The sequence below is a fragment of the Halolamina salina genome (assembly GCF_054653455.1).
The window spans coordinates 533,226-641,772 of record NZ_BAAIGE010000002.1; the positions used below are offsets into that span (position 1 = coordinate 533,226).

At 68.8% G+C, this 108,547-nt stretch carries 115 protein-coding genes and 2 tRNA genes (2 of these 117 only partly in view); 66 read left to right on the plus strand and 51 right to left on the minus strand.

The annotated features are described in order from the left end of the window. The 3 genes in view from ACYQZ5_RS03350 to thyX are tightly spaced (at most 43 nt apart) and all read right to left on the minus strand, a layout consistent with a single transcriptional unit that may run on beyond the window. Positions 1 to 310, minus strand: partial view of a molybdenum cofactor guanylyltransferase gene (locus tag ACYQZ5_RS03350; RefSeq protein WP_379731302.1) — the beginning only. It extends 347 nt beyond the left edge of the window; 310 of the gene's 657 nt are visible here — the first part of the coding sequence; the start codon lies at positions 308 to 310; the stop codon falls past the left edge of the window. A 43-nt stretch (positions 311 to 353) separates the two neighbouring features. Continuing rightward, positions 354 to 1,367 carry a lamin tail domain-containing protein gene (locus ACYQZ5_RS03355; protein ID WP_379731301.1) on the minus strand — a complete coding sequence of 338 codons (1,014 nt, stop codon included), beginning with the start codon at positions 1,365 to 1,367 and terminating at the stop codon, positions 354 to 356. 34 nt (positions 1,368 to 1,401) lie between these two features. Then, positions 1,402 to 2,145, minus strand: coding sequence for an FAD-dependent thymidylate synthase (thyX, locus tag ACYQZ5_RS03360; RefSeq protein WP_379731300.1), 744 nt, complete (start codon positions 2,143 to 2,145; stop codon positions 1,402 to 1,404). A gap of 111 nt (positions 2,146 to 2,256) precedes the next feature. Between thyX and ACYQZ5_RS03365 the strand changes: the two genes are divergently transcribed. Continuing rightward, entirely contained in the window at positions 2,257 to 2,460 is a 204-nt protein-coding gene (locus tag ACYQZ5_RS03365; protein WP_379731298.1) for a 30S ribosomal protein S17e, read from the plus strand. A 7-nt stretch (positions 2,461 to 2,467) separates the two neighbouring features. On the opposite strand, the gene ACYQZ5_RS03370 is transcribed toward ACYQZ5_RS03365, so the two are convergent. Continuing rightward, on the minus strand, positions 2,468 to 3,838 hold the full coding sequence (locus ACYQZ5_RS03370; RefSeq protein WP_379731297.1) for an NAD(P)/FAD-dependent oxidoreductase: 1,371 nt from the start codon (positions 3,836 to 3,838) through the stop codon (positions 2,468 to 2,470). A gap of 175 nt (positions 3,839 to 4,013) precedes the next feature. Here ACYQZ5_RS03370 and ACYQZ5_RS03375 point away from each other — a divergent pair, with 175 nt between their 5' ends. Beyond that, on the plus strand, positions 4,014 to 4,595 hold the full coding sequence (locus tag ACYQZ5_RS03375; protein WP_379731296.1) for an NUDIX hydrolase N-terminal domain-containing protein: 582 nt from the start codon (positions 4,014 to 4,016) through the stop codon (positions 4,593 to 4,595). Positions 4,596 to 4,683: 88 nt separating this feature from the next. Here the strand turns inward: ACYQZ5_RS03375 and ACYQZ5_RS03380 are convergent, their stop codons facing one another. Genes ACYQZ5_RS03380 through cofD form a run of 5 tightly spaced genes read right to left on the minus strand, consistent with a single transcriptional unit; the run spans position 4,684 to position 8,815 of the window. After that, positions 4,684 to 5,430, minus strand: coding sequence for a proteasome assembly chaperone family protein (locus tag ACYQZ5_RS03380; RefSeq protein WP_379731295.1), 747 nt, complete (start codon positions 5,428 to 5,430; stop codon positions 4,684 to 4,686). Positions 5,431 to 5,455: 25 nt separating this feature from the next. Next, a complete protein-coding gene (locus ACYQZ5_RS03385; protein ID WP_379818795.1) occupies positions 5,456 to 6,091 on the minus strand; it encodes a DUF447 domain-containing protein in 636 nt (211 codons plus the stop codon). Further along, the gene (locus ACYQZ5_RS03390; RefSeq protein WP_459845158.1) at positions 6,088 to 6,966 is read right to left on the minus strand and encodes a triphosphoribosyl-dephospho-CoA synthase; all 879 of its coding nucleotides are present in this window, start codon (positions 6,964 to 6,966) and stop codon (positions 6,088 to 6,090) included. The genes ACYQZ5_RS03385 and ACYQZ5_RS03390 overlap by 4 nt, the downstream gene beginning before the upstream one ends. Then, positions 6,963 to 7,724: a tRNA-dihydrouridine synthase gene (locus tag ACYQZ5_RS03395; protein WP_459845160.1), complete on the minus strand. Its 762-nt coding sequence runs from the start codon at positions 7,722 to 7,724 to the stop codon at positions 6,963 to 6,965. The genes ACYQZ5_RS03390 and ACYQZ5_RS03395 overlap by 4 nt, the downstream gene beginning before the upstream one ends. Beyond that, positions 7,724 to 8,815: a 2-phospho-L-lactate transferase gene (gene cofD / locus ACYQZ5_RS03400; RefSeq protein ID WP_459845162.1), complete on the minus strand. Its 1,092-nt coding sequence runs from the start codon at positions 8,813 to 8,815 to the stop codon at positions 7,724 to 7,726. The genes ACYQZ5_RS03395 and cofD overlap by 1 nt, the downstream gene beginning before the upstream one ends. 87 nt (positions 8,816 to 8,902) lie before the next feature. On the opposite strand from cofD, the gene ACYQZ5_RS03405 reads away from it, so the two are divergent. Further along, on the plus strand, positions 8,903 to 10,075 hold the full coding sequence (locus ACYQZ5_RS03405; protein WP_379731864.1) for an HD domain-containing protein: 1,173 nt from the start codon (positions 8,903 to 8,905) through the stop codon (positions 10,073 to 10,075). 132 nt (positions 10,076 to 10,207) lie between these two features. On the opposite strand, the gene ACYQZ5_RS03410 is transcribed toward ACYQZ5_RS03405, so the two are convergent. Continuing rightward, complete coding sequence (locus ACYQZ5_RS03410) at positions 10,208 to 11,074, minus strand: alkaline phosphatase family protein (protein WP_379731863.1); 867 nt, start codon at positions 11,072 to 11,074, stop codon at positions 10,208 to 10,210. 113 nt (positions 11,075 to 11,187) lie between these two features. Here ACYQZ5_RS03410 and ACYQZ5_RS03415 point away from each other — a divergent pair, with 113 nt between their 5' ends. Further along, complete coding sequence (locus ACYQZ5_RS03415) at positions 11,188 to 11,946, plus strand: coenzyme F420-0:L-glutamate ligase (RefSeq protein ID WP_379731862.1); 759 nt, start codon at positions 11,188 to 11,190, stop codon at positions 11,944 to 11,946. Then, positions 11,943 to 12,947, plus strand: coding sequence for a 5,10-methylenetetrahydromethanopterin reductase (locus ACYQZ5_RS03420; RefSeq protein WP_379818203.1), 1,005 nt, complete (start codon positions 11,943 to 11,945; stop codon positions 12,945 to 12,947). The genes ACYQZ5_RS03415 and ACYQZ5_RS03420 overlap by 4 nt, the downstream gene beginning before the upstream one ends. Positions 12,948 to 12,954: 7 nt before the next feature. Here ACYQZ5_RS03420 and ACYQZ5_RS03425 read toward each other — a convergent pair whose 3' ends face one another. Next, positions 12,955 to 13,161, minus strand: coding sequence for a DUF8024 family protein (locus ACYQZ5_RS03425; RefSeq protein WP_379818202.1), 207 nt, complete (start codon positions 13,159 to 13,161; stop codon positions 12,955 to 12,957). A gap of 82 nt (positions 13,162 to 13,243) precedes the next feature. On the opposite strand from ACYQZ5_RS03425, the gene ACYQZ5_RS03430 reads away from it, so the two are divergent. Next, entirely contained in the window at positions 13,244 to 14,506 is a 1,263-nt protein-coding gene (locus ACYQZ5_RS03430) for a DNA double-strand break repair nuclease NurA (RefSeq protein ID WP_379732562.1), read from the plus strand. A 482-nt stretch (positions 14,507 to 14,988) separates the two neighbouring features. Here the strand turns inward: ACYQZ5_RS03430 and ACYQZ5_RS03435 are convergent, their stop codons facing one another. Further along, positions 14,989 to 15,318: a DUF7113 family protein gene (locus ACYQZ5_RS03435; RefSeq protein ID WP_379731618.1), complete on the minus strand. Its 330-nt coding sequence runs from the start codon at positions 15,316 to 15,318 to the stop codon at positions 14,989 to 14,991. 102 nt (positions 15,319 to 15,420) lie between these two features. Here ACYQZ5_RS03435 and ACYQZ5_RS03440 point away from each other — a divergent pair, with 102 nt between their 5' ends. The 5 genes from ACYQZ5_RS03440 to ACYQZ5_RS03460 all read left to right on the plus strand — a co-directional run bounded on the left by ACYQZ5_RS03440 (position 15,421) and on the right by ACYQZ5_RS03460 (position 20,371). Continuing rightward, complete coding sequence (locus ACYQZ5_RS03440) at positions 15,421 to 17,259, plus strand: ATP-binding protein (protein ID WP_379731617.1); 1,839 nt, start codon at positions 15,421 to 15,423, stop codon at positions 17,257 to 17,259. A gap of 296 nt (positions 17,260 to 17,555) precedes the next feature. Next, positions 17,556 to 18,635, plus strand: coding sequence for an ATP-binding protein (locus ACYQZ5_RS03445; protein ID WP_379731615.1), 1,080 nt, complete (start codon positions 17,556 to 17,558; stop codon positions 18,633 to 18,635). A gap of 141 nt (positions 18,636 to 18,776) precedes the next feature. After that, positions 18,777 to 19,217 carry a universal stress protein gene (locus tag ACYQZ5_RS03450; RefSeq protein WP_379731614.1) on the plus strand — a complete coding sequence of 147 codons (441 nt, stop codon included), beginning with the start codon at positions 18,777 to 18,779 and terminating at the stop codon, positions 19,215 to 19,217. 103 nt (positions 19,218 to 19,320) lie between these two features. Next, positions 19,321 to 20,007 carry a nitroreductase family protein gene (locus ACYQZ5_RS03455; RefSeq protein WP_379731613.1) on the plus strand — a complete coding sequence of 229 codons (687 nt, stop codon included), beginning with the start codon at positions 19,321 to 19,323 and terminating at the stop codon, positions 20,005 to 20,007. A gap of 133 nt (positions 20,008 to 20,140) precedes the next feature. Further along, positions 20,141 to 20,371: a hypothetical protein gene (locus tag ACYQZ5_RS03460; RefSeq protein WP_379731612.1), complete on the plus strand. Its 231-nt coding sequence runs from the start codon at positions 20,141 to 20,143 to the stop codon at positions 20,369 to 20,371. A gap of 118 nt (positions 20,372 to 20,489) precedes the next feature. Here the strand turns inward: ACYQZ5_RS03460 and ACYQZ5_RS03465 are convergent, their stop codons facing one another. After that, the gene (locus tag ACYQZ5_RS03465) at positions 20,490 to 20,849 is read right to left on the minus strand and encodes a hypothetical protein (RefSeq protein ID WP_379818198.1); all 360 of its coding nucleotides are present in this window, start codon (positions 20,847 to 20,849) and stop codon (positions 20,490 to 20,492) included. 117 nt (positions 20,850 to 20,966) lie between these two features. Between ACYQZ5_RS03465 and ACYQZ5_RS03470 the strand changes: the two genes are divergently transcribed. Both ACYQZ5_RS03470 and ACYQZ5_RS03475 read left to right on the plus strand, forming a co-directional pair. Next, positions 20,967 to 22,256, plus strand: a complete 1,290-nt coding sequence (locus ACYQZ5_RS03470) for a DUF502 domain-containing protein (RefSeq protein WP_459845169.1) — start codon at positions 20,967 to 20,969, stop codon at positions 22,254 to 22,256. Beyond that, complete coding sequence (locus ACYQZ5_RS03475; protein WP_459845172.1) at positions 22,256 to 22,681, plus strand: archease; 426 nt, start codon at positions 22,256 to 22,258, stop codon at positions 22,679 to 22,681. Before ACYQZ5_RS03470 ends, ACYQZ5_RS03475 begins: the two co-directional genes overlap by 1 nt. 90 nt (positions 22,682 to 22,771) lie before the next feature. Here ACYQZ5_RS03475 and ACYQZ5_RS03480 read toward each other — a convergent pair whose 3' ends face one another. After that, the gene (locus ACYQZ5_RS03480; RefSeq protein ID WP_379733203.1) at positions 22,772 to 22,972 is read right to left on the minus strand and encodes a hypothetical protein; all 201 of its coding nucleotides are present in this window, start codon (positions 22,970 to 22,972) and stop codon (positions 22,772 to 22,774) included. Between the two features lie 72 nt (positions 22,973 to 23,044). Between ACYQZ5_RS03480 and ACYQZ5_RS03485 the strand changes: the two genes are divergently transcribed. Genes ACYQZ5_RS03485 through ACYQZ5_RS03495 form a run of 3 tightly spaced genes read left to right on the plus strand, consistent with a single transcriptional unit; the run spans position 23,045 to position 25,888 of the window. After that, positions 23,045 to 24,163, plus strand: coding sequence for a DoxX family protein (locus ACYQZ5_RS03485; RefSeq protein ID WP_459845175.1), 1,119 nt, complete (start codon positions 23,045 to 23,047; stop codon positions 24,161 to 24,163). Positions 24,164 to 24,202: 39 nt separating this feature from the next. Continuing rightward, positions 24,203 to 25,660 carry an RtcB family protein gene (locus ACYQZ5_RS03490; protein ID WP_459845177.1) on the plus strand — a complete coding sequence of 486 codons (1,458 nt, stop codon included), beginning with the start codon at positions 24,203 to 24,205 and terminating at the stop codon, positions 25,658 to 25,660. A 30-nt stretch (positions 25,661 to 25,690) separates the two neighbouring features. Continuing rightward, positions 25,691 to 25,888, plus strand: coding sequence for a hypothetical protein (locus ACYQZ5_RS03495; protein WP_379732605.1), 198 nt, complete (start codon positions 25,691 to 25,693; stop codon positions 25,886 to 25,888). 14 nt (positions 25,889 to 25,902) lie between these two features. On the opposite strand, the gene ACYQZ5_RS03500 is transcribed toward ACYQZ5_RS03495, so the two are convergent. From ACYQZ5_RS03500 to ACYQZ5_RS03530, 7 genes are all read right to left on the minus strand, one after another. Then, complete coding sequence (locus tag ACYQZ5_RS03500) at positions 25,903 to 26,304, minus strand: DUF7969 family protein (protein ID WP_379732604.1); 402 nt, start codon at positions 26,302 to 26,304, stop codon at positions 25,903 to 25,905. Between the two features lie 90 nt (positions 26,305 to 26,394). Then, a complete protein-coding gene (locus ACYQZ5_RS03505; RefSeq protein ID WP_459845179.1) occupies positions 26,395 to 26,856 on the minus strand; it encodes a universal stress protein in 462 nt (153 codons plus the stop codon). Between the two features lie 3 nt (positions 26,857 to 26,859). Further along, a complete protein-coding gene (locus ACYQZ5_RS03510) occupies positions 26,860 to 28,500 on the minus strand; it encodes a VC_2705 family sodium/solute symporter (protein WP_379731795.1) in 1,641 nt (546 codons plus the stop codon). 11 nt (positions 28,501 to 28,511) lie between these two features. Then, a complete protein-coding gene (locus ACYQZ5_RS03515) occupies positions 28,512 to 28,991 on the minus strand; it encodes a DUF4212 domain-containing protein (protein WP_379731793.1) in 480 nt (159 codons plus the stop codon). Positions 28,992 to 29,043: 52 nt separating this feature from the next. Continuing rightward, positions 29,044 to 31,038, minus strand: coding sequence for an acetate--CoA ligase (gene acs / locus ACYQZ5_RS03520; protein WP_379731792.1), 1,995 nt, complete (start codon positions 31,036 to 31,038; stop codon positions 29,044 to 29,046). 89 nt (positions 31,039 to 31,127) lie between these two features. Next, positions 31,128 to 32,819, minus strand: coding sequence for a bacterio-opsin activator domain-containing protein (locus ACYQZ5_RS03525; protein WP_459845183.1), 1,692 nt, complete (start codon positions 32,817 to 32,819; stop codon positions 31,128 to 31,130). A gap of 122 nt (positions 32,820 to 32,941) precedes the next feature. Continuing rightward, complete coding sequence (locus tag ACYQZ5_RS03530; RefSeq protein ID WP_459845185.1) at positions 32,942 to 34,870, minus strand: acetate--CoA ligase; 1,929 nt, start codon at positions 34,868 to 34,870, stop codon at positions 32,942 to 32,944. 105 nt (positions 34,871 to 34,975) lie between these two features. Here ACYQZ5_RS03530 and ACYQZ5_RS03535 point away from each other — a divergent pair, with 105 nt between their 5' ends. From ACYQZ5_RS03535 to ACYQZ5_RS03545, 3 genes are all read left to right on the plus strand, one after another. Next, positions 34,976 to 35,821 carry an eIF2B alpha/beta/delta subunit family protein gene (locus ACYQZ5_RS03535; protein WP_379818536.1) on the plus strand — a complete coding sequence of 282 codons (846 nt, stop codon included), beginning with the start codon at positions 34,976 to 34,978 and terminating at the stop codon, positions 35,819 to 35,821. A gap of 6 nt (positions 35,822 to 35,827) precedes the next feature. After that, positions 35,828 to 36,388 (plus strand): NUDIX hydrolase, encoded by a 561-nt coding sequence (locus ACYQZ5_RS03540; protein WP_379730783.1) that lies wholly within the window; start codon positions 35,828 to 35,830, stop codon positions 36,386 to 36,388. Between the two features lie 209 nt (positions 36,389 to 36,597). Next, positions 36,598 to 37,545 (plus strand): D-2-hydroxyacid dehydrogenase, encoded by a 948-nt coding sequence (locus tag ACYQZ5_RS03545; RefSeq protein ID WP_379730784.1) that lies wholly within the window; start codon positions 36,598 to 36,600, stop codon positions 37,543 to 37,545. Position 37,546: 1 nt separating this feature from the next. Here ACYQZ5_RS03545 and asd read toward each other — a convergent pair whose 3' ends face one another. Next, entirely contained in the window at positions 37,547 to 38,581 is a 1,035-nt protein-coding gene (gene asd / locus ACYQZ5_RS03550) for an aspartate-semialdehyde dehydrogenase (RefSeq protein WP_379730785.1), read from the minus strand. A 279-nt stretch (positions 38,582 to 38,860) separates the two neighbouring features. Between asd and ACYQZ5_RS03555 the strand changes: the two genes are divergently transcribed. Then, a complete protein-coding gene (locus ACYQZ5_RS03555) occupies positions 38,861 to 40,447 on the plus strand; it encodes a Na+/H+ antiporter NhaC family protein (RefSeq protein ID WP_379730786.1) in 1,587 nt (528 codons plus the stop codon). Between the two features lie 509 nt (positions 40,448 to 40,956). Here ACYQZ5_RS03555 and ACYQZ5_RS03560 read toward each other — a convergent pair. Continuing rightward, entirely contained in the window at positions 40,957 to 41,508 is a 552-nt protein-coding gene (locus tag ACYQZ5_RS03560) for an ArsR/SmtB family transcription factor (RefSeq protein WP_379730787.1), read from the minus strand. Between the two features lie 187 nt (positions 41,509 to 41,695). Between ACYQZ5_RS03560 and ACYQZ5_RS03565 the strand changes: the two genes are divergently transcribed. From ACYQZ5_RS03565 to ACYQZ5_RS03595, 7 genes are all read left to right on the plus strand, one after another. Beyond that, positions 41,696 to 41,911, plus strand: a complete 216-nt coding sequence (locus ACYQZ5_RS03565) for a heavy-metal-associated domain-containing protein (RefSeq protein ID WP_379730788.1) — start codon at positions 41,696 to 41,698, stop codon at positions 41,909 to 41,911. 11 nt (positions 41,912 to 41,922) lie between these two features. After that, the gene (locus tag ACYQZ5_RS03570) at positions 41,923 to 43,848 is read left to right on the plus strand and encodes a heavy metal translocating P-type ATPase (RefSeq protein WP_379730789.1); all 1,926 of its coding nucleotides are present in this window, start codon (positions 41,923 to 41,925) and stop codon (positions 43,846 to 43,848) included. A 40-nt stretch (positions 43,849 to 43,888) separates the two neighbouring features. Further along, positions 43,889 to 44,548: a hypothetical protein gene (locus ACYQZ5_RS03575; RefSeq protein WP_379730790.1), complete on the plus strand. Its 660-nt coding sequence runs from the start codon at positions 43,889 to 43,891 to the stop codon at positions 44,546 to 44,548. A 171-nt stretch (positions 44,549 to 44,719) separates the two neighbouring features. Continuing rightward, positions 44,720 to 45,190: a DUF7992 family protein gene (locus ACYQZ5_RS03580; RefSeq protein ID WP_379730791.1), complete on the plus strand. Its 471-nt coding sequence runs from the start codon at positions 44,720 to 44,722 to the stop codon at positions 45,188 to 45,190. Positions 45,191 to 45,324: 134 nt separating this feature from the next. Beyond that, entirely contained in the window at positions 45,325 to 45,858 is a 534-nt protein-coding gene (gene dpsA / locus ACYQZ5_RS03585; RefSeq protein WP_379730792.1) for a DNA starvation/stationary phase protection protein DpsA, read from the plus strand. Positions 45,859 to 45,861: 3 nt separating this feature from the next. Then, a complete protein-coding gene (gene dpsA, locus ACYQZ5_RS03590) occupies positions 45,862 to 46,434 on the plus strand; it encodes a DNA starvation/stationary phase protection protein DpsA (protein ID WP_379730793.1) in 573 nt (190 codons plus the stop codon). Next, positions 46,431 to 46,976 carry a ferritin-like domain-containing protein gene (locus tag ACYQZ5_RS03595; protein WP_379818532.1) on the plus strand — a complete coding sequence of 182 codons (546 nt, stop codon included), beginning with the start codon at positions 46,431 to 46,433 and terminating at the stop codon, positions 46,974 to 46,976. The genes dpsA (ACYQZ5_RS03590) and ACYQZ5_RS03595 overlap by 4 nt, the downstream gene beginning before the upstream one ends. Here ACYQZ5_RS03595 and ACYQZ5_RS03600 read toward each other — a convergent pair. Continuing rightward, complete coding sequence (locus ACYQZ5_RS03600) at positions 46,973 to 47,125, minus strand: hypothetical protein (protein ID WP_379732143.1); 153 nt, start codon at positions 47,123 to 47,125, stop codon at positions 46,973 to 46,975. The two genes, ACYQZ5_RS03595 and ACYQZ5_RS03600, sit on opposite strands and share 4 nt — an antisense overlap. A gap of 194 nt (positions 47,126 to 47,319) precedes the next feature. On the opposite strand from ACYQZ5_RS03600, the gene ACYQZ5_RS03605 reads away from it, so the two are divergent. The 4 genes from ACYQZ5_RS03605 to ACYQZ5_RS03620 are packed head-to-tail and all read left to right on the plus strand — an operon-like array spanning position 47,320 to position 52,111. Continuing rightward, the gene (locus ACYQZ5_RS03605) at positions 47,320 to 49,161 is read left to right on the plus strand and encodes an ABC transporter substrate-binding protein (protein WP_379732142.1); all 1,842 of its coding nucleotides are present in this window, start codon (positions 47,320 to 47,322) and stop codon (positions 49,159 to 49,161) included. A gap of 54 nt (positions 49,162 to 49,215) precedes the next feature. Continuing rightward, complete coding sequence (locus ACYQZ5_RS03610) at positions 49,216 to 50,241, plus strand: ABC transporter permease (protein ID WP_379732141.1); 1,026 nt, start codon at positions 49,216 to 49,218, stop codon at positions 50,239 to 50,241. Continuing rightward, positions 50,238 to 51,656: an ABC transporter permease gene (locus tag ACYQZ5_RS03615; RefSeq protein ID WP_459845194.1), complete on the plus strand. Its 1,419-nt coding sequence runs from the start codon at positions 50,238 to 50,240 to the stop codon at positions 51,654 to 51,656. The genes ACYQZ5_RS03610 and ACYQZ5_RS03615 overlap by 4 nt, the downstream gene beginning before the upstream one ends. Positions 51,657 to 51,658: 2 nt before the next feature. Beyond that, positions 51,659 to 52,111 (plus strand): DUF7529 family protein, encoded by a 453-nt coding sequence (locus tag ACYQZ5_RS03620; RefSeq protein ID WP_379818530.1) that lies wholly within the window; start codon positions 51,659 to 51,661, stop codon positions 52,109 to 52,111. Between the two features lie 16 nt (positions 52,112 to 52,127). Here ACYQZ5_RS03620 and ACYQZ5_RS03625 read toward each other — a convergent pair whose 3' ends face one another. From ACYQZ5_RS03625 to ACYQZ5_RS03635, 3 genes are all read right to left on the minus strand, one after another. Next, entirely contained in the window at positions 52,128 to 52,553 is a 426-nt protein-coding gene (locus ACYQZ5_RS03625) for a hypothetical protein (RefSeq protein ID WP_379731645.1), read from the minus strand. Positions 52,554 to 52,685: 132 nt separating this feature from the next. Continuing rightward, positions 52,686 to 53,297 carry a TetR/AcrR family transcriptional regulator gene (locus ACYQZ5_RS03630; protein ID WP_379731644.1) on the minus strand — a complete coding sequence of 204 codons (612 nt, stop codon included), beginning with the start codon at positions 53,295 to 53,297 and terminating at the stop codon, positions 52,686 to 52,688. Between the two features lie 48 nt (positions 53,298 to 53,345). Beyond that, positions 53,346 to 53,774: a DUF7575 domain-containing protein gene (locus tag ACYQZ5_RS03635; protein WP_379731643.1), complete on the minus strand. Its 429-nt coding sequence runs from the start codon at positions 53,772 to 53,774 to the stop codon at positions 53,346 to 53,348. A gap of 158 nt (positions 53,775 to 53,932) precedes the next feature. Here ACYQZ5_RS03635 and ACYQZ5_RS03640 point away from each other — a divergent pair, with 158 nt between their 5' ends. Together ACYQZ5_RS03640 and ACYQZ5_RS03645 are read left to right on the plus strand one after the other, a co-directional pair. Beyond that, positions 53,933 to 57,466, plus strand: a complete 3,534-nt coding sequence (locus ACYQZ5_RS03640; protein ID WP_379731642.1) for an MMPL family transporter — start codon at positions 53,933 to 53,935, stop codon at positions 57,464 to 57,466. Next, complete coding sequence (locus ACYQZ5_RS03645) at positions 57,466 to 58,212, plus strand: TrmB family transcriptional regulator (RefSeq protein ID WP_459845199.1); 747 nt, start codon at positions 57,466 to 57,468, stop codon at positions 58,210 to 58,212. The genes ACYQZ5_RS03640 and ACYQZ5_RS03645 overlap by 1 nt, the downstream gene beginning before the upstream one ends. Before the next feature lie 203 nt (positions 58,213 to 58,415). On the opposite strand, the gene ACYQZ5_RS03650 is transcribed toward ACYQZ5_RS03645, so the two are convergent. Then, positions 58,416 to 58,754 (minus strand): antibiotic biosynthesis monooxygenase family protein, encoded by a 339-nt coding sequence (locus ACYQZ5_RS03650; protein WP_379731027.1) that lies wholly within the window; start codon positions 58,752 to 58,754, stop codon positions 58,416 to 58,418. Positions 58,755 to 58,841: 87 nt separating this feature from the next. Here ACYQZ5_RS03650 and ACYQZ5_RS03655 point away from each other — a divergent pair, with 87 nt between their 5' ends. After that, entirely contained in the window at positions 58,842 to 60,023 is a 1,182-nt protein-coding gene (locus tag ACYQZ5_RS03655) for a trans-sulfuration enzyme family protein (RefSeq protein ID WP_379731028.1), read from the plus strand. Between the two features lie 113 nt (positions 60,024 to 60,136). Here ACYQZ5_RS03655 and ACYQZ5_RS03660 read toward each other — a convergent pair whose 3' ends face one another. From ACYQZ5_RS03660 to ACYQZ5_RS03690, 7 genes are all read right to left on the minus strand, one after another. Then, positions 60,137 to 61,150, minus strand: a complete 1,014-nt coding sequence (locus ACYQZ5_RS03660) for a 3-oxoacyl-ACP synthase (RefSeq protein WP_459845203.1) — start codon at positions 61,148 to 61,150, stop codon at positions 60,137 to 60,139. Between the two features lie 20 nt (positions 61,151 to 61,170). Beyond that, a complete protein-coding gene (locus ACYQZ5_RS03665) occupies positions 61,171 to 62,271 on the minus strand; it encodes a branched-chain amino acid ABC transporter permease (RefSeq protein WP_379731034.1) in 1,101 nt (366 codons plus the stop codon). Positions 62,272 to 62,530: 259 nt separating this feature from the next. Beyond that, entirely contained in the window at positions 62,531 to 63,544 is a 1,014-nt protein-coding gene (locus tag ACYQZ5_RS03670) for a branched-chain amino acid ABC transporter permease (RefSeq protein ID WP_379731030.1), read from the minus strand. Then, positions 63,541 to 64,239, minus strand: a complete 699-nt coding sequence (locus tag ACYQZ5_RS03675; RefSeq protein ID WP_379731031.1) for an ABC transporter ATP-binding protein — start codon at positions 64,237 to 64,239, stop codon at positions 63,541 to 63,543. The genes ACYQZ5_RS03670 and ACYQZ5_RS03675 overlap by 4 nt, the downstream gene beginning before the upstream one ends. Then, a complete protein-coding gene (locus ACYQZ5_RS03680) occupies positions 64,236 to 65,054 on the minus strand; it encodes an ABC transporter ATP-binding protein (RefSeq protein ID WP_379818987.1) in 819 nt (272 codons plus the stop codon). Before ACYQZ5_RS03680 ends, ACYQZ5_RS03675 begins: the two co-directional genes overlap by 4 nt. Beyond that, entirely contained in the window at positions 65,055 to 66,395 is a 1,341-nt protein-coding gene (locus ACYQZ5_RS03685; protein ID WP_379731033.1) for an ABC transporter substrate-binding protein, read from the minus strand. It abuts the gene before it with no gap. A gap of 114 nt (positions 66,396 to 66,509) precedes the next feature. Next, entirely contained in the window at positions 66,510 to 67,211 is a 702-nt protein-coding gene (locus ACYQZ5_RS03690) for a helix-turn-helix domain-containing protein (RefSeq protein ID WP_379731035.1), read from the minus strand. Positions 67,212 to 67,339: 128 nt separating this feature from the next. Between ACYQZ5_RS03690 and ACYQZ5_RS03695 the strand changes: the two genes are divergently transcribed. After that, complete coding sequence (locus tag ACYQZ5_RS03695) at positions 67,340 to 68,200, plus strand: SDR family oxidoreductase (RefSeq protein ID WP_379818988.1); 861 nt, start codon at positions 67,340 to 67,342, stop codon at positions 68,198 to 68,200. Positions 68,201 to 68,251: 51 nt separating this feature from the next. Here ACYQZ5_RS03695 and ACYQZ5_RS03700 read toward each other — a convergent pair whose 3' ends face one another. The 3 genes from ACYQZ5_RS03700 to ACYQZ5_RS03710 form a co-directional block, all read right to left on the minus strand. Next, complete coding sequence (locus ACYQZ5_RS03700; protein ID WP_379731581.1) at positions 68,252 to 69,259, minus strand: sodium:calcium antiporter; 1,008 nt, start codon at positions 69,257 to 69,259, stop codon at positions 68,252 to 68,254. Positions 69,260 to 69,343: 84 nt separating this feature from the next. Further along, positions 69,344 to 70,939, minus strand: coding sequence for an AMP-binding protein (locus ACYQZ5_RS03705; RefSeq protein WP_379731580.1), 1,596 nt, complete (start codon positions 70,937 to 70,939; stop codon positions 69,344 to 69,346). Continuing rightward, entirely contained in the window at positions 70,932 to 71,738 is an 807-nt protein-coding gene (locus ACYQZ5_RS03710; protein ID WP_379731579.1) for an alpha/beta fold hydrolase, read from the minus strand. Before ACYQZ5_RS03710 ends, ACYQZ5_RS03705 begins: the two co-directional genes overlap by 8 nt. Positions 71,739 to 71,826: 88 nt before the next feature. Here ACYQZ5_RS03710 and ACYQZ5_RS03715 point away from each other — a divergent pair, with 88 nt between their 5' ends. Next, entirely contained in the window at positions 71,827 to 72,237 is a 411-nt protein-coding gene (locus tag ACYQZ5_RS03715; protein WP_379731578.1) for a MaoC family dehydratase, read from the plus strand. 16 nt (positions 72,238 to 72,253) lie between these two features. On the opposite strand, the gene ACYQZ5_RS03720 is transcribed toward ACYQZ5_RS03715, so the two are convergent. Then, positions 72,254 to 72,877, minus strand: a complete 624-nt coding sequence (locus ACYQZ5_RS03720; RefSeq protein WP_379731577.1) for a class I SAM-dependent methyltransferase — start codon at positions 72,875 to 72,877, stop codon at positions 72,254 to 72,256. 126 nt (positions 72,878 to 73,003) lie between these two features. Here ACYQZ5_RS03720 and ACYQZ5_RS03725 point away from each other — a divergent pair, with 126 nt between their 5' ends. The 3 genes from ACYQZ5_RS03725 (at position 73,004) to ACYQZ5_RS03735 (ending at position 75,463) form a co-directional block, all read left to right on the plus strand. Then, positions 73,004 to 73,198, plus strand: coding sequence for a cold-shock protein (locus tag ACYQZ5_RS03725; protein WP_049980416.1), 195 nt, complete (start codon positions 73,004 to 73,006; stop codon positions 73,196 to 73,198). A gap of 162 nt (positions 73,199 to 73,360) precedes the next feature. Next, positions 73,361 to 74,701, plus strand: coding sequence for a histidinol dehydrogenase (gene hisD / locus ACYQZ5_RS03730; RefSeq protein WP_459845211.1), 1,341 nt, complete (start codon positions 73,361 to 73,363; stop codon positions 74,699 to 74,701). Beyond that, positions 74,702 to 75,463, plus strand: coding sequence for a class I SAM-dependent methyltransferase (locus ACYQZ5_RS03735; RefSeq protein ID WP_379818991.1), 762 nt, complete (start codon positions 74,702 to 74,704; stop codon positions 75,461 to 75,463). A gap of 91 nt (positions 75,464 to 75,554) precedes the next feature. Here the strand turns inward: ACYQZ5_RS03735 and ACYQZ5_RS03740 are convergent, their stop codons facing one another. Then, on the minus strand, positions 75,555 to 76,934 hold the full coding sequence (locus ACYQZ5_RS03740) for a hemolysin family protein (RefSeq protein ID WP_379732136.1): 1,380 nt from the start codon (positions 76,932 to 76,934) through the stop codon (positions 75,555 to 75,557). A gap of 149 nt (positions 76,935 to 77,083) precedes the next feature. On the opposite strand from ACYQZ5_RS03740, the gene ACYQZ5_RS03745 reads away from it, so the two are divergent. After that, complete coding sequence (locus tag ACYQZ5_RS03745) at positions 77,084 to 78,400, plus strand: NAD(P)/FAD-dependent oxidoreductase (protein WP_379732137.1); 1,317 nt, start codon at positions 77,084 to 77,086, stop codon at positions 78,398 to 78,400. 564 nt (positions 78,401 to 78,964) lie between these two features. On the opposite strand, the gene ACYQZ5_RS03750 is transcribed toward ACYQZ5_RS03745, so the two are convergent. Next, positions 78,965 to 79,516, minus strand: a complete 552-nt coding sequence (locus tag ACYQZ5_RS03750; RefSeq protein ID WP_379731774.1) for a DUF6149 family protein — start codon at positions 79,514 to 79,516, stop codon at positions 78,965 to 78,967. 118 nt (positions 79,517 to 79,634) lie between these two features. On the opposite strand from ACYQZ5_RS03750, the gene ACYQZ5_RS03755 reads away from it, so the two are divergent. From ACYQZ5_RS03755 to mptA, 3 genes are all read left to right on the plus strand, one after another. Next, positions 79,635 to 80,879, plus strand: a complete 1,245-nt coding sequence (locus tag ACYQZ5_RS03755) for an NAD(P)/FAD-dependent oxidoreductase (protein WP_379731775.1) — start codon at positions 79,635 to 79,637, stop codon at positions 80,877 to 80,879. Between the two features lie 118 nt (positions 80,880 to 80,997). Continuing rightward, complete coding sequence (locus ACYQZ5_RS03760; protein WP_379731776.1) at positions 80,998 to 81,417, plus strand: DUF7124 domain-containing protein; 420 nt, start codon at positions 80,998 to 81,000, stop codon at positions 81,415 to 81,417. 165 nt (positions 81,418 to 81,582) lie between these two features. Continuing rightward, positions 81,583 to 82,506, plus strand: a complete 924-nt coding sequence (gene mptA, locus ACYQZ5_RS03765; RefSeq protein WP_379731777.1) for a GTP cyclohydrolase MptA — start codon at positions 81,583 to 81,585, stop codon at positions 82,504 to 82,506. Here mptA and ACYQZ5_RS03770 read toward each other — a convergent pair. Both ACYQZ5_RS03770 and ACYQZ5_RS03775 read right to left on the minus strand, forming a co-directional pair. Continuing rightward, positions 82,503 to 83,309 (minus strand): TrmB family transcriptional regulator, encoded by an 807-nt coding sequence (locus ACYQZ5_RS03770; protein WP_379731778.1) that lies wholly within the window; start codon positions 83,307 to 83,309, stop codon positions 82,503 to 82,505. The genes mptA and ACYQZ5_RS03770 overlap by 4 nt on opposite strands. Before the next feature lie 81 nt (positions 83,310 to 83,390). Further along, positions 83,391 to 85,022, minus strand: coding sequence for a DUF255 domain-containing protein (locus ACYQZ5_RS03775; protein ID WP_459845218.1), 1,632 nt, complete (start codon positions 85,020 to 85,022; stop codon positions 83,391 to 83,393). Between the two features lie 200 nt (positions 85,023 to 85,222). Between ACYQZ5_RS03775 and ACYQZ5_RS03780 the strand changes: the two genes are divergently transcribed. Together ACYQZ5_RS03780 and ACYQZ5_RS03785 are read left to right on the plus strand one after the other, a co-directional pair. Beyond that, positions 85,223 to 85,543, plus strand: a complete 321-nt coding sequence (locus tag ACYQZ5_RS03780) for a hypothetical protein (protein WP_379732174.1) — start codon at positions 85,223 to 85,225, stop codon at positions 85,541 to 85,543. A 57-nt stretch (positions 85,544 to 85,600) separates the two neighbouring features. Then, the gene (locus ACYQZ5_RS03785) at positions 85,601 to 86,116 is read left to right on the plus strand and encodes a DUF5815 family protein (RefSeq protein WP_379732173.1); all 516 of its coding nucleotides are present in this window, start codon (positions 85,601 to 85,603) and stop codon (positions 86,114 to 86,116) included. Here ACYQZ5_RS03785 and ACYQZ5_RS03790 read toward each other — a convergent pair. Then, positions 86,113 to 86,439, minus strand: a complete 327-nt coding sequence (locus ACYQZ5_RS03790; RefSeq protein ID WP_379732172.1) for a hypothetical protein — start codon at positions 86,437 to 86,439, stop codon at positions 86,113 to 86,115. The genes ACYQZ5_RS03785 and ACYQZ5_RS03790 overlap by 4 nt on opposite strands. Positions 86,440 to 86,553: 114 nt before the next feature. Here ACYQZ5_RS03790 and carB point away from each other — a divergent pair, with 114 nt between their 5' ends. Further along, positions 86,554 to 89,967, plus strand: coding sequence for a carbamoyl-phosphate synthase large subunit (gene carB, locus ACYQZ5_RS03795; RefSeq protein ID WP_459845222.1), 3,414 nt, complete (start codon positions 86,554 to 86,556; stop codon positions 89,965 to 89,967). A 21-nt stretch (positions 89,968 to 89,988) separates the two neighbouring features. Here the strand turns inward: carB and ACYQZ5_RS03800 are convergent, their stop codons facing one another. After that, entirely contained in the window at positions 89,989 to 90,810 is an 822-nt protein-coding gene (locus ACYQZ5_RS03800) for an NAD(+)/NADH kinase (RefSeq protein ID WP_459845225.1), read from the minus strand. Between the two features lie 124 nt (positions 90,811 to 90,934). Here ACYQZ5_RS03800 and ACYQZ5_RS03805 point away from each other — a divergent pair, with 124 nt between their 5' ends. From ACYQZ5_RS03805 to ACYQZ5_RS03815, 3 genes are all read left to right on the plus strand, one after another. Continuing rightward, a complete protein-coding gene (locus ACYQZ5_RS03805) occupies positions 90,935 to 92,164 on the plus strand; it encodes a KaiC domain-containing protein (RefSeq protein ID WP_459845227.1) in 1,230 nt (409 codons plus the stop codon). A 191-nt stretch (positions 92,165 to 92,355) separates the two neighbouring features. After that, positions 92,356 to 92,790, plus strand: a complete 435-nt coding sequence (locus ACYQZ5_RS03810) for a DUF2391 domain-containing protein (protein WP_379731404.1) — start codon at positions 92,356 to 92,358, stop codon at positions 92,788 to 92,790. Positions 92,791 to 92,957: 167 nt separating this feature from the next. Beyond that, positions 92,958 to 93,434 carry a GNAT family N-acetyltransferase gene (locus tag ACYQZ5_RS03815; RefSeq protein ID WP_379731403.1) on the plus strand — a complete coding sequence of 159 codons (477 nt, stop codon included), beginning with the start codon at positions 92,958 to 92,960 and terminating at the stop codon, positions 93,432 to 93,434. A 19-nt stretch (positions 93,435 to 93,453) separates the two neighbouring features. On the opposite strand, the gene ACYQZ5_RS03820 is transcribed toward ACYQZ5_RS03815, so the two are convergent. Further along, positions 93,454 to 94,623, minus strand: coding sequence for a cystathionine gamma-synthase (locus ACYQZ5_RS03820; protein ID WP_379731402.1), 1,170 nt, complete (start codon positions 94,621 to 94,623; stop codon positions 93,454 to 93,456). Between the two features lie 129 nt (positions 94,624 to 94,752). Here ACYQZ5_RS03820 and ACYQZ5_RS03825 point away from each other — a divergent pair, with 129 nt between their 5' ends. The 6 genes from ACYQZ5_RS03825 to ACYQZ5_RS03850 all read left to right on the plus strand — a co-directional run bounded on the left by ACYQZ5_RS03825 (position 94,753) and on the right by ACYQZ5_RS03850 (position 98,842). Next, positions 94,753 to 95,046: a 50S ribosomal protein L21e gene (locus tag ACYQZ5_RS03825; RefSeq protein WP_379731401.1), complete on the plus strand. Its 294-nt coding sequence runs from the start codon at positions 94,753 to 94,755 to the stop codon at positions 95,044 to 95,046. Continuing rightward, complete coding sequence (locus ACYQZ5_RS03830) at positions 95,046 to 95,402, plus strand: RNA polymerase Rpb4 family protein (RefSeq protein WP_053948549.1); 357 nt, start codon at positions 95,046 to 95,048, stop codon at positions 95,400 to 95,402. Before ACYQZ5_RS03825 ends, ACYQZ5_RS03830 begins: the two co-directional genes overlap by 1 nt. 68 nt (positions 95,403 to 95,470) lie before the next feature. Beyond that, on the plus strand, positions 95,471 to 96,073 hold the full coding sequence (locus ACYQZ5_RS03835) for a DUF655 domain-containing protein (RefSeq protein WP_379731400.1): 603 nt from the start codon (positions 95,471 to 95,473) through the stop codon (positions 96,071 to 96,073). A 76-nt stretch (positions 96,074 to 96,149) separates the two neighbouring features. Further along, positions 96,150 to 97,019: a 16S ribosomal RNA methyltransferase A gene (locus ACYQZ5_RS03840; RefSeq protein WP_379731399.1), complete on the plus strand. Its 870-nt coding sequence runs from the start codon at positions 96,150 to 96,152 to the stop codon at positions 97,017 to 97,019. Then, a complete protein-coding gene (locus tag ACYQZ5_RS03845; protein WP_379731398.1) occupies positions 97,020 to 98,219 on the plus strand; it encodes a mechanosensitive ion channel family protein in 1,200 nt (399 codons plus the stop codon). Further along, a complete protein-coding gene (locus ACYQZ5_RS03850) occupies positions 98,216 to 98,842 on the plus strand; it encodes a HemK2/MTQ2 family protein methyltransferase (protein WP_459845234.1) in 627 nt (208 codons plus the stop codon). Before ACYQZ5_RS03845 ends, ACYQZ5_RS03850 begins: the two co-directional genes overlap by 4 nt. 91 nt (positions 98,843 to 98,933) lie before the next feature. On the opposite strand, the gene ACYQZ5_RS03855 is transcribed toward ACYQZ5_RS03850, so the two are convergent. Both ACYQZ5_RS03855 and ACYQZ5_RS03860 read right to left on the minus strand, forming a co-directional pair. Then, a tRNA-Leu gene (locus tag ACYQZ5_RS03855) sits at positions 98,934 to 99,017 on the minus strand. Positions 99,018 to 99,166: 149 nt separating this feature from the next. Continuing rightward, entirely contained in the window at positions 99,167 to 99,829 is a 663-nt protein-coding gene (locus ACYQZ5_RS03860) for a hypothetical protein (protein WP_379732585.1), read from the minus strand. A 276-nt stretch (positions 99,830 to 100,105) separates the two neighbouring features. Here ACYQZ5_RS03860 and ACYQZ5_RS03865 point away from each other — a divergent pair, with 276 nt between their 5' ends. The 8 genes from ACYQZ5_RS03865 (at position 100,106) to ACYQZ5_RS03900 (ending at position 106,154) form a co-directional block, all read left to right on the plus strand. Then, on the plus strand, positions 100,106 to 100,603 hold the full coding sequence (locus tag ACYQZ5_RS03865; RefSeq protein ID WP_379817657.1) for a DUF309 domain-containing protein: 498 nt from the start codon (positions 100,106 to 100,108) through the stop codon (positions 100,601 to 100,603). A 1-nt stretch (position 100,604) separates the two neighbouring features. Continuing rightward, complete coding sequence (locus ACYQZ5_RS03870) at positions 100,605 to 101,390, plus strand: GNAT family N-acetyltransferase (RefSeq protein WP_379817659.1); 786 nt, start codon at positions 100,605 to 100,607, stop codon at positions 101,388 to 101,390. Between the two features lie 57 nt (positions 101,391 to 101,447). Further along, on the plus strand, positions 101,448 to 102,476 hold the full coding sequence (locus ACYQZ5_RS03875; protein WP_459845239.1) for a M42 family metallopeptidase: 1,029 nt from the start codon (positions 101,448 to 101,450) through the stop codon (positions 102,474 to 102,476). Between the two features lie 45 nt (positions 102,477 to 102,521). Then, positions 102,522 to 103,325: a M14 family metallopeptidase gene (locus ACYQZ5_RS03880; RefSeq protein WP_379731630.1), complete on the plus strand. Its 804-nt coding sequence runs from the start codon at positions 102,522 to 102,524 to the stop codon at positions 103,323 to 103,325. 85 nt (positions 103,326 to 103,410) lie between these two features. Continuing rightward, a complete protein-coding gene (locus tag ACYQZ5_RS03885; RefSeq protein ID WP_053948557.1) occupies positions 103,411 to 103,641 on the plus strand; it encodes an LSM domain-containing protein in 231 nt (76 codons plus the stop codon). Further along, a complete protein-coding gene (locus ACYQZ5_RS03890) occupies positions 103,638 to 103,814 on the plus strand; it encodes a 50S ribosomal protein L37e (protein WP_049980850.1) in 177 nt (58 codons plus the stop codon). Before ACYQZ5_RS03885 ends, ACYQZ5_RS03890 begins: the two co-directional genes overlap by 4 nt. A gap of 233 nt (positions 103,815 to 104,047) precedes the next feature. Further along, the gene (gene purF / locus ACYQZ5_RS03895; protein ID WP_379731633.1) at positions 104,048 to 105,493 is read left to right on the plus strand and encodes an amidophosphoribosyltransferase; all 1,446 of its coding nucleotides are present in this window, start codon (positions 104,048 to 104,050) and stop codon (positions 105,491 to 105,493) included. Positions 105,494 to 105,611: 118 nt separating this feature from the next. Next, positions 105,612 to 106,154 (plus strand): cupin domain-containing protein, encoded by a 543-nt coding sequence (locus tag ACYQZ5_RS03900; protein ID WP_379731629.1) that lies wholly within the window; start codon positions 105,612 to 105,614, stop codon positions 106,152 to 106,154. Here ACYQZ5_RS03900 and ACYQZ5_RS03905 read toward each other — a convergent pair whose 3' ends face one another. Next, the gene (locus tag ACYQZ5_RS03905; RefSeq protein ID WP_379731628.1) at positions 106,155 to 106,718 is read right to left on the minus strand and encodes a DUF420 domain-containing protein; all 564 of its coding nucleotides are present in this window, start codon (positions 106,716 to 106,718) and stop codon (positions 106,155 to 106,157) included. 148 nt (positions 106,719 to 106,866) lie between these two features. On the opposite strand from ACYQZ5_RS03905, the gene ACYQZ5_RS03910 reads away from it, so the two are divergent. The 3 genes from ACYQZ5_RS03910 to ACYQZ5_RS03920 all read left to right on the plus strand — a co-directional run bounded on the left by ACYQZ5_RS03910 (position 106,867) and on the right by ACYQZ5_RS03920 (position 107,686). Further along, positions 106,867 to 106,951, plus strand: a tRNA-Leu gene (locus ACYQZ5_RS03910). A gap of 141 nt (positions 106,952 to 107,092) precedes the next feature. Continuing rightward, positions 107,093 to 107,272, plus strand: a complete 180-nt coding sequence (locus ACYQZ5_RS03915) for a multidrug transporter (protein ID WP_379731627.1) — start codon at positions 107,093 to 107,095, stop codon at positions 107,270 to 107,272. Between the two features lie 54 nt (positions 107,273 to 107,326). Continuing rightward, positions 107,327 to 107,686, plus strand: coding sequence for a DUF6176 family protein (locus ACYQZ5_RS03920; protein WP_379731626.1), 360 nt, complete (start codon positions 107,327 to 107,329; stop codon positions 107,684 to 107,686). Positions 107,687 to 107,771: 85 nt separating this feature from the next. On the opposite strand, the gene rpl12p is transcribed toward ACYQZ5_RS03920, so the two are convergent. Next, positions 107,772 to 108,113 (minus strand): 50S ribosomal protein P1, encoded by a 342-nt coding sequence (rpl12p, locus tag ACYQZ5_RS03925; RefSeq protein WP_379817663.1) that lies wholly within the window; start codon positions 108,111 to 108,113, stop codon positions 107,772 to 107,774. A gap of 9 nt (positions 108,114 to 108,122) precedes the next feature. Continuing rightward, a protein-coding gene (locus ACYQZ5_RS03930; RefSeq protein WP_379732069.1) for a 50S ribosomal protein L10 crosses the window boundary here: on the minus strand, positions 108,123 to 108,547 show its 3' end. Its footprint extends 628 nt past the window's final position; only the last 425 of its 1,053 coding nucleotides appear in the window; its start codon lies beyond the right edge, outside the window — the gene reads right to left on this strand; its stop codon occupies positions 108,123 to 108,125.

The following is a 108,547-nucleotide window of genomic DNA, read 5'->3' on the forward strand; positions in this document are numbered from 1 at the left end:
GCATGTCGCAGGCGACGACGGCGGTGTACTCGCCCGTCGCGGCCCGGCAGCCGTTGCGGATCCCCGCCATCGGCCCCTGATCCGTCTCGGGATCGAGCGCGAAGTTGGTGGGCTGTTCGTAGCCCGAGAGCGCGTCTTCGATCGCCGCGCGCTGGTCGTCCCGGCAGTTCACGACCACCTCGTCGACGACGGGTTCGAGTCGATCCGCGACGCGGCGGATCATCGGTGTGCCGGCCAGCGGCGCGGTCGCCTTGTCCTCGTCGCCGAAGCGAGTCGATCGCCCGCCGGCGATGATCACGGCCGAGTGCATACCCGTGGCTGGGCGCCGTCGCGGAATGTGGCTTGCGGTCCGGTCAGCCGTCGTACTCGCGTTCGATTACCGTCTCGCCGCTCTCGTTCCGGACGATCACGGTGTCGCCGCCGTTGTTCCAGACCGGGCTGCCCTGCCCCCAGTAGTAGGCACCGTCGCCGTCCTCGCCGCTGCCGGTGTGGAGCGTGATCGTCCCGTTCGGCGGGATTTCGGCGCCTTCCGGGAAGGTGTAGACGTGCCCCGCTTCGTCCCGAACCGTCCACCCCGCGAGGTCGAGCGTCTCGTTGCCGGCGTTGCCGAACGTGACGTACTCGCCGTTGAGGTTCTCCCGGTCGTCGCCCGCGGCGTCGGCGTTGATCTCGCTGATCCACAGCGGCGGGCCGCCGTCGGCGATCGGGATGGGCGTCTCTGTCGCCGTCTGCGGGTCGTCGGTGGCGCAGGCCCCCCAGATCCCGGCGTCGGTCCCGCGTGCGATCCCCTCGGCGGTGCCGTAGCGCTCGCGGTACTGGAAGTTCGAACTGTCGTACCGGCGGGCCAGCCCCCGCGTGAGCAGGCCGTAGTTGAACGAGTCGCCGTCGACGTGGACGTACGCGAGCAGCCGGCCGTAGTACCCCCGCCGGGGCTCGTTCTCGTCGAAGGAGAGCGTCACCGTCTCGCCGATCAGCTCGTCTTTCGCGTGCTGGCTGGCGCGCTCGCCCCACTCGCGGAGGCAGTTCCGGCCCGCCTCGGTCTCGGGGACGCCGGGGAACTCCGCGGGGTCGGTCTCGGCGTGGACCTCCGGCGTGTCGACGCCGAGCAAGCGAACCGTGTCCTCGCTGCCGTTGAGGTAGCGCACGTCGATCGTGTCGCCGTCGACGACGTCGATCACCTCGACCTCTACGCCGTCGGGCTTGGGCGTCGCCGATGGCGGCGCGTCGATCGCGGTCGACGGCGTGGCCGGCGTGGCCGTCTCGGTCGCCATCCGTCCCTCGCTGTCGGTCCCGACGGGGGCGCCGCCACAGCCGGCGAGAACGAGGAGCAGACAGAGCGCGACTGTCCGGGCGCCGGAGTACATCACCGGCGCTACGGCGAGTAGCGGGAAAAGGCGTTGGCTACGGTGCGAGGCGGTTCTTCCGGTTCTTCATGTTCTCCTCGTAGTAGTCGAACGTCACCGGACACCACTCCGCGGCGTAGTCGAGCACCTGCTCGGTCAGCCCGCGGATCTCCCACTGGGCGTCCGCGGCGGCGCGCATGTCGGCGACGTGCATCAGCGTCCGGGCGTTCATGCTCATCACGACGTTGACCTCGGTGCCGATCGGCAGCACGAACCGGGCGTCCTCGGGCGGCATCCCCAGCTCCAGCAGGCGCTGGTACTCCTCGACGGACCGCTGAACCGAGTCGCGGAACACCTGCTCGCGTTCCTCGACGGTTACCTCGTCGACGGTACCGCTCTGCTGATTGCGGCCGATCCAGTCGGGATCGGTCGCGGAGGGCGGTGTGACGACCATCTCACCGTCGCCCACGTCCTCGGGGTCCACGTCGTCGAACGCGACGTAGCGCATGCTCTGGACGTCGAAGGAGACGTGGCGGTGGCGGGTGAGTTGGGCCATGCACGATCGGGACATCCCCTCGATCGCGAACGTGGCCTGCGGGTGCTCGAACGGCCCGAAGTGGCCGTGGCTCAGTAGGTGGCCGATCAGCGTCTCCTTCTTCGCCTCGAGGTCGTCGCCGTCGACGGTCTCCATCGTCTCCTCGAACGTCTGGTCGCCGACGAACGCCGACGCGTAGTCGTTGCGTGCGGCCCGACAGATTACCTCCTCCGGGTCCTCCGTGGCCTCCAGCAGTTCGACCTCCATGTTACTACGTCCGCGGGACCGGCGCGGCATAACTCTATCCGAGTGGGTTCGGGACCCAGCCCCTTGGCTCGGAACGAATCGCTTTAGTGGCTCTCCGGGGAATCCAACCGTATGGCAATCAAGCCGAAGTACGTCAAACAGCTGGGGACGATCCTGCTCGAGAAGTACCCCGAGTCGTTCAACCAGAACTTCGAAACGAACAAGGAGAGCGTCTCCGCGCTCACGAACGTCGAGTCCAAGGAGGTCCGCAACCGCATCGCGGGCTACATCACGCGGAAGGAAGCCGGCGCCGCCGCGCAGGAAGCCGAAGCGTAGTTCTCCGCTAGTAGCTGTACTCGTCGGCGGTCAGCTGGACGTATCGGTTCCGGTTCCGGAACTTGACGAGCTTGTACTCCGCGAGCAGCTTCGCCCCGCGTAGCCCCGCCTTGGGACTCCAAGAGAGCATCTCGTTTGCGCCCTCCTCGGCCAGCATCTCCTCGCCCACGCGGAACACCTTGTCCCACTGATCCGGCCCCCACCCGCGGACCAGCTCCGCGAGCGAGACGTTCCGCAGCACCTCGTCGCCGATGGCGTCGCGCCACTCGTGGTTGTAGTGGCCCAGCCGATCCTGTGCGGCGAGCCGGCCGGCGATCGCGCCCGTCCGGACCGCGAGGTGGTCGCCGCCCTCGTGGAACGCCGACGTGGTCCCCATCGCGCCGCCACAGACCGCGATCCCGGCGTCGACGGGCGACTCGATCGGCCGCGTCGAGGAGATCGGGTACGTCTCGGTGCCGCGGCTCTTGCCCGCGTCCTCGACTCTCGGGAAGTCCTCGAGGTCGTACTCGTCGCCGTACTCGCGTTCGAGCAGGCGCTCGATGTAGGTGGCGCCCTGCGGGATGCTGTCGTCCTCGGGGCGCAGCAGGTCGTACTTCTCGCGCTCCTCGACCTCGTCGATGTCCATCCCGATCGGCATCGTCAGCCCGACCCGGCAGACCCGGTCCTGGTTCGGGAAGATCCACGGGTAGGCGGTGTGGCCGGGCATCAGCCCCCACCAGAACACGATGGCGTCTTTCACCTCCTCGTAGATCTCCTCGGGGAACTTCCGGTACTCCTGGTAGGCGATGTGGTTGGCCGTCGGCGGCGAGAGCACCTCCGAGCCGCGCCGCTCCGGGAGGTAGTCGTCGAGCACGCCCATCGTGACGGTGCGCTGGGGACCGTCACACAGCAGGAGGTAGTCGGCGCCGACCTCCTCGCCGTTCGCGAGCGCGATCGTGTGCCGCGGGTGGTCGTGTGCCTCCGTCAGGACGCCCTTCACCGACGCGTCGGTGCGGTAGTGGGCGCCCGCCTCCTCCGCGCGCGAACGCAGGAAGTCGTCGAAGCGCGCCCGGTGGAAGGTGTAGCCGAACTCGTCGTACGACGACTCGATCCCGGTCGAGCGGAGGTTACAGGCGGTGTTCGGCCCGCGGAACTCCGCGCGGTCGAGCACGTTCTGCACTACCCCGTCGGGCATCTCGTCGGGGTGGATGCCCATGATGTCGACCCAGTAGTCGAGGATGCCGGCGGCGTCGGTGGAGTCGGGACCCAGCCCCGAGCGGTCCTCACGCGGGACTCCCTTCTCCAGCACCACCGCGTCGGCGCCGTGTTCGGCCGCGGCGTGGGCGGCCGCGGTGCCGGCCGGCCCCCCGCCGACGATGGCGACGTCTACGCGTTCCATGACTGGATAGGTGCGTACTCGCCGCGTTAAAGGTACTGACTTTCCCCGTCGGCGTCGTCCGGTAGTTCGTTCTCGTCGGGAATCTGTTGAAACCCCCAGTAGCCAATAGATCCGTCAATCTACTCGTTATGTACAGGGAGTACACTTATCGGATGTACGTACTGAACGACGACGAATGCAGTTGCTTAGTCTCCTAGATGAATTGCGAGCTATCGGCAGGACAGGGTTGAACTTCGCGGATAATCCATACGATGAGGAGCGCTACGAACGGATTCTCGAACTCGTCAGCCAGTACTACGGTAAAACTGTAGGCGTCCCTTCGGAAGAAATCCGGGAAGATATGGCGGCAGAGATGGGGCAAGTCACTCCAAAAGTCGGCGTCGACGCCATTCTATTCGACGAAGAGGGGCAGATATTACTCATGAAACGCCCGGAAAGCGGACTTTGGTGCTTACCGGGTGGAGCAATGGAAATACACGAGTCCCCTGAAGAGGCCGTCGTCCGTGAAGCTCACGAGGAGACAGGCCTCAGTATTCGGCCTGAAACATTGTTGGGAGCGTACCGACTCGAACCGAACTCGGTGCATCCGTATACGACGATTCTACTCCCGTATCTCTGCACCGTCACTGACGGGACGCTTCAACTCTCGCACGAGGGTGAAGCCCTTCAGTATTGGGAGGTTGAAGAGGTCCCTGACTGGTTCCCAAAACACGAGGAGATCGCTCTCGAAGCCCGCAAGCAACGGGACGACGATTGATACGCAACCCAACTTACTGGCTGTTTTCCACAAATGATTTCGAACTAATCGGATTCAACAGGGACCTCCCGGACAATAACTCTGCCAATCACATGAACATCCGGTCGGCGAACGCCTCCTCCTTCTCGGCGGCGGCCTCGTAGCGTTCGGCGAGTTCCTCGTAGTAGCGCCGGATCTCGTCGGCAAAGGCCTGCAGCGGCTCGGTGTTCACGTCGAGGTCGTACAGCTCGTCGACCGTCTCGATCAGCCTGATCGCGGCCTCCATGTCGGGCGTCTGGTCGTGGACGGGCGTGCGGAACACCCCGACTGCGAGCGGCGAGTCGATCCCCTGCTCGACCAGCGCGCCCGTCACGCCGTCGAGGTAGCCCCGCGACATCGGCTCGATCTCCGCGTCGGCGAGCCGTCGCTCGCGGTAGTCGTCGGTCGCGACGTAGTACGTCCGGTGGTCGTCGGGGCCGTGCTGCATCGGCACCGCGTCGACGACGACAACCTCCTCGACGCCGTGGCGCTCGGTCCAGGAGAGGATCTCCTCGCCGAACGGCCCGCTCAGCTCCGGCGGGACGAACAGCTCGTTCTTCAGCAGCGTCAGCTCCAGGTCCGGCCGGGAGAACAGCCGCGTGTGGTGGGTGGGCTGCCCGTTCTCGAAGGGGGTGATGCTCGGCATCCCCTCGGCCGAGACGTGGCCCGTCTCCGTGAGTTCGAGTTGGTCGATCAGGAAGTCGACGGCGGTCAATCCGGCGAGCCCGTAGCTCGCGAACCCACAGAGCAGCGTCTCCTTGGGTTCCTCGGTCCCTTCGACGGCGAACTGGCTCGTCGGTCGGGCGCTGTCGTTCATGCGTACCGGGTCGCCGGGAGCGGCCTTAGTTCCCCGGTCGGTCCCAGTCGGCGTACTCCTCGATCCGGGTCATCGCCTCGCGCTCGCGGGCGCCGCCGGCACGCTCGACCACGCCCGCGAGGAAGTCGAGGCGTTCCCGGAGGTCGGCGTCGTCGAACCCCGCGACGCCCAGCCGCGAGGCCGCGACCGTCGCCTCGACCACCGCGCCGAAGCCGCGGTTGATCGTCGTCGGGTCTTCGCGGACGACCTCGCTCTCGCCGGGCGTGAGTTCCCATTCGCGGATCGTCGTCCCCGCTTCCGTCCAACTGTCGACGAGCGTCGCGTCCACCTCGACCCACGCGTCCGCGCTGGGCAGCACCGGCTCCGACGCCTCGCGGATCGAGAGCGCGGCGTCGACGAACGGCCGCGGGTCGGCCACGAACTGCACCACCCCGCCGCCGCGGCGCTCGAAGTTCCGGCGCGTTCGCGTGTTCCCGTACGTCCGTGCGGTCACCGGATCGCCGGCGTGGAGGCCGAGCGCCGCGAGGTTCCACAGGCCGTTCGGTCCCATCGTCGCGATCACGGACTCGGTCACGCCCCGGAGCGGGACCGGCCAGCCGTCGGGCGCGTCGTTCTCGGGAGTCCAGTCCCCGTCGCCCGTTGGCTCGCCCCCGTCGCTCATACCGTCAGCCCCCGTTCGAGCGCGACGAACAGCGCCGCGGCGACGCGGTCCGCGGTCGTCCCGGGATTGATCCCCTCCTCGACAAACGCTTCGGCTAACTCCTCGGCCGGATCGAGCGATTCCCCCCGTTCAACCTCGGCCAGTGCCGTCTCGGCGCGCTCGCGGACCTCCTGTGCAGTCTCCTCGCCGTGGTTGGTCCAGACGAGTGTGTCCGGCTCCGCCGCCAACTGCCGGAGGAAACAGCGCGCCGCCCGGTTGAGGACGGGACCGTCGTCGGCAAGGATCGATTCGGCGGCGTCGAACGTCCGCGGGAACCCCTCGATCCACTCCGCGGCGTTCGTGTCGGGCACGCCGTCGTCGGGGTCGGCGGAGAGTTCCATCACGTCCCAGAGCGTTATTTCCCGCTCCCGGAGCGCGGGCGCGGCGTCGCTCCCGCGCCGGGCGTCCAACTCGGCGGCGCCCTCGGGCGGGTCGCCGACGGCCACGTCGACGTGCTCGAACGCGCGGTAGAAGTCCACGGCGTCCTCGACGGTCGTCGCCCGGCAGCGATCGCGAACCGCCTCGCGACTCAGTTCCCCGTCCGCGGCGGCGCTCACCAGTGGCGTCAACAGCAGCAGACACCCGAACTGGGTGTTGCCGCCGGACTGCCGGCTCATCCCCGCGACGGCGTGGTCGAACGCCTCGCCGATCGGCGCGCCCTCGGCGGCCAGCCGCAGCCCCGCGGCGCTGCCGACGCTGCCGGCGAGGAACTGCTCGAAGCGCAGGTCGCCGAGATCGCGTCGGCGGTCGACGTTCCCCGGCTTGGGGGTGCCGGCCACCTCCAGCAGCAGTGCGAGTTCGGCGTTCTCTGCGGGGGTTCGGGCGCTGTCGCTCACGGCTCCACCCCCGGCGGCTCTCGGTCGGCGCTCCACGCGGCTACCGCGTCCGCCACGCGATCGAGCACCGCGGGGTCGTCGCTCGGCCGGCCGACGCTGACCGCGTCGGCGCCGTGATCGAAGTACTCCCGGACGCTCTCCCGCCCCCGGACGCCGTTGTTCGCGATCAGGAACAGGTCGGTCGCGTCGGCGACCTCGGCGACCACCGCCTCGCTGTCCATCGCGTCGACGTGGATCGCGTCCGCGCCCGCGGCCTCGATCCGCCGAGCCACGGCCGCGAGGTCCACGCCGTCGAGTTCGGCCCGGACTTTCACACTCACGTCGGCGCCCGACGCGGCGGCCGCCGCGACCAGCGCTTCGAGCCGGTCTGGCTCCCGGAGCAGCGTCTCGCCCGCGCCGGCCGTACAGAGTTCGTCCTGCCGGCAGTGGGCGTTGATCTCCACGACTGCGTCGTGGTCGGATGCCACCTCGGCGACTTCCCGAACCGGCTCGACCGTCGTGGACCGGACGTTGATCCCCGGCCGTACGTCGACGCCGGAAAGAGCCGCGAGTTCGTCGTCGACGAACGCGATTGGATCGTCGGGGAGGAACTCCGAGCGGTCGCGGTCGGCGACCATCGCCCGAGCGGCCTCCCGGGTCGGCTCGTCGAGGCAGACCCCACCGAGGACCGCCGCGCCGGCCCACGCAGCCCCGTCTCGGGCCCACTCGGCGTCGGCCTCGCCGGAGAGTGACGCCAGCGCCAGTCGCGGTTCGAACATCACGGCTTCCCCCCGAGTGCGGGCAGTTCACTCGTGTCGATGTCGTCGCCGTCCAGTTCGGCGGGATCGTCGACCGCGAGGCCGAGATCGTCCGGGTCCGCGCCCACGGCCGCCAAGGCGAGCGCGCAGGCCCGGGCGACGCGCTCGGCGTCCGCGGGACCGTCGATCTCCGTGTCGGTGCGGACGACCGGGCGATCGAGGTCGGTGCCGTCCGCCTCGTCGAACACGAACGCGTCCGCGAAGCCGTACGTCTCGGCGACGCCGGCCGTCGACGGCTCGCGGCCGGTGCCGGCCATGAGGTCCGCGACGGGGCCGGAGAACGCCTCGTCCTCGCAGAACGGCGAGACGGCGACGACCGGCGTTTCCCCGAGCGCGGCATCGACGCCCGCGAGTGACCGGATCGGGCCGACGGACGTGACGGGGTTGGAGGGACCGATCACGACGGGATCGGCCAGCGCGGCCTCGACTTCGGGCGTCGGCTCGGCCGTCTCCGCGCCGCGGAACTCTACGCCCTCGACGCGCGGGCCGGCCCGGTTCGCGACCCAGTACTCCTGAAAGTGCATCTCGCCGTCGGGCGTGTGGACGATCGTCGCGACGGGATCGTCGCTCATCGGCAGGAGGTCGATCTCGAGGTCGAACGCGTCGGCGAGCGTGCGGGTGGCCTCGGTCAGCGAGTGCCCCTCGTCGAGCAGCGAGGTCCGGGTGATGTGGACCGCGCGGTCGCGGTCGCCGATCGTCATGAACTCCGCGATCCCGGAGAAGCGCCGCCAGCGAGCGATCTCCCGGCCGGCGGTCTGGGCGTCGTCGTCGAGGTAGCGCGGCCCCTCCTCGAGACCGGCCGCGTCGGCGAGCCGGAACAGTTCGGCGTTCGTCTCGTGGCTGTCGCCGTCGATCCCCCACCACGTCTCGCGGTCGAGCACGCCGCCGCCGTCGAACAGCACCGTGTCGAGGTCCGGGCAGACCAGCAGCCCGCCGAGTTCCACGTCGTCGCCGGTGTTGCCGACGACGGTGACGGAATCGCGGGCGAAGACGGGCTCGTCGCCCGAGAGCAGCTTGGGGGTGCCGGTCCCCCCGGCGAGGAACGTGACCATACGCGGCGTTTCGGGGGCGCGGGGTTGAAGCTTCCTCTCCCGACGGCGCACCGGGGCGACTTTGAGGCTCGCCCACGGGGGTCCGGTATGAACGCGATCAAGGACTCCGTCCACGACTGGATCACCCTCTCCCCGGTCGCGACGGACCTGCTCGACACGCCGGCGTTCCAGCGGCTCCGGCACATCAAGCAGCTCTCGACGATCCGGCTCGTCTACCCCTCGGCCTCCCACACGCGCTTCGAGCACTCGCTCGGGGTGTACCACCTCGCCGAACAGGCCCTGTCGCATCTGCGCGTCGACGGCGAGCGCGCGGACCACGTCCGCGCCGCGGCGCTGCTGCACGACGTCGGCCACGGTCCCTACGGTCACCAGACCGAGGAGGTGATCATGCGCCGCGCGGGCCGCCACCACGACGAGATCGGCGACGTGATCGAGGACACCGGGATCGCCGACGTGCTCCGGCAACACGACCTCTCGCCGTCCCGCGTGGCCGCGCTGGTCCGCGGCGAGGGCGAACTCGGCCAGCTCGTTTCGGGGGAACTGGACGTGGACCGGATGGACTACCTCGTTCGGGACGCCCACCACACCGGCGTCCCCTACGGCTCGATCGACCACGGGCGGCTGGTGCGGTCGCTGCGCTACCGCGACGGCGAACTGGTGCTCGCGGAGGGGAACGTCCGGACCGCGGAGTCGCTGCTGCTCGCCCGCGGGCTGATGAACGGGATCGTCTACCGCCACCACGTCTCCCGGATCGCGGGCTCGATGCTCGAACGCGCCGCCGATCGCCTGCTCGACGGCGAGAACGACGTGGGAATCGAGGAGTTCGCACGGATGGCCGACCACGACCTGCTGGTCGCGCTGGGCGAGCACGTCCCCGACCTCGGCGACCGGATCGAGCGCCGGGACCTCTACAAGCGGACGGTGTGGGCAGACCTCTCCGACACGCCCGCACACCTCCTCGAACTCGAACACGAGGACGAGCGTGCCGCCGAACGGGACATCGCGGAGCGCGCGGGCGTCGACGAGTCCGAGGTAATCGTCGACGTGCCCCGTCGGCCGTCGATGAAGGAGTCGAACGCCCGGGTCGTCGTCGACGGCGTGGTTCAGCGACTGGAGGAGGCCTCGGGGCTGGTCACCGCGATCCGACAGGCACAGCGCGACGGCTGGCGGCTGGGCGTGTACGCGCCCGAGCAGGAGCGGGAGGAAGTGGCTTCGGCTGCGGTGGACGTTCTGGGGCTACCTGACCGAGTGCGACGCTGACCGCTATCGGCGCCGCTCGACGGGTAGAACGGGCGGCTCGGGAGAATCCATCGTCACACGGGGCTCGGTGGGGGTAACCCTCGTCACTGCCGCCCGGCGGGACGTTCGCTCCGGATCTGTATCAGTCGTTCGCTATTTGTCCAACTCTAACCACGGCACCTCGATCAGCGGCGGGATGTGGGTCTCGATGTGGTGCTCCCAGACGCCCTCCTCGCCGAACGCCTCGCCGTGGTCGGCCGTCACCACAACGTCGCCGTCGAGTTCGTCGACGAACTCGGCGATGTCCTCGAGTACGATCCGGAGGTTCTCCTCGTACAGCCCGAGCGCGGCCTCCTGCGTGCCGTTTTTCATCACGTCCGCGGGATCGAGTTCGAGCCAGAGTCCGGCCTTCTGGGCCAGTTCGCTGCCGTCGAGCACGCTCTCGACGTTGGTCCGGAGCCGGTCGCTCATCGACGCGAGCGTGCCGCCGTCGGCCTCGGCGTCGCCGTTCTCGGCCTCCTCCTGTTTGCGGATCCCCTTCTGGATCTGCTTGAGCTTCTGGCCCTTCCCGCGGGAGAGGTAGGGCGCGTGGGGCTGCATGTAGTGCAGGACCGTGCGTTCGGCGGCGTCGACGGCGTCGCGGTTGTTCCGGAACGCCTCGGTGATTCCCTCGGGTGGGACCGTGCCTAGATCGTCGTCCCAGCCGGTCTTCCACACGTCGAACACCTCGGAGATGTGGTCGGAGGCGGTCCACTCGTAGTCGCAGCTCGCCCCCCACTTCAGCTCGTTCAGCGGGATCCCGAGGTCGTTGATGAACGGATTCCCGGAGAAGTAGGCGATGTCGTGGTGGCCCGTGAAGTTGCGGTACGCCCACTCCGGCGTCGAGGATCCGGCGCTGCGTCGCTTCTCCAGTCGCCCGTCCAGATACTCGTCGTAGATCTCGCTGAACACGTCGTAGCGGCACGCGTCGAGCACCAGGCAGTAGTCCCATTCGGACTCGAGGAAATCCTGATCCCGCATCAATTACGGGGGGGTTCTCAGTCGTTCTACGTATTCCTGTTGTTTTGATGCCCCTCCAACGTGTCGCTCGCCCCTTCGGCACGACTTTTGTGTGCCGGCCCGGAGTGGCGGGTATGGAGCTGTTCGCCGTCCCCGACCTCCCGGAGATACGGGCGGGCGACGATCTGGCCGCGATGATCGCCGAACGGGTCGACCTCCGCCCCGACGACGTGGTCTGTGTCGCCTCGACCGTCGTCTCGAAGGCCGAGGGCCGCACTGCCGACCTCGAGGAGTTCCCCGCCGGCCCGCGGGCCAAAGAAATCGCCCGGAACTTAGAGGAGATCTCCGGTGACGAGAAGGACCCGCGGTTCGCGCAGGCCGTGCTCGAGAACAGCACCGACGTGGTGATGGAGGAGCCGTTCATCCTCACCGAGGCGCCGTTCGGCCACGTCAGCGTCAACGCGGGCATCGACCGCTCGAACGTCCCGGATCACGACCTGCTTCTGTTGCCCGAGCGCCCGAGCCAGTCGGCCGAGCGCATCCACGAGAACCTCCCCGAATCGCCGCCCGTGATCGTCACCGACACCTCCGGCCGGTCGTTCCGACACGGCCAGCGCGCCGTCGCGATCGGCTGGGCGGGGATGCCCGCCTCGCGAGACTGGCGCGGCGAGACCGACCGCGACGGCCACGAACTACAGGTGACCGTCCAGAGCGTCGTCGACGAACTCGCCGGCGCGGCCAACCTCGTCTCCGGCGAGGGCGACGGCGGGAACCCCGTCGTCGTCGTCCGAGACTGGGACTTCGGCGATCACGACGGCAGCGACAACATGTTCCGCGAGATGCGCAGGGATTTCGTCCGCCAAGCGCTGCGGGACTGGGAGTACGAGCCATGAGCAAGCCGATCCGCCGCGGGATCGAGCTCACGCCCGAACACCCGATCTCCCGACTCGCGGATCTCGGCGCGTCGGCCGAGGCGGCGGGGTTCGACGCCGCGTTCGTCTCCTCGCACTACAACAACCGCGACCCGTTTCAGTCGCTCACGGCGATCGCCGAGCGGACCGACTCGATCCGGCTCGGCCCGGGCGTCGCCAACCCTCACGAGAGCCACCCCGTCGCGCTCGCGTCCCGGATGGCCACCCTCGACGAGCACTCGGGCGGCCGCGGCGTGTTCGGGATCGGCCCGGGCGATCCCTCGACGCTGCGGAACCTCGGCGTCGACGGCGACGACCGCGGTCTGCGCTCGGTGCTGGAGGCGTTCAAGGTCGCAAAGCGGCTCTGGAACGGCGAGCGCATCGACCACGAGGGGACGTTCGTCGCCGACGACGCCGGCCTGAACTACGAGCCGTCCGGCGAAATCCCCGTCTACGTCGGCGGCGAGGGACCGCACATGTGCCGGATGGCCGCGAAACACGCCGAGGGACTGCTGTTCAACGGCTCCCACCCGCGGGACCTCTCGTGGGCAGCCGACCGCGTCGCGGAGGGGCTGGGGGAGCGCCCGGACCACCGCGGCGAGTTCGACTTCCTCGCGTACGCCAGCGTGAGCGTCGCGGCCGACCGCGAGGCGGCCCGCGAGGCCGCACGGCCGCCCGTGGCGTTCATCGCCGCCGGCGCGCCCGAGCCGGTGCTCGCACGGCACGACATCGATCCCGAGCGCGCCGCGGCGGTGGGCGAGAAGATCAGCGAGGGGGCGTTCGTCGAGGCGTTCGATCGGGTCTCACCCGCGATGATCGACGCCTTCGCCGCCGCGGGTACCGTCGAGGAGGTGGCCGATCGACTGGCGGCGGTGTTAGAGCACGCCGACGGGGTGGTGTGTGGGTCGCCGCTGGGGCCGGATCTCGACGCGGCGGTCGAACTGGCGAGTAAGGCGCTCGAACGGGCGGAGAAGCGGGACTGACCGACGATTACCGCGTCGAACTCGCGCCCAGCAGGTCGAGCAGGCCGCCGAACGCGAGGTAGCCCAGCGCGCCGCTGGCGGCGATCACGAACAGCGCGCCCACGGCGGCGGAGACGGCCGACAGCGGGTCCTGCGTCACGACGCCCTCGAACAGCCGGCCCATCTCGGGCAGGTCGGTGACGATCCGGGTCACGAACTCCTGCAGCGTAGCCATAGGTCGACGTTGTATCGGGGGTCACTTCGCTCTTCCGAGAGAGGCGAGGGAGTTTTCCCACCTCGCGCCCCACCGACAGCCAGTGACGCTCGACCCTATCCACGTCGACACAATTGCCCGGATCGCGGCCTCCATCGCGGGCACCGTCGACGACTCCGACCACGACGACCACGCCGCCCGGGCGTGGGGGCTGCTCGACCCGCTGCGCGAGGACGGCCGAGTCGTGGTCGAACCGCTCGACGAGCCGGCGCTCCGGGCTGCCGCCATCGACGACGTGGCGCTCGCGGACCGGCCATTCGAGACAACCCACGGGCTCGACGCGGGGACGCTCAACCCCACCGGGTTCAAGAACGGCCTCCTGCTCGACGTGGCGCAGGCGGCGATGGCCTCGTCGCCGACCGATCTCGACCTCCACCGCTCGCGCTCGATGGTCGCGACGGTCCACGCCAGCGACGCCACCCGGGAGTACGGCGAGGAGTGGCGCAAGTACGACGAGAGCTACAGTCGACGGAAGGTGCTCCAAGTCCCGGCGGTGAGCGAGTTCGCCGACGAGGTGACTCACGAGCTCGCGCTGTACCTCGCGGAGTCCTCCCACGCGCTCGAACACGCCGACGCGGTGGAGGAGCTACTGCTGCTCGACGGGCCGCTCTACCCCAAGCGGCTGTTCAACTGGGAGTCCCGCGACCCCGCGCTGGCGGAGGCGACGAAGGAGGCGGCGCCGCAGGCGATCGTCGAGAACTACGTCCGGCTGGTCGAGCAGTTCGTCGAGCGCGGGATTCCGATCGCGGGGTTCGTGAAGAACCCCACCTCCCGGTTCATCGTCCGGACGCTCGACGACCGCGTGCCGACGCCGTGGACCGATGACGCCGCGCTGTTCACCCGGCTGCTGGAGCAGCGCGACGAGGGGATCGACGAGACGAGCGACGACCCCGCCGCCGCCCGCGAGGAGTCCGATCTCACCTTCACCTCGTGGTTCCGCTCCCGCGGCTCCTCGGACGAGCCGATGTCCGTCGACGGCGACGCGATGGGAATCGAGCGCCGACTGGAGCCGGAGTGCTACGAGGTGACGTTCTGCTACCTCTACGACCCCCGGACCGACGTGACGTACAAGATCGAGGCCCCCTACGCCGTCACGCGGGATCCGGAGACTCGCGAGGCGCTGACGACCCAGCTACTGAGCGAGGTCGCGACCGAGCGCGGGCCGCCGGAGGCGATCGACAAGGCGGACGAGCTCGCGAAGATCGGCGCCGGCGAGAAGGCGGCGATCCGCCGGAAGTTCGAGGAGACGTTCGGCAGCGAGTCGCGGTCGACGTACGACGGGCTGCGCTGGGGCGAGGAGGAGTAGTCCCGGTTTTCGGTCGGGTTTTGGTTGTTGGTAACTGGAGTAGCGACGGCGACAGCGGCTCTATCGTTGGCAACTGGAACAGCGACGGCAACCGCAACAGCACCTCGATGCTTGACCACTTGCGACCGCAGTGTGCCGGACACGGGGTCCGGCACAGCACCGAGTCCCCACCCCTCCCCCGCGGGCCGGCGACCGTTGCCGGCCCGCGGCGTCCACCGCTACCGCACCGCGGCCACGGTGGCGCGAAGCGCACGCGGCCTCGTGCCGCGTGTCAGCGCGAGGGACGAGCGACCAACGGGAGCGAGTCGGCTGGGGAGGCTCGTGGGCTGTGTGGGGCGGTGCGGTCACAAGTGGTCATGCTCGCTCCGGAGTCACGTTCGCGGCTGCTGTTGTTGATTCGCCACCCAAGTACCACAAAATCGTTCGCAGGTATCGTTCTCGATCGACGATGTCGAACACTCCGGGAAAAACGACGACTCCACCTACGCCGGCGTTTCCTTCTCCACCTCGATCTCCACGTCCTCCACGCCGATCCGGGCGAACTGCGTGCGGATGTGCTCCCGCGCCGCCGAAAGCGCCTGCTCGCGGGTGTCGAACCCCCGGGGCATCGGCGACTCGAACGCCACACGGATCTCCTCGCCGTCGACCTCGATGGCCGAGCCGCCGCTCTCGACTTGGTAGAACGCGTCGCACACCCAGACGTAGGCGGCGTCCTCGTCGGGGGCACCCTTGTACGTCGGCGGGTCCTCGCCGCGCTCGAACAGCGTGCCGGTGAGGGCGGTCCCCCCGCCGCGGCCGTGGACGTGAATCATACCGAAGCTACTCGCCCGGCGCTTTTAGGGGTGCTGCCCGGGGCGAGTCCTGCACCCCGGGACAGGGAAAGGCGTATGGCGGGAGCCGCCCACCTCCGGGACATGAGCGATTCGGGCGATCTGGGCGACTTCACCGACTACGTCGACGACGACGCCGAGCAGTCGGGGGCGACCGACGGCGGCGATGCGGCCGCGGGGGACGATCCGGGCCGGGAGAGCGACGACGCGGCCGAGTTCGAGCGCTACGGCGCCGAGCCGGCGGGCGCCGACGAGGGGCTGGGCACCGTCTCCGTTTCGCAGGGACTCCGCGTCTCGCAGGACGGCGACGAGACGACGCTGCGGGCGTTCATCACCACCGGGAACCGCGACTCCGTCCGGCTGGGGAGCTACCTGCTCGTCCCCTACCCCGACGACGAGGTGCTGTTCTGCTCGATCGCCGCGCTGGAGTACGCACAGGAGTTCCAGTCCGACGACGCCACCGAGATCCACGCACGCCGGCAGATGCGCCGCGAGGAGTTCGAGGAACGGGACTACAAGTTCATGGCCGAACTGGAACCCGTCGCCGTGATCTACGAGGAGGGCGACGAACTCAAGCGCCGGATGACCGACCGCGTGCCCAAGCCCGGCGCGCTCGCCCGCGAGGCCTCCGACGAGGAGCAGATCAAGACCGGCCTGAAGATTCCGGGCGACGGCGTGTTCCTCGGCCACCTCTCCGTGGGCGGCGAGAAGGTCCGCACGGCCGCGGAGCCGCCGACGGTGGACTACCGCGTGAAGGACGACTACGCCGACGGCGACCCGCTCGTGTTCCGGCACACGCTCGTCGCTGGCGGCACGGGATCGGGGAAGACCCACGCCTCGAAGAACGTCCTCCGGCAGTACCTCGACGAGGACCGAACGTACCCCATGGACGACGGTCGGGAGGTCTCGCCCGCGGTCGTGCAGTTCGACCCGCAGGACGAGTACGCCCAGATGCACGACGACAACCCCGGAATGAGCGACGCGTTCGCTCGGAACCTCGACCGCGAGGGGATCGCCCACGGCGGCCACGACGACACGATCGCACTCGTGCCCGTCGAGGACGGCGTGAGCTATGGCGGCGAGAACCACCGCGCCGAGCAGGTGCGGTTCACCATCCCGTTCTCGGTCGTCGACGAGTACGACATGCCGTGGCTGGTCGCCGGCGGCGGGTTGAACGACAATCAGTACCCCGCGCTGCTCACCCTCCTCAATCGCTTCTTCAGCGACTACGGGCAGGAGGGCACCTACGAGGAGTTCAAGCGGTTCCTCGACGACCCCGGCCTCAAGGAGGAACTCGACGAGTCCGGCCGCGTCCACGAGGCCACGTTCGACGCCGTGAAGCGCCGCGTTCGCGGGATTCCCTCCGGGATCTTCGATCAGGACGCCCGGCCGATCACCGAACTCGATCACGAACTCGTCCGGCCGGGCGGGCTGACAGTCGTGCCGACGTACCACCTCTCGACATCGCGGGCGAAGGAGATGTTCGTGCTCGCGGTCTCCTCGCTGCTGGTCGACGACAAGCTCTCGAACTCCCCGCAGAGCCAGCGCATCAAGGAGACGCCGCTGGTGCTGGGGATGGACGAGGCGCACAACTTCCTCTCGGACGCCGACACCGTACAGGCCCGGAAGGTCGTCCAGAAGTTCACGGAGGCCGCCAAACAGGGCCGGAAGGAGCGACTCGGACTGTTCCTGATCACGCAGGACCCGCAGGATATCGCGGAGCCGGTGTTCAAGCAGGTGAACACGAAGGTCGTGCTGAACCTCGGCGACGAGGACGCGATCTCGTCGGTGAACATCCCGACGGAGTTGGCCCAGAAGGTGCCGTACATGGAGAAGGGACAGATGGTGGTGTACTCGCCGGACAACTCCGAGCCGGTGGAGCTGATCGGGCTGAGCGAGTGTGTCACTCGTCACGGCGAGTGAGCGCGAAGCGACCTCGTGTCGCGAGCGCCGAACCAACGCCGTGGCGATGTGTCACCAGACACGGCGAGTAAGTCAGTCACGGCTCGTGACCAGCGTCGATCGCCGGATCGACGCCCGGAGCGTGTTGCCGTGACTGTGTGACCTGTCGCGAGCGCCGAACCAACGCCGTGGCGATGTGTCACCAGACACGGCGAGTGAGCGCCACCCCTCGCCGTGCCGTGACGATGTGGGACCGCGTGTCTGGGTAGTCGCAGGCTTCCAAAACTGTAAATACCGTTCCTGAAGCGTATCTTCTCATGGACTCCCACCGCCTCGGGACGAGATCGCCACGTCTCATCATGGGCTTCGGGGCGGTGCTGTTTCTGATCGCCGTCGTTCACCACGCGACCGAGATCGTCGCGCTCGGCGGGCTGGTCGGTCCCGTCGTGGCGGGGCTGTTGGACGGCACTCTCGCGCTCGTGGTCGTGTACGCCGGGTACTGGCTCTCTGGCACCGACCTCCTCCCGCAGGACCGCTGGCGGGTGTTCCTGTGGTGCCTGACCGGTGCCGCGATCTTCGTGGCCATCATGGGGCTTTCCCTCCTCATCCGGGCGTTCGAGGGGCGCGTCATCGGTGAAGCCATATTCCCCCTCCTGATCGCGGCGGAGTCGGGGGGGATCGCGGGTGTGATCGCGGGCTACTACGTCGGACGTGCACGGAGCGAGGCCCGCCGCGCACGCACCGTGAGCGAAGCGCTCCGGTTCGTCAACAGCCTCATCCGCCACGACCTCCGGAACGATCTCAACGTGATCCGAGGGCACGCCCAGTTGGCGGAGAGCAGCGACGACGCCGGCGACGCCGAACCGGGCACCGACAGCTCGTCGGTCATCGCCGAAAAAGCGGACGAGGCGCTCGCCCGTATCGACACGACGGGCGTGATCGCGGAGACGCTGCGAGGCGAAGCCGACCTGGCTCCGATCGATCTCGCGGCGATCACCTCCGAGATCGCGAAGGGGGTCGAGAACACCTACAGCATCGCGGTCACGACGGACATCCCGGATGAGGCCACCGTCGTCGCGAACAAGGGGCTGCGGTCGGTCGTCGACAACGTGCTCGAGAACGCGGTCGAACACAACGACGCCGACGACCCACGGGTCCACGTCGACGTCGACGCGAGCGGCGAGACGGTCGAGCTGAGGGTCGCGGACAACGGTCCCGGCCTCTCGGACGAGCAGAAAGAGCGCGTGCTCTCCCCACGGGAGGGGAGAGGTGGCGGGCTCTCGCTCGTCCGGACGTTAGTCGAAGGGTACGACGGCGAGCTCCGGATCGAAGACAACGACCCTCGCGGCTCGGTGTTCGTCGTGTCACTTCCGCACGCGAACGCCGAGCCGTCGTGACCGCCGAGTGACGCGGGGCGGTTTCGTCCGCGACCGGCTTCCAGCGGCGTCTCGGGGTCGGTATCGCCGGCGCGAGCCACACCGGCCACTGAACGCGGCTCGGCAACCGGGCTTTTTACCTCGCCGGCCGAACCCTGTGCCATGACGAAACGGTTACTCGTCGCGTACGACGGGACGCCACAGGCCGAGGAAGCGCTCGAGTTCGCGATCGACGAGTGGGGCGGCGCCGACATCACGCTCCTGTACGTGATCAACCCCGTCGAGGCCGGTTACAGCGCCGGCGTCGGCATCCCCAGCGGCGCCGAGGAGTGGTTCGAGCAGGCCAAGGCGGACGCCGAAGAACTGTTCGACGAGGCCGCCGCCGAGTACGATGTCGAGTTCCGGACCGAGATCGCGGTGGGGCGGCCGCCACAGACGATCGTCGACGTCGCCGGCGGCGACAGCGACGACGTGGACGCCCCGGCGTACGATCACCTCGTCGTCGGGAGCCACGGCCGGACCGGCGTCTCGCGAATGCTGCTGGGCAGCGTCGCCGAGAAGGTGGTCCGCGAGTCGCCGATCCCCGTCACGGTCGTCCGGTGAGTCGGCCGACAGGAGGGTGACACCGACGCCACCCGCTGACCCGACCGTGACCTAATTACGCCCGACTCGACAGGCATTAAACCGCGAACCGTCCGTCTCCGGTATGGAGTTCGACGACGCCGTCCTGACCCGCCGCAGCGTCCACGAGTACAGCGACGAGCCGGTCGCCGAGGAGACGATCGAGGCTGTCTTTGAGCGCGTCCGCTACAGCCCCTCCAGCTACAACCTCCAGCCGTGGGAGTTCCTCGTCCTGACCGAGCAGGAGAACCGCGAGCGCCTGCAGGAGGTCGCCTACGGGCAGGAGCACGTCGCCGACGCCCCCGTCGCCGTCGCGGTGCTGGGCAACACCGACCCCAGCGCCCACGGCGAGGCGGTCGCCGAGGACCAGCTCCGGAAGGGGTACCTCCCGAACGAGGAGGCCAAGGAGGGCCTGCTCGAGACGATCGAGGGGATGGCCGACCGCGACGAGGAGACCAACCGCGTCTGGGCGACCAAGAGCACCTCGCTGGCGGCGATGACGCTGATGCACGCCGCCCGCGCCGAGGGGCTGTCGACCTGTCCCGTCGGCGGCTTCGACCCCGACGCGCTCCACGAGGAGTTCGACGTCGACGAGCAGTACGAGCCGGTGATGCTGGTGACGATGGGCCACGCCGCGCCCAACGCCGCCGACACGAACACGCCCCGGAAGTTCCGCCGCCCCGTCGACGACATCGTCCACCGCGAGGAGTTCGAGCCGACGGAGGCCGAACTCGAGGACGAGGTCGTGACCGAGAGCTTCGCGACGCAGTAAGCCGATCGCGGCTTGTGACCGGCGATCGACGGTTTGTTGATCGCTCGGAGCCTGTTGCCGCGATCGTGTAGACCGACCCACGACACACGACGACAACGAACAGAACTATCCTCCCCGCCGACAGCTACCCGCCATGGTCGCAGTCGAACAGGTCCTATTCGGCGTGTTCCTCGCCGTCGGCGGCGCCCTCCTCGCGATCGATCACCCGGCGATCGACTGGCTCAACCGCTGGCTCAAGTCCGCCGGGACGACTCAGCAGCCATCGGAGATCGAGATGGACGACAGTGCCCGGCTGGTCGGCTTCGTCGTCGGGAGCCTCACGGTCGTCGTCGGCCTGCTGCTCGTCGTCGACGTGATCGCCTGAGAGCGGCGGGGCCGCCCCCGGTTTATGCCGTCCCCGCCCCGCCGACCACCAGCGTCGGGATCAGTATCCGACGGTACGTACCCCGTTCGGCGGAGGGAACCGGAACCAACGCTCGCCCTCAGACGCCCGGGATGCCCAGCGCGCCGATCTCGACGAGATTGACCCGCGAGAGGATCCACAGCAGCACGATCGCCGCCAGCCACGCCGCGAAGCCGATCCCCGCGGCGCCGAGCCAGCCGCCGGGGTAGCGCCAGTTCACGACGCCGATCCACAGCAGGAGCAGCAGCGCCGGGCCGACCACCGGGATCCCGCCGACGAAGCCGAACAGCGCGTACACCAGTGCGCCCACGGCGGCGGCGAGGACGGCGTCGCCGAACGCCGGGTCGTCGCCGACGACCAGCCTCGCGCCGACGTGGATCGCGAGCGCGCCGACGAGCAGGCTGACGATCCCCACGAGCAGTCCGTCGATGGGAGCCATACCCCGACCAACGCGCGGCGTCGGGGAAAGCGTGGTGGGCGTCGTGGCCGGCCGGCGACGCCGCGACTCCGGGGAGGCCGAAGGCTTTAGCGGGAGTCACTGCGTTGATCGGAACGAATGGACGAGTCGGACCTGCGGATGGACCAGCGCGTCAGGAAGTCGACCCGCGAGACGCTCCGAGAGGCGTTCGTCACGGGGCTTGCGGTCGTCGTGCCGGTGCTGGTCACGGTCATCGTGCTGGCGGTCGCGTTCCAGTACGTCTACAACTACCTCTCGTGGTTCGCAAAGGGGATCGTCGCCGCCGACGAGGAGGTGATCCTCCCGTTCATCGGCGACATCCCCGCCAGCGTCCTGGTGATCCAGTTGGTCACGCCGGTGATCCTGCTGGCGGTGATCATGGTGGTGGGCATCTTCACGAACACCACCAAGTGGGGCGAGCGCGCGGTGGACTACTTCGACTACTTCATCTCGCAGATCCCCGCGGTCGGCGGCGTCTACGACTCCTTCAGGCAGATGAGCAACGTGATGCTCGAGTCCGACACCCAGAGCTTCCGGGAGGTGAAGCTGGTGGAGTTCCCCCACGAGGGCGCGTACACGCTGGGGTTCGTCACCACCGAGACGCCCGCCGCGCTGTCGGACCCGGCGGGCCACGCCGAGATGCTCACGCTGTTTCTCCCGCTGGCGCCCAACCCCGTGATGGGCGGCCATCTGGTCCACATGCCCGCCGACCGCGTGATGGACGTGGACATGACCGTCGAGGAGGGGATCCGCGCCATCGTCACCAGCGGCGTCGCCGTCGCCGGGAGCGACGTCACGAGCGGGGGCGTCTCCGAGGAGCGACTCCGCGATCTGGCGGGCGTCGAGTACGCCGACCAGCGGTTCGAGCCGGAGGCGGCGTCGCCGACGATCCGCCGCTCGGAGCCGGTCAACACCGACCGATCGGACACGTACGACGAGTCGGTCGAGCCCGCGCAGGCGACGACGCCCGACGACATCGCGCGCCGCGAACGCCCCGAGGCGGAGGGTCCCGCGGCCGACGCCGACACGGCCGCGGAGCGAGCCCACGGCGTCGACACCGACGACGCGAACGTCACCCCGGCGGAGCAGTCGGGGCGCTACGCCAGCGAGACCGCCGCGACCGAACGGCCCCCCGCGGAGATGGCCGGCCGGGACGCCGCCGAGCGCGAGTCGACCGAACGGCGGCCGGCGGAAGCGGCCGACCGCAACGCCGAGCAGCGCACGGAGACCGACGAGCCTCCGGCGGAGGCGGCCGGCCGGGACGCCGCCGAGAGCGAGTCGACCGAACAGCGGCCGGCGGAGGCGGCCGACCGCGCGGACGAACAGCGCGACTCCACCGAGGGGGAGCCGGAACGCGAGTCGAACGAGGACCGGGGGGGTCGGAGCTGATGGCGGCGTTCGAACTCCGCGAGCACACCGCCGACGTGGCAGTCGCGGCCAGCGGCGCAGCGCTCGGACCGACGTTCGCCGCCGTCGCCGACGGGCTGGCGGCGGCGATGTGCGAGGAGTGGCCGCCGGCGGACGCCCCCGACGGCGGGGAGCGTGCCGAACTCCGGCTCACCGCGGAGAGCCGCGAGGCGGCGCTGTACGACTATCTGGACCAGCTCATCTACGAGCGCGACGTTCGGTCGGTGCTGCCCGTCGACAACGAGGCCGAGGTGGCCGACGGCGAGCCGTGGACCGTCGACGCCAGCTACCGGGGCGTCCCGCTCTCGGCGGTGACCGCCCGGGACGTGAAGGCGGTGACGTACTCCGAGATGCGACTCGAACGCGTCGACGGGACGTGGGAGGCGTACGTCGTCTTCGACGTGTAACCAGCCGCGGCTCGCGACCGGCGAGCGACGTTCGGTCGCTCGCGAGGAGCGTGCTGGCGCGGCTGTGTGTAGTCAGCCCCGACTTCCGACTCACTCCTCGACGTACTGCCGGACGAGTCCGCACTCCGGACAGGCGTACGCCGTCGGCTTCACCTTCTCCTTCGCGCCGAGGCTCCCGAGGATTCCCTTCTTCGGCTCGTCGGTGACGAGGTGGAGTTCGAAGCCGTCGGAGGTCCGCATCGTCATCTCCTCGAGCGTGACGCCACAGTCCGGACAGCGTCTGGTGGCCATACCGCCCCTTCAGTACCCTTCCACGTAGAACCCCGGGCGAACGCCTTTGCCCCTTCGGACACAGTTTGGGGTATGACGCGCTACACCGCTTCCGCGGCGGCCGCACTCGCCGTGCTGTTCGCCGTCGTTCCGGGCCGGGCGCTGGCACACGTCCGGTACGTCACGCCGGGCGACGGTGGGGAACGCGCCGTCGAACTGCTCGCCGCCGTCGTGGCGGACCCGCTCGCGTTGGCGCTGCTCCTCGGCGGCGGCGCCGGCGCCGTCGTCACGGGCGCGGGCTGGCTCCGGTTCCGCCCGTTCCGGCTTGACCTCGCCGTGCTCCGGCAGACGCTCCGGAGCTACGACGATCTGCTGCCGTGGCTGGCCCGCCTCGCGATCGGCCTGCCGATGGTCGGCGCCGGCTTCACCGGCTACCTGTTCTCGCCCGCGGCCACCGCCGACTTCCTCGGCGTTCCGGGCGCGCTGGTCCGGCTGTTCGGCATCGGCGTCGGCTTCCTGCTCGTGTTCGGCTTCGCGACGCGGCTCACGGCCGCGGTCGGACTGCTCGGCTATCTCGTGGGATTGGCACTTAGCCCGGCGTTGCTGCTGGCGTTCGAGTTCGTCCCGGGGCTGCTGGCGATCCTGCTGCTCGGCGGCGGGCGCCCGAGCGCGGACCACGTCTTCTCGCGGCTGTCGGCCGTCGGGGGGACGGTGTACCAGCGGATCGACCCGGTGCGGGAGACGCTCGCGCCGGTCGGCGAGCGGCTCGCCGATCGCGACGAGCTGGTCCCGGTGATCGTCCGCGTCGGACTGGGGTTCTCGTTCGTCTACCTCGGCGTCGTCCAGAAGCTGCTCATGCCGGGGCAGGCGCTGAGCGTCGTCGCGAAGTACAACCTCACCGAGGTCGTCCCCGTCTCGCCGGAGCTGTGGGTCGTCGGTGCCGCGCTGACGGAGGCGGCGCTGGGGATCGCACTCGCGCTGGGGCTGTTCACCCGCGCCGGCTGCGGGGTCGCGATCCTGATGTTCACGACCACGCTGTTCGGCCTGCCGGACGACCCCGTGATGGCCCACGTCTCGCTGTTCGGGCTGGTGTCGATGCTGGTGATCACCGGCGGCGGCGCCTACTCGGTCGACCGCTGGCTGGCCGAGCGGTTCGACGACGACACCGACGTCCAGCAGCGCGAGGACGAGCCGGCGCCGACCGCTGACTGACACGCAACGGTCTTTCTCCTCCGGCCCCGACGCCCGAGCATGACCACGAGAGAGTTCGGCGACGTGACGCTCGAACGCGTCCGGGAGCACGTCTGGGAGATCCCGCGGGAGGGCGAGATGGAGGTCCCCGGCCGCGTGCTGGCGAGCGAGGCGCTGCTCGAGGACATCGGCGACGACGACAGCCTCAAGCAGCTGAAAAACGCCGCGGCGCTGCCCGGGATGACGAAGTACGCCCTCGCGATGCCCGACGCCCACCAGGGGTACGGCTTCCCGGTCGGCGGCGTCGGCGCCATCGACGCCGAGGACGGCTGCATCTCGCCCGGTGCGGTGGGGTTCGACATCAACTGCGGCGTCCGGATGCTCCGCACGCCGCTCAGGTACGACGACGTGCGCGGCCGCGAGGAGGAGTTGGTCGAGGCGCTGTTCGACGCGGTCCCCTCCGGGCTCGGCGGCGGCGGCGTGATCGAGGGGAGCCGCGACGCGGTCGAGGGGGCGCTCGAACGCGGCGTCGAGTGGGCCGTCGAGCAGGGGTACGCGACCGAGGCCGACCTCGACCACTGCGAGGACGGGGGGCGCCGGCCGGACGCGAAGCCCGAGTACGTCTCGAAGAAGGCCAAGGACCGCGGGATGAACCAGATGGGGAGTCTCGGCTCGGGCAACCACTTCCTCGAAGTCCAGCGCGTGACCGACACGTTCGACGACGCCGTCGCCGACGCCTACGGGCTTTCCGAGGGCCAGATCGTCGTGCTGATCCACTGCGGCAGCCGCGGGCTGGGCCACCAGATCTGCTCGAACTACGTGCGCCGGATCGAGCAGGAACACGGCGACCTGCTGGAGCAGTTGCCGGACAAGGACCTCGCGGCGGCACCCGCCGGCTCCGAACTGGCCGAGGAGTACTACGGCGCGATGTGCGCCGCGGTCAACTTCGCGTGGGTGAACCGCCAGCTCATCACCCACCGAACGCGGGAGACGCTCGCCGACGTGTTCGACGCCGTCGAGACGGCGGACGTGGAGCTACTGTACGACGTGGCCCACAACATCGCCAAGCGCGAGACTCACGAGGTCGACGGCGAGGAGCGCGACCTGTTCGTCCACCGCAAGGGCGCGACTCGGGCGTTCCCGCCGGGCCGCGAGGAGGTGCCGCCGGCGTACCGCGACGTGGGCCAGCCCGTGATCATCCCCGGCTCCATGGGCGCCGGCAGCTACGTGCTGAAGGGCGGCGACCGCTCGCTCGCGGAGACGTTCGGCTCGACCGCCCACGGCGCCGGGCGGCTGATGTCCCGGACGCAGGCCAAGGGAGAGTTCTGGGGCGGCGACGTGCAGGACGACCTCGCCGAGCAGGAGCACATCTACGTGAAGGCCAACTCCGGCGCCACCATTGCCGAGGAGGCCCCCGGCGTGTACAAGGACGTCGACGAGGTGGTCCGCGTCAGCGACGAACTGGACATCGGCGACAAGGTGGCGCGGACGTTCCCGGTCTGCAACATCAAGGGCTGAGCTTTAGGCGGGAGCGAGCGTACGGGGCGTATGCTCGAAACCCGGCGCGGTCGGTTCGTCGGCATCGCGCTCGCCATCCTCGCCGTGGCCGTCCCGGTGTCGACGCTGCTGATCCCGCCGGACCCGTACACGCAGGTGGTCGTCGTCGCGGGCGTGGTGCTGTTCGCGCTCACGGCGGCGAACCTCCTCAGCCACCCGACGGTGTACGAGCTACTGCGGGAGAACTGACCGCCGATCCGCGTTCAGTCGCCGTGGGGACCGCTCGGGCCGCCGGGGCTGTCCGGCCCGCGCGGTCGCTGCGGGCCGACGCCGATGGTGACGCGGTCGTCGCCGCGCTCGGGCTGAATTTCCTCGCCTTCCTCGAACCGGACGAAGGAGAGGTAGAACGGCTCCCCGCAGCCTGAATCGGGCGCCTCCGCGGCGTCGGGGAGTTCCTCGCCCGTCAGGAGCAGTTCCTCGTCCGCGCCGCAGACGAACCGGACCCCGTCGACGCCCTCCTCGTCCTCGAACGGCTCGTCGGGATCGACGTAGCTCCACCCCTCCAGCGGGTAGGGCGTGACGGTTTTGTCGGCGAGATACCCCTCGCGCTCCAGCTCGTGGACGGCGCCACAGCGCGGGCAGTAGTAGGTGACGGGGTAGGCCATGGGCGCCGTAGGCGCCCGAACGATACGTGGGTTTCGGCGGCGGTGGGGTCGGCGCGGATCAGCGCCGTTCGTGGATTCGCCGTCTGTGGATCACTCCTCCCCCCGCGCGTCGACGACGAGCACGGGGATCTTCGTCTTCCGGAGCACCTTCTCGGCGACGCTGCCCAGCAGCGCCCGCGAGATGCCCGAGCGGCCGTGGCTCCCCATCACGACGAGGTCGGCGCCGAGTTCGTCGATCGCGTCACGGATCGCCAGCGCGGGCTGGCCGGCGCGGACGTGCTCCTCGGCAGGCACGCCCGCGGCCGCGGCCGCGTCGGCGACGTAGCCCGTCGCCTCGTCGGCGGCCTGCTTCACCTCGGGCATGTCGTCGAGGTGGCCCTGCCGGATGCGGTCGACCTGCTCGGTGCCCAGCGAGTAGTTCACCGCGTCCACGTCGATGACGTACAGCGCGTGGACGGTGGCGTCGTACTTCGCGGCGAGGTCGACCGCGCGGTCCACGGCGGCCTCGGCGGTGTCGCTGCCGTCGGTCGGAACGAGGATGTCGTCGTACATGGGTCAGTCGTCCGCGGGGGTCTCGCCCCCGTCGGTCGCGACGTCTTCGGCGCTCTCCTGTCGGGACATCGGTTCGGGGCTGTGACACTGGCGGACCATCCGCTTGGTCTCCTCGGGCGGCTCCTCGGTGACCTTGGAGACGGCGATGGTGATCGCGAACACGATCGGCGTGCCGACGAGCGCGGCCCCGATCGCCGGGAACACCTGGCCGTACAGGTCGCTGAACGGCACGATAAGGTCGTTCACCACGGCGGCGACCCAGATGGTGAGGCCGACGATCATCCCCGCGAGCGCGCCCTGTCGGTTGGTGTTCTCCCACCAGAGGCCGAGGAAGAACATCGGGAACAGCACGATCGCCGCGAGCGAGAACGCCAGCGCGACCAGCTCGCCCACCAGCGCGGGCGGGTCGAGCGCGGTGACGCTGACGATCGCGCCGAGGACGACGATCGTCGCCCGGCCGACGAGCACCTGCTCGCGCTGGGTCGCGTCGGGGTTGATGATGTTGGTGTAGATGTCGTGAGAAACCGCCGAGGAGGCCGTGATGAACAGCCCCGCGGTCGTCGCGATCGCGGCGGCGATCCCGCCGGCGGCGACGAGGCCGACGAACCACGTCGGGAGGTTCGATAGCTGGGCGGCCAGCACGACGATCAGGTCGCCCTCGCCGCCGCTCATCCCGCCCTCTGCGGCGTACGTCGGGCCGTACTGGGAGGCGTCGTAGAGGTCGACGCCGAAGGCCGCCAGCGCGGGCGCGCCCCAGTAGAGGATCATGATGAAGAACAGCCCCCACACCGTCGACTGACGGGCGACCTTCTCGTTCTCGACGGTGTAGAACCGAACGAGCACGTGGGGCAAGCCGCACGTCCCGAACACCAGCGAGAACGCCGTCGCGACCCACAGGAAGAACGAGGAGTTCGCGAACGGCTCGGAGAACTCGCTGTTGAGGTCGTTGATCAGCGCCCCGTACTCGATCTGCGGGAGGACCGTGGAGTAGCCGCCGGTGAAGCCGACGACGTACACCGCCGCGAGGAACGCGACGATGAGGATCACGTACTGGACGGCCATGTTCTTCGTCGCCCCCATCATCCCCGAGAGGGTGAGGTAGGCGACGGTGATCGCCATCATGATCAGCACCATCGTCGCGTAGTCGGTGCCGAACACGTACAGGCCGACCAGCCCCATCCCGCGGGCCTGTCCGACCGAGTAGACGAAGCCGATCAGGATCGTCGTCAGCGCGCCCAGCGCGCGGGCGGTGTCGGAGTTGAAGCGGTCGCCGACGAAGTCGGGCGCGGTGTACTTCCCGAACCGCCGCATCTGGGCGGCGAGGAAGATCAGGAGGACGAAGTAGCCGGCCGTCCAGCCGATGATAAAGGCCAGCCCGTAGAACCCCGAGAGGGCGACCAGCCCCGCGAGCCCGAGGAACGAGGCGGCGGACATCCAGTTGGCGCCGATCGCCATCCCGTTCTCGACGTTGCCGATCGAGCGGCCCGCGACCCACATCCCCTCGGTGTCGGCGACCTTGAACAGGTAGCCGACGACGAGGAACAGCGCGAGCATCGCGATCACCAGCACCGCGGGGATCGGCTTGAACGAGATGTCCAGCGCCTCCGGCAGCAGTTCGTTCGACTGCAGCACGGCCGCGTTCACGGCGGCGAGGTTCACTCCGCCTCACCCCCGTCGGAGACGGCGGCGCCCTCCTCGGGCGGCGAGGTGTCCGTCTCGCTCCCGGCCGGCGTGGTGTGATCGATGCCGTACTTCTCGTCCAGCCGGTCGCGCCGTCGGGTGTAGATGTACGCGAGGACGAGCGAACTGGTGGGTGCGACGAACGCGACGGTGAAGTAGTGGGCCGGGAACTGGAGGATCGGGATCTCCTGAGTCATCAGCTCCGGCGCGAGGAACGTCGCGGTCACCGGTCCCCACGTGAGGATCGTCCACGCGACGAAGCCGGCCCACACCTGCTTCAGGTGGTCGCGCATGAACGGCGTCCCGGGCTTCAGGATGTTGATCTCGGTGTCGAGGTAGTCCACGTCGGCCTCGCGCTCGGCGACGCCGCCGTCGGTCTTGGCGGACGGCGGCGACGATCGGCCGCCGTCGGCGGCGAGGTCGTCGTCCGGTTCGTGTGAGGTATTCTGTGTCATGTGTCGTGGCGTGTGTGGTGGTCGGTCGTCTGTCGAAGTCGGAACACGGTCGTCAGTCCTGTACGCTGGTGCGGATCTCCTCGACGATCTCGGGGTTGCGCAACGTCGAGGTGTCGCCGAGTTCGGCGCCGTTGGCGATGTCTTCGAGGAGGCGGCGCATGATCTTGCCCGAGCGGGTCTTGGGGAGTTCGGGCGTGAAGATCACCTGTTCGGGGCGGGCGATCGGGCCGATCGCGTCCTCGACGCCCTCGATGATGGCCTGCCGGAGCGCCTCGTCGCCGGCGTGACCGTCCTCGGTGATGACGTAGGCGTAGACGGCTTCCCCTTTCACGTCGTGATCGCCGCCGACGACGGCGGCCTCGGCGACGCCCTCGACGCCGACGATCGCGCTCTCGATCTCCATCGTCCCGAGCCGGTGGCCCGAGACGTTGAGCACGTCGTCGACGCGCCCCAGAACCGTAATATAGCCGTCCTCGTCGATCTTCGCCCCGTCCTCCGGGAAGTACACCCAGTCCTCGGGGTCGTCGGAGTCGGTGTCGGAGTACTCCCGCCAGTACTCGTCGATGTACCGCTCGTCGTTCTGGTACAGCGTCCGGAGCATCCCGGGCCAGGGCTTCTGGATCGTGAGGTAGCCCGCTCGGCCCGGCTCGACCGGATCGCCCGTCGTGTCGAGGATTTCGGCGTCGATGCCCGGCAGCGCGGGGCCGGCGGAGCCGGGCTTCATCTCCTTGACGCCCGGCAGTGTGGTGACCATCATGCCGCCCGTCTCGGTCTGCCACCAGGTGTCGACGATCGGGCAGGACTCGTCGCCGATGTGCTTGTAGTACCACTTCCAAGCGCGGGGGTTGATCGGTTCGCCCACGGTCCCGAGAAGGCGGAGGCTGGAGAGGTCGTGACTGTCGGGGAACTCCGATCCCCACTTCATGAACGCCCGGATCGCCGTCGGTGCGGTGTAGAGTTGGGTGGCTTCGTACTCCTCGACGATCTCCCAGAGCCGGTCGCGCTCGGGGTGATCCGGCGTCCCCTCGTACATCATCGTCGTCGTCCCCAGTGCGAGCGGGCCGTAGACGATGTACGAATGCCCAGTGATCCAGCCGATGTCGGCCGAACAGAAGTACGTGTCCTCCGGCTTCACGTCGAGGACGGCGTGGGAGGTCCACGCGGCCCACGAGAGGTAGCCGCCCGTCGTGTGTTTCACCCCCTTCGGTTCGCCCGTGGTCCCCGAGGTGTACATCAGGAACAGCATGTCCTCGGCGTCACGGTCGACCGGTTCGACCTCGGCCCCCTCGTGGGCGGCGACGAGGTCGTCGTAGTCGTGCTGTGACTCGCCCAGTTCGTGACCGTGACCGTCGCCGTTGGCCGCGAGCCGGCCGACGACGACCGTGTCCGATACCTCGTGCTCGACGCCGCTGAGGCCCTCGTTGGCTTTTTCGAGGTGGTCGAGCGGGTCGCCGCGGCGGTAGTAGCCGTCGGCGGTGACGAGATACTCCGAGTCGGCGGCGTTCATGCGCGTCGCGAGCGCGTCGGCGGAGAAGCCCGCGAAGACGACCGAATGCGGCGCGCCGATGCGAGCACAGGCGAGCATCGCGATCGGCAGTTCCGGGATCATCGGCATGTACATCGTCACCACGTCGTCCTCGCCGACGCCCATCTCCCGCAGCGCGGCCGCGAACTCGTTCACCTCGCGGTGAAGCTCCGCGTAGGTGTAGGTGCGGTTCTCCTCTGCGGTCGGCTCGCCGACCCACTCGATCGCGGCCTCGTCGCCCCGCTCGTCGAGGTGTCGGTCGATGCAGTTCGCCGAGGCGTTGAGTTCGCCGCCCGTGAACCACTCGTAGAACGGCGGGTTCGAGTCGTCGAGTACGGTGTCGTACTCGGTCTCCCAGTCGAGCATGTCGGCCGCGGTCGCCCAGCACTCCGGCCAGTTCTCCGCGAACTCCGCGTAGATGTCGGGGTCCGCGACGTTTGCCTGCTCGACGAACGATTCCGGCGGCTCGAACACGTCCTGCGCTTCGAGCCGCGCTTCCAGTTCCGCGTCTTGATCACCCATGATCTATCGCCGACGATCCACCTTCCCATCACATAAACGGGGGCGCTAATTATCCAAACTGCGCCCGGTTTTCGCCCGCCGATCGAGGCTCAGCGGTCCCCGTTCTCCCCCGCGGGAGCGTCCTCGAAGAACGCGGTGAGGAGCTTCCCCTCGGCGTTTCGGAGGTGGTTGTGCAGCGTCGGCGCCGAGACGCCGACGGAGTCGGCCAGCTCCTCGGCGGTCGTGTCCCGCGGCCACTCGAAGTAGCCCGCATGGTAGGCCGCCCGGAGGACGGTCGTCTGGCGCTCGGAGAGGCGGTCGCCGAGCCGCTCGCGGAACCCGGCGTCGGTCTCGACCGGCCGATCGACCTGCCGTTTCGCGGCCAGCCGCACCGACGGGTACGCGTCGGTCACGGCGTCGACGGTCGAACGCACGTCGCCGTCGCCGGGCAGCTCCGCCGTGAGCGTGGTCACGCCGTCGGCCGCCGAGAGCGACTTGACCCGCCCCCCGTGTTCGACGAGCGGGAGGACGGGCGTGGCGGTCAACACCAGTTCGATCGCCGCGCCGTCGCCGTACTCCTCCAGCAGCCGGGCGTCGTCGACCGCCTCGGTCTCCGCCGCCCGCGTCAGCACCGACTCCGCGTCCGCCCCCTCGACGGCCGCGTAGAACAGCAGCGAGTCGCCGCCGACGGGGACCAGCCCGGAGAGCTCGATCCGGCAGGAAAGCGCCGCCGAGATGTCGGCGAGGGCCGACGCCTCGACCGGACACCGGAAGTCGAGTTCGACCGCCGAGTCCGAGAGCACCAGCCGCTTGCGCCGCACGGCCGCGAGCGCGTGGGCGGTCTGCCCGGCGACGGCTGCGACCGCGTCCGTCGCCGCGTCGTCGACCGGCTGGCTCGCCCCGACGGCCAGCAGCGCGCCGCCGGCGTCGCCCCCCGGGGCGTGGGCGACGACGATCGGCCCGTCCGGGCCGGGAAGCTGGCGGGCGGTGCCCGCGGCGGCGACCGCCTCCATCGCGTCGCGGTTCTCGTCGAGGTGGTCGCGGACGGTCCGTTCGAGCACGCCAGCGACGTGACGGAGCGCGACGGTCTCGCCGGTTCGTTCCGCGAGCCACGCGAACCGAACCCCCTCGACGTCGGCCAGGCGGTTACAGACGGTCGCCGCGACGGTTTCGCGGTCCCCGGCGTCGTGGAGCGCTTCGGGCAGCCCTCGCGCGGCGGCGAGCGTGCGGCGGGCCAGCCCCGACGCGCCGGACTTCTGCTCGCGGTCCGTGACGGCCCGGACCAGCGCGTCGCGGTCGGTTTCGGGCAGGAGCGGCGCGAGGCTATCGAGCCGGTCCCAGCCGCCGGCGGCCGCGACGACGGTGGGGGGGACGCCGTCGTCGAGGAGGTCCGCGGCGAAGTACTCGCGCAGGTCCGGGGCGGTGGCGTCGACGCCGTCGACGCGGTCGGAAACCTCGCGCACCAGCATCGCCAGTCGACGGGGCGACACCGAGAACAGCGGCTCGTCGTCGTCGATCCCGTTGCTCGCCGCGTACTGCCGCAGGTCGTGGGCGACGCCGTCGGGCAGCACCGTCTCCCGGGCCGGCTCCGGCGACTCCCCCGCCTCGCGCGCGGCGGCCGTCGACTCGTCGTGGACCGCCGCCAGCCGGGTGCCGTCGTGTTCGAACACGTCACCGGGCCGGAGACGCGCCTGCTCGACCGGCCGAAGTCCCGCCTCGCCGGCCAGCCGGACCACGAGCTCCTCGCGGTGGGTCCGGGTCGCGCGCCGGAGCCGATCGTACGCCGCGGGGGTCAGTGACACTGATTCGGTCTGTCACGCGAAGCGAAATAAGTGCACCGCTCGTTCTCCGCGTACGTTCGGTATCGGTCGATTTGACGCTCGAAAAGGCCTGATACTGTTTCGGACGAGCGAACTCTCCGAAATCAGTCCGGTGTCCGGGACTGGAGTTCACCGACGATTTCGGGGTTGCGAAGCGCCGAGGTGTCGCCGAGGTCCTCGTCGTTGGCCACGTCCTCGAGCAGGCGACGCATGATCTTCCCCGAGCGCGTCTTGGGGAGGTCCGGGGTGAACACGACGGCCTCGGGGATCGCGACGGCGCCGACGGCGTCCTCGACGGCGTCGCGGACTCGCTCCCGGAGTTCGCCCTCGTCGGCGCCGTGTTCGGGCGCGACGAAGGCGTAGATCGCGGTGCCGGTGGTCTCGTGGTCGGCGCCGACGACCGCGGCCTCCGCGATCCCGGGGACGCCGACGATCGTCGACTCCAGTTCCATCGTACTGAACCGGCGGCCCGCGACGTTGACCGACTCGTCGGCGCGGCCGAGGAACGTGACGTAGCCGTCGTCGTCGACCGTCGCGGCGTCCTCGGGGTAGTAGCGCCAGCCGTCGCGCTCCGTGGTCGCGCGCTCGCCCCAGTCGGCACCCTCAGCCAGTGCCGTCGGCATCCCCGGCCACGGGCGCGTGAGGACGAGTTCGCCGCGCTCGCCGGGGTCGACCGGCTCGCCGCCCGGACCGGCGACCTCGGCCTCGATCCCGGGCAGCGGCTTCCCGGCGGCGCCGGGCTTCATCGCGTCGACGCCGGGCAGCGTCGAGACGAGGATCGCGCCCGTCTCGGTCTGCCACCAGGTGTCGACGATCGGGCAGTCGCCGCCGCCGATGTGGTCGCGGTACCAGTGCCACGCCCGCTCGTCGATCGGCTCGCCGACCGTGCCGAGCAGCCGGAGGCTGGAGAGGTCGTGCCGTTCGGGATGCTCGGCGCCCCACTTCATGAACGCCCGGATCGCCGTGGGCGCGGTGTAGAACACGTCGACGGCGTGGCGGTCGATCAGCTTCCAGAGCCGGTCGCGTTCGGGGTGGTCGGCGGTGCCCGCCGAGAGGACGGTGGTCGTCCCCAGCGCGAGCGGGCCGTAGACGACGTAGGAGTGGCCCGTGATCCAGCCGATGTCGGCGGCACACCAGTACGTGTCCTCAGGGCGGATATCGAGCACCGACTGGGCGGTCCACGCGACGTGGGCGAGGTAGCCGCCGGTGGTGTGGGTCACACCGCGCGGCTCGCCGGTGGTGCCGGAGGTGTAGATCCGGAACAGCGGGTCGGCGGCGTCCCGGGCGACCGGCTCGACCTCCGTTCCCTCGTGTGCGTCGATCAGGTCGTCGTAGTCGTGGTACCCCTCGCCGAGGTGGACGCCCTGCCCGAGGTGGTCGAGCACCACCACGTCCACGTCGCGGTCCAGTTCGAGGCGGGCGTTGTCGGCCTTGTTCTTCTGGGCGATCGCGTCGCCGCGGCGGTAGTAGCCGTCGCAGGTGAGCAGGAAGCCGGAGTCGGCCCGCCGCATCCGCGTCGCGAGCGCGTCCGCGGAGAACCCTGCGAAGACGACGTTGTGGATCGCGCCGAGGCGGGCGCACGCCAGCATCGCCGCCGGGAGCTCCGGCACCATCGGGAGGTAGATCGTCACCACGTCGCCCGCCTCGACGCCGAGGTCGCGCAGCCCCGCCGCCAGCGCGTTCACCTCGCGGTACAGTTCGAGGTAGGTGTAGCTCCGGCGCTCGTCGAGTTGGCCCTCCCAGACCAGCGCGCGCTGGTTCTTGCGTTCGGGGAGGTGGCGGTCGAGACAGTTGACCGAGGCGTTGAGTTCGCCGCCGGGGAACCACTCGAACGGGGGCGTGTCGCCGCCGCGGAACGCCGTCTCGTACTCGCGCTCCCAGTCGAGCAGGTCGCCGGCGCGCGCCCAGCAGTCGGGCCAGTCGCGCTCGAACCGCTCGTAGATCTCGGGGTTCGAGACCGCCGCGGCCGACCTGAACCACTCCGGGGGGTCGATCGCCGTCCCCGGCGTGCGGTCGGCGCCGTCACCCGTCATCGTTTGGGGTGGGTGGTGTGAGGGGGATAAGTTTCCCGCTCGGGGTCCCCTTCGCCCGTTCCGCGAGTAGCAACACCTATCGGGCGAGCGGCCCCAGCGGCGACCATGATCGACGAGACGGTCGCCGAGATCCGGGAGATGCGGAGCCACTCCTCCTCGGCCGTCGCGGTGAAAGCCGCCACCGCGCTCCGGGAGCTACTGGATCGGGAGTACGTCTCCGCGGACGCGTTCGACCGCGATCTCGAACACAACGCTGGCGCGCTCCGGCGGGCGAACCCCTCCCACGCGTCGCTCCACACCGCGATGCGCAGCATCACCGACGCCGTGGTGGGCGAGGCCGACACGCCCGAGGAGGCCAAGGCGCTGCTCGAACAGGCCATCGAAGAGGCCGTCGAGCGCGTCGAGGCGGGCAAGCGCCGCGCGGCCGCCCACGCGGCGGACACGTTCGAGGACGGCGAGACGATCCTCACCCACGACTACTCCTCGACCGTCCTCGAAGCGGTCGAGACCGCCTGCGCCGACGGCACCCACCTGACGGCGTACGTCACCGAGGCCCGGCCGCGCTACCTCGGGCGCAAGACCGCCCGGATGCTCGCGGGGATCGACCGCGTGGAGCCCCACCTGCTGGTCGACAGCGCCGCCGGCTACGTGATGGACGAGGTCGACCGCGTGATCGTCGGGATGGACTGCATCGTCGAGGGGACGCTGTACAACCGCATCGGCACCTACCCTATCGCCGCGGTCGCCGACCGCGAGGACGTGCCCGTGACAGTCGTCGGCTCCTCGACCAAGGTGATCGACGAGTTCCGCTTCGAGAACGAGTTCCGCCCGGGCAGCGAAGTGATGCGCGAACCCGTCGAGGGCGTCGAGATCGAGAACCCCGCGTACGACGCCACGCCGGTCGAACTGGTGGACACGCTGATCACCGACGAGGGCGTCGGCGAGCCCTGAGCCGCGATGCCCGCCCCGCTCTCGCTCCGCACGCGCCGTGCGATTGACGACCGGATCGACGGTCTCCGCGAGCAGTTCGGGCCGTTCCCGGTCGTCGACGCCACCCGGCTCAACAATCCCGAGTTCTTCGAGCACGGCGTCGAGATGTTCGAGCGCGGCCAGCGGGGCGCGGCGGGCGCCCGCGTCACCGACGACGACGGGCGACTCCTCCTGCTCCGCGACGACCGCGACCCCGAGACGTGGGTGCTCCCCGGCGGCGGCCACGAGTCCGGCGAGACGTTCCCCGAGACCGCCAAACGTGAGGTTCGGGAGGAGACGGGCGTCGACTGCGAGATCACGGGCGTCTGGCGCGCGGTCAGGAAGCGGTTCGTCCGCCGTGACGACCCCCAGCGCCGCGGCTACCTGCTGGAGGTGTTCTTCACCGCCGACGCCGTGGGCGGGGAGGCCGGCGTCGATCCGGACCGACTGGACGACGGCGAGACGGTGCTCGACGTGCGGTGGTTCGACGAGGTGCCGGCGAACGTGATCCCGGTGGTGACGGACCCGACGGCGCCGCCGGTGGTGTGAGCGACGACCGATTTACGCGGTGTCCCGGTCCGTGTACCGGCGCGCGACCGCTTCCTGTGACATGTCGGGAACAGGTGGGCGAGTCGGTCGAGCGTTGCCCTCACAGTGATCTGCGTCGGCGGGGCGTCGCCGCTTCGGGTGGGCCGACCCGCCGCCCGTGACCTGCCGAGAAGGGTACACTCTTTCCGTCGCGGGTCGACGCCGCGAGTATGAGCGAGCCAGACGTGCTGCTGTTGCGCCAGAAGATCCACGGACTGTCCGTCGACGAGTACGCCGACGCGATGCGCGAGTGGCTCCCCGACGCCGACATCGCGGTCGGCCGGACGCCCGAGGAGGAGCGGGAGCTGATCGAGGGCGCCCGCGTCGTCGCCGGCTTCAACATCGACCCCGAGATGCTCGACCGCGCGGAGAACCTCGAACTGTTCGCCTGCTCCTACGCCGGGACGGGCCACCTCCCGATGAAGGCGCTGGAGGAGGCGGGCGTCGCCGTCACCAACGCCTCCGGCGTCCACGGGCCGAACATCTCGGAGTACGTGATCGGCGCGCTGATCTCGCTGGCGCGGAACTTCCCCCGCGCGGCCCGCCAGCAGGAGGAGCGCGTCTGGCAGTCCTTCGGCAGTCAGGAGCTCTACGGCTCAACAATCACCGTCGTCGGGATGGGCGCGATCGGGCAGGCAGTCGTCGACCGGCTGGAACCGTTCGGCGTCGACACGATCGGCGTCCGCTACACCCCCGAGAAGGGCGGACCGACCGACGAGGTGCTCGGCTTCGACGAGATTCACGACGCGCTGCGGCGCAGCGACTCGGTCGTGCTCGCCTGCCCGCTCACGGACGCGACCCGGAACCTGCTCGACGACGAGGCGTTCAAGACGATGTCGGCGGACGCGAACCTCGTCAACATCGCCCGCGGGGGCGTCGTCGACACCGACGCGCTGGTCCGGGCGCTCCGGGGCAACGCCATCGGCGCCGCGTTCCTCGACGTCACCGACCCCGAGCCGCTGCCGGCTGACCACCCGCTCTGGGGGTTCGACAACGTCCGGATCACGCCCCACAACGCGGGCCACTCCCCGGTGTACTTCGAGCGGCTGGCCGACATCGTGGCGGGGAACTACGAGGCGCTCGAAGAGGGCGGCGAGATCGAGAACCGCGTCGCCTAGCTTAGACCCAGCCTTCCTCGACCAGCAGTTCGCCGTTGAGCACCGACGCGCCGGCGGCGCCGCGGATGGTGTTGTGTGCGAGACAGTTGTACTGGACCCCCTCGGCGGTCTCGCGCAGCCCACCTGCCGAAATCTGCATTCCCTTGCCGCGCATTCGGTCGAGCCGCGGCTGCGGTCGATCCGGGTCGGCGAACACGTGGATCGGCTGATCGGGGGCGGAGGGCAGGTCCGCGCCGTCGAGGCTCTCCAGCGCCTCGTGGACGGCCTCGGGATCGGGGTTGGCGTCGAGTTCGGCGAACACGTTCTCCAGATGGCCGTCGAGCGAGGGGACGCGGTTGCAGGAAGCGGACACGTCCACGTCGTGCAGCGAGAGCTCGCCGTTCTCCACGTCGCCGAGCAGCTTCCGGGACTCGGTCTCCATCTTCGCCTCCTCGCCGCCGATGTGGGGGAGGACGTTGTCGATGATCTCCATCGACGTGACGCCGGAGTAGCCCGCGCCGGAGACGGCCTGCAGGGTCGCGACGTGGACGCGTTCGAGACCGAACTGATCGAGCGCGGCGAGCGTCGGGACCATCGTGATCGTCGAGCAGTTGGGGTTCTTGACGAGCGCGCCGTCCCAGCCGCGCTCCTCGCGCTGGGTCTCGAGCAGGTCGAGGTGGTCGGGGTTGACCTCCGGGATCGTGAGCGGCACGTCCTCGGCCATGCGCTCGTTCGAGGAGTTCGAGGAGACGACGTAGCCCGCCCGGCAGAGTTCCGGCTCGACCGCGGCGCCGACGCCGGAGGGCAGCGAGGAGAACAGCAGGTCCAGATCGTCCGGCAGCGCCTCCGGCGTCGTCTCGCGGACGGTCATCTCGGCGACGTGATCCGGGATCGGCGTGTCGACGCGCCACTTGGCGGCGTCGCGGTAGCTCTTCCCGGCGCTCTCCGGGCTGGCGGTGACCGCGGCGATCTCGAACGTCGGGTGGTCTTCGAGTAGCTGAACGAACCGTTGGCCTACGGCGCCGGTAGCGCCGAGCAGGCCGACACGAACGGACATTACCTGTGGCTGGGGAGCCGACGGTAAGTGCGTTCGGGTAGCGGGCGAGAGAACCCGGCTAACTGCCGATTTCGAGAGTTCCGTGCTCTCGATCCCGGTTCGGCTGCGAACCGTCGGCGCGCCTCGGCCGCCGCCGACGAATCCTCGGCGGCCCCCCGCGCCTGCTGGTGCTTCGTCGGGGTCGGCGCCGCGGACGTACTGAGGAACGTGTGGCTTCCTCCCACGTCCGGGTGAAGTGCCTGCTTGTTTTATACGCTCTCGAGATATATCTCCACGAATATGGCATCAGAGTTCGGCGCACTGTCGGTGCTCCCGCCGTTGCTCGCGATCGTGCTCGCGATCGTGACCCGGAAGGCGGTGCTGTCGCTGTTCCTCGGCATCTGGGCCGGGGCGGTGATCTACACGGGCGGGCTCGGGATCGTCCAGACGTTCGATTGGATCGTCGCCGCGGTCGCCGGGGATTTCCACGTCCGCATCCTCGTCTTCACGCTCCTGTTGGGGGCGGGGGTCGCGATGATCTGGAACCTCGGCGGCTCCTACGCCGTCCGCGACTGGGCGATCGCGAAGCTCGACACCCAACGGAAAGTCGGCGCCGTGGCGTGGCTGCTCGGGGTCGTACTCTTCTTCGACGACTACGCCAACACGGCGATCGTCGGCTCCGCGATGAAGGACGTCTCCGACCACCTGCGGATCTCCCGGGAGAAGCTGTCGTACATCGTCGACTCCACGGCGGCGCCGGTGGCGACGCTGGGCATCTCCTCGTGGGTCGCGTTCCAACTCTCGCTCATCACCGACGGTTACGAGGCCGCCGGCGTCGCCGACCACCCGCCGGCGTTCGAGGTGTTCCTCAGCTCCATCCCGTTCAATATGTACTCCATCCTCGCGATCGTGATGGTCGCGATCATCGTCTTCTCCGGGCGTGACTACGGCGAGATGCTCGACGCCGAGCACCGGTCGTGGAGCACCGGGCAAGTGAACCGCGAGGACGCCCGCCCGATGCAGGACGTGCAGTCCGACCTCGGCGAGCCGAGCGCGAGGGACCCCCGGCTCGTGAGCTTCTTCGTGCCGATCGCAGTGCTCATCGCCGTCACGATCGGGAGCGCGCTGTGGACCGGCTACTCGCCCGGCGCGAGCCTGATGGACATGGTGACCAACGCCGACTTCGCGTCGGCGCTCATCTACGGCTCCTTCGCGATGGTCGTCACCGGGTTCCTGCTCGGGAAGTTCTACGGCATCCTCACTCTCGGGGAGTCAACGGACACGGTGATCGAGGGGTTCGGCCTGATGCTCACCGCGGTGTCGATCCTCGTGCTCGCGTGGGGGATCGGCGAGGTCGTGAGCGCGCTCCAGACCGGCGAGTACGTCGCTGGGATCGTCGGCGACCAGTTCCCGATCGCGGTGCTGCCCGCGCTGGTGCTGGTGCTCGCGGCCTTTATCGCGTTCTCGACGGGCACCTCCTGGGGGACGATGGGGATCCTGACGCCGATCGTGATCCCGGTGGCGTGGAGCCTCACCGGCGACCACACCATCATCGCGGCGATGGTCGGCGTGATCTTCTCCGGCGCCATCTTCGGCGACCACAGCTCACCCATCTCGGACACGACGGTGCTCTCGGCGACGTTCACCGGCGCCGACCTCGTCGACCACGTCCGCACGCAGTTGTACTACGCGCTCACCGTGGCGCTCGTCGCCGTCGTGCTGCTGCTCGTGTGGGGGGTCACCCGGATCACCCCGGTCGCGCTGCTCCCGGTCGGCGTCCTCGCGCTCGTCGGCCTCGTCTACGGCCTCTCGGAGCTCGACGCGGACCGCAAGGGGATCGAGCCGGTCGCCGCCGATACGCCGCAGGAGCCCGTGGGCGAGGAGTGAGGGTGTCGCCGACGCGAGCAGCCGGCGACGACCGACCAACCCGACGCACCTTTTAACCACCTGCGCCCGGTAGATCGAGTCCGCGCCTTCAGTCCCCACCCGAGCACTCCCGCATGGGAGCGATGACAGCGTGGCGAACCCGGGCGCGGAACACCCGTCGCGAGAGCGACCGCCCGCCGGGGCGTACCCGGTCGCCCGGCACGAGGGTTAGCCAGCCGACGCGGCACGCAGCCCCGGGATGAGGCTGGCAGTTAGTGTTCCGGGCGTACATTTCGAGCGTTCCTTAAGAATTATCTGAAAATATAGATCGCTTCAGCTATCGGCTATCGTCGAACGGCGTTCTTCGGTATTGACGCCTCGTTCCCGTCGGATTTGTGGAAACGGTCGGTGACAACGAACCCGAGAAGAGGTCTACCGGGAGTACTCACATCTGTCGGGTTCGGATGTCTATGCTGCAGACACCACGTAAATGTTCGATGTCATGTTTTCTCGGGTCAAAACGATACGTCTCAGGACTCCTGCGTGGCGGATGCGGACTCCCCGTCTCGATGTGCTCGGACGAAGGCCCGGCGGAGGACTGTCAGGAGCACGTAGGTTTCGTATTTCTGGGTACGACAGTGCTCGCAGGGTTGCATCTCCGCCGTGATCTCGTCTATCGCGTCGTCGTACTCCTCGGTCAGCGTCCCGAGTACACTCTCGATCTGTGGCTGGACCGCGTCGATCATCTCCTCGATAGCGGGATCGGCTGACTCCGGCAGCGAGTACGAGAGAACGGTCGTGTTTGCCCCGTAGTACTTCGTTGTCCCGCCCCGTCCCTCCTCGAATCGAACCACGTCGACGAGGCCCACATCCCGAAGTTCGTTGATGTGGTGACGCACGGTGTTCTCCGTCCGGTCTACCCCGCGGTCAGCGAGGCGCTCGTGTACGTCGCTCGCCGTCCGCGCTTTTTCGGCGAGAATATCGAGGATCATCGCCCGCATCGGTTCGTCGATAGCGTCGGAGACCCGCGTGTCTCGAACGGCGATATCCTCGAGATCGTGGGCGGCATCGGACGTGCTCATACGTGAACTAACGGCCTGTACACGCTAAGTAATGACGACCGGCATTCGAGCTTCGCTCGACGTCCGGTCTCGGGAGAGTTCTGAAAGCTCTGGACGACTCGTTTGTCCGTTCAAACAGCTCGTATCTCCATTCAAACATATCATTTAAAAAATACTTATGGCTGCACGGATGCTACGTTGAACTGCGATGACCGAAACGACGCAACTCCGCGTGATGGACTTCGACTGCCCGAGCTGTGCGAGCACCGTCGAACGCGCCCTCTCGAATCAGGAGGGCGTCGAAGATGTCGAGGTACACTACTCGACCGGCCGCGTCGAGATCGACTACGACGACAGCGTCGCCGACCCCGCCACGTTCGAACAGACCATCGAAAATCAGGGGTACACGCCCCAGCCTGCCTGAGGAGGAGAGCCATGGATACCCAATCAGTCAAACGGTACTATCGCAAAAATCGGAAGGCCGTCATCGTCGCGGTGAGCGGCCTGCTGTACGCCGGCGGCTGGACGCTCGGCTACCTCACCAGCCTCGATACCGCGAGCTCCGCCATCCTCGTTCTCGCGGCGATCGTCGGCGGCTACGACATCGCCAAGACGGCCTACCACGAGGTCAAAAACCGGACGCTCGGCATCAAGACGCTCGTGACCCTGGCCGCCGTCGGCGCGATCGGTATCGGCTCGTACTGGGAGGCCGCCGCGGTGGTCTTCCTGTTCGCACTGGGGTCGTACCTCGAGGGGCGGACAATGCGCAAGACGCGCAACGCCCTCGAAGAACTGCTGGAGATGACGCCCGACACGGCCACCGTGCGCCGCGACGGCGAGCAAAAAGAGGTGCCCGCCCGCGAGGTCGAAACGGGCGAGGTCGTCATCGTCAAGCCCGGCGAGAAGATCCCCGTTGACGGCGACGTCGTCGACGGGGAGAGCGCCGTCAACCAGGCGCCGGTCACCGGCGAGAGCGCGCCCGTCCACAAGGCCGACGGCGACGAAGTGTACGCCGGCACCATCAACCAGGAAGGTTCACTGGAGATCGAGACGACGGGCGCCGGCTCGGACACGACGCTCCAGCGGATCATCCAGCGCGTCGAGGAGGCCCAGGAGGCGCAGTCCCCGACGGAGAGCCTCATCGACCGCTTCGCGAAGTACTACACCCCCGGTGTGATCGCACTGTCCATCGGGGCCTACGCGGTCACGCAGAACGCGATCCTGTCGCTGACGCTGCTGGTCATCGGCTGCCCCGGGGCCCTGGTGATCGGGCCGCCGGTCAGCATCGTCTCCGCGATCGGTAACGCCGCCCGAAGCGGCGTTCTGATGAAGGGTGGCGAGCACCTCGAGCGGGCGGGCAAGATCGACCTCGTCGCCTTCGACAAGACGGGCACGCTCACGAAGGGCGAGACGACCGTCGCCGACGTCGCCGGGTTCGACGCCGAGGCCAGCGACGTGCTGGAGCTTGCAGCCGTCGCCGAGAAGAAGAGCGAACACCACCTCGGCGACGCCATCCTCGAGGCGGCGCAGAACCGACGGGACCCCGCGACCGATGGCGGGACGACGACGACCCGAGCGGACGACGGTTCAGCAATCACGGACGCGCGGTCGCTCCCTGACCCGGACGACTTCGACGTGGTCGCCGGGAAGGGCGTCGTCGCTCACTACGACGGTCGCGAGATCGTCGTCGGGAACCGCGCACTGCTCGACGAGCGCGGGGTCGAGCTCCCCGACGAGGTCGCGGAGTACGTTCGCAGCCGCGAGGAGCGCGGCGAAACGACCGTTCACGTGGTCCGCGACGGCGTCGTCGTCGGTGCGATCGCGCTCCGGGACGAACTGCGCGAGGCCGCACCCGGCGTCGTCCAGCAGCTCCAGGACGCGGACATCGAGACGGTGATGCTGACCGGCGACAACGAGCGCACCGCTCGCGCGGTCGCCGAGGAGGTCGGTATCGACGACTACCGCGCGGAGCTGCTCCCCGAGGACAAGCAGACTGTCATCGAGGAGTTCCGCGAGGTTGGCCACGTCGTGGCGATGGTCGGCGACGGCATCAACGACGCGCCGTCGCTGGCGACTGCCGACGTGGGTATCGCCATGGGCGCCGCCGGCACGGATACCGCCATCGAGACGGCGGACATGGCGCTGATGGCGGACGACCTCGAACGGATCCCCTACGCGGTGACGCTCAGCAAGGCCACCCGGCGGAACATCTACGAGAACGTCGGCCTCGCGGTGCTGACGGTGACGCTCCTGCTGGCAGGGGTCCTGACGAGCTACGTCACGCTCGCGCTCGGGATGCTCGTTCACGAGGCGAGCGTCCTCGCCGTGATCGGCAACGGGATGCGGCTGCTGCGGTACTGAACAGGACCGAGTCACGAACCAACGATTACACCCGACCACGATGTCAGAGAACACGACCCCGACCGACACGAACCGTCCCGGCTCGAACATGGCCGTCGAATACGACGTCGAACCGATCCGGGTCCGTGACCCCGTCGCGGAAGCGCTCGCCGTCCTCGACCCCGGCGACCCGTTCGTCGTCACCTACGAGGACGTGGTGACGGCGGCGGGTCACTCCTGCCCGACAGCGTCGGGCGCCTATCGCATCGCCCAGCTGGGCCTCGACGCGCTGTATCCGGACGATCTCCCCGTCCGGAGCGAGATCGAGGTACTCGCTGCGGGACCGCGCGACGACGCCACGTACGGCGTGATGGGACGCCTCATCTCGTACGTGACCGGCGCGGCCCAGGAGGACGGCTTCGGCGGGCTCGCCGGCGGCTACGGTGACCGCCGGAACATGCTGACGTTCGACGCGTTCGACCCCGATACTGCCGCCCCGACGTTCCGCTTCCGCCGGACCGACACCGACGAAACCGTCGAGGTGACCTACCACGTCGGCGACGTCCCGGACGGCGGGCCAGCACTCGGCAACCTCCAACAGATCATCGAGGGGACGGCGAGCGACGAGGAGCGCGAGCTGTTCGCCGACGTGTGGCACGGCCGCGTCCAGAGTGTGCTCTCCGACGACTCGCTGTTCACCGTCACGACCGTCGAACACTAACCACAGAACGCTCGATTTTCGTTCCGCGGAGCCTGCTAGTAGCAACTCGTGGGTAGTGTTCCGGCGTACACTCGACGGCCGGCAGCGCGTTCGTCCCGACGACCGCGCCACGATCGTCGACGCCAGTCTTCGGCAACGGGCTTTATCCCTCGTCCGGGCGAACTGTCGGGTATGTCACTCGATATCGCGATGCCCGACCCGCCGGACCTCTCGAACCGTGGGATGCCCCGAGATTTCGAGTGGGACGACGACACGCTCGGCTCGGAGGATTTCTACCGTGAGGATCTCGAGGACCTGCTCCAGTCAGGCGCGTGGAGGGAGGGGTTCAACGAGTGGGAGGAGTACACCGACCTCGACGAGACGCAGGCCCAGGCCGTCCGTGATCTCGGGCTGTTCCACGCGATCGACTTCTACTGGGATCCGACCGAGGATCGGCTTCGGTTCGACGTGCCGGAGATTCCCGATGACTGGCAGGAGCAGGACGTGAGCGTGTCGCTCGACTCGGACGACCTCGCGACGATCGACACCGCGTTGACGGACCTCGCCCGGACCGTGTACGAGGTGCTCGAGGACTACATCGAACGGGAGGGGATAGACAACGACGACTGGGCGGAGGACAGGTACGGATCGCGCGGGGAGTAGCCACCGGGTCGACGGCCCGGAAGACCGGCGTTTGGGAGTGCCCGTTTCGGGCGTTTAGGCCGTCCGAAACCCCCGAAATCTGGCGGTATCGGCTGTAAGATTTATCAGTGTCCCGTCCCTACCTGTAGACACCTATGAGTACCCAGAAGACTGCCCGACAGCGTGCCGACACCGTCGAGGAGAACGCCGTTCGCATCGACACCGAGAAGGCCGAGCAGATCGTCGACGCCCTGAACCGCGATCTGGCGTCGACGTACGTGCTCTATCACCAGGTTCGCAAGCACCACTGGAACGTCGAGGGCGCCGAATCCGGCGACCTTCACGACTTCCTCGACGACGCCGCCGGGACGCTCGAGGACCACGCCGACGCGATCGCCGAGCGCGCACAGGCGCTCGGGGGCGTGCCCGTCGCGGGCCCGGCCGCACAGGAGGAGCACGCCTACGTCGAGTTCGAGGGCGAGGACGTGTACGCGATCCGCGACTCGCTGGAGGCCGACCTTGAGGCGTACGGCGACGTGATCGAGAACGTGCGCGAGCACGTCGGCCTCGCGACCGACCTCGGCGACTACGCGACGGCCGAGCTCCTCCGCGAGGTGCTGGAGGATCTGGAGGACGACGCCCACGACATCGACCACTACCTCGAGAACGACACGCTCGTCCAGGAGTAACCCGTGTCCGAGCCCAAACGCGGACGGCTCGTCCGCGACCTGCCGGACGGGACCGTCCGACAGGAACGGGGAACCGTCGACGGGAACGCGGTCCGGCTCGACCCCGAGGAGGCCGCCGAGATGGTGGAGGCGCTGAACGTCGCCCACGCGGGGGCGTTCAACCTCTTCTACCTCGTGCGGAAACACTACTGGAGCGCCGAGGGCGCCGAGTCCGGGGAGGTCGCCGAGTTCCTCGGCGACGCCTACGAACGGCTCCGCGAGATCGACGACAGCGTCGCCGAGCGGATCACCGAACTCGGCGGCGTCCCCGTGAGCACCCCGCCGGAGATCCAGGAGTACGCGGCGGTCCACCTCGAAGCCGAGCACCTCTACAGCCTGCGCGCTTCGCTCGAGGGCGATCTGGACGCGTACGCCACGCTGGCGGTCAGCTTCCGCGAGGCGATCAACACCGCCGACGAGATCGGCGACGAGGCCAGCTACGAACTGCTCTCGGACCGCCTCGAGACGATCGAGGAGGACGCCCACACGATCGAGCGCTACCTCGAGGACGACGCGCTCGTGGAGGTGGACCGATGAGCGCGCCACACCTTCGCCACCCGGCCGAGGAGGAGCGCCGCCGCGAGTGGGGCACCGTCGGCGACAACGAGCTCCGGCTCGACCCCGAGGCGGCCGCCGCGGTGATCGAGGACGTGAACCGCTGTCTCTCGGGGCTGTACATCCTGTTCAATCAGCTCCGCAAGCACTACTGGACGATCGAGGGCGCGGAGTCCCACCAGGTCGAGGAACGGCTCGAGGAGCAGGCCGACCGGCTCAGCGACCTGACCGACGAGCTCGCGATCCGCGTCCACGCGCTGGGCGGCGTCCCGGTCAACGGCCCGATGGGGATCCGCGAGCACGCGCCGATGCGGATCGAGGGCGGCGACGCCTACGCGCTGCGCGACGCGCTCGCGAGCGACCTCGACGGCTACGCGGCGCTCGCGGTGACGTTCCGCGAGGCGATCGAGACGGCCCGATCGGTCAGCGACGAGCGCACGGCCGAGGCGCTGGAAGAAGGACTGCTTACGATCGAACGGGACGCGCACACGATCGAGCGCTACCTCGGCGACGACAGCCTCTAGCGGCGGACCTCGACGGTCAGATCCGTCGAGATCCAGCCGTCCTCGTTCCCCTGTTCGGTGAACACGGTTCGCTCGGTCGAGAGACAGTGGGCGTTCACGGCGGGTAGCTCCGCCCGATCGTCCCCCTCGACCGGCTCGTTCGTCGGCATCGTCCCGATTTAGGGGTACCTAAAGAAATAAAACTTCGGGTCGGCCGCCACGCGACTATATAGCCCTCCTGACGCAACCGGTGTGACCCGTATAGATGAGTATACACGGGATAATACGACTTTAAAATATGCATACCCCTGTGTGATTTCCTGTATCCGATCCGTTATTTCGCCCCAGAAAGCATCTCGCTCGTGTGCAAGATTCCAACGAGGGCGGTCGTGCACGGCGGACATTTCTGAAGACGGCTGGGGTCGTCGCCACCGCGGGGCTTGCGGGCTGTAGCGGCGGCGGGAACGGGACCGAGTCGCCGACGTCGGGCGGGGAGACGGAGCCGTCCGGGGGGACCGAGGGGACCGACGGCGGGGCGGGGGAGACACCGACCGGGAACACGCTGTCGCTGTCGATCCCGAACGCGGCGAACTTCGACCCGGTACAGATCAAAGGCGACGGCTCACAGCTCGTCTCCGACCACGTGTTCAGCGAGCTGTTCGCCCTCCCCCGTGGGAGTCTGGAGCCGGAGGCGCAGCTGGTCTCGGACTACTCGGTGTCCGACGACGGGCGGACGTACACGTTCCAGCTCCGGGAGGACGTGACGTTCCACAACGGCGAGCAGCTGACCGCCTCGGACGTGGTGTACTCCTGGGAGCGCCTCGCCGCCTCCGAGAACAGTCAGGAGGGCGGCGTCATCCTCGAGGGCGGCTTCCAGATCGAACACGACACCACCACCGAGACGGTCGACGGCGAGGAGCAGGAGGTGTACGAGCCCGGCAGCCTCGCGGTCGAGGCGGTCGACGACACCACGCTCGAAGTGACGCTCGCCAGCCCCTTCTTCGACGCGCTGTTCTGGTTCGCGTACGGCTCGCTGAGCCCGGTCCCGGAGGGGATCGTCGGCGATGTCGAGGGGTACGACGGCGAGATGGCGTACTCGGAGTTCGCCTCGCAGTCGCCGATCGGGACGGGTCCCTTCCGTGCGGAGACCGTCGAGACGGGGACGGAGGTCGTCCTCGCCGCCGACGAGGAGTACCACGGCGAGGAGCCGGGTCCCGACGAGATCCGGATGCAGGTGGTCCAGAACACGCAGGCGAGCTACCAGCGCGCGGTTAACGAAAGCGTCCAGGTGTTCCAGCTCCCCAACTCCCGGTTCGACCCGAGCAAGGTCTCCTTCGAGGAGACCCGCGAACTGGGCCAGCGGGTCGGGACGTACGGGCCGCTGTCGAACGACGAGACCGTGAACTACGCGACGTGGGACGACGCCTACACCGCGTACTTCATCTTCGACTGTTCGCGCGTCGAGAAGCCGGTCCGGCAGGCGCTGAACTACGCGGTCAATCAGGAGAACTTCGTCGAACAGGGGTTCCGCGGCGTCGGCGAGCCGGCGTACCACCAGAGCCCGCCGTCGGTGTTCCCCGGCGGGAAGGAGGCGTACGACCAGCACGCGGAGGAGAACTTCCCGTACGGCTACAACGAGGCGATGATGGAGGAGGCACGGACGACGATGGAGGAGGCGGGCTACGGTCCCGACAACCCCGCCTCGATCACGCTCTCGCTGTACAACGACCGGAACCCGGACGCCTACTCGCGGATCGCGGACGTCCTCCGCTCGAAGGCGTCGGCGATCCACGTCGACCTCACGATCGAGCGGGCGCCGTTCAACACCATCATCAGCGAGGCCGTCAGCGGGAACCTCGACATGTACACGCTCGGGAACGGGCTGGAGTACCCCTCACCCATGGACATGCTCAAGTTCGGCCGGCCGTACGAGGGGAACCTCGTCCGGTGGCGTGAGGACCCCTCCGACGCCTCCGGGCGCGCGGCCGAGGCGTGGGAGCAGATCCAGAACAACCTCGGCCCCGGCGAGGACGCACAGCAGGCCCGCAACGAGGCGTTCATCACGATGGAGGAGGCGATCTGGGAGGACGCGATCTACCTCACGAACTACCACCCGCGCGGCCAGCAGTGGTGGTACGACGACGTCGACGTGCCGGTCCAGAGCAGCGGCTTCCACGACCGCCTGTACGACGACGTGACGTTCTGACTCGCCGGCCGATTTTTCTCCCCTCATGATTACTGTTCGACCCGACTACGTTTCATGAATCGGCTCGGCTACCTGCTCCGCCGGATCCTGATGTCGATCCCCGTGCTGTGGCTGGGGACGACGGCGACGTTCCTGATAATCCGGGTCGGCCCGCTCAGCCCGGCCGCGGCGATCGTCGGCCCGGTCAACAGCGCACAGGCACAGGAGCAGCTCGAACGCATCAAGCAACAGCTCGGTCTCACCGATCCAATCAGCGTGCAGTACGTCGAGTACATGACGGACCTGATCACGTTCGACCTCGGGCAGTCGTGGGTCGTCTACCCGGGGCAGAGCACGATTTCCCTGCTCGCGCAGTTCGGGCCGCGGACGATCTGGCTCGGGCTCTGGGCGGTGCTCATCCCCATCTTCGTCGGCATCCCGCTGGGGATCTACGCCGGCCTCAACGCCAACTCCGCGGAGGACTACGCCGCCTCGGTCGGGGGGATCGTCTGGCGGGCGATGCCGAACTTCTGGCTGGCGGTGATCCTGCTCGCGCTGCTGTCCCGCACTGACTCGCTGTTCCTCGGCGCCGGCTGGGAGTCGTTCCTCGTCGAGACCGAGCTCGTCGGCGCGCCCGACCTCTCGAACCTCGGCACCGTCGACGGGTTCGTCACGGCTACGAAGCAGATCCTCCCCGCCGCGTTCGTGCTCGGCTCGGCGTCGATGGGCAACGAGCTCCGGCTCTCCCGGACCGCCGTCCTCGAGATCATCACCGAGGACTTCGTCGACATGGCGAAGGCCACCGGCGTCCCGGATCACCGGATCATCGGGAAGCACGTGCTCCGGAACGCGATGATCCCGTTGATCCCGATCGTCACCAGCGAGGCGTACCTGCTGGTCGGCGGGAGCGTGCTCGTCGAGGTCGTGTTCGGGATCAACGGGATCGGGACGCTGTTCTACGAGGCGATGACCAGCGGCGACCTCCCGCTTGCGGGCTCGTTGATGTTCGTGTTCATCCTGATCACGGTCTCCATCAACATCGCACAGGACCTGCTGTACACGGTGATCGACCCGCGGATCGGCTACGAGGAGCGACGATGAGCGGGAACGTCTACCAGCGGGACGCCGACCGGACGCGTCGGCTTCCCGTCCTCGTCACCTCCGCGGCCGGCTGGGCGCTGGTCGCCGGCCTGTTGGCGCTGCCGGAGTTCGGCGCCGTACTGCAGTTCGCCGCCGAGGTGCTCCCGCTCGGCGCCGGCGCGTCGAGCCTCGCCGACTCGATCCCCACCCTGATCAGCCGGGGGACGATCCCGAACCAGGGGGCGTACGTCCCCGGCTCCGGCTGGCAGGGGACGTTCCTCGGGCTGTCGCCGGCGGGCGCGTGGGCGCTGCGGGTGTCGCTGGCGTTCCTCTACGGCGGCGTCTGGTGTGTCTGGCTGTGGTACGGCTACCGGCTCTGGCGGCGGGAGTACCGCGACGCCGACTGGACGCCCCGCGACGACGCGGTCCGGGGGTTCGCCCGCCACCGCTGGGGGCAGTTCGGGCTGGTCGTCGTGGTGCTGTTCCTGATCCTCGCGCTGTTCGCGCCCGCGCTCGGCCCGACGACGATGGAGCGCAACGTCGAGGACCCGTTCAGCTACGAGGTGAGCTACTACGACGAGGACGCCGGCGCGGTGCAGACGGTGACGGTCGGGCAGGCGAATCTCGATTCCACCTCGCAGGGGATCCCGGAGCGCAACGTCGGGCTGTTCAGCTACGACCGGTACAACCGCTACCACCCGTTCGGCACGCTCCCGTCGGGACAGGACCTGTTCACCGCGGTCGCGCTCGGCGCGCGGGTGTCGCTGTTCATCGGGCTGGTCGCGATCACCGTCAGCGCGGCCGTCTCGGCGGCACTCGCGCTGATCAGCGCGTACTACGGCGGGCTGGTCGATCTCGCGATCGTCCTGCTCAGCGACGCGACCCAGTCGCTGCCCCAGCTGCTGGTGGTGATCATGCTCTCGGTGGTGCTCTCCCAGACGTGGATCGCCGGGCTGTACAACGGCGCGGTGCTGCTCTCGTTGATCTTCGCGCTGACGGGCTGGCCGTCGCTGTGGCGCGCGGTCCGTGGGCCGGCGCTGCAGGTGTCCGAGCGCGCGTGGGTCGACGCCGCCGACGGCTACGGCCTCGATTCGCCGCGGACGATGCTGCGGCACATCTTCCCGTTCGTCGTCGGCTACCTGCTGGTGTACGCGTCGATGAGCCTCGGCGGCATCATCATCGGCGCCGCGGGCCTCTCCTTCCTCGGGCTGGGCGTCACCGCGCCCACGCCGGAGTGGGGCCGGCTCGTCAACGTCGGCCAACCCCTGCTCACGACCGTCTCGTGGCACATCGCGGTGATGCCGGGCGTGCTGATCGTGATCGTCGTGACGGGGTTCAACGCGCTCGGCGACGGGATCCGCGACGCGATCGACTCAGAGACCAACCTCGAGAACGAGGAGGAGGCCAGCGCGGCCGCCAGCGGGGCCGGGGGCTGACGATGTCGGGCGATCATCCTCTCGCTGCGGCGTGGACGCGCGTCCGCAACGTCGTGGGATCGACCGCGGCGACGTACCGCGAGGAGGGCCGCGAGGTCGTCGAAGTCGTAGCCGACCACGCGACGGTCCGGGGGAGCGACGATCCGGTGACGCTGAGCTTCACCGTCCCGGGCGACGCCGCGGACGAACTGGCGGCGGCCGTCGACGACGACGCTACCTACCGGACCGAGGTCCAGTACGTCGACGTGGACGGGACGCGACTGTTCGTGCTGGAAGTACGGGCGCCGGAGGCGCCGGTCGTCCTGCTCGCGGGCGGCGTGGGCCACGACTCGCTGCGACCGCACGCGTCCGACCCGGACGCCCCCGCCCGCACGCTCGTGCGCCGCGTCGACGGGGGCGAGGCGGCCCAGTTCGGGCACGAACGCGTCGCACCGTTCGTCGACAAACTCGGGTAGCGGCCGCCCGCCCCGTCTACATCCCGCCGTCCGAGGAGTCGTCCTGCGTCATGATGACGCCGCTGAGCAGCATCAGCAGCGCGAGCGCCACCATCCCGGCGTCCCAGCCCATCCCGGCGCTCGGCATGGTCGTGCCGCCCTGCATCCCGCCACCCATGCCGCCGTTCATTCCGCCATCCATTCCGTCGATCATCCCCGTTCCGAGTAGGGTCTGGTTCAATAGCATCAGGACCGCGTACGCGATCATCAGCGGGCCGCTGGCGTCGCCGAGCCGGTCGGCGTAGTCGGTCAGCAACAGCGCGCCGTGGACGAGCACGACGGCGCCCAGCGCGAGCATCAGCCAGCCGCCGGTTCCCATCGGCCCGACCGACGCGCTCCACAGCGAGTAGGCGCCGGAGACGACGGCGATCGCGGCGCCGTACAGCCGCGTGTTCGAGACCATACGCGCGCTTGGCCCGGACGAGGGTTAAAGCCGGCCTCGCCGGAGCACGCGGCTGGACCTGACCGTCGCGGAGATTCACGAACTGGTCGACGAACTCGGCGTCTGAAGAGAAGCGACACGCCGAGGGACGGATCAGTCCTCGGCCAGCAGCACGCGATCGACGTAGTCGTCGAGTTCGTCGCGGGCGGCCGTCGCCGCCACGTCGTCGCCGCCGGTGACTCGGCGGGTCATCGCGCCGGCGACGACCGTGCTCAGAAACTCCGCGACGCTCTCGGGGTCGACCTCGCGGAAGGCGCCGGCGTCGATGCCGTCGGCGATCACGTCGACGAGTCGGTCGCGGAACACTCGGTCGTGCTCGGCGAACTGCTCGCGGTAGCGCTCGTCGTGGGCGGCCTGCGCCCGCAGTTCGACCATCGCGGCGGTGAACTCCTCGTGCTCCGCGGCGAGGGAGGGGGCGAGCATCGCGTCGAGGACCGCGTCGAGGCGCTCGACGGCGTCGCCGTCGGCCGTCTCGGGCACCGACGCCTCGTGCTCCTCCAGCATGAACTGGAGGAACGCCAGCAGTAGTTCGTCCTTGTCGTCGTAGTGGTGGTACAGCAGCGACTTGCTCTTCTCGAAGGACTCGCTGATCCGCTGGATCGTCAGCCCCGCGTAGCCGTGTTCACACAGCGCGAGATACGTCGCCCGCATGATCGACTCGCGGGTGCTCTCGGGGTCGGCGAGGAACGGTGGTGTCTCCCCCATGTCGATCGAATGTTCAGTCCGGAGGATATGGGTGTCGGTCGTGAGGCCTCACTCGGAGTCGGCCGCCGGGAACTCGGTCGTACACCAGTGACAGAACTCGAGGTCGGCGTCGACCTCCTTCCCGCAGTTGGGGCAGGTGACCATCCCCGGGCTCTCCTCGGAGACCACCGGCACGTCGACGTCCGGCGTCACGTCGCGATCGGTGCGGTTCCGGTAGGCCAGCAGGAACGCGTCGAACGCGCCGGCGAACTGGACGGCCATCGTGGGGTACAGCGCGGTGCTGTCGGCGATGGCCTCGCCCGAACTCATCGCCATCAGCGTCCCCTCGGGGACGAACGCGAACGTCACCGCGAACGCCAGCGCCAGCCAGCCGACGCCGCGCAGCCAGCGCCGCAGGTAGAACTGGCCGAACCCGGTCGCGATGGTGCCCAACAGCCCGGCCAGGAACGGCCGGAGTCGCTCCGGAACCAACGACATACGCCCCCTCAGCGGGCCGCCGGGGAAAGCGCTTCCGTCTGCTTCCGGTCCCGATGTTGAACGAGCGTTCACCGAGTCGGAAGGGTTATGGCGCGGCTGTTAGTACGATAGTACAGACAGATGATTGGCCAGCGTGTGGCGGACGAGCGGAGGTGCGGATGAGAGGGGTCGACGCCGTCGTCGACGCCGTGATGGACCACAGCCGGGTGGTGATCGCGGTGATGTTGGTGTTGACCGTCGCCATCGGCAGCGGCGCGGCGATGGTCGAGCAGACGTCCTCGCTCGACCAGTTCCAGACCGACTCGCCGGAGGGCGAGGCGCTGGACTACGCCGAGGAGAACTTCTCGACCGGCGACGGGGACACCACCACCGCGCAGGTGATACAGCGCGACGGCGACGTGTTCGACCAGTCGTCGCTCGTGGGGATGCTGGAGTACCAGCAGACGCTCCACGACAACGAGACGATCAACGCGACGCTGTCGGGCGACCAGCCCAGCACGAGCATCGCGAACGTGATCGCGATCACGGCGATCAGCGCCGAGGAGGGCGAGGACGTCCAGCGCACCGCCGCCGAACTGCGGGCGCTCAACGAGAGCGTCAGCGAGGAGCGGGCGGCGATCCGGGAGCGCAACGAGACGCTGACCGCCACCGCGGGGCTGCTGCGTGAGTCGCTGACGGCGCTCCGACAGAACCCCGACGCGAGCGTCGAGGCCGCGTTCGCCGACGTGCGCGCGAACACGAGCGTCGAACTCGACGAGGAGGACGCCGCGACGTTCGAGCGTGCCGCCGAACAGCTCCGGAACGCCTCCTCCGAGGCCGAGGCACAGGAGGCGTACCGTCTCGGGACGCAGGGCGTGCTCGAAGACGAGTACGCCGCCCTGCAGGAGCGCTCCGCGGCGCTTCAGGAGGACGCTGAGCGACTCCAAGAGCTCGCCGACCAGCTCGAAACCGAGCGCCAGCAGTACGAGAACGCTTCTAACGCCACCCTCGAGGAGCAGCAGGAGCAGCTGCGCTCGATGAACGAGTCGGAGATCCACGACACGATCCAGACCGTGCTCGGCGAGGACGCCGGCGGGAACGGCGGCGACGGTCCCGGGCCGTTCGCCCTGATGCCGACCCACTACGAGCCCGGATCGACCGAGGCCAACGCCACGATGCTGATCGTGACGATGGAGGGTGACGGCTCCGCGGCCCAGGGCGCCGCCGGCGAGGACGTGATCGACGCCCAGCTGGCGATGCAGACGCTCGGCGGGCAGGCCAACGGCGGCGAGTACCTCGTGTTCGGCGCGGGGATCATCAGCGACGAGATCACCAGCTCGATGACCGACAGCCTGCTGATCGTCGGGCCGCTGGCGATCGTGTTCGTGCTGATCGCGCTCGTGGTCGCCTACCGCGACGTGCTCGACATCCTGCTGGGGCTGTTCGGTATCGGCGCGGTGCTCGCGTGGACGTTCGGCTTCATGGGCTGGGCGGACATCGCGTTCAACCAGATCTTCATCGCCGTCCCGGTGCTGTTGATCGGGCTGAGCATCGACTACGCGATCCACATCTTCATGCGCCACCGCGAGGAGCGTGAGAACGGCGGCGAGGGCAGCCCGCGGGGGTCGATGCGGACCGCGCTCGTCGGCGTCGGGATCGCGCTGATCTACGTCACGGCGACCACCGTGATCGGGTTCCTCTCGAACCTGACCAGCCCAGTGCCGCCGATCCGGGAGTTCGGGATCGTCAGCGCCGCGGGGATCACCGCGGCGCTGCTGGTGTTCGGCCTGCTGATCCCGGCGATGAAAGTCGAGATCGACGAACTGCTCGAAGCGCGCGGGTACGACCGGCGCAAGCGGGCGTTCGGCACCGGCGGCGGCGCGTTCTCGTCGGTGCTCGCCGTCGGCGCGACCGCCGCACGGAAGAGCCCCTACCTCGTGATCGTGTTCGCGCTGGTGCTCAGCGCGGGCGGCGGCTACGGCGCCACACAGGTCGACACCTCCTTCGAGCAGTCGGACTTCATCGCGGAGGACCCGGCCGACTGGATGAAGGAGCTGCCCGAACCGTTCGCGCCGAGCGAGTACACCGCGAAGTCGAACCTCGACTACGTCAACGACAACTTCCTGCGACAGGACTCGCAGGCCCAGATTCTGATACGGCCCGACGGCGGTGATCTCACCGACGACGACGTGCTCCAGCGGATCGCCGACGCCGAGGCGACCGCCGCGGAGAACGACGACGTGACACAGACGCTCTCCAACGGGGAGCCGCGGATCGAGAGCCCGCTGTCGGTGATGGAGGCCGTCGCCGAGGAGAACGACTCCTTCGGCGAGCAGTTCGCCGCCGCGGACACCGACGACGACGGCGTTCCGGACCGCAACCTCGGCGCGCTGTACGACCAGCTCTTCGAGGCCGCACCCGACCGCGCGTCGAACGTCATCGACCGCGACGACGGCGAGTACACCGCGATGCGGATCGTCGTCTCCGTGCAGGGCGGCGCGAGCGGCGACGCGGTGACCGAGTCGATGCGGGACGTGGCCGACGAGGTCGACGGCGAGGGGCTGCAGGCGACCGCGACCGGCAGCGCGGTCCTGAACGATATCGTGCAGGACCAGCTGCTCGAGACCGTCGTCGAGAGCCTGCTCATCACGCTCGTGGCGACGTTCGTCTTCCTGATGATCGCCTACCGGATCACCGAGGGGAGCGCGAGCCTGGGGGCGGTGACACTGCTCCCGGTCGCGTTCAGCGTGACGTGGATCCTCGGCACGATGCACCTGCTCGACATCCCGTTCAACGTCATCACGGGGATGATCACCAGCCTCACGGTCGGGCTGGGGGTGGCCTACAGCATCCACCTCTCCGAGCGGTACAACCAGGAGCTGGAACGTACCGGCGAGATCTGGACCGCGATGGAGCGAGCGGTCACCGGCACCGGCGGCGCGCTGCTGGGATCGGCGGCCACGACGGTCGGCGGCTTCGGCGTGCTGATCTTCGCGATCCTGCCGCCGCTGCAGCAGTTCGGCCAGATCACGGGGCTGACGATCGTCTACGCGTTCCTCGCGAGCGTGCTGGTGCTGCCCTCGCTGCTCGCGGTCTGGACGCGCTTCGTCGGCCCGGACGGGGTGTTCCCCGAGTCGGCCGACGATGACGGCGACGACGGTGATGGCGACGCCGACGCCACCGACGCTGACGACACGGGGTCGGCCGGCACGTCCACCGAAGTCGCGAGGCAGGGTCCCCGTGCCGAACGCCGCTTCGACCGCTCGGTCGTCGGTCCCGACGGCACGGTTACGGTGACGATCGAGACGGCGGGCGTCGAGGGCCGTGTGGTCATCTACGAGCGCACGGGTGGGACGCCGTCGATCGAGTCCGCGACGCCCGAGCCGATCCGACACGTCGAGACCGACGGCGTGCTCTCGGTCGCGCTCGAAGGTGAGAACCCGACGCTGCAGTACACGACGACGGTGCCCGAGGGCGCCACGGACGGTGAGACGTTCACGTTCGACGGTGCGGTCGTCGTCGGCGGCGAGGCGTACAAGACCGACGGCGACTACGAGGTGTCGGTCGTCTCCGACGTGTTCGAGCGCGTCACCGCCTCCGGCTCGGTGTCGGCGGCGGACCTCGCGGACGCCTACGACGGGTTCGAGCGCGAAGAGCTCACCGAGGCACAGCTCAGCCGGATCAATCAAGCCTGGACCCGCGAGGAGGAGTGATGGACGACGCCGACGCCGCGAACGCGCTGACCGAACTCGGGCTGTCGACGTACGCCGCCCGGACGTTCGTCGGCCTCCAGAAGATCGGCGTCGCCAGCGCGAGCGAGGTCGCACAGGTGACGGACGTGCCGCGATCGCAGGTGTACGGCGCGACCGACGAGCTGGAGGAGATGGGGCTGATCGACGTCCAGGAGGGCTCGCCCACGCGCTACCGGGCGGTCCCGGTCGACGAGGCCCGCGAACTGCTGTACGACCGGCTGCGGTCGAGCGCCGACGCGGCGTTCGACCACCTCGAAGCCGTCCGGGGCCAGCACACCTCCTCGGACGACCGCGAGGCCATCTGGACCACGGAGGGGCGCGAGAACGTGACCGCCCGGATCACGTCGCTGGTCGCGGGCGCCGACCGCGAGGTACTGTTCGCGACCAGCAATCCGGCGCTGCTGACCGACGACGTGGCCGACGCGCTGGTCGAGGCCGCCGAGGCGGGCGTCGACGTGACGGTCGCCAGCGCCGATGCGGCCGTGCGCGAGGCCGCGATCGACGCCGGGCTGTCGGTCATCGATGTTGCGGACGTGACGCCGGAGCTCAGCGTCGGCCGCGTGGTGCTCATCGACGGTGACACGGTGCTGTTGAGCGTACAGCCGACCGCGGAGATGCCGACCGCCGCCGACGAGTCGGCGTTCTGGAGCGAGGGGACCGGGTTCGCGCGCGTGCTGGCGGCGGTGATCCGACAGGCGTTCGTCTGAACCGCTTTTACCGGGGTCCTCCCTCGCTTCGCTCGGTCGAACCCCGGTAAAACCCGTTGATGACGCCAGAATCGAAGATTCTGGCTGCTAATCAGGATCGCTTTGCGATCCTGATGATGCCAAAAATCCGGACCTCCCTTCGGTCGGTCCGGGGAACCGCTCGCTTCGCTCGCGAATGCGACGTTTTGCGGAACAACTGTACGCTAAGTACAGGTAATACACCATGCAGGTGGATCTGCGTCGTCACCAAATCCACTCCCATATGATTCGATGACTTCCGTAACGGTGACCTCGTAGGCATCGTACCACTCTGTCCACCGCTTTTTCGCCTCTTTGTGCTCAGAGTATGCGGCAAACGTCTCAAGCGCGTCTAACGACTCCCAATAGTAGACGACGAGAACTTCCTCACTCTCTGGGGAATGCCACGTCCGCTTACCCACGTACCCGTCTGTATCCTCGCCAGCCGCTTGTATCGCGTCGTTCAACTCGTGGAACTCCGAATCGTACTCCCCTGGATCAAGACGGAACGTAACGAGATACATCGATATAGGGTCACTCGTTCGTGTGGATAAGAACCTCCCCTCAACTATACGTGTGGCAACACCCGTGGCTACTACTGAGACCCACACATGACACGAAACAACGACCATCCCTCCGGGAACGGATTCGCAACTATCGCTGTTGGATCCAGCGAGAACAACACCCGCTCCAAAGGGGGGACAAATGATGTTGTGTCGCCGATTCATCTCTCAACCACATTCGAATGGGCCAGCGGGGAGGATTCGAATGAACACGACTACTCTCGCGAGAGCAATCCGACGCGGGCAGCCCTCGAAAACCAAATAGCGCGACTCGAAGGTGGCGATCACGGATTGGTATTCGCCTCCGGGATGGCTGCCATCTCCACGACAATACTGACGTTGGTTCCGCCAGGCGGTCATCTCGTCTCCGCAGACTCCATCTATGGCGGAACCGAAAAACTGCTCACAGAGCTCGCCGCCGGGCACTTCGACATCGACGTCGATTTTGTCGACGCCCGTGACCCCGAAAACGTCGCCGATGCAGTCGATTCGGGTACGGACTTGATTTGGACAGAGACGCCGACGAACCCACTCATGCAGCTGTGCGACATCCGGGCGATAGCCGACATCGCCGATAACTACAACGCGCTGTTCGGAGTGGACAACACCTTCGCGAGTCCGTACTTCCAAGCCCCGCTTGAACTGGGTGCCGACATCGTCGTCCACAGCACTACCAAGTATCTCAACGGGCACTCCGACTCGACTGGTGGTGCAGTTATCACCGACGAAGACGGAGTCTTCGAGGAATTGTCGTTCGCCCAGCGGATTGGCCTCGGGAATGTACTCTCGCCATTTGACTGCTATCTGGTCGCACGAGGGCTGAAGACGTTGCCAGCACGGATGGAGCACCACGAGCAGAACGCGATGGCGGTAGCGAAGTTCTTAGAGGACCACGACAAGGTTGCTCGGGTTTACTATCCGGGCGTCGAGAGTCATCCCCAACACGACCTCGCGAGTGAGCAGATGTCGGGATACAGCGGAATGTTGTCCTTCGAATTCGACGGAACGCTTATCGAACTCGAAGCGTTCGTCGAAGGGTTGGACGTATTCACACCCGGAGCCAGTCTCGGTGGGGCTGAGAGCCTTGTTGAAGTTCCATCGTTGATGATCCCTGACGAGGTAAGTCACGGAGAGGGTACCGCGGAGGTACCTGAGTCGTTAGTCCGGGTGTCGATTGGACTTGAGGATGCCGACGATCTGTGTGAGGATCTCAGAACGGCACTACCGTAGTCCCACCTCAGCCCCCTCCACCAGAAATAGAGTTGGACAACAACATTTCGAAGAACTACGTACCAGCCGTTTCCCGATCGTTCCAAGCGAGAAAACGTCCCGTCGATCGACCCTCAGCCGATCCACCGCAGCACGCTCGCCGCCCACGTGTACCCCGTCCCCGCGGCGAGGAACAGCACCACGTCGCCGTCTGCCACCAGCCCGCGGTCCAGCCCCTCGTCGAGCGCGAGCACCTGATCGACGCTCTGGACGTGGCCGTACTCGTCGAGGTAGTGGTGGCCGTCGCCGACGCCCAGTTCGTCGGTGAGGTAGTCGTGGAACGAGCGCTTCATGTGCGTGAGCGCGACGAAGTCGATATCCTCACGGGTCAGCCCCGACGCCGCGAGCGCGTCGTCGGCGACCGAGAGGAAGTTCGCGAGGCTCACCTCGCCCAGCCGTTCCTTCATCCCGTCGGGGTCGGGGACGGTCAGCGTGTGTAGCCCCTCGTCCACGGTCGCGCGACTCGGCGGCAGTTCGGAGCCGCCGGCGGGCATGATGACGTCCCGCGAGAACGAGCCGTCGGTCTTCGCAGCGTGGCCGTGGAAGGTCGCCAGCGCGCGCTCGCCGGCGCCGCGTTCGAGCACGGTCGCACACGCGCCCGAGCCGAAGTTGAACATGAACGACGCGTCGGCGTCGGTGTAGTCCACGAGATCCTCCTCGCGGCTGGCGCCGACGAGGAGCGCGGTGTCCACGTCCCCCGTCTCGATCTGTGCGGCGACCTGCCGGAACGCGATCGGCTGGCCCGCACAGAGCGAGTAGCTCTCGGTCGCGTAGGCGTTCTCGGCGCCGAGGCGCTCGGCGATGTCCGCCGCCGCCGACCAGACGACGTGGTCCTTGTACTCCGAGCCGTGGTACAGCACCAGATCCACGTCGGCGGCGTCGACGCCGGCGTCGGCGAGCGCGTCGCGGGCCGCGGCGACGCCCATGTCGGTCGCGTGGTCGTCGTCCGGCGGGCAGACGTGTTTCTCGACGACGCCCATCTTCTCGACGACCACGTCCTCGGGGATGCCCGAGCGGTCGGCGATCTCCGGGCCGGTGATGGTTTCCTGCGGTACGTATCGGCCGTAGCCGGTGAGTGAGACGGTCATGAGTCGAAAGTCGCCACCGGTCAGTCGCGCCGGTAGCGGTCGAGGGAGTCGGGGAGCTGTTTCGCGACCGTGCCGCCGAGGCGGTCACGGACGGTGCCGAGCAGGCCGTTCGGGACGTACAGCACGAACAGCACGAAGATCACGCCGATGTAGAGGCTGGCGTGGCCGTTGAGGAACGTCTCGATGGCGCCGCCGACGGTCAGCCCGCCGACGAGGTCGGCCTCGATCACGTTCGCCGGGAGGTGTTCCCGGAGGTACGGCAGCAGGCCGCCGCCGGAGCCTCGCTTCGAGAGGAACTCCCGGACGGTCTCGTCGAACAGCCGGCCGTACAGCGGGCCGGCGAGCGTGCCGAACCCGCCGATGATCGACGCCAGCAGCGCGTCGCCGGTGACGAGGAAGTACATCGAGTTGTCCGGGGCGACCGAGCGCCGGAAGCCGGCGAACAGCCCGCCCGCGATCGCGGCGAAGAAGCCGCTGATCGCGAACGCCGCCAGCTTGAACCGGAACGGGTCGTACCCCACCGCCTCGGCGCGCTCCTCGTTCTCGCGGATCGCCAGCAGCACCGTCCCGAACGGTGAGTGAATCAGCCGCTGCATCGCGAGGTAGCAGACGAGCACCACCAGCCCGACCATGTAGTAGGACACCTCGGTCCCGCCGAGTTCGACGAACAGCAGTTCCACGCTGTCGCCGGTCAGTCGGCCGATCGCGAGGTTGAGCGCGTCGATCCCGGGCACGCCCACGTCGAAGCCGCCGGGGTGGAGTTCCGTCGAGACGGCGGCGCCGTCCCGCGGGTTCTCGCTCACGTAGTCCCAGCCGCGGACGAACACGTACGCGACCTGCGCGAACCCGAGGGTGATCATCGCGAAGTACACCCCCGAGAGCCGGAAGGAGAGCGCGCCGATCGCCAGCGCGATGACGACCGCCAGCAGTCCCGCGAGCAGCAGCAGGAGCATGAACGGCGTCCCCGGCGCGAGCAGCGGCACCTGTCCGTTGGCCGCGAGCACGACGAAGTACGCGCCCGTGCCGTAGAAGATGGCGTGGCCGAAGGAGAGGTAGCCGGTGTAGCCCGAGACGAAGTCGAACGACATCGCGAACAGGCCGAAGTAGAACACCGCGACCATCGTCTCCACACGTGGCAGCAGCGTCTCCACCTCCGTGCCGAGCGGCGACGCCGCGAGCAGCGCGTAGAGGAACGGGTACAGCGCGAACGCCGCCACGACCAGCGCGTGGGCGGTGTGCTCGCGCAGGTAGCGCCGCCACCACTCGCGACCGCTCGCGGCCGCGATGCTGCCGTCCTCGGGTGCGGCCGGATCGTCCTCGTCCGGCGGGTGGGCACCCGCTTCGTGCGGGTCGTTCTCGCCCGGCGGCTCGGTGGGGGAGCTAATGGCCGCCCACCTCCTCGACGCCGAACAGTCCCTGTGGCCGCACGATCAGCGTCACGACGAGCACGAGGAAGATCATCATCTCGGGGAGGCCGGTGAACGTGATCGCGTTCTGGAACCACCACGTCATCGTCGCGTCGACCATGCCCACGAGGCCGGCCGCGACGACGGTGCCCCGGAACGTGCCGAGGCCGCCGACGATCACGACGACGAACGCGGGCAGCAGCGTCTCGTGGGCTAACGGCAGGCTCGCCCCCCAGACGGGGTCCCACATCAGCAGCATGCCGGCGACGCCGGCGATCGCCGAACCGAGCGCGAAGACGGTGGTGAACACGCGGTTCACGTCGATGCCGAGCGCGGCGGTCATCTCGTCGTCCTCGCTGCCGGCCCGGACCACCATCCCGTAGCGCGTCCGAGTCAGGAACAGCCAGACGGCGCCGATCGTGACCGTACCGAAGACGATCTGGAACAGCGCCAGCGGCGACACCGAGAGCCCGGCGACCGAGAGGTTCTCGACCATGAACGCCGGCTTCGTCCCCAGCGCGTCTCGCCAGTCGGTGATCGGCTGGATGCCGTAGAACGAGACGACGATGCGGGCCGCCTCGTCGAGCACGAGCGCCAGCCCGAACGTCAGCAGGATCTGGTAGATCGGCGGGCGGTCGTACAACTGGCGGATCAGCCCCACCTCGACGGCGCCGCCCAGCGCGCCGATGGCGGCGAACACGAGCAGCGTGCCGACGAGGAAAAAGAGCACGCGGGCGAGGTCGCCCGTCGCGCTCCCGACCAGCACCACCATCACCAGCCCGCCGAGGTAGGCGCCGAGCATGGTGAACGAGCCGTGGGCGAAGTTGAGCACGCCCAGCAGCCCGAAGACGAGCGTCAGCCCGCTGGCGATCATCGCGTACAGCGCGGCCTTCGAGAGGCCGTTGACGAACACCTCCGACAGCGTGCCGAGGCGGAGGAACTCCCCCAGCGCGTCGACGATCAGGGGTGTGAGTACGGCCCCAGTCATGCCGAGAGATGCCTCCTGAGCCGTTCGGAGTCGGTCGACACCTCGTCGGCGTCGCCGCTGTCGACGACGACGCCGTGGTCCAGCACGTAGAATCGGTCCGCGAGGTCGAGCGCCATCGGGAGGTTCTGCTCGACCAGCAGGATCGTCGTCTCGCCGGCGACCGCTTCGAGCGCGTCGTGGACGGCCTCGACAATCAGCGGCGCCAGCCCCTCGCTGGGCTCGTCGACCAACAGCAGGTCGTTCTCGCCGACCAGCCCGCGGGCGATCGCGAGCATCTGCTGCTGCCCGCCCGAGAGGTCGCCGGCGTCGCGGCCACGGATCTCTTCGAGGTCGGGGAAGGCGTCCCACGCGAGGTCCAGCCCCGCCTGCACGTCAGAGCCTTTCGGGACGGCGATGCGGACGTTCTCCTCGACGGTGAGCTGGCTGAACATCCGGCGGTCCTCGGGGATCCACCCCACGCCGGCGTCGGCGACCTCGTGGGTCTCCTTGCCGACCAGCTCCTCGCCCCGGTAGCGGATCGACCCCTCGCGGGGCGGCGTGAGTTGGAGGATGCTCCGCAGCGTCGTCGTCTTGCCGACGCCGTTGCGCCCCATCAGCGCGACCACCTCGCCCGCCTCGACTTCGAGGTCGACGCCCTCGAGGATGTGGCTCTCGCCGTAGTACGTCTCGACGCCGTCGAGTTCGAGCAGGCTCACGCGCCGACCACCTCCTCGTCGTCGTCGGTCGTCGCACCGCTGCTCGGGAGGTCGTCGCCGTCGTCCTCCCCGTACCCGCCGAGGTACGCCCGCTGGACCGCGGGATCCTCCCGCACGGCCGCGGGCTCGTCGTCGGCGATGACGGCGCCCTGGTTCAGCACGACGATGCGGTCGGAGACGTTCATCACGATGTCCATGTTGTGCTCGACGAGCAACACCGCGTGGTCGGTCGCCACGTCGGCGATCAGGTCGATGATGTCGTCGACGCTCTCGCTGGAGACGCCGGCGTTTGGCTCGTCGAGCAGCAGCACGTCCGGGTCGCCCGCGAGCGCGATGCCGACCTCCAACTGGCGCTTCTCGCCGTGGGCGAGCGCGCTTGCCGGCCGGTCCGCCAGCGCGTCGAGGCCGACGCGGTCGAGGATCCCGTGGGCCTCCTCGATGTGCTCCTCGAACGTCGCCGTGTTGCGCCACCCCTTCCAGGCGTTCTCGCCGGCGGCCTGTGCGGCCACACGGACGTTCTCCAGCACGGTCCGCTCGGGGAACACGTTCGTGATCTGGTAGGACCGGTGGACGCCCGCCTGCGCGACCGCCGAGGGGGAGGCGTCGGTGAGCGACTCCCACTCGCCGTCCCGGCGGAGCTCGATGCTGCCGGCCGTGGGTTCGAGCGCGCCCGTCAGCAGGTCGAAGAACGTCGTCTTCCCGGCGCCGTTGGGACCGATCAGCGAACAGAGCTCGCCCTCCCGGAGCCGGAAGTCGACGTCGTCGACGGCGGTGAGGCCGCCGAAGTTCTTCGTCAGTCCGGCGGTGCGGAGCATCTACAGCGAGCAGTTCATCCCCGGCGCGTCGGCGGGGATCGTGGTCTCGCCCTTGCCGATCGTCGCGAGAGGCTCGCCGGGCTGGATCGCGGCGTCCCAGCTGTCGCTCCACTCGTCGCTGGTCGGCGCGAGGTTCGCGACCGTCATCGCCGAGCGGGCCTGGTTGTTGTACTCCTGGAACGTGTAGCCGTTCTCGCCCTTGGGCGTGTCCGTGACCGTCATGCCTCGGAGCGCGCCGGCCACGTCGCTGCCGCTCGTGGAGCCGGACTCCTCGACGGCCTGGACGATCGCGGAGGCCGCGGTGAACGTCCCCGAGGTGAACAGGTCCGGCACGACGCCGTAGGCGCTCGTGTACGAGTCGACGAACGAGCTGTTGATCTCGTTGTCGTACTGGTTCCAGTGGTAGCGCGTGGTGAACGGGCCGAGTCCGGAGTTGTCGAGCTTCTCCTGTGTGAGCGGCTCGCCGAGCGCCTGCTGGAGCGTCTGCCCGACGACCTGACTGGTGACCTGCGTCGCCAGCCCGCCGAAGACGGAGTAGCTGTAGTCGCCCTGCAGGTAGGACGTGAACATCTGCGGGAGCGTCGAGACGGTGAAGCCGCCGACGACGCCGTCGGCGCCGGCGTCCTCGGCGTTCTGGAGCAGGCCGTCCCACTCGCTGTACCCCTGCGGGACGAACCGCTTGCCGAGAATCTCCACGCCGTTGTTCGAGAGCACCTGCTCGTAGTTGTTGACGACCGCGCGGCCGAAGGAGTAGTCGGCGCCGAACAGGTACACCGAGGAGATGTCGGTCTCGGTCGCGACGTACTTCCCGCCGGAGCGGGCGTCCATTGCCGTGTTCTCGGAGGCCCGGAACACGAGGTCCGAACACGTCCCCTCGTTCGAGGTGATGCCCGCCGACGCCGCGGGGCCGGCCATGAACGGCACCTCCGCGGTGTCGACGACCGTGTCGATCACGCGGCCGGCCGCCCCGGAGGAGGCGGTGCCGAACAGCATGTCCACGTCCTCGTTCTCCACGAGGTCTGTCGCGGCCGACTGGGCGGTGTCCGCGCTGAACTGCGTGTCGCGGACGATCAGTTCGTACTCGGTGTCGCCCGCGGTCACGGTGTAGCTCCCAGTGGTCGACTCCTCGATCGGGTCGGTGTCACCCTTGTAGGCCAGTCCGGAGAAGAACCCCCAGAGCGCCTGCTGGCCGTAGTAACCGAGGTCGCCCGATACCGGCTGGAGCACGCCGATGCTCATGCCGCTGCCGCCACTCAGTGCGCCTGTACAGCCCGCGAGCCCGGCGACGCCGGCGACGCCGGTCGCTCGAAGCATGCCTCGCCGCGATAGCTTTCGCGCCATATCCTCAGTATGAGGCTCTCTCCCACCATGGATGGGGTGGTTAACATGTGAATCGACGCGCAGGATCGGCCGTCGTCGGGATCGTCGTATCAGCCCGCGGCAGCGCGTTCAGCGCTACTCCAGCTCACCCAGCGCGTCGACGACCCGGTCGATCAGCTTGCGCTCGGCCCGGCGGAGGTTCTTCGACGCCGCGGGCTTGGAGACGCCGAACTCGTCGGCCAGATCGCCGAGCGTCGCGCCGCGCGGGCTCTCGAAGTAGCCGCCCTCGACCGCGGTCTCGAGCGTCTCGCGTTCGGTCTCGGAGAGCTCCCGGCAGCCGTTAATCAGCGTCATCGCCGCGCCCGCGTTGCTCATCAGCTCGGAGATCTCGGGGATGCTGGTGTCCTCGCGGGAGAGCACCGAGAAGTCGTTGTTGCGCTCCAGCCCCGCGAGCGCGCCGTCGGCGAGGCCGTCGTTGTCGAAGCCGACGTGCCACGTCTCGCGGCCGTCCTCGATGTAGAACGGGCCGGTGACGTAGCCCTCGTTCTGCCGGATCGTGCGCATCGCGCTGGTCTCCTGGATCGTGGTCCGGATGCGGGCTGCGCCGTCGCGCTTGGCGAGCAGGTCGAACCCCTCCATCCCCCGGTGCTCGCGGAGCATCGACAGCCCCTGATCGAGCTCGTGGCGGTCCGGCGCCTCGACGACCATCCGGGTCTCGAGCTCCCCCGCCGCGGGGTTGAACTCCCAGTAGGAGGCGGCGAAGCTCAGGTCGGCGTCGTCCGTCGTGTCGATGAACGGGCAGTCGTACTGCCGCATATCGAGTGCGATGTCGATCATGGGGCGCTGTACTATCATGGACGATTCTCGGGTTCCGTGTTAAGCGTTTTCGTGGGGGATCGCTTCCGGCGGGCCGGGTTCATACCTGAACCCGCCCTTATTGGATGGTTCGGGGACTGTCCATCCTCATGACCGACGACCCCATCCCGGGCGCCGACGGCCCGGAACTCACCGCCGCGAACGTCCTCGAGGTCGACGACGACCGCTACGCCGCCGAGTCGGTCGCGCTGGTCACCGGCGCGGCCTCGGGGATCGGCCGGGCGGTCGCGGTCGCGCTGGCGGCCAATGGCTGCACCGTCGCCGCGACGGATGTGGACGCCGACGGCCTCGACGATACCGTGGATCGCGGGGCCGACCTCGACGCGGCGGGCGAGATCCACACGATCAAGGGGGACCTGACTGAGGACGACGACATCGAGCGGATCGTCGACACTGCGGCGGAGTACGGCGATCTGCGCTTCCTCGCGAACGTCGCCGGCCTCCAGCACGTCGCGCCGATCGAGGAGTTTCCCGCCGAGCAGTACGACCTGATGCAGCGGGTGATGCTCCGCGCGCCCACGCTGCTGTCCAAGCACGCGTTCCCGCACATGCGCGAGGCCGGCGGCGGCGCCGTCGGCAACATGGCGTCGGTCCACGGCCACTACACCACGAGCGACAAGGTGGCGTACAACGTCTGTAAGTTCGGGCTTCGCGGACTCACGCAGTCGCTCGCGGCCGAGGGCGACGGCGAGGTCCGGGCGTTCTCGGTGTCGACGGGGTACGTCTCGACGCCGCTTGTGACCGGACAGATCCCGGACACCGCCGACCAGCGCGGGCTGACCGAGCAGGAAGTCGTCGAGGACGTGATGCTCGGGCAGTCGCGGACGAAGCGGATGATGAGTCCGGTCGAGGTCGCGAACCTCTTCGTGTTCGGCTTCTCGCGGCACGCGAAACACCTCAACGGCGGCGATCTGCTGTTCGACGGCGGGATGACGAACACCTACGAGTAGACGGGAAGAATTCGGAGCATTCGACGACGGCGGACTGGCCCCGAGGCCCGATCAGATCCCCCTGACGGTTTCGATGACCCCGATCGACTCCAGGATCATCCAGGCGAGGAACAGCACGTACAGGCCGAGGAAGCCGTAGGCCTCGAGGTCGGTCAGTTCGAGGTCGGTCCGGGTGAACACGATGAACACCAACGTCGCGAACGCCAGAAAGCCCATCGTCGGGATCGCCGCGAGGAAGTTGATGGTCGCCGAGCCGCCCAGAATGACGCCGAGGGGGATCGCGACGAGGAGGTTGAACGTGTTGCTGCCGAGCACGTTCGTGAGGCTGGTCACGCTATCGTCGTTCTGGGCGGCGCGGACGCTCACGAACGTGTCGGGGAGGCTCGTCCCGGCCGCGATGACGGTGATCCCCCAGAGGAAACTCGGCGAGTCGAAGATCGCCCCGAGCGAGAGGGCGGCGCGGATGAGGCCCTCGACGCCGACGGCGATCACGAGCAGCGCGATCAGGAGCACCCCCCACTCCCGGGCCGGCCGGACGTCGATCGCAGCCTCGGTGACGTGATCGCTCGCGTCCTGCTGGTGGAGGAAGAGGTAGATCCCGTACGTCGCCAGCGGCAGGACCGTCAGCGACGGCGTCAGTATCGCGGCGCTGTTGGTTCCGCCCGGGACGTACGTCGCGCCGAGCGCGAACACGATGAACAGCACGAGGACGCTGATGACGTAGAACTGGGCGTCCTTGAGGACGAGGCTCCGCGTCGCTTCGAGTTCCTCGCTGAAGATGGCCGACAGCGCGGGGATGACGAGCAGATTGAAGATGGCGCTCCCGACGATGGCGCCCACCCCGAGGGAGAACTCGTTGTGGACCACCGTGCTGATGACGACGGAGCTGATCTCCGGGAAACTCGACCCGACGGCGACCACGACGGCCCCGTGGACGGCGACCGGCAGGCCGTAGTGCTTGCTGAGTCGCTCCGCGGACCGCTCGAAGTACTCGCTCCCCTTCCAGATGACACCGACTGCGACCACGATCAAGGCGAGGGATACAGCCAGTCCCGGCATTGTGGACCCGTTACGCCACGAGACTGAAAGGGATGACCCAATAGAACCAGATGGTCGAAACGACGCAATGCCCCCGACGACCCGTTACTCCCCGAACCGCTCGTTCACGGCGCCCCGGTCGATCTTCGAGGGGCCGGAGGTGGGCATCTCGTCGACGAACGCCAGCGCTTTCGGGTGTTTGAACGACGCGAGCCGGCCGTCGAGGAACTCGGTCAGCTCCCCGAGCGTGAGCGACTCGTCGCCGACGACGACCGCCTTCCCCACTTCGCCCCACGTCTCGTCGGGGATCGGGACGACGACCGCCTCGTCGACCTTCGGGTGGTCGGTCAGCGCGTTCTCGACGGCGGCGGGGTAGACGTTCTCCCCGCCGGAGACGAACATGTTCTTCTTCCGGCCCTCGATGTAGTAGTAGCCCTCCCCGTCGACACGGACGAGGTCGCCCGTGGAGACCCAGCCGTGCTCGGCGTCACCCGTAGCGCCGAACGTGCCGCGGGTCTCGCTCTCGTTGCCCCAGTAACGGTCGGCGGCGTGGGGGGACGCGAGTTCGAGTTCGCCGACCTCGCCCTGCTCGACTTCCTCGCCCGAGTCGTCCACCACGCGGGCGTCGACGTGCATCGCCGGCACGCCGACGCTGTCGGCCTTCTCGCGGGGCCAGCCGTCGGGCATGGTGAAGTTGTTCGGGCCGCACTCGGTCAGCCCGTACCCCTGCGAGAGGTCGACCCCGCGGTCCCACCACTTCCGGAGCACCGCGTCGCGACACGGGCCGCCGCCGGACTTCGCGAAGCGCAGGGTCGAGAGGTCCGTCTCCGCCCAGTCGTCGTGTTCGGTCATCATCCGCAGCACCGCGGGCACCGCGACGAGCACCGACGCGTTCGTCTCCTCGACCAGCCCCAGCACCTCGCCGGGGTCGAACTCCCGGGCGATCACCACCGTCCCGCCCATGTGGAACAGCGGGAGCGTGAGCACGTTCCAGCCGCCGGTGTGGAACATCGGGAACACCATCGGCGTGGTGTCGTCCTCGCGCAGCCCCCACGCCGTGATGGTGTTGAAGGAGTTCCAGAGCAGCCCCCCGTGGGTCAGCACCGTCTCCTTCGGCGTCCCGGTCGAGCCGCCAGTGTGGAGGAAGAGGGCGGGGTCGTCCATCGAGAGGTCGGCGGCCTCGACCGGCGAGTCGTCCGTGGGGCGCTCGTCGAGCAGGGAGGGGTGGTCGACCGTCCCTCGGTCTTGCCCGTCCTCCGCGGGCAGCGCGCGGACGGTGATCTCCAGATCGACGCGGTCGAGCGCGTCCTCGACGGCTGGGACGAACGGGGCCTCGACGACGAGTAGTTCGGGATCGACGTTCGCGAGCAGTTCGCCCAGTTCCCGCGCGGCGAGACGATGCGAGAGCGGGGCGAGGACGCCGCCGGTCTTCCCGCAGGCGAAGAAGAGGTCGACCAGCGCGGGGCGGTTCCGGGAGACGACCGCGACGCGCTCGCCGTCCCCGACGCCGTGGTCGCGGAGCAGGCGCGCGGTCCGGTTCGCCCGCGCGTCGAGGTCGGCGTAGGTGAACTCTCGGCCCGTGGTGTCGTCGACGAGGCCGACGCGGTCCGGCGAGAGTTCGGCGCGCTTCTCGCTCCACGCACCGACCCAGTCGTACGGGCGGGCGCTGTGGCCGTGGACCGGCGTGAACCCCTCAGGCATGCTGATCGAGGAACTCCCGCAGTCGGTCGGTCACGGCGTCGGCCTGCTCGACGAAGAAGAGATGCGGGCCACCCTCGAACAGTTCGAGTTCGGCGTGGAGGAGTCGGTCGGCCAGCGCGTGGGCGTTCTCGACGGGCAGCACCTCGTCGTCGGTGCCGTGCATGATCAGCGTCGGCAGCGAGAGCGTGCCGAGTTCGTCGGCTGCGTCGAACGCCTGTACTGCGGCAGCCTGTGCGTTCCGTCCGGCCTCGCTGGCGTCGGAGTCGAGCCGCCAGTCCACGATGTCCTCGATCAGGTCCGGGTGTTCCTCGGCGAAGCCGTCGGAGATCGCGGGCGTCATCTTGTACCGGATCGCCTCGCGCTCGTCGGCGTCCTCCGGCACGTCGAACATGAACGCCTGCGTCTCCGGCGGGACCGGGACGGCGTCCTCGCCGCCGTGGGAGGTACAGAGCAGCGCGAGCGATTCCGCGCGGTCGTCCTCGAGCGCGAAGCGCTGGGCGATCATCCCGCCCATGCTCGCGCCGACGACGTGGGCCGACTCGACGCCGGCGTCGTCGAGCACCGCTCCCAGATCATCGGCCATCTCGTCGATCGTGTACGGCCCCTCTGGGCAGTCAGAGTCTCCCGTGCCGCGGTTGTCGAACACGATCGTGTCGTAGGACTCGGCGAGGGGGTCGCGCTGGAACTGCCACATCCACTTGCCGTAGCCCAGCCCCTCAACGAAGACCACCGTCGGCGCGTCGCTCGGCCCCGTCCGGTCGTAGGAGAGGGCCACGTCGCCGTTGTGTGCGGTCGGCATACCCTCGAACTGTCGCCCGCGGGCTATCAAGGTCCGTATTCACATGTGAACCGGGGCAGCTACGGTGCCGCCGGGATTCGGTCGGGGTATGCCTGTCGCGACCGTCGGCGACGACGCCGAAGTACAGCGCGAGGTGACCGAGGAGACGATCCAGCAGTACGCAGAACTCACCGGCGACGAGAACCCCCTCCACACCGACCCCGACTACGCCGCCGAGGGGTTCTTCGGCGGGATCGTCGCCCACGGGATGCTCGGTGCGGGGCTAATCAGCGCAGCGCTCGCCGCGCTCCCGGGCGATATCGTCTACCTCTCGCAGGATCTCGACTTCGAGGCGCCGGTCCGCCCCGGCGACACGGTTCGGGCGAGCGTGGAGGTCGTCGCGGAACTGGGCGACGACCGCGTGCGCGTCGAGACGGTCGCCGAAGTCGTCGACGGCGACGACTCGACGACGGTGATCGACGGCGAGGCGGTCGTGCTATCGGTGTCACACGACGATTAGCGGAGAATAGCGGCGACTACGGCCGACGGAACGCTCGCAGCGTGTCCCGGCGCTTGCTCGACTCCGAGAGCAGCTGTGCGAACCCCCGCTGCTCGAAGATCGCCTTCCAGTCGCGGTGGTACAGCGGGAACTCGTCGTTGACGTAGGAGACGTCGGCCTCCTCGCGGGCGCCCGCGCCGCGTGCGGACTCGTTCTCGACGGTGAGCAGCAGGTCGCCGGTGACGCGGGCAACCTCGTCGAACACCGTCTCGGCCTCGTCAGGGTGGATGTGCTGGAGCGTCTCGACGGAGTAGACGGCGTCGAACGCGCCGTCGTCGAACTCGGGGAGGATCTCGCCGGCGTCGCCGACGTGGAACGTCGCGTCGGCGGCGAGGTCGGGGTACTCTTCCCGGAGCACGTCGATGGCGTCCGCGTTGATCTCGATCCCGTGGAGGTTCTCGAAGCCGCCGTCGTGGAGGTGGGCGAGGTGGCGGCCGGAGCTACAGCCGATCTCCAGCACCCGCGCCTCCCGGTCGAGGAAGTGTGAGACGAGATCCCGTACCTGCTCGCTGGCCTCGTTCGGCCCCTTGTGGGCGTAGTACGTCGGCGAGAACTCGCCGGTCCGCTCGGCCCACTCCTCGCGCACGTCCTCTGGGTTCACTGTGAGAGGGTGAGGCGTCGGCGAGTAAAGGCCCGTCGGCCTGCGGACGGCCGGTTGCCGGCGGTTCGACACTGGCGTGGTCGGACCGAAGGGGTTAACAGTTAGCCGCGAGTCCGTTGGTATGTAATGGCGACTGGTACGGTTGATTTCTTCAACGACACGGGCGGTTACGGTTTCATCGAGACTGAGGACGCGGACGACGACGTGTTCTTCCACATGGAAGACGTCGGCGGTCCCGACCTCGAAGAGGGCCAGGAGGTCGAGTTCGACATCGAACAGGCCGACAAGGGCCCGCGCGCGACGAACCTGACCCGCCTGTAACTCGGCTCAGCGTTTTCGCGACGCAGTAACTATTCGGGCGTCCGCGTTGCGGACCCCTGAACTCACACTTTCGAGCGGCAGCTATCCGCTGCCGCGCTTCCTACTCCCCGCGAGCGACGGCTATCCGCAACCGCCTTAGGCCGTCGGCGAGGAACGCGAGGTATGCAACCACGAGCGATCGCGGAGCTCTCGACCGGCGAGCGCCGGGCCTTCTTCGACCGGGACTCGGGCGTCGAGAGCGCCCGCGAGGACGTCCGCGAGATCCTCCCGCGGGTACGGGAGGAGGGTGACGTGGCGGTCCGTGAGTTCTCCAAGGAGTTCGACGACGTCGACGTCGCGAACATCGACGTGACCGCCGAGGCCGAGCGCGCGGTCGAGGACGTCGACGACGACACGCTGGCGGCGATCCGCGACGCCGTCGAGAACGTCCGGGCGTTCCACGAACGCCAGCGCCCCGACGACTGGCGCGAACAGTTCGAGGACCGCGAGCTCGGCCGGCGCTTCCGGCCGATCGAGCGCGTCGGCGTCTACGTCCCCGGCGGCACCGCGGCCTACCCCTCCAGCGCGATCATGGGCGTCGTGCCCGCGAAGGTGGCGGGCGTCGAGCACGTCGCCGTGGCGACACCCCCCGCAGAGGAGATCAACCCCGTCACGCTGGCCGCGATCCACGAGGCCGGCGCCGACGCGGTGTACTCCGTCGGGGGCGCGCAGGCGATCGGCGCGCTCGCGTACGGCACCGAGACCGTCGACGCGGTCCAGAAGATCGTCGGCCCGGGCAACCCCTGGGTCACCGCCGCGAAGGCGGAGGTCCGCGGCGAGGTCGAGATCGACTTCCTCGCGGGCCCGAGCGAGATCCTCGTGCTGGCCGACGACACCGCCGACCCAGAGTTCGTCGCCGCCGACCTGCTCGCACAGGCCGAACACGACCCCGAGGCCAGCGTCGTCGCCGTCACCGACGACGCCGCGTTCGCCGAGGAGGTCGTCGACGCGACCGAGCGACAGCTCGCCGAGCGCGAGCGCGCGGAGACGATCCGCGAGGTGCTCGACGCCGACGCCTCGGGCGTGCTCGTCGCGCGCTCGATGCCCGAGGCGGTGCTGTTCGCCGAGGAGTACGCCGCCGAACACCTCTCGATTCAGGCCGAGAACGACGAGGCGCTGCTCGACCGCATCGACAACGCGGGCAGCGTGTTCCTCGGCCCGTACGCGCCGGTCGCGGCCGGCGACTACGCCACCGGTACGAACCACGTGCTCCCGACCGGCGGCGGCGCGAAGGTCCACGGCGGCCTCTCGGTGGACGAGTTCCTGCGCTCCTCGACGGTCCAGCGCCTCAATCGCGACGCGCTCGACGACCTCGCGGGGACAGTCACCACGCTGGCCGAGGCGGAGGGACTGGAGGCCCACGCCGAGAGCGTCCGCGTCCGGCTACAGGACGACGCCGACAGCGCAGAGGACACGCCCGGCGACAGCACCGACGATGCCGGCCGCGCCGGGGACGACGCGTAGATGCCCCGTCCCGCGGCACCGACGTTCCCGGACGCCTGCGAGCGCCTGCTTCGCGACCCCGACGGCGAGCACTCGCTGTACACCACGCTCGCGCCCGTCTTCGACCGACTGACCGACGAGGAGCGCGTCGCCGGCGACTTCGAGGCGGTGCGGGCGTTCGCGCCCGAGTCCGGCGACGTCCTCGAACTCGGCTGCGGCGTCGGCGCGCTGCTCGCCCACCTCGACGACCGCTTCGACCGCGTGCTCGGCGTCGACAGCCACCACGACCTGCTCCGCTTCACGGCCCACCGCGCCCCCGACGCGGACGTGGCGGTCGGCGACCCGCTCGATCCGCCGACCGACGCGTCGTTCGACCTCGTGGTCGCGATGGCTGGCCCCGCGGCCCCGCCGGTAGTCGACGATCCCGCCGACCTGATCGAGGCCGCGGCCGACCGACTCGCTCCCGAGGGGACGCTCCTCCTCCGTGCGGTTACCGACGCCGACGCCGTCCGCGACGCCGTCGAGTCCGTGGGCGTGCTGACCGGGAGCGGCTACCGGATGGAGCGCTCGGTGACCGACCTCCCGACAGGTGGCGGGAGCGACCTCCGGATGGGCTACCGCGCGACCGACGAGGACAGCGGCGACACCGCGACGACGAGCGAGACGATCACGGTCCCGGTCCACGACGCCGAGTCGCTCCGGGCGGCGGCGGAAGGGGTCGGGCTGCAGGACGTGCGACTCGTCGACGGCTCCGGGACGACGCTGTTGGTCGCCCGAGCCTGACGCTCGATTTCTGGCGCGAAATTCTCAAGAACAGTCTCACTGCCGTCGACATAGAGGGGCAACAGTCGACCGAAGGATCGTCGCTCAGTGACTACTCCGAACGCTCCTCGGACTCCGAATCCTCTTCGGACGCCGAGGGTTCCTCCGACTCCGGAGCGTCGTCCGAGCCGTCGCGCTCGCGGATCCGCAGCGTCGCGATCCGCGTCCCGTCGACGTCGGTCACCTCGGCGACGTGGCCCTCGATCTCGACGCTGTCGCCGTGTTCGGGCGCGCGGTCCAGCCGGCTGAGCACGAGGCCGCCGATCGTCTCGACGCCCTCGTGGTCGAACTCGGTCCCGAGCACGTCGTTCACCGCCGTGATCGCGACGCCGCCGTCCGCGTCGATCCCGCCCCCGGAGCGCCGGTGGATCGACGGCTCGGCCTCGTCGAACGTGTCCGTGAGGTCGCCGACGACGGCCTCCACGATGTCCTCGACCGTGGCGATCCCCTCGAGCGACCCCCACTCGTCGATCACCGCGGCCATCTGCTGGCTGTCGTCTCGGAACTGCGCCAGCAGGTCGTCGATCGACGTGGTCTCCGGGACGACGATGACCTCGCGGGCGAGGTCGCCGGCCGTGCCCGTCGGCTCGTCGCCGTCGATCGCGCGCAGCACGTCCTTCACGTCGACGAAGCCGACCACCTGTGTCGGGTCGTCGGCCTCGACGACCGGGTAGCGCGTGTGGCGCGACTCCTCGACGATGGTCCGGAGTTCGTCGAGCGACGCGTCGGCCGGAACGCTCACCACGTCCGGCAGCGGCACCATCACCTCCCGGACTGCGGTGTCGTCGAGTTCGAACACGCGCTCGATCATCGCGACCTCGGTCACGTCGATGTCGCCTTCCTCGCCGGAGCGTGCGAGCACGCGTCGGATCTCCCGTTCGCCCAGCGTCTCGTCGGACTCCGAGGCCGGCGCGACGCCGAGCAGCCCCGTGAACGCGTTGGCGGCGCCGTTGAACACGACGATCCCGGGGTAGAACAGCAGGTAGAACAGCTTCATCGGCGGCGCGAGCAGCAGCGAGATCCGCTCGGTCCGGGCGATCGCGAACGTCTTGGGCGCGAGTTCGCCAAACACGACGTGGAGGAACGTGATGATCGAGAAGCCGATCGCCAGCGCGACGAGGTGGACCAACGTCGGCGGCAGCACCGACCCCAGCACCGGCTCCAGCAGCGACGCGATCGCGGGCTCGCCGGCCCACCCCAGCCCCAGCGAGGCGAGGGTGATCCCCAACTGCGTCACGGCGAGGTAGTTGTCGAGGTCCGTCATCACGTCCTGCAGCGCGCCCGCGCCGGTGCGTCCCTCCTCGACCAGCTGCTCGACCGAGGTGGCTCGCACCCGCACGAACGCGAACTCCGCGGCGACGAACAGGCCGTTCAACGCGACGAGCAACAGCGCGACGAGCAGCCGGCCGACCGAGAGCGCGACGTCTACCATCGCCCCGGGGAGCCGGCGGCGGTCGTCTGCGACGAGTCCATACTGGACTGTCCGGCGCTGGCGGCAAAAAGCATCCCCCGCGGTCGGCGGCAGTAGCCGTCGCCTGCGGACCGGGAGGGTTTTCCTGTGCAGCCATCCTCTTCACATCCATGTACCACGTCGTCGGCGGCGGGATCGCCGGCCTCGCGGCCGCGTACAGCCTCCAGCAGCGCGGCCACGAGGTCCGGATCCTCGAGGGAAGCGACGAGCTCGGCGGGCTCGCGGCCAGCTACGAGACCGCGGGCGACCCGATCGAGAAGTTCTACCACCACCTCTCGAAGTCCGAGGAGACGATCGTAAAGCTCGCGGACGAACTGGGCGTCGGCGACCGGATCGAGTGGCGGCTGGGGAAGAACGCCTACTTCGTCGACGGCGAGGCCCACCCGATGGACACCCCGTGGGAGATCCTCGCGTACCCGCACATGAACCTCTACGACATCTTCCGGCTGGGGATGCTCACGCTGGAGATCGACGTACGTGGCGGGGTCCCGACGTTCGACACGTACGACGACCTCGCCGAGTTCGAGGACGTGCCGATCAAGGAGTTCCTGCTCGAACACACCACCCGCGGGGTGTACGAGAATTTCTTCGAACCCCTGCTCGACGCGAAGTTCGGCGACCGCAAGGAGGACGTGAGCGCGGCGTGGCTGCTCGGCCGGATCAAGTTCCGCGGCGAGCGTGACCTGCTCCGCGGCGAGATCCTCGGCTACCCCGAGGGCGGCTTCGAGGCGCTGCTCGACCCGCTGATCGACGCCGTCGGCCGCGACACCGTCCAGACCGACACCCGCGTCACCGACCTCGGGATCGAGGACGGCGCGGTCGAGACCGTGACGACCGAGTCCGGCGGCGAGACCACCACCCACGACACCGAGGGCGTCGTGGTCGCGACGATGCCCAATGTGCTGGAAGAGCTGACGGGCTACACCTGCGAGATCGACTTTCAGGGTGCGGTGTGTGCGGTCGTGACGATGGACCGCCCGCTGACTGACACGTACTGGCTCAACATCGCCGACGACGCCCCCTTCGGCGCGCTGATCGAGCACACCAACTTCGTGCCGCCGGAGCGCTACGGCGGGCAGCACCTCCTCTACGTCGCTTCCTACGTCCAGAGCGACGACGAGTGGCTCGCGACGGCCGACGACGAGGAGATCGAGGCGGAGTGGCTCGACGCGATTGAGGGGATGTACCCCGAGTTCAGTCGGGAGCACGTCGAGGAGTTCCGGCTGGCCAAGGCGCCGCGGGCCGCGCCGATCTACGAGCGCGGGTATCTGGACATGGTGGTGCCGTACGATCTGGCCGAGGACGTGGCCGAGGGACTCTACTACGCCGGGATGGCCAGCGAGGCGCAGTACCCCGAGCGCAGCCTCGACGGGGGCATCGTCGCCGGCTTCGAGTGTGCGAAGCGGATCGACCGGAAGGCGGACTGATTCTCTATCGGGACCGTGACTGTACCGGCGACGGTCGCATTATCGGGTGGCCATTTCGACGACTGTGTCTCGACTGTTGCCGATTGAGACCGCGACCGCGAACAGCGACAGTGGCTCGATCGTTGACCACTTGTGACCGCACCGCCCCGCACAGCCCTCACACCTCCCCAGCCGACTCACTCGCTCACGTCCGTTCGCTCGTTGCGCGCTCATTCGCGCACGGAGGCGCTCACGTCGCGCGCCACCGCCGACTGCGGCGCGGTCGCGGTGGACGCCTCGCGGCCGCCAGCGGTCGGCGGCCGCGGGGGGAGGGGTGGGGACTCCGTGCTGTGCCGGGCCTCGTGCCCGGCACCCTGCGGTCACAAGTGGTCATGCTCACTCCGCGGTAACAGTCATGACTGCGGTCCTCAAACGGACGCATCCGTGGTCGATGCTTAAGTACCAAAAAGCGACCAACCCCGCCGTGACCTGACCACCGTATCGCGGCGGGCCTCGCGGGTGTGTGGCTCAGTCCGTCGCAGTCGCCGTCGTCGAGTCACCTGTCCGCCAACCGAACCTGACCGCTCAGCCACTCGGTTCCTGAATCTCGTCGCTCCGGTCGCCCGTGACCACCCCGTCCTCCGTCTCGACGTACACGTCATCGGCGAACCCCTCCTCGGCGTGGGGGTGCTCCGGATCGTCGAGCTTCTCCGGCGTCGAGGGGGCGTCGGGGACTTCGCGGTCGCGGAACTCCCCCAGCGGGTCGTCGATCGTGATGTCGTGGGCCTCGAAGAAGTCGGCGTAGCGGTCGTAGTGCTCCTCGACCTCGTCGACGGGGAACTCCATCATCTCCGTCCAGCCGTGGTTGTAGAAGTCGAAGTTCGCCTGCAGGTGGGTGATCTCGCGGGCCTCAGCCTCGGGGTAGCCCTCCTCGAGCGCCGCGAGGTAGGTGGCCATCGTGCAGTCGAAAAAGGCCTCCATGTGGGGTTCGCGCTCCTCCCGGTGGCCGTCCTCGGCGCGGTCGCCGAACACGCCGACGTGGAGGTCGACCAGCTTGTCGTTCATCTTCTCCCCGACGACGGGCATCGTGAGCGCCTGCTTCGCCGCGAAGTGACGGACGTTCTGGCGGAGTTTCATTAACCGACTGTAGCGGCGCAACGACCTTCAACCCTCCGAGACCCGAGGTGTGGGTGGATTTCCCCAACCGAAAGCCGTATGGCAACCCACATTAACCCCCGCTGCCAAACCTAAAGGCATGAGCGAGTCGTTCGTGATCATCGGCGACGGGGTCGCTGGGAGCTCGGCGGCGGAGACGCTGCGCGAGAACGCGCCGGACGCCGACATCACCGTCATCACCGACGAGGGGGAGGCTCTCTACAACCGCATCCTGATCAAGGAGTTCGCGAAGGGGAAGCTTCCGGAGGCGCCCATCTCCATCCACGACGAGTCGTGGTACGACGAACGGGACATCGACCTCCAGCTCAACACCCTCGTCGTCGACATCGACACCGACGCCCACGAGGTCACGAGCCACGAGGGAGACAGCTACGAGTACGACAAGCTGCTGATCGCCACCGGCGGAACGCCCGCACAGCTCCCCGTCGACAACTCCGACGCCGAGGGCGTCCACCACTTCTGGACGTTCGAGGACGCCCGGAAGATCAAGGAGGACGTGGAGGAGGCTGACACCGGCGTCATCGTCGGCGCGGGCCTGCTCGGCATCGACTTCGCGGCGATCTGTGGCGCACAGGACGTTGACGCCCACTACCTGATGCGCGGCAACGCCTGGTGGCGCTACGCGCTCAGCGAGGAGGGCGCCGAGATCCTCCACGACGCGATGCGCGAGCGCGGGGTCACGCCGGTGTTCGAGTCCGGCGTCGACCACTTCGAGGTCGACGACGACGGCCACATCGAGTCCGCGGTCGACCCCAACGGCGATGAGTTCGACGCCGACTTCGCCGGGGTCGCGATCGGACTGGACATCAACACCGAGATCCTCCGCGGCACCGGCCTCGAGTACGACGACGACGGCATCATCGTCGACGAGTACATGCAGACCAACCTCGACGACGTGTACGCCGCCGGCGACTGTACCAAGTTCAATGACCTGATCCTCGGCGATCAGGCCCAGAACGGCGCCTGGGGCTCCGCGAAGGCACAGGGCGAGTGTGCCGCGAAGAACATGCTCGACTACGGCGAGGAGGAGTTCCGCTGGGTCTCCTCGTACTCGATCACCCACTTCGACTTCCCGTTCCTCTCCTTCGGCCACCCGACGCAGGGCGACGACAGCGTCGAGCGCAAGTACTCCGACACGGAGTGGCGCCGCCTCGCGCTCAAGGACGGCCGCATCGTCGGCGGCGTGCTGATCGGCGACCTCGCACCCCAGTCGGCGTACAAGCAGCTGATGCGTGAGGGCACCCACGTCGGCGACGAGAAGGAGAAGCTGGTCGAGAAGTCCTTCAGCGTCGACGACCTCGAAGCGCCGGTCGCGGACGACTGATCTCGCCGGCACGCTGCCAGCCGGCGTGGACGACTGACCCCCTGACTCGGTTTCTCGCCCAAGCACCGGACGACTGAGACACCGAAGTCGTTTTGCGGCGACCGCTCCCAGTGAGCGTATGGACTCCGGCGGTTCCTCGGACATGACGCTCGCGTTCGAACTGGACGCGCTGAAGTCGCTCGCCGACCCCAACGCGGTGTTCAACGACGCCCGCGGGTGGACGAGCTACGTCGGCGTGGTGAGCGACAAGCCCACCTACGTCGTCACCAACTTCACGCGCAAAGAGCGGATCAGACAGGACTTCTTCTCCGGCCCGCGGGGCGTCGAGGAGAGCCTCGAGAACGTCAAACGCCAGTTCGACACCGAACGCCACGTGTTCGTCGGCACCTCGGAGGAGCACCGCGAGCAGGCAGAATCGGTCGGCTGGGAGTACCTCCCCCTCGAGAACGCCGCCGAGGCGGCCGACTGGGAGATCGCGGCCGGGGACGACGACGAGGACCCCTTCGAGGAGGGCGACCAACGCGAGGATTGGCCATAGCCAGCGACGGCAAGCGAACTGGAGCGACCTCCGTGTCGCTCCCGAAGAGCTAGATGCCGTGACTGTGCGTAGCCAAAACGGCGCGGAACCGTCGCTCCCCGCGTGCGCGCCGGCGCGCGTGCCTCTTCCAACAACACTAATCACGCGGAGGCCGCAGCACCGGTAATGAGTCACCAGCTTCCGGACGTGCAGGCCGACGAGCCCGACGTGACGGTCGGGCTGAGTCAGGTCGGCGTCACCGGCGTCGAGAAGCTCGTCGAACTCGAAGGCGAGGACCGACCGTACGTGCTGACCGCGGAGTTCTCCGTGTTCGTCGACCTCCCCAGCGGCCGGAAGGGGATCGACATGAGCCGGAACATGGAGGTGATCGACGAGGTGCTCGAGGACGCCGTCGACGGCGAGACCGACCGCGTCGAGGAGCTCTGCGGCGAGGCGGCCGAGCGCCTGCTGGCCAAACACGAGTACACCACCACCGCCGAGGTGGAGATGGAGGCGGAGTGGGTGCTCCGGGAGGAGACCCCCGCCAGCGGCCGACCCACGCAGGGCACCGTCGACATCATCGCCTCCGCGACCGCCACCGAGGAGGGGACCGAGGAGGAGATCGGCTGCCGCGTCACCGGGATGACGGTCTGTCCCTGCTCGCAGGGGATGTCCGAGTCACGCGCCCGCGAGACGCTCGAAGAACTGGGCGTCGACGAGGAGACGACGGAGGCGTTCCTCGACGAGGTGCCCCAGCCCGGTCACTCCCAGCGCGGCCACGCTACGCTGACGGTGACGCAGGACACCGAGCCCGACGTGGACCTGATGGAGCTGATCGACATCGCGCGGGACTCGATGAGCGCGCGGATCTACAACCTGGCCAAGCGTCCCGACGAGGACCACATGACCTACGCGGCCCACGCGAACGCGAAGTTCGTCGAGGACTGCGTGCGCTCGCTTGCGGAGGGCGTCGTCGACGCCTACCCCGACCTTGACGACGAGGCGGTGATCCACGTCAAGCAGGAGAACGACGAGTCGATCCACCAGCACGACGCGGTCGCCGAGCGCGAAGTCACGATGGCCCGACTCCGCGAGGAACTCTCGGCTTAGCCCGTCGTCAGCGGCTCGGCGTCCTCCCACCGCGGGTCGAACGTCTCCCGCACGTCGGCGGTGAACTCCCGGTCTTTCAGGTCGAGCATCGCGAACGGCTCCCGCGGCGCCAGCGGGTTCGGCACCTCGATACACGCCTCGGCGCCGTCGATCAGGTGGAACGAGCCGCTGACCCGCTCGGTCGTCCGGACCTCGAAGGCCGGATGGCCCGCAAGCTCCTTCTCGTAGCGTTTGAGCGCCGTGTTCGGTAGCGTCTCGATCAGGTCGGGGCCGAGCAGTACCGACACCTCGGCGCCGCGTTCGAGCGCGCGTTGGAGCGCCGCGGTCACCTCGTCGCCGTACTCGCCCACGTCGAACTGCGGGGTCGGCCCGCCGGCGACGCTGATCACCCGCTCGGTCGCCGTGTCGAGCCGTTCGAGCAGCAGGTCGGCGCTCTCCTCCCGGCCGACGACCGCGGTCCAGAACCCCTCCTCCGTGGGGACGCCGGCGTCGAGATCGCCCTCAAGCTCTTCGACGGTCTCCTCGTACTGGGCTTCCTGCTCCCGTAGCTCCTCGCGTTTCGCGTCGAGCAGGCGGTCCAGCGCCGCCTCTGGCTCGACGGCGACGTACTTCTTCGGCCGGCTCGCGGCCTGACTCCGGGCGAGCCCCCGGCGTTCCAGATCCTTCAGCACGTCGTACACCCGGCCCATCGGCACGTCGCTGGACTGGGAGAGCTCCTTGGCGGTGTTCGGCGAGTCGTCGAGCAGCGCCCGGTACGCCCGGGCCTCGTACTCGGAGAGCCCGAGATCGCGTAAGCTGGCCATAGTCGACTGTCACAGTTCGCCCCCTCAAAAACTCACCGAACGTTTACCCGTGAAGGTCGTTTCGCGAGGTTTCTCGGACGGCTACTCCAGCCGGGCGACGCGCTCCATCAGCGACTCGGGGTCGCTCGCGGGCTCGTCGACGCCGGCGACGCGGGCGGTCCCGCGGTCGAGGTCAGGGGCGACCGACTCGTCGGCGTCGGGGACGACCACCTTCTCGTGGTCGGCGATCCGGAGCGCCGCACGGTGGAGGTCGCTGCCCGGCTCGTCGGCAACGGCGACCGTCAGCGGTTCGTGGACGAGCCGGCTCGCGGCCGTCCCGTACTCCGCGACCTGCACGCCGACGCGGTGGGAAGCCCCGGCGAAGGCGCCGACGGTCTCGCGGGCGATTCCGCGGTACTCGTCGTCGCCGGTCAGCGTCGCGAGGTCGACCAGCGCGTTCGCCATCGCGGCGTTGCCGTCCAGCGGCCGGAGCGGGCGGTCGAGCAGGCCCGCGCCCTCCGCGGGCCCGTCGCGGAACGAGCCGCCGTCGTGGAGCGCCTCGATCGCGTGATCGGCGACCGTCGCAGCCACGTCGGCGCCGTAGCCGAGCGTCTGCTCGGCCCGGGTGAACGCGCCGACGACGGCGGCGGCGTCGGCGAGCACGTCGCGGGGACCGTCCTGCCCGCGCTCTCGGAAGTGGACGACCGAGCCGTGTTCGAGCAGGTCGCGTTCGAGGTAGTCCAGCACGCGCTCGCTGTACTCCCGGGCGCGGTCGTCGTCGGTGTAGCCGTAGTAGGCAAGCAGCGCGTCGGCGGCGAGGGCGTTGCCGCCGGCGTAGGCGGTGAGGTCGGTCCGCGGCGAGCGGGCGTTCGCGCGCTCCTCGGCGTTCTTCCGCCAGTACTCGGCGCCCTCGCCCGGGCCGACGCTGCCGCCGACGGCGACCCCGCTCCAGAGGTCGTCGGTGAGGAACTCGACGGTCGACTCGGCCGGCTCGCGGTAGGCGTCCTCGCCGGTGTAGACGTAGGCGTGGGCGAACGCCCGGAGCAGCGACGCGTTCGTGTCGAGCAGCTTCGCGTGGTGGACCTCGCCCCAGTCCCGGCGGCCGGCGTAGCGGAAGAAGCCGCCGGCCACGTCGTCGTGGAGGTGGTCCCGGATCGCGTCGAGGGTACGGAGGGCCTGATCGCGCTCGCGTTTGAGCGCGAACTCGACGGTGCGGGCCAGCGGGAACTTCGCGCTCTCGCCCCAGCCGGCGAAGCGGTCGTCGAACTTCTCGCCGAGCTGGCCGGCGAGCTGCTCCTCGATCGCGGCGTCGACCTCGCCCGCGGGCGGGAGGTCGCCCGAGAGCGCGCGCGGGACGCGCCCGGCGTCGTCGCCCTTCTCGGCGTAGTTCTCGGCCACGCGGTCGAGCACCTGCCGCATCCCGTCGGGCGCGAGCGCGGTCGCCGTCGAGAGCACCTCGCCGTCGGGCGTGAGGAAGACGGTGGAGGGGAAGCCGCCGGCGGCGTAGCGCTCGCGAACGCGGGGGTGGCGGTCGGCGTCGACGCGGATCGGGACGTAGCGGTCGTTGACGTTGGCCGCGACGTTGGTGTCGGCGTAGGTGGTGGCGTCCATCTCGTGGCAGTCCACACACCAGGTCGTCGAGAGCGAGAGCAGTACGGGTACGGAGCGTCGGCGCGCCTCGTCGAAGGCGTCCTGCCCCCACTGACGCCACTCGACGCGGGTCTCCTCTTGCATGCTTCGTGGTCGGGCTGTTTGGAGGTAAAGACTGTCGAACGCGGGACTGGGAAACACCGCGACCGCAGGAAGCGGAGGTAAACAGTCCCGAAACGGGAACGGCGAACGGAGTGAGCCGTGAGCGGCGGGTCCGGAACGTCAGAGAGCGACGCGACTGACCGGCCGAGCAAACTATCCCGCCGCCGCTCCTACCCCCGCGTATGTCCGACGACACGAACGTCGAAATCGACGTGGAGGTCGAAGTCGAGGTAGACAGCGAGGAACTCGAAGTCGAGGCCGGCGACGAACGCGAGATCGAGGCCGAACTCGAGACCGACGGGATCGAGGTCGAAGTGGAGTTGGAGATCGAGGGGGGCGAACGCGAGGACGAGGAAGACGAGGAGTCTGACGACGAACACGTCGCCGCGGAGATCGAGGTGACTGACGAGGACGACGACGGCGCGACGGAGGTCTCGATCGCCGACGACGACGAGGACGACGGCGGCAAGACGTTCGAGGTCGGTTCCGACGAGGAGGAGTAACGTCGAACACAGCCCGGGAGCGGCGACCTTTTAGCCCGCCAGCCCCCTCTCTCGACCATGGCTACGGCAGGCGGCGAGCGACTGGAGCTACCCTGTGGCGAGACGGTCGCGCTCACGTCGCTCGACCTCGGGATGCGCGAACTCGACTGTGACTGCGGGGAGGCCCACGCGGTCGTGATGGACATGCACCCGCCGACGCGGTTCTTCCCGGAGTTCCTGGTGGAGACGCTCGACGACGTGGTCGAGACCACCAGCGAGGAGATGCCGGACTTCGGCACCCCCCACCTGATGGGGATGGTAATGGAGGAGTTCCCCGAGCAGATCGCGGTCGCCGACGCGGCCGACGAGGGCGACGTGGGGTTCGCGATGGTGTGGATCTCCCAGTTCGACTCGCGACGGCTCCACGAAGTGGTGGTGGAACTGGTCGTCGAGATGATGGAGCACGCGGTCTCCCACGCCGAGAGCGAGCGCGCGATGACGGAGTTCGAAGAGAAGATGCTGGAGTTCGACGTGACGGAGTTCGTCGACCAGTACCGCGCCGAGCGGGATCTGGACCCCGAGCCGTACGTCTAATCCTCGACGCGCTCCAGCACGACGCCCTCCTCGAACCGCCCCCGTTCGGCCGCCTTCTCCTCGCGAACGCGTTTCAGCACGTCGTCGTCGATATCGAGACAGTCCTGAATCGCGGTCAGCACCTCCCGCACGTCGGCGAGTTCGTCGGCGCTCGGCTCCTCGCGGAGTTCGTTCACCTCTTCCTCGAGTTTCTCGAACAGCCGCTCCTCGTAGGCGTCGCCGTCGACGACGTGGGTGACGGGCGTCTCCCCGTCGGCCTCGATCACCCCGGGCACGTCGTCGCGGACCAGTTTGTCGTACTCGCGGGACACGCCCGTCGCCACGGCTGTCGTCCCAATCGCGCTTTCGATCGGGTGCGGTTACGAAATTCGTAATCTCTCTTCGGACCTCGTAGATATTCGCCGAGCTTATTACGATTCACGTATTCCGGATGAGTAATGACGGACACCGGCAGTGACGACGGAGCAGTGGTCCCGGAGCCAGTCACAGACGGCGGCGGACCGTCGCCGTCGACAGACGCGACAGACGGCGGCGACGCTGGCGCGGGCGAGGGTCGGACGATCCTCCTGATCGGCTCCGGCCCGATCCAGATCGGGCAGGCCGCGGAGTTCGACTACTCCGGCGCGCAGGCCTGCCGGGCGCTGCAGGAGGAGGGCGCCGAAGTGGTGCTCGTCAACTCCAACCCGGCGACGATCATGACCGATCCCGAGACGGCCGACCGGGTGTACGTCGAACCCATCACCCCCGAGGCCATCGCCGAGGTGATCCGGAAGGAACAGCCCGACGGCGTCATCGCCGGCCTCGGCGGCCAGACCGGGCTGAACGTCACCGCCGAACTCGCCGAGCAGGGCGTGCTCGAGGAGCACGACGTGGAGATCATGGGCACGCCGCTGGACACGATCTACGCGACCGAGGACCGGGACCTGTTCCGCCAGCGTATGGAGGACCTGGGGCAGCCGATGCCCAAGTCGACGACCGTCACCCTCGATGAGGGCGAGTCGGCGACCGAGATGGGCGAGGCAGAACTCAAAGAGCGCGTCGAGGACGCCGTCGACGAGGTCGGCGGCCTCCCGGTGATCGCCCGCACCACCTACACGCTCGGCGGCTCCGGATCGGGCGTCGTCCACGAGATGGACGAACTGCTCGAACGCACGCGCAAGGGACTCAGGCTCTCGCGCAACGACGAAGTCCTGATCACCGAGTCCATCTCTGGCTGGGTCGAACTGGAGTACGAGGTGATGCGCGACGCGGGCGACTCCTGCATCATCATCTGCAACATGGAGAACCTCGACCCGATGGGGATCCACACCGGCGAGTCGACGGTCGTCACACCCTCGCAGGTGATCCCCGACGACGGCCACCAGGAGATGCGCGACGCGGCGCTCGAGGTGATCCGCGACCTCGGGATCCAGGGCGGCTGTAACATCCAGTTCGCGTGGCGCGACGACGGCACGCCCGGCGGCGAGTACCGCGTCGTCGAGGTGAATCCGCGCGTCTCCCGCTCCTCGGCGCTGGCGTCGAAGGCGACGGGCTACCCGATCGCCCGCGTGACCGCGAAGGTCGCGCTCGGCAAGCGACTCCACGAGATCGACAACGAGATCACCGGCGAGACGACCGCGGCGTTCGAGCCGGCGATCGACTACGTGGTGACGAAGGTGCCCCGCTGGCCGATCGACAAGTTCCCCGAGACGGACTTCACGCTCTCGACGGCGATGAAGTCGACCGGCGAGGCGATGTCGATCGGGCGGACGTTCGAGGAGTCGCTGCTGAAGGCGCTCCGGAGTTCCGAGTACGACCCCGCGGTTGAGTTCGACGCGCTGGAGGACGAGGAGCTTCGCGAGGGCTACCTCGAACGCCCCAGCCCCGACCGCCCGTACGCGATGTTCGAGGCGTTCGAGCGCGGCTTCTCCGTCGAGGAGGTCGTCGAGGCCACGGGCATCTACGAGTGGTACGTCGAGCGGTTCGCCCGCATCGTCGACGCGAGTCAGGAGGTCGTCGACGGGGAGTTCACGCCCGCGGCGGTCGCCGGCTTCACGAACGCGGAGATCTCCGCGCTCGCGGGCAACGTGTTCGAGGACAGCAGCCTGACGTGGCTGCCCGAGACCCGCGGCGCGTGGCGCGAGGCCGCCGAGCCCGCGGCCGCGGGCGCCGCTGAGAGCGAGAGCCTCCCGGTCTCCGCGGAACGCGCCGGCGTCGGCGAGGTGGAGGCGACCGTGCCGGGCCGCACGTACAAGCAGGTCGACACCTGCGCGGGCGAGTTCGCGGCGTCGACGCCGTACTACTACTCCTCGCGCAAGCCCCCGTCGTTCACCGGGCCGTTCGAGGGCGAGGCGGCCGCGGGCGAACTGCAGGTCGACCGCGACGCCGAGAGCGTCGTCGTGGTCGGCGGCGGCCCGATCCGCATCGGGCAGGGCGTGGAGTTCGACTACTGCGCGGTCCACGCGGTCCGCGCGCTCTCCGAACTCGGCATCGACGCCCACGTGCTCAACAACAACCCCGAGACGGTGTCGACGGACTACGACACCTCCGACGGGCTGTTCTTCGAGCCGATCACCGCCGAGGAGGTCGCCGACGCCGTCGAGGCCACCAACGCCGACGGCGTGATGGTGCAGTTCGGCGGGCAGACCTCCGTCGACGTGGGCGAGCCGCTGGAGGACGAACTCGACCGCCGCGGGCTGGACTGCGAGATCCTCGGCACCGGCGTCGACGCGATGGACCTCGCGGAGGACCGCGACCGCTTCAACCGCCTGATGGCCGAGCGCGGCATCGAACAGCCGGCCGGCGGCTCCGCGACCAGCGAGGCCGAGGCGCTCGATCTCGCCCACGAGGTCGGCTACCCGGTGCTCGTGCGCCCCTCCTACGTGCTCGGCGGGCGCGCGATGGAGATCGTCCACAGCGACGAGGAGTTGGAGGAGTACGTCGAGGAGGCGGTTCGCGTCTCCCCGGAGAAGCCGATCCTGATCGACTCGTTCCTTGAGGACGCGATCGAGCTCGACGTCGACGCCGTGAGCGACGGCGAGGACGTGCTGATCGGCGGCGTGATGGAACACGTCGAGAGCGCCGGCATCCACTCCGGGGACTCCGCCTGCGTGATCCCGCCCCGCTCGCTCGACGACGAGACGCTGACCCGCGTCCGCGAGGTCGTCGAGGAGATCGCCGACGCGCTCTCGACGGTCGGCCTGCTGAACGTCCAGTTGGCCGTGCAGGAGAGTGGCGGCGAGGCGACCGTCTACGTGCTCGAGGCGAACCCCCGCTCCTCGCGCACCGTCCCGTTCGTCTCGAAGGCGACGGGCGTACCGATCGCGAAGCTCGCGGCCCGCGCGATGGCCGGCGAGTCGCTGGCGGAGATGGACGTCGCCGAGCAGATCCCCGAGCAGCCGAGCGTGAAGGAGGTCGTGCTGCCGTTCGACCGCCTGCCGAACTCGGACCCCCGTCTCGGCCCGGAGATGAAGTCCACCGGGGAGGTGATGGGCACCGCCGGCAGCTTCGGCGCGGCCTACGGGAAGGCCCAGATCGCCGCCGGCAACGAGATTCCCGAGTCCGGAACGGTGGCGGTCGACGGCGACTGGCCCGCCGACGTGGTCGACGCGTTCGCCGACCACCTCGAACTGGCCGAGCCGGACGACCTCGAAGGTGCGCTGCTGGCCGACGAGATCGACTTCCTGCTGTCGACGGAGCGCGACAGCCTCAGAACCGCCGTCGAGGAGGAGGTCCCTTACCTCTCGACGACGGTGTCGGCCCGCGCGGCGCTGGAGGCGCTCGACGCCGCGGCGGGGACCGACGAGCCGCTGGCCGGCGTCGACGTGGCCGCGCTGTCGGACCGCCCGACGCGCGAGGAGAACTGGGGCTGAAACGCCGGCGACGGAACGGCCCTACTCCAGCTTGTTCAGGGCCTCGAAGAACTCCGCGTCGGGGCCGGCGATCCGGACCGGCGTGTCGGCGGTTCGGATCGTCACCGTCGCCGGCGGCTCCGGACTCCGGGTCACGCGGCCGTCGACGACGACGTGGGCCTCCGGCGCCCCCGTGAGCCGGACCGTAATCTCGCTGTCGTGGCCGACCGCCAGCGGCGGCATCCCCGCCTCGGCGCACATCTCGTTGACCACGATCGCGTCCACGTCGGGGTGGATCAGCGACCCGCCCTCCGAGAGGTTGTACGCGGTCGACCCCGTCTGCGTCGCGGCGAGCACGCCGTCGGCCCGGCCGGAGGAGAACAGCGAGCCGTCGATCCGGATTTCGAGGTCGATCCCGCCCGCGCGGCCGCGCTGTGGACCCTGGAGGACGACCTCGTTGACCGCCGCGGGGCTCTCCCAGCCCTCGCCGGCGGCGACGAGCCGGGGGGCTTCGCGAACCGAGAGCTCGCCGTTCTCGAGGGCTTCGACCTCCCGCATCACCTCGTGGACCGCCTCCTCCGGCCCGAGCGCGTTCAGGAAGCCGACCTCGCCGAGGTTCACGCCGAGGATCGGCGCCCCCCCGACCCCGCGGGCGGCGAACAGGAACGTGCCGTCGCCGCCGATCGCGACGACCAGATCGCACGCGTCCATCGCGGCGACGGGGTGGCCGGACTCGTCGTGGACCCCCGCCGTGGCCTCGTCGAGCCACACCTCGACGCCGGCCTCCCGGAGGCGGTCGCGGATGTCCGCCGCCAGGAACGACGCCCGCCTGTTGCCCCGCTTCGCGACGATACCGACCAGCATGGCTCGCGCTTCCCACCCCGCCGGCAAAAACGCGCGGATACGCGCCACACGGACAACCTTCATTTGCGGGCGCGACTGAAGGTTCGTCAATGACTGACCGCCCCGCGGAGGTGAACGCACCCCAATGAGCGACGAGGAGGAGGAAGACTGGTTCGAGCGTGCGATGCGCGAGACCGACGAGGAGGAGCACGCGGGCGCGGACGAGGAGGAGCGCGCGGAAGAGGAGTCCGCTGGTGAGGAGTCCGCGGAAGAAGAGTCTGCGGAAGAGGAGCATGCGGAGGAAGAGTCCACCGCCGAGGAGTCCGCCGAGGACGGGGAGGACTCGTTCGGCGAACCGGCTCGCGAGAAATCCTCGGCACCCCCCGAGTCGGACCCGTTCGGCGGCGCCAACGGCGGGGGCGGGGCGGACTCCTTCGAGGACGCACAGCCCGAGGACGACCCCTTCGGCGGTGTCGCCGGCGAGTCGGAACCCCCCAGCTCCGGGGAGGATCCGTTCGGCGACGCCCCCGGGTTCGGCGAGCGCGGGACCGCCCCCGACGCGATGGGCGACGAGGGCGGCGGGTTCGGCGGTGGCGACGGCGGCGGTGGATTCGGCGGCGGCGCCGGCGGGTTCGGTGGCGAGGGGGAGTCGTTCGACGAGGCGGAGCTCGACTCGGACATCGACCGGATCGACGTGGGGATCGAGGGGCTGGACGAGATGATTCTCGGCGGCATCCCCAAGCGCTCGCTGATGGTGGCCATCGGCGCCGCCGGGACGGGGAAGACCACGTTCGGCCTCCAGTTCCTGACCGAGGCGTTGCGGGAGGACCAGCGCGCGATCTACATCACGCTGGAGGAGTCCCGCGAGGCGATCCTCTCGACCGCCGAGGAGAAGGGCTGGCCGTTCCGCGAGTGGCGCGACGAGGGCCGGCTGGCGATCGTCGCGATGGACCCCATCGAGATGGCGAACTCCCTGTCGTCGATCCGGAACGACATCTCGCGGCTGGTCGAGGAGTTCAACGCCGACCGGCTGGTGCTCGACTCGGTGTCGCTGCTGGAGATGATGTACGACCACCCCGCCGACCGCCGGTCGGAGGTGTTCGACTTCGCGCGCTCGCTCAAGCGGGCGGGCGTGACGACGATGCTCACCTCCGAGGCCGACAGCGAGGACGCCTACACCTCGCGGTACGGCATCATCGAGTACCTGGTGGACGCGGTGTTCATCCTCCAGTACGTCCGGCCCTCGGACTTCCGGGAGACCAGACTGGCGGTGGAGATACAGAAGATCCGGGACGCGAACCACTCCCGCGAGACGAAGCCATACGAGATCACCAACGAGGGGATCTCGGTGTACCGGCAGGCGAACATCTTCTGAAGCTCTCCTGCGGTGAGCGCCAACCGCAGGAGTGCGAAACGAGGTGCCGACGACGGTCAGTCGGCACCGTGTGACGCTCCGTCGCGGCGACGATCTGTCGCGACAGTGTGATCCCCGTCGTGGTGACGACTCAAGCCGTGCCCCCGCCCGGCGGTCGTCGGAGTAAAGACCTCCCGCCGTGAGCATCCGGTATGACCGGCATCGTACGGACGATCCTCCGCCGGCTGTTCAACCGCGAGTTCCAGCCGGCCGACGTGGCACAGCAGGTGGTCGGGGGGTTCCTGCTCGCGGGACCGTTCGTCGTCACCGAGGAGGTCTGGGTGCTCGCGGGGTTCATGAACCCCGCCCAGTGGGTGACGGTGGTCGGGATGGTGTTCGCGATCGGCTGGGGGGCGCTCTACCGCGCCGACAGCGGCCGCGACGCCGACGACGAGACCGAGGTCGCGGGGATCCCCTATCGGTTCCTGACGCTGATGCTCGTCTCCTTCGGCTCGGTGCTGGTGCTGGCGTTCAGCTTCGCCGCGCCGGAGGCGTTCGACGCCGACGTCTACCAGACCGCGAAGGCGGTGAGTATCGGCGCCGTCTTCGCGGTCGTCGGGGCCGCGACCGCCGACAGTGTGTTTTAGCCTCCCGCAGCGAGCGTCCTGTTGCCGCCGTGCTGGAGCGACGACGCTCGATGCCATGGGAGGGCTCTGACCGCCGGCGGCGCGTGACCGCTCGCGGCCCCGTACCGCGGCTCTCGCCCCCACCGACGACGGAGTTAAATCCCCGTCACGACTACTAATCGGCAACAGTGAGCGCGACGGTCGAGACGCGCCGGGACCCCCGTGGCGACGCCACCCACGAGTCCGAGGCGTGGCAACTGAAAGAGCGGATCCGCCGAACTGAGGGCGTGTTGAAGCAGCGCCGCAGCTTCTTCAGGGACGCCTACCGCCGTGCCGACTGCCGTCTGATCTTCGTCGACGGGGAGCTCGCCGGCTTCGTCTCGGCCCGCCGCGACGGCTACATCCTCTTTCTCGCGGTGTCGCCGGACCACCGCGGCGAGGGGTTCGGGGAGCGCCTCGTGGCCGCCGTCGCGGCGGACCACGACTCGGTGACCTGCCACGCCCGCGCGACCAACGAGGACGCGCTCTCCTTCTACCGCCACATCGGCTTCGAGGTGGTGCGCCGCATCGAGAGCTACTACGAGGACGGCGGCGACGCCTACTACCTCAAACTCGGCGAGGAGCGGACCATCTCGGAGAAGCTGTCGGAGTTCGTTCGCAGGTAGGAGGACCGTTCGCTCGCGGTCAGTTCAGCGCTTCCTCGAACGCCTGCGCCAGATCGTCCTTCAGGTCGTCGACGTGCTCGACGCCGACGCTGACTCGGATCAGCCCGTCGGTCAGCCCCGCCGCCTCGCGCTCCTCCTTGGGGATCGCGGCGTGGGTCATCGTCGCCGGCTGCTCGATCAGGCTCTCGACGCCGCCGAGGCTCTCCGCGAGCGTGAACACGTCCGTCTCCGAGACGACCGTCCGGGCCTGCTCCAGCGTGCCGTCGAGTTCGAAGCTGAGCATCCCGCCGAAGCCGTCCATCTGCTCCGCCGCGAGCTCGTGGTCCGGGTGGCTCTCCAGCCCTGGGTAGTAGACGCGGTCGACCGCGTCGTGATCCTGCAGCCAGTGGGCGAGTTCGCTGGCGTTCTCGCAGTGGCGGTCCATCCGCACGGGCAGCGTTTTGGTCCCGCGGAGGACGAGGAAGCAGTCGAACGGCGACGGGGTGGCGCCGACGGAGTTCTGGTAGAACGCGATCCGGTCGTCGAGTTCGGCGTCGTCGACGATCAGCGCGCCGCCGACCACGTCGGAGTGGCCGCCGAGATACTTCGTCAGCGAGTGGGAGACGATATCCGCGCCGTGCTCCAAGGGTCGCTGGAGCATCGGCGTCGCGAACGTGTTGTCAACGGCGCTGAGCGCGTCGTACTCGTCGGCGATGTCGGTCAGCGCGTCGATGTCGTTGACGTTCAGCAGGGGGTTCGTCGGCGTCTCGACCCACAGGAGTTCGGTGTTCTCCTGCATCGCATCGCGGACCGCGTCGTGGTCGGTGGTGTCGACGAAGTCGAACTCCAGATCGTACTGCTCGTACACCTGCGTGAAGATGCGGTGGGTGCCGCCGTAGACGTCGTCGCCGGCGACGACGTGGTCGCCGGACTCGAGTAGATTGAGGACGGTGTTGATCGACCCCATCCCCGAGGAGAACGCGCGGCCGAACTCCCCGCCCTCCAGCGCGGCGAGGTTCTCCTCCAGATCGGTCCGCGTGGGGTTGCCCGTCCGGGAGTACTCGTAGCCGCGGTGGTCGCCCGGCGCGTCCTGCTTGTACGTGGAGTTGGCGTAGATCGGCGTCATCAGCGCGCCGGTCTCCTCGTCGGGCTCCTGTCCGGCGTGGATCGCGCGCGTCTCGATGCGTTCGTCGTCGTGTTCGTCGCTCATACCGGCAACTGGGCCGGTGGGGGCGTCATAGTTCCGCTTCCGGCCCGGTCGGTGGGGTGTCTCGGCGGCACACCCCGTCCCGAGAACGCATCGTTTATACGCCGACCACCAGTACGCGGGAACAAGACCATGCCTAGCTCCAACGGGCCCAACACCGGAACCCGGAACAAGCTCTCGAACCACCCACGCGAGCGCGGTACGTCGCCGCCCCAGCGTGCCATCGCCGACTACGACGAGGGACAGAAGGTCCATCTCGTGCTCGACCCCTCGGTGGAGGACGGGCGCTTCCACGCCCGATTCAGCGGCCACACCGGCGAGGTCGTCGGCAAGCAGGGCGACGCGTTCAAAGTCCAGATCACCGACGGCGGCAAGGAGAAGACGATCATCGCCGCCGCCGCCCATCTCCGCGCGCAGGAGGAGTAATGACGATCTTCAAAGAGAAGCTCGACGAGGAGTATCTCACCGCCGCCGAGGTGAAAGAGGAGCTCCAGTCCGTCGAGGAGGAGCGCGCGGCCGACGAGGAGCGTGAGCTCCGCTACGAGCTGGCCCGCGCCATCGAGCACGTGAACCGCTTCGCGCTGCTCGACGCCGAGGAGTCCCGCGAGCTCGTCGAGCGCCTGCAGGAGCTCGAGAAGGTCGACGAGGCGACCGCCCACAAGATCGCGGACCTGCTCCCCCGCGACCGCGACGAGCTGCGGACGGTGTACGCACAGGAGCGCTACTCCCTGTCGGGCGAGGAGCTGGACGAGATCCTCAACGTCGTCGCCGAGTACGCCTGACTGCGGGCGCTTTCGACTCGTTCTCACGCCGGGCGACAGTTTATCCGTCGGGGTGACGTACGCCGGCCATGAGCGACGCCGAGGAGTCCGGTACGGCCGGGGACGCCACCGAGGAGGAAGTCGAGTACGCCGTCGTGCTCGACCACCTCCCGTACGGGCGCCCCGACGACGATCGGCCACAGCACCAGAAACCCGAGATCGCCTACGCGGTGGGCGAACAGGCGTTCGATCTGTTCGAGCTCACGCTGGCCGACGGCGCCGACGTGAGCATCGGCGACCGGATCGTCGTCGCGCCCGACGCCGACCGCGATCTGGTCCAGCGCTACCGCGAGATCGATCACGACGACCTCTCCCGGGGTGCCGAGCAGGAGCTCGACTACGTCATCGAGGAGATCGTCGAGCGCCACCCCGACCGCTTCCTCGAGTACTTCAACGAGGCCCAGCCCCTGACACTGCGGCTCCACCAGCTCAACGTCCTCCCCGGGATCGGCGAGAAGCTCCGGGACGACATCCTCGAGAGCCGCAAGCGCGAGGGACCTTTCGAGAGCTTCGAGGAGATGGAGGAGCGCATCTCCGGCCTCCACGACGCGAAAGGCACCGTCGTCGAGCGGATCATCGAGGAGCTAACCGAGGACGTGAAGTACCGGGCGTTCGTCGGCGAGGAGGAGTAGCCTCTCGTCGGGAGTGTGAGCCGGCCGCCGCGACCGGAACGGGGCTTTTAACGCCGGCGACGCGGTATCGCCGGTAATGACTGGGTCCGACGACCTGCGGGACCCCGACGCCCTCATCCGCCGAGCCAAGCGGGGGAACCCGGAGTTCGACCAACACTTCCTCGTCGACGACCGGGTGCTCGACCGGCTCCCGAGCTACCTCCCGGAGGGGACCGACCGCTCGCACGTCCTCGAGATCGGCGGCGGGACCGGCGCGCTCACCGACCGCCTGCTCGCGGCCGCGCCCGAAGACGGGCAGGTCACCGTCGTCGAGCGTGACCCGGACCTCGTCTCGTTCCTGCGCGAGGAGTTCGCCGACGCGATCGAGTCGGGTTCGCTGACCGTGATCGCCGGCGACGCCCTCGAGGTCGACCTGCCGGGGTTCTCGGCGTCGGTGTCGAACCTCCCCTACGGCGCGTCCTCGGAGATCGCGTTCGACCTGCTACCGCGGAAGCGCCCGCTCGTGCTGATGTTCCAGCAGGAGTTCGCCGAGCGGATGGTCGCCGGGCCGGGCGAGGACGACTACGGCCGGCTCTCGGTGTCGGCCCAGCACTACGCCGACGTGGAGATCGTCGAGCACGTCCCCGCCGAGGCGTTCGACCCGCGGCCGCGGGTCGACAGCGCGGTGGTGCGCTGTACCCCCCGCGAGCCGGAGTACGAGGTGGCCGACGAGGAGTTCTTCCTGCGGTTCGTGAAGGCGCTGTTCACCCAGCGCCGGAAGACGATGCGCAACGCCGTCCGGAACACCGGCCACATCTCCGGGCTGGAGACGCCGGACGCCGTCGTGGACGCGGCGGAGGAGTCGCTGATGAGCAAGCGTGCGGGGAACGTTTCGCCCGCGGAGTTCGCCGCGCTCGCACAGCTCGCCCGACAGATCGATCCCGGCGTCGGCAACGGGGGTGGCTGAATGCCCGGACACCACGCGCTCCGGGAGGCGATCTGGGCGGCGACGGCGTCGACCGAGGCGAGGCTCCTGCTCACGCTGGTCGCGCTGGTCGTGCTCGGAATCGTTGGCTCGGCGGTGCGGTCGCTCGGGCCGCGGCTGAAAGCCCACGTCGACGACGCGGTCGCCGAGTCGATACAGGCGGGGATCGTCACCGTCTGGTCCGCGATGACCGCGATGTTCCTGATCGCGGTCTGGCGGGCGGGCTGGCTGCTCGAACAGGGGCTGTCACAGATCGACCCGTCCCGCCAGCAGGTCGCCGCGATCGTGCTGAGCGTCGCCGTCCTCGTGGCCGCGTACGGGCTGACCCGGCTCACCAAGAGCAGCATCCGGCGGCTCTCGAAGGAGCGCGGCGCGATCAGCGACCACCAGCAGGAGGTCGCCCACCACCTCGTCCAGCTGTTCGTGTTCGCCATGGCGGTGCTTGTGGTGCTGGGGATCTGGAACGTCGAGCCGGGCCAACTGCTGCTCGGCGCGGGGGCCGCCGGGGTCGTTATCGGCCTCGCGGCCCGACAGACGCTGGGTGCGGTGCTCGCGGGGTTCGTGGTGCTGTTTTCCCGGCCGTTCGATCTGGGCGACTGGGTCGTCATCGGCGACGAGGAGGGGATCGTCACCGACATCACCGTGTTCAACACCCGGATCCGGACGTTCGACGACGAGTACGTGATGATCCCCAACGACATCGTCACGGACACCGAGATCCGCAACCGCTCCCGGAAGGGGCGCCTGCGGATCGAGACCGACGTGGGCGTCGACTACGACACCGACGTGGAGCACGCGATGGAGACCGCCGCGAAAGCGATGGCCGAGACGGAGACGCCGATGGAACGCCCCGGACCCAACGTCGTGCTCGCGGAGTTCGGCGGATCGAGCGTCGTGCTCCGCCTGCGGTACTACATCGACAACCCCAGCGCCCGGAAGATGTGGAAGGCCCGGACGGAGGTGATCGCGGCGGTCAAGGAGGCGTTCGCCGAGGAAGGGATCAAGATCCCGTTCCCGCAGCGCGAACTCTCCGGCCGGGCCGAGGCCGGCAGCGTCGCCGTCTCGGGGGTCAGTGTGAGTGACGTGACCGACGACGACACCGAGGAAACGGACGGGACGGACGACGATCGCATCGAGCGCGAGGACGCTGCCGACGACGCTGACGCGGAGGCGGACGGATGACCGACGAGGAGTCGACGGCCGCGGGGCTGGCCGAGCGCCGCGGGGAGGAGACGAAGGTGTACCAGCCGGCGGAGGACTCGGGGCTGCTCGCCGACGCCGCCGCGGAGTTCGCCCGCGGCCGCACGCTCGAGGTCGGCACCGGCTCGGGCTGGGTCGCCGAGCAGGTCGCGCCCGAGGTGCCGGAGATCGTCGCCGCCGACGTGAACCCACACGCCTGCCAGCAGGCCCGCGAGCGGGGGATCGAGGCGGTCCGGACGAACCTCATGGACGCCTTCGCCGAGGGGAGCTTCGAGACGGTGCTGTTCAATCCGCCGTACCTCCCGACCGACCCCGAGAACGAGTGGGACGACTGGATGGAGCAGGCGCTCTCCGGCGGCGAGAGCGGGCGCGAGCTGATCGAGCCGTTCCTCGACGACCTCGGCCGCGTGCTCGCGCCGGGCGGGCAGGCGCTGCTTCTGGTCTCCTCGCTCGCGGGGTTCGAGGAAGTCGAGGAGCTGGCTCGCGACGCCGGCTTCGTGCCGGAGGAGGTCCGGCAGGAGTCCTACCCCTTCGAGACGCTGTCGATCCTGCGGCTGACGCGCTTTACGCTCTGTGGGAAGCCGTCGTCGGGGAAGATCGACTGAGCGACCGCTACTGAGTCGTGGACGCAGAGTTTTGCGAGGGAAGAGCACTCCGAGAGCGTCTTCCCGCATCACGGGGTGGTTGCCCCGACGATGCGAGGGAAGGGATTTGAACCCTTGGACCTCTACAGGAGCGGATCTTGAGTCCGCCGCCGTTTCCCAGCTTGGCTACCCTCGCACGCGTTCATCGCTTGGTTACACCATTACTTCCGTCCTGCGGTTTCTCTACCGGAATTTGCCGTTTTAGGGTTCGTTGACAAAATGATTCTCCGAAGGTGGAGCAAATCCACTCGCCGTATTCTGGCTTCTTGTAATCCTCAGCCTACACTATCGAAATTCTAAATCCGAACCGATGTTCCGAAGCCCCAGCACGAATACACCGACCGCCACAAAGGCACCGAAGGCTGAGGCGAGGTTGTAAATGAACGGCCAGGTACTCGTCAGGATAGCTACACCAGCTACGATCAACGTGAAGCCAACCACGAGGACGGCTTGTGCAAGTGTTTCAGCCGAGTGTAGATTTTCTGGCATGCCGAGGACTCTACTGAAGAACGGGCGAGCCTTATCGAGTTCATGCTCATCAGTCATCCTCGTATCTTGGCCGATGACACGGTATTGGATAGCAAACGGACGTGGGATGCGTTCTTTTGTTCCATCCGCTACCTGTTCCACCCGTGTTCTTAGAAACGATGCAGAGTTTCTTTGCACATAATGGGTCAACATCACCAAACCAAGTAGAGTGTAAAGCCCACCAGCAAGAAGCACGATGACGCCCAACTTGAGATAACCATCTTGTCCAATATATTGAAGAAGGGGTCCAGCAAGCAGAGCAGTAACTACAATCAGAAGATAGTACGAGTTGTGGAGTAGCCTATCTCTGTACCTGTATTCTTCTCCGGCCTGCTCGTACTCGGTGTGCAGTAGTCGATTGCCAATTAGTTCCTCTCTGGAGAATCCGTCTGGTTCTTCATTTTCGGAATCGTTCGTCATGCCACGAGTTATCCTAAGTAGAACAAAAGAAGTTGATGACCGCTCCCGCGGACTTTAGTCAATTCTGTCCAGTGCATCGCGCCGACCGTCGGATGAGGTGCTATTGTACTTCATCGCCTGGTCGTTTATCATGCAACTGTCAGCCGTGAGGTCCTCCTCCCGGGTCATCGACGTGCTTTAAAAGAACGGTTTGGATCGACCGACGGTGATAACGCGCTCCCCGCCTCGATGTGACGGCGATAGTTTCAGGCCCCTGCCCGTCCTACTCCCCCGACGATGGACGAGCACACCCGCGACCCCGGCGTCGCGCCGCCGCTGGGGGACCCGACCGGGTGGCGCGAGGACCGCCGCTGGGAGCACGCCACGCTCCGGCGCGCGGCCGAACACGGCGTCCGACTGTACAACGACGCCGCCTACACCGAGAGCTACGACTGCTTCAAGTTCGAGTGGTACAACTACGGTCGGGGCACCGCGGAGTCGGCGTTCTGTCACGGGATGCAGCAGGTCGCCGCCGGCACGCACAAACACGCCGCCGACGCCGGGCGGGGCGCCGAGGCCGGCGACGACGGGATGCGCTCGCTGTTCTCGACGGCGCTCGACTATCTCCGCGGGGTGCCCGACGACTTCTACGGCGTCGACGTGGCCGCGGTCCGGCGCCGCCTGCTGGTCGCGATGTTCGAACCGCGGCTGATCGACGACTGGCGGATCGCGATCGACGACCACACGCCCGACGCCTACCCCGCCGACTACGAGTACGCCGCGGGGCTGGGCTGAGATGCTCCCACCCCAGCGCGTCGCCGACGCGGAGTACGCCAAGTGGCGCGTCCTCGCCGACGTGACCGAGACGTGGTTCGGGACGTTCGTCCACGACCCCGCCCACGCCGACCGCGCGGCGGCGACACAGCTCCTCGACGCGCGGCTCCCCTCCACGGCGGAACTCCCGCCGACGGTTGGCGACGACGAGGCCGCACAGTCGCTCCTCGAACAGCTCGACAGCCTCTACCGGCGCCACGACCTCCCCCACCGCGTCGTCGCCGGCCACGACACCGAGACGGCGGTCCGCCTCGATCCGCTGCTCCGGACCAACGGCTACGAGCGGGAGGACTACCGCGCGCTCGTCCCGGACTCGACCGTCCCACCGGGCGACGACACGACGCTCCAGTTCGACACTCGCCGGCACGGGAGCGACGAGGCGCGGGCCGTCCACGAGTCGGTCGGTCGCGACCCGGCGGGGATCGAGTACACGGCCGCGATCGCGGGCGCGCTCGACGGGCGCGAGGTCGTCGTCTCCCGCGGCGGGGAGCCGATCGGCGCCGCCGGCTGGTACGTCCACGACGGCGCCGAGGGCGAGGATCCGGTCGCCCGATTCACCCACGTCGGTGTCCGACCGGACGCGCAGGGCGAGGGCGTCGGCGCCGAACTGGTCCGGGCGGTCGTCGATCGGTGTCCGCTCCCCGACGAGCGGATCGTCGTCTGCGCCACGAGCGAGCACGTCGGCTTCTACGAGTCGGTTGGGTTCGCCCGGATCGCCTCCCTCTGGCGGTTCGCCCGGCTCCCCTGAGCCGGCGACGGTCGCCCCGACCGGAGCGCCTTTGCCCGGCCCGGAACAGCCTCGGGTATGCACGATCGGGAACTCCTGTTCGACCTCGCCCGGGCCGCCGGCCCGGTGGGATACGAGGACAGCGTCCGGGCGGTCGTTCGCGAGGCGCTGGCTCCCGCAGTCGATCGGATCGACACCGACGCGATGGGAAACGTCGTGGGTACTGTCGAGGGCGAGGGCGACCGCGAGGTCGTCGTCGCCGCCCACATGGACGAGATCGGCTTCATGGTCTCACGGGTCACCGACGATGGGTTCCTGCGGCTCGACGCCCTCGGCGGCTGGAACGCCCAGATCCTCCGCGCACAGCCCGTCACCGTCCACACGGACGACGGGACGGTCGCGGGCGTGATCGGCGCCGAGCCGGCACACACGCGCGACGAGGACGACGTGGAGGACATCGACGACCTCGCGGTGGATCTGGGGCTGGACGGCGACGCCGCGGCCGAGACCGTCTCGGTCGGTGACGTGGTCACGCTCGACGCCGAACCGCGCCTGCTGGGCGACTGCGTGACCGGGAAGGCGCTGGACGACCGCGCGGGCGTCTACGCGATGCTCGCGGCCGCACGCGCCGCCGACCCCGACGCGACAGTCCACTTCTGTGCCACGGTGCAGGAGGAGGTCGGCCTGCGCGGCGCCCGCGCGGTCGCGACCGACGACCGCTTCGATCCCGACCTCGTGCTCGCCCTCGACGGGACGCTCGAACGGAGCGTCCCCGGCGTCGACGCCGCCGAGACGGTGTCAACGCTCGGCGATGGCGTCGGAATCAAGCGCAAGGACGCCTCCGTGATCCCCAGCCCCGCGGTGATCGAGTGGCTCACCGACGTGGCCGAGGCCGAGGGGATCGCCCACCAGCGCGAGGTCGCCGCAAATATCGGGACCGATACGGGCGCGCTCCAGAACGCCGGTGGCGCCGTCCTCTCGGGCGCGCTCTCGATCCCCGTGCGCTACCACCACTCCCCCGTCGAGACCGCCCACCGCGACGACCTGTCGGCGACGGTGGCACTGCTGACGGCGGCGCTGTCCCGGACGGCATCGCTGGTGGAGTAGGCCGAAGCCGATCCCTTCTTGCCCGTTCACCTCCTTCAGTGGGGTATGCAAATCCACCAGTTGGGCGAGGGACAGCCCGAACTGGCCGTCGTCGCCGGCATCCACGGGGACGAGCCCTGTGGCGTCGAGGCGGTCGAACGTCTCGTCGCCGAGGACCCCGAGGTCGACCGCCCGGTGAAGCTCATCATCGCCAACGAGGAGGCGCTGGAGCGGGGCGTCCGGTACGTCGAGGAGGACCTCAACCGCGCGTTCCCGGGCGACCCCGACGGCGCTACCCACGAGTCGCGGCTGGCCCACGAGCTCGCCCGCGAGGTGCAGGGCTGTACGGTGCTGGCACTGCACTCTACGCAGTCCTACGCCGAGCCGATCGCGGTGATCGACACCGTCGACGAGATCGCGCGCTCGCTTGCGCCGCTGCTCCCCGTCGACGTGCTGATCGAGACCGACAACTACACCGACGGCCGGCTGGTCGAGCACGCCCACACGATCGAACTGGAGTGCGGACTCCAGGGGAGCGAGGAGGCCGCCGAGAACGCCTACTGGCTCACCCGGGCGTTCCTCGCGGCGTCGAACGCGCTGTCGGTGCCCGCGACGGACGACCGGCTGGCCCAGCCCGAACGCGGTGAGGTCGAAGTGTTCCGCCTCGACGGTCCCATCGCCAAGCCGCCGGGCCGGGAGTACGACGTGGTCGTCCCGAACTTCGAGAAAGTCGAGGCCGGCGAGCGGTTCGCGATCGCCGACGGCGAGGCGCTGACCGCCGACGAGCCGTTCTACCCCGTGCTCCTCTCGGCGGAGGGGTACGACGACATCTTCGGCTACGCCGCCGAGGCGGTCGGCCAACTGGAGTGAGCCGGCGCTCCGAGCGGTTGGGACGGATGCCCGTCGTCGTCGGCGGTTCGGTACGTTTATTTCCGGCACCGGGGTTTGAGTGACCATGAGTGGACGCCCGCTCGACGTGCTCGAGGAGTCGCTCTCGGAGCCGGTGACGGTCCATCTGAAGGACGGCGAGTCCTTCTACGGGGCGCTCTCGGGCTACGACCAGCACATGAACGTCGTGCTCGAACCGGCCGACGCGAGCGACGCCGTGCTGGGCGAACTCGACGTCGAGGAAGTGGACAACACAACGATTATCCGTGGCGACAACGTCGTTTCGGTAACTCTATGACCGGCGCAGGAACACCGAGCCAGGGGAAGAAGAACACCACGACCCACACGAAATGTCGCCGCTGCGGCGAGAAATCCTACCACACGAAGAAGAAGGTCTGCTCCTCGTGTGGCTTCGGGAAGTCCGCCAAGCGACGCGACTACGCGTGGCAGTCGAAAAGCGGCGACAACTGACGGCTCTCACTGCAGTCTTCTCTGCCGTTTTCTCACGGAGTAGCGGCGGCGCTCGCGCCATCGACGGTCGCAGCGACGGGTAGCGCGATCGCTGCGCCGCCTCTCGGTATGCACGTCCCTGAATATTCTCTCCGTCTACCGGCAACGATACAGCACGATAGCGGGGGTTTTTGGTTCCGCGCGACCGACGGGCGGGTATGCACGAGGGTTCGGCCGAAGGGCCGACCGGCGGGATGCGGGAGAAGTGTGGCGTCGTCGGTGTCGCGCTCGAGGACCGCGGGGCCGCCCACCCCTGTTACTACGGCCTGTACGCGCTCCAGCACCGCGGCCAGGAGTCGGCGGGGATCGTCACCCACGACGGGTTCCAGCAGCACGACCACGTCGAGATGGGACTGGTCGGCGAGGCGTTCGAGGAAGAGGACCTCGACGGCCTCCAAGGCTCGACCGGCGTGGGCCACGTCCGCTACCCGACGGCCGGCAGCGTCGACAAGGCCTGCGCACAGCCCTTTACCGTCTCCTTCCGATCGGGTTCGCTCGCGCTGAGTCACAACGGGAACCTCGTCAACGCCGGCGAGATCCGCGAAGAGTTGGCCGCCGAGGGCCACGCGTTCACCTCCGACGGCGACACCGAGGTGATCGCCCACGACCTCGCTCGCAACCTGCTCGACGCCGATCTCGTCCGCGCGGTCAAGCGCACGATGGACCGCATCCACGGCTCCTACGCGCTGACGGTGATGCACGACGAGACCGTGCTGGGGATCCGTGACCCGCAGGGGAACCGCCCGCTCTGTCTCGGAAAACTCGACGACGGCTACGTGCTCGCCAGCGAGTCGGCGGCGATCGATACGCTCGGCGGCGAGCTGATCCGGGACGTGAAACCCGGCGAGCTCGTCCTGCTCGACCCCGACGGCACGGGGTACGAGAGCTACCAGCTGGTCGAGGAGGACAACACCGCCCACTGCTTCTTCGAGCACGTCTACTTCGCGCGGCCGGACTCCGTGATCGACGAGGAGTTGGTCTACGACACGCGCCGCGACCTCGGCGCGCGGCTCTGGGACGAGTCGGGCGTCGAGAGCGACGTGGTGATGCCCGTCCCCGACTCGGGGCGGGCGTTTGCGACGGGGTACGCCGAGGCCGCGAGCGAAGAGCTGGGCGACGACGGCCCGGAGTTCGCGGAGGGGCTGATGAAGAACCGCTACGTCGGGCGGACGTTCATCATGCCGACGCAGGACCAGCGCGAGCAGGCCGTCCGCCTCAAGCTCAACCCCATCCGATCGACGGTCGAGGGGAAATCCGTCACGCTGATCGACGACAGTATCGTCCGCGGGACGACTTCGACGCAGCTCGTCTCGCTGCTGGAGGAGGCCGGCGCGGCGGAGGTCCACCTCCGCATCGGCGCGCCGCAGATCCTCGCGCCCTGCTACATGGGGATCGATATGGCCTCCCGCGAGGAGCTGATTGCGGCGGGACAGGACACCGAGGGTATCCGGGAGACTGTCGGCGCCGACTCGCTCTCCTACCTCTCGGTCGACGGCGTCGCCGAGGTGCTCGGCGAGTCGCGCGCGGACCTCTGTCTGGGCTGTGTAACGGGGGAATACCCCTACGACATCGACGGCGAGGAGACTGACCGGGACGTGACGCGGCCGGAGATCGACGGTCCCGTCGTCGCGGACGACTGAGGCACGGCGACGGTCGGCCGTTCCTCTGTGACGACTGAGACGCGGCGACCGGCGGTCGTGCAGGACGACCTCTCTTGACGGCACAAGCTCTTTCTCACACCAGCCGAACGGAGCCTGTATGCGGACGTTCTCGCCCGACGACGCCGATCGGGAGTCGCTCTCCGATGCGCTCGGGACGACCGACGTGGCGATCAACCGCTATCGGCTCCCGCCCGGGGAGGGACTGCCGAGCGGACTCCACACCCACCTCGATCAGGAGGAGGTGTTCGTCGTCCTCGAGGGGACGGTGACGTTCGAGACGCTCTCTGAGCCGGTCGTCGTCGGCGCCGGCGAGGCAGTCCGGTTCGCGCCCGGCGAGTACCAGACCGGAACGAACGACGAATCGTCGTCGGCTCTCGTGCTCGCGCTCGGCGCGCCGAAGGAGAGCGAACAAGTGCGCGTCCCGCTCGACTGCCCGGACTGTGGCCATCGTGGGCTCTCGCCGGCGTGGGACGGCGGGGTACTGCTCACCTGCCCCGACTGCGGCGGCGCGCACCGAACCCGGGGCTGTCCAGAGTGTGAGCGCGCGGAGATGGAGGTCAGGTCCGGGGAGGGTGAGGAAGAGACGGTCGTCGTCTGCCCGGACTGCGGCGCGGAGCGGTCCGAGCCGCGGTGGGCGTAGTCAGGCGATCACGTACACGAACAGGTAGACGACGACGCCCAGCGCGAACGAGATCGCCCAGAGGGGCGCCGCGACCTTCCCGACCTTCCGGTGGTTCGTCTGAGGGATCTCCGAGACGGGGTGGCTCCACGCCAGCAGCAGCGCGTAGAACACCAGCGGCACGCAGACGATCGCGAGCGTGATGTGGATTCCGAGGATCGCGAGGTAGGCCGTCTCGAGCAGCCCCGTCGCCGGGAACTCCGTCGGGCCGACGAGGCTGACCCGGTAGAGGTAGGCGACGAGGAAGGCGGCGAACAGACCGAACGTCGCCCCCATCAGCTTCCGGTGGCGCTCGACGTTCCCCTCGCGGATCGCGCGGACGCCGAGGACTACGGTGACCAGCGCGACCGTACAGATCAGCGCGTTCAGGTGTGGAATGGCGTCGACGACCGCCGCGGGCGCCTGTGGGAGCGCCCCGGCGGGGACGACACGCAGCGCGGCGGCAAACACGAGCGCGAGCGCGACGGCGGAGAGCACCGCCGCCGTCCCGAGCGTGTGGTCGCGGACGGTGGCACGAACGTTCATACCGGAGCGTCGGCCCGGCGGGGCAAGAAACGTGTGGCGACGGCACGAGTCTGTCCATGGCGATCGCGCTCCCGTCGCCCGACGGCGACGCCAAAAGGAAGCCCTTTTACTGGGCCGTCGGCAATGAACGATTGCAGCAAGCACGCGAGCGTGGGTAGCCAAGCTAGGCCAACGGCGCAGCGTTGAGGGCGCTGTCCTGTAGAGGTCCGCCGGTTCAAATCCGGTCCCACGCATCGCACGGCGGGCAACCACCCGCCACACGATGCGGGTGCTCGTCCTCCGGACAGCACCCACGCACATTCCTTCCGGACACCACTCGAACAGCGACGGCACCGTCCTGTGGAACTATGGGTCTCGCCCCGGTAGCGCCGGCCATGCCCGGTCGATCGAGCGACTCCCCGGTACTGTTCCTGATCGGACTGGCCGTCGCAGCCGTCGCCGTCGTCGGAACCACGTTCCTCGGCTGGGAGTTCGGCGAGTCGAGCGGTTCCGTGCCGGTGGTGATCGGCGTCGCCTGCGCCGTCGCCGGGGTGGCGGTCTGGCTCCGGCACTGACTCCCGAACCAGTCAGAAACGGAGAGTTTTCCCGTTGACGGCCGACCCCCGCCCATGGTCGAGCCAGTGCTCACCAGACAGCGCGTCGATCCCGACCGCGTCGACGACCTCCGGGAGTGGACCGCGGAAGTCCGGGAGCGGCCGGACGAACACGTCGAGACGCTGCGCAACGAGGGCGTCTACACCGAGACCGCGTTCCTCGAACGCATCGACGGGGAGCCGTACCTCACCTACTACATGGAGACTGAGAGCGTTCAGGCCGTCTTCGAGGCGTTCGAGAACTCGGAGTTCGACATCGACGCCGAGCACGAGGCGGTGATGCGGGAGGTGCTCGAATCGGGCGAGAACGTCGCCGACGCCGAGGTGCTGTACCATCAGGTCAACCCCGACAGGCCGGCCGACGTGACCGACTGACGCCCGATCGGCGGCGCCACGGCTGCTCGGTCGGCGTCGAAAGAAAGCGGCACTGCGGAAGCGTCGGTGAGAGGGTCGCTGTCGTTTAACCGAACAGCTCGCCGAGGCCCTCGCCGGACTCCTCGTCGCCCTCGTCTTCGTCCTCTTCTTCGGCCTCGGCCTCTTCCTCGGCCTCCTCTTCCTCTGCTTCCTCGGCCTCGTCGGCGCTACCGCCAGCGCCGCCGGCGGCCGCACCGCCCGCGGCGGGCGCGGCGGCGGCCGTCTCGATGGCCTCCTCGATGTCGACGTCCTCCAGCGCGGCCACGAGGGCCTTGACGCGGGACTCCTCGACGTCGACGCCGGCCGCTTCGAGCACGGCCGTGATGTTCTCCTCGTTGATCTCCTCGCCCGATTCGTTCAGCGTGAGTGCAGCGTAAACGTATTCCATTGTTCTGAGTTACCCGAACATCTCGCCGAGACCTTCGCCGCCGTCGGCGTCGTCGTCGTCGGAGTCGTCCTCCGGTTCGGCGTCGTCGGCGTCCTCGGCATCAGTTGCTTCGTCGTCCTGTTCATCCTCGTCCTCCTCGACGTCCTCGGAGGCTGCCGGCGCTTCCACGCCCTGCAGCTCCTCGGGGAGCGCCTCCTCGTCGTCGATCTGGGCGGCCAGCGCACGCAGCTGTGCGTCCGCCTTGCCGATCAGATCGGGAGCCAGCTCCTCGTTGACGATCGTCGCCTCGAGGCCGACGGACTTGGCCTCGCCGGCCGCCTTCGCGAGCAGGGTGCCCGCGTTCTCGGCGGTCGGGTAGGCGGCGTTGACCGAGAGGTTCCGGGCGGCCGCGGCGGCAGCCTGGATGTCCTCGCGGTACTCGTCGACGTCGAGTG

Bases quoted from the DNA above. Each gene is read 5' to 3' on its own strand.
- ACYQZ5_RS03715 (WP_379731578.1), top strand. From the start codon at position 71,827: ATGCCTGTCGCGACCGTCGGCGACGACGCCGAAGTACAGCGCGAGGTG.
- ACYQZ5_RS03810 (WP_379731404.1), top strand. From the start codon at position 92,356: ATGACCGGCATCGTACGGACGATCCTCCGCCGGCTGTTCAACCGCGAG.
- ACYQZ5_RS03435 (WP_379731618.1), bottom strand. From the start codon at position 15,318: ATGATTCACGTCCACGGCCGCGGCGGGGGGACCGCCCTCACCGGCACG.
- ACYQZ5_RS03770 (WP_379731778.1), bottom strand. From the start codon at position 83,309: ATGGCCAGCTTACGCGATCTCGGGCTCTCCGAGTACGAGGCCCGGGCG.
- thyX (WP_379731300.1), bottom strand. From the start codon at position 2,145: ATGGAGGTCGAACTGCTGGAGGCCACGGAGGACCCGGAGGAGGTAATC.
- ACYQZ5_RS03745 (WP_379732137.1), top strand. From the start codon at position 77,084: ATGTACCACGTCGTCGGCGGCGGGATCGCCGGCCTCGCGGCCGCGTAC.
- ACYQZ5_RS03385 (WP_379818795.1), bottom strand. From the start codon at position 6,091: ATGAGCGACGGGGGCGAGCCAACGGGCGACGGGGACTGGACTCCCGAG.
- ACYQZ5_RS03505 (WP_459845179.1), bottom strand. From the start codon at position 26,856: ATGTACGACGACATCCTCGTTCCGACCGACGGCAGCGACACCGCCGAG.
- ACYQZ5_RS03625 (WP_379731645.1), bottom strand. From the start codon at position 52,553: ATGGTCTCGAACACGCGGCTGTACGGCGCCGCGATCGCCGTCGTCTCC.
- ACYQZ5_RS03530 (WP_459845185.1), bottom strand. From the start codon at position 34,870: ATGACGGGTGACGGCGCCGACCGCACGCCGGGGACGGCGATCGACCCC.
- ACYQZ5_RS03575 (WP_379730790.1), top strand. From the start codon at position 43,889: ATGTCAGAGAACACGACCCCGACCGACACGAACCGTCCCGGCTCGAAC.
- ACYQZ5_RS03515 (WP_379731793.1), bottom strand. From the start codon at position 28,991: ATGACACAGAATACCTCACACGAACCGGACGACGACCTCGCCGCCGAC.
- ACYQZ5_RS03750 (WP_379731774.1), bottom strand. From the start codon at position 79,516: ATGAAACTCCGCCAGAACGTCCGTCACTTCGCGGCGAAGCAGGCGCTC.
- ACYQZ5_RS03700 (WP_379731581.1), bottom strand. From the start codon at position 69,259: ATGCCGGGACTGGCTGTATCCCTCGCCTTGATCGTGGTCGCAGTCGGT.
- ACYQZ5_RS03500 (WP_379732604.1), bottom strand. From the start codon at position 26,304: ATGGCCTACCCCGTCACCTACTACTGCCCGCGCTGTGGCGCCGTCCAC.
- ACYQZ5_RS03820 (WP_379731402.1), bottom strand. From the start codon at position 94,623: ATGAGCGACGAACACGACGACGAACGCATCGAGACGCGCGCGATCCAC.
- ACYQZ5_RS03375 (WP_379731296.1), top strand. From the start codon at position 4,014: ATGCAGTTGCTTAGTCTCCTAGATGAATTGCGAGCTATCGGCAGGACA.
- ACYQZ5_RS03905 (WP_379731628.1), bottom strand. From the start codon at position 106,718: ATGAACGTTCGTGCCACCGTCCGCGACCACACGCTCGGGACGGCGGCG.
- hisD (WP_459845211.1), top strand. From the start codon at position 73,361: ATGCAACCACGAGCGATCGCGGAGCTCTCGACCGGCGAGCGCCGGGCC.
- rpl12p (WP_379817663.1), bottom strand. From the start codon at position 108,113: ATGGAATACGTTTACGCTGCACTCACGCTGAACGAATCGGGCGAGGAG.
- ACYQZ5_RS03650 (WP_379731027.1), bottom strand. From the start codon at position 58,754: ATGTATCTCGTTACGTTCCGTCTTGATCCAGGGGAGTACGATTCGGAG.
- ACYQZ5_RS03480 (WP_379733203.1), bottom strand. From the start codon at position 22,972: ATGGCCACCAGACGCTGTCCGGACTGTGGCGTCACGCTCGAGGAGATG.
- ACYQZ5_RS03835 (WP_379731400.1), top strand. From the start codon at position 95,471: ATGAGCGACGCCGAGGAGTCCGGTACGGCCGGGGACGCCACCGAGGAG.
- ACYQZ5_RS03395 (WP_459845160.1), bottom strand. From the start codon at position 7,724: ATGTTCGAACCGCGACTGGCGCTGGCGTCACTCTCCGGCGAGGCCGAC.
- ACYQZ5_RS03415 (WP_379731862.1), top strand. From the start codon at position 11,188: ATGGAGCTGTTCGCCGTCCCCGACCTCCCGGAGATACGGGCGGGCGAC.
- ACYQZ5_RS03445 (WP_379731615.1), top strand. From the start codon at position 17,556: ATGGACTCCCACCGCCTCGGGACGAGATCGCCACGTCTCATCATGGGC.
- ACYQZ5_RS03850 (WP_459845234.1), top strand. From the start codon at position 98,216: ATGACCGACGAGGAGTCGACGGCCGCGGGGCTGGCCGAGCGCCGCGGG.
- ACYQZ5_RS03880 (WP_379731630.1), top strand. From the start codon at position 102,522: ATGCAAATCCACCAGTTGGGCGAGGGACAGCCCGAACTGGCCGTCGTC.
- ACYQZ5_RS03710 (WP_379731579.1), bottom strand. From the start codon at position 71,738: ATGCCGACCGCACACAACGGCGACGTGGCCCTCTCCTACGACCGGACG.
- ACYQZ5_RS03440 (WP_379731617.1), top strand. From the start codon at position 15,421: ATGAGCGATTCGGGCGATCTGGGCGACTTCACCGACTACGTCGACGAC.
- ACYQZ5_RS03565 (WP_379730788.1), top strand. From the start codon at position 41,696: ATGACCGAAACGACGCAACTCCGCGTGATGGACTTCGACTGCCCGAGC.
- dpsA (WP_379730792.1), top strand. From the start codon at position 45,325: ATGAGTACCCAGAAGACTGCCCGACAGCGTGCCGACACCGTCGAGGAG.
- ACYQZ5_RS03420 (WP_379818203.1), top strand. From the start codon at position 11,943: ATGAGCAAGCCGATCCGCCGCGGGATCGAGCTCACGCCCGAACACCCG.
- ACYQZ5_RS03540 (WP_379730783.1), top strand. From the start codon at position 35,828: ATGCCCGCCCCGCTCTCGCTCCGCACGCGCCGTGCGATTGACGACCGG.
- ACYQZ5_RS03915 (WP_379731627.1), top strand. From the start codon at position 107,093: ATGCCCGGTCGATCGAGCGACTCCCCGGTACTGTTCCTGATCGGACTG.
- ACYQZ5_RS03655 (WP_379731028.1), top strand. From the start codon at position 58,842: ATGACACGAAACAACGACCATCCCTCCGGGAACGGATTCGCAACTATC.
- ACYQZ5_RS03735 (WP_379818991.1), top strand. From the start codon at position 74,702: ATGCCCCGTCCCGCGGCACCGACGTTCCCGGACGCCTGCGAGCGCCTG.
- mptA (WP_379731777.1), top strand. From the start codon at position 81,583: ATGAGTCACCAGCTTCCGGACGTGCAGGCCGACGAGCCCGACGTGACG.
- ACYQZ5_RS03465 (WP_379818198.1), bottom strand. From the start codon at position 20,849: ATGGCTCCCATCGACGGACTGCTCGTGGGGATCGTCAGCCTGCTCGTC.
- ACYQZ5_RS03595 (WP_379818532.1), top strand. From the start codon at position 46,431: ATGAGCGCGCCACACCTTCGCCACCCGGCCGAGGAGGAGCGCCGCCGC.
- ACYQZ5_RS03740 (WP_379732136.1), bottom strand. From the start codon at position 76,934: ATGGTAGACGTCGCGCTCTCGGTCGGCCGGCTGCTCGTCGCGCTGTTG.
- ACYQZ5_RS03670 (WP_379731030.1), bottom strand. From the start codon at position 63,544: ATGACTGGGGCCGTACTCACACCCCTGATCGTCGACGCGCTGGGGGAG.
- ACYQZ5_RS03475 (WP_459845172.1), top strand. From the start codon at position 22,256: ATGGCGGCGTTCGAACTCCGCGAGCACACCGCCGACGTGGCAGTCGCG.
- ACYQZ5_RS03920 (WP_379731626.1), top strand. From the start codon at position 107,327: ATGGTCGAGCCAGTGCTCACCAGACAGCGCGTCGATCCCGACCGCGTC.
- ACYQZ5_RS03785 (WP_379732173.1), top strand. From the start codon at position 85,601: ATGGCTACGGCAGGCGGCGAGCGACTGGAGCTACCCTGTGGCGAGACG.
- ACYQZ5_RS03725 (WP_049980416.1), top strand. From the start codon at position 73,004: ATGGCGACTGGTACGGTTGATTTCTTCAACGACACGGGCGGTTACGGT.
- ACYQZ5_RS03775 (WP_459845218.1), bottom strand. From the start codon at position 85,022: ATGCAAGAGGAGACCCGCGTCGAGTGGCGTCAGTGGGGGCAGGACGCC.
- ACYQZ5_RS03425 (WP_379818202.1), bottom strand. From the start codon at position 13,161: ATGGCTACGCTGCAGGAGTTCGTGACCCGGATCGTCACCGACCTGCCC.
- ACYQZ5_RS03780 (WP_379732174.1), top strand. From the start codon at position 85,223: ATGTCCGACGACACGAACGTCGAAATCGACGTGGAGGTCGAAGTCGAG.
- ACYQZ5_RS03870 (WP_379817659.1), top strand. From the start codon at position 100,605: ATGCTCCCACCCCAGCGCGTCGCCGACGCGGAGTACGCCAAGTGGCGC.
- ACYQZ5_RS03665 (WP_379731034.1), bottom strand. From the start codon at position 62,271: ATGGTCGCGGTGTTCTACTTCGGCCTGTTCGCGATGTCGTTCGACTTC.
- ACYQZ5_RS03640 (WP_379731642.1), top strand. From the start codon at position 53,933: ATGAGAGGGGTCGACGCCGTCGTCGACGCCGTGATGGACCACAGCCGG.
- cofD (WP_459845162.1), bottom strand. From the start codon at position 8,815: ATGGTCACGTTCCTCGCCGGGGGGACCGGCACCCCCAAGCTGCTCTCG.
- ACYQZ5_RS03380 (WP_379731295.1), bottom strand. From the start codon at position 5,430: ATGAACGACAGCGCCCGACCGACGAGCCAGTTCGCCGTCGAAGGGACC.
- ACYQZ5_RS03705 (WP_379731580.1), bottom strand. From the start codon at position 70,939: ATGCCTGAGGGGTTCACGCCGGTCCACGGCCACAGCGCCCGCCCGTAC.
- ACYQZ5_RS03865 (WP_379817657.1), top strand. From the start codon at position 100,106: ATGGACGAGCACACCCGCGACCCCGGCGTCGCGCCGCCGCTGGGGGAC.
- ACYQZ5_RS03460 (WP_379731612.1), top strand. From the start codon at position 20,141: ATGGTCGCAGTCGAACAGGTCCTATTCGGCGTGTTCCTCGCCGTCGGC.
- ACYQZ5_RS03825 (WP_379731401.1), top strand. From the start codon at position 94,753: ATGCCTAGCTCCAACGGGCCCAACACCGGAACCCGGAACAAGCTCTCG.
- ACYQZ5_RS03365 (WP_379731298.1), top strand. From the start codon at position 2,257: ATGGCAATCAAGCCGAAGTACGTCAAACAGCTGGGGACGATCCTGCTC.
- asd (WP_379730785.1), bottom strand. From the start codon at position 38,581: ATGTCCGTTCGTGTCGGCCTGCTCGGCGCTACCGGCGCCGTAGGCCAA.
- ACYQZ5_RS03680 (WP_379818987.1), bottom strand. From the start codon at position 65,054: ATGCTCCGCACCGCCGGACTGACGAAGAACTTCGGCGGCCTCACCGCC.
- ACYQZ5_RS03615 (WP_459845194.1), top strand. From the start codon at position 50,238: ATGAGCGGGAACGTCTACCAGCGGGACGCCGACCGGACGCGTCGGCTT.
- ACYQZ5_RS03635 (WP_379731643.1), bottom strand. From the start codon at position 53,774: ATGTCGTTGGTTCCGGAGCGACTCCGGCCGTTCCTGGCCGGGCTGTTG.
- carB (WP_459845222.1), top strand. From the start codon at position 86,554: ATGACGGACACCGGCAGTGACGACGGAGCAGTGGTCCCGGAGCCAGTC.
- ACYQZ5_RS03755 (WP_379731775.1), top strand. From the start codon at position 79,635: ATGAGCGAGTCGTTCGTGATCATCGGCGACGGGGTCGCTGGGAGCTCG.
- ACYQZ5_RS03760 (WP_379731776.1), top strand. From the start codon at position 80,998: ATGGACTCCGGCGGTTCCTCGGACATGACGCTCGCGTTCGAACTGGAC.
- ACYQZ5_RS03860 (WP_379732585.1), bottom strand. From the start codon at position 99,829: ATGACGAACGATTCCGAAAATGAAGAACCAGACGGATTCTCCAGAGAG.
- purF (WP_379731633.1), top strand. From the start codon at position 104,048: ATGCGGGAGAAGTGTGGCGTCGTCGGTGTCGCGCTCGAGGACCGCGGG.
- ACYQZ5_RS03405 (WP_379731864.1), top strand. From the start codon at position 8,903: ATGAACGCGATCAAGGACTCCGTCCACGACTGGATCACCCTCTCCCCG.
- ACYQZ5_RS03580 (WP_379730791.1), top strand. From the start codon at position 44,720: ATGTCACTCGATATCGCGATGCCCGACCCGCCGGACCTCTCGAACCGT.
- ACYQZ5_RS03685 (WP_379731033.1), bottom strand. From the start codon at position 66,395: ATGGCGCGAAAGCTATCGCGGCGAGGCATGCTTCGAGCGACCGGCGTC.
- ACYQZ5_RS03560 (WP_379730787.1), bottom strand. From the start codon at position 41,508: ATGAGCACGTCCGATGCCGCCCACGATCTCGAGGATATCGCCGTTCGA.
- acs (WP_379731792.1), bottom strand. From the start codon at position 31,038: ATGGGTGATCAAGACGCGGAACTGGAAGCGCGGCTCGAAGCGCAGGAC.
- ACYQZ5_RS03470 (WP_459845169.1), top strand. From the start codon at position 20,967: ATGGACGAGTCGGACCTGCGGATGGACCAGCGCGTCAGGAAGTCGACC.
- ACYQZ5_RS03885 (WP_053948557.1), top strand. From the start codon at position 103,411: ATGAGTGGACGCCCGCTCGACGTGCTCGAGGAGTCGCTCTCGGAGCCG.
- ACYQZ5_RS03845 (WP_379731398.1), top strand. From the start codon at position 97,020: ATGCCCGGACACCACGCGCTCCGGGAGGCGATCTGGGCGGCGACGGCG.
- ACYQZ5_RS03455 (WP_379731613.1), top strand. From the start codon at position 19,321: ATGGAGTTCGACGACGCCGTCCTGACCCGCCGCAGCGTCCACGAGTAC.
- ACYQZ5_RS03875 (WP_459845239.1), top strand. From the start codon at position 101,448: ATGCACGATCGGGAACTCCTGTTCGACCTCGCCCGGGCCGCCGGCCCG.
- ACYQZ5_RS03900 (WP_379731629.1), top strand. From the start codon at position 105,612: ATGCGGACGTTCTCGCCCGACGACGCCGATCGGGAGTCGCTCTCCGAT.
- ACYQZ5_RS03410 (WP_379731863.1), bottom strand. From the start codon at position 11,074: ATGCGGGATCAGGATTTCCTCGAGTCCGAATGGGACTACTGCCTGGTG.
- ACYQZ5_RS03555 (WP_379730786.1), top strand. From the start codon at position 38,861: ATGGCATCAGAGTTCGGCGCACTGTCGGTGCTCCCGCCGTTGCTCGCG.
- ACYQZ5_RS03545 (WP_379730784.1), top strand. From the start codon at position 36,598: ATGAGCGAGCCAGACGTGCTGCTGTTGCGCCAGAAGATCCACGGACTG.
- ACYQZ5_RS03695 (WP_379818988.1), top strand. From the start codon at position 67,340: ATGACCGACGACCCCATCCCGGGCGCCGACGGCCCGGAACTCACCGCC.
- ACYQZ5_RS03370 (WP_379731297.1), bottom strand. From the start codon at position 3,838: ATGGAACGCGTAGACGTCGCCATCGTCGGCGGGGGGCCGGCCGGCACC.
- ACYQZ5_RS03570 (WP_379730789.1), top strand. From the start codon at position 41,923: ATGGATACCCAATCAGTCAAACGGTACTATCGCAAAAATCGGAAGGCC.
- ACYQZ5_RS03490 (WP_459845177.1), top strand. From the start codon at position 24,203: ATGACCACGAGAGAGTTCGGCGACGTGACGCTCGAACGCGTCCGGGAG.
- ACYQZ5_RS03690 (WP_379731035.1), bottom strand. From the start codon at position 67,211: ATGATCGACATCGCACTCGATATGCGGCAGTACGACTGCCCGTTCATC.
- ACYQZ5_RS03630 (WP_379731644.1), bottom strand. From the start codon at position 53,297: ATGGGGGAGACACCACCGTTCCTCGCCGACCCCGAGAGCACCCGCGAG.
- ACYQZ5_RS03830 (WP_053948549.1), top strand. From the start codon at position 95,046: ATGACGATCTTCAAAGAGAAGCTCGACGAGGAGTATCTCACCGCCGCC.
- ACYQZ5_RS03610 (WP_379732141.1), top strand. From the start codon at position 49,216: ATGAATCGGCTCGGCTACCTGCTCCGCCGGATCCTGATGTCGATCCCC.
- ACYQZ5_RS03535 (WP_379818536.1), top strand. From the start codon at position 34,976: ATGATCGACGAGACGGTCGCCGAGATCCGGGAGATGCGGAGCCACTCC.
- ACYQZ5_RS03645 (WP_459845199.1), top strand. From the start codon at position 57,466: ATGGACGACGCCGACGCCGCGAACGCGCTGACCGAACTCGGGCTGTCG.
- ACYQZ5_RS03450 (WP_379731614.1), top strand. From the start codon at position 18,777: ATGACGAAACGGTTACTCGTCGCGTACGACGGGACGCCACAGGCCGAG.
- ACYQZ5_RS03800 (WP_459845225.1), bottom strand. From the start codon at position 90,810: ATGCTGGTCGGTATCGTCGCGAAGCGGGGCAACAGGCGGGCGTCGTTC.
- ACYQZ5_RS03600 (WP_379732143.1), bottom strand. From the start codon at position 47,125: ATGCCGACGAACGAGCCGGTCGAGGGGGACGATCGGGCGGAGCTACCC.
- ACYQZ5_RS03890 (WP_049980850.1), top strand. From the start codon at position 103,638: ATGACCGGCGCAGGAACACCGAGCCAGGGGAAGAAGAACACCACGACC.
- ACYQZ5_RS03485 (WP_459845175.1), top strand. From the start codon at position 23,045: ATGACGCGCTACACCGCTTCCGCGGCGGCCGCACTCGCCGTGCTGTTC.
- ACYQZ5_RS03620 (WP_379818530.1), top strand. From the start codon at position 51,659: ATGTCGGGCGATCATCCTCTCGCTGCGGCGTGGACGCGCGTCCGCAAC.
- ACYQZ5_RS03495 (WP_379732605.1), top strand. From the start codon at position 25,691: ATGCTCGAAACCCGGCGCGGTCGGTTCGTCGGCATCGCGCTCGCCATC.
- ACYQZ5_RS03805 (WP_459845227.1), top strand. From the start codon at position 90,935: ATGAGCGACGAGGAGGAGGAAGACTGGTTCGAGCGTGCGATGCGCGAG.
- ACYQZ5_RS03840 (WP_379731399.1), top strand. From the start codon at position 96,150: ATGACTGGGTCCGACGACCTGCGGGACCCCGACGCCCTCATCCGCCGA.
- ACYQZ5_RS03660 (WP_459845203.1), bottom strand. From the start codon at position 61,150: ATGACCGTCTCACTCACCGGCTACGGCCGATACGTACCGCAGGAAACC.